Annotated in this window: 96 protein-coding genes (1 of these 96 only partly in view); 60 read left to right on the plus strand and 36 right to left on the minus strand. The window is 66.0% G+C overall.

From position 1 onward, the window contains the following. Positions 1-548, plus strand: the 3' end of a protein-coding gene (locus tag BMZ02_RS12450; protein ID WP_091644336.1) for an HDOD domain-containing protein. It extends 694 nt beyond the left edge of the window; 548 of the gene's 1,242 nt are visible here — the last part of the coding sequence; the start codon falls outside the window, past its left edge; its stop codon occupies positions 546-548. 44 nt (positions 549-592) lie between these two features. On the opposite strand, the gene BMZ02_RS12455 is transcribed toward BMZ02_RS12450, so the two are convergent. Further along, positions 593-2,323, minus strand: coding sequence for an AMP-binding protein (locus BMZ02_RS12455; RefSeq protein ID WP_091644339.1), 1,731 nt, complete (start codon positions 2,321-2,323; stop codon positions 593-595). A gap of 179 nt (positions 2,324-2,502) precedes the next feature. On the opposite strand from BMZ02_RS12455, the gene pabB reads away from it, so the two are divergent. Continuing rightward, the gene (gene pabB / locus BMZ02_RS12460) at positions 2,503-3,870 is read left to right on the plus strand and encodes an aminodeoxychorismate synthase component I (RefSeq protein ID WP_245754033.1); all 1,368 of its coding nucleotides are present in this window, start codon (positions 2,503-2,505) and stop codon (positions 3,868-3,870) included. Here the strand turns inward: pabB and BMZ02_RS12465 are convergent. Beyond that, positions 3,867-4,685, minus strand: coding sequence for an HDOD domain-containing protein (locus BMZ02_RS12465; RefSeq protein WP_091644345.1), 819 nt, complete (start codon positions 4,683-4,685; stop codon positions 3,867-3,869). The two genes, pabB and BMZ02_RS12465, sit on opposite strands and share 4 nt — an antisense overlap. Before the next feature lie 128 nt (positions 4,686-4,813). Here BMZ02_RS12465 and BMZ02_RS12470 point away from each other — a divergent pair, with 128 nt between their 5' ends. The 3 genes from BMZ02_RS12470 to phbB all read left to right on the plus strand — a co-directional run bounded on the left by BMZ02_RS12470 (position 4,814) and on the right by phbB (position 7,629). Next, positions 4,814-5,992 carry an acetyl-CoA C-acetyltransferase gene (locus tag BMZ02_RS12470; protein ID WP_091644348.1) on the plus strand — a complete coding sequence of 393 codons (1,179 nt, stop codon included), beginning with the start codon at positions 4,814-4,816 and terminating at the stop codon, positions 5,990-5,992. Between the two features lie 60 nt (positions 5,993-6,052). Then, positions 6,053-6,589, plus strand: coding sequence for a polyhydroxyalkanoate synthesis repressor PhaR (phaR, locus tag BMZ02_RS12475; protein WP_091644350.1), 537 nt, complete (start codon positions 6,053-6,055; stop codon positions 6,587-6,589). Between the two features lie 293 nt (positions 6,590-6,882). Further along, positions 6,883-7,629 carry an acetoacetyl-CoA reductase gene (gene phbB, locus BMZ02_RS12480; RefSeq protein ID WP_091644353.1) on the plus strand — a complete coding sequence of 249 codons (747 nt, stop codon included), beginning with the start codon at positions 6,883-6,885 and terminating at the stop codon, positions 7,627-7,629. A gap of 523 nt (positions 7,630-8,152) precedes the next feature. On the opposite strand, the gene BMZ02_RS12485 is transcribed toward phbB, so the two are convergent. Further along, positions 8,153-9,604 (minus strand): M48 family metalloprotease, encoded by a 1,452-nt coding sequence (locus BMZ02_RS12485; protein WP_139209207.1) that lies wholly within the window; start codon positions 9,602-9,604, stop codon positions 8,153-8,155. 248 nt (positions 9,605-9,852) lie between these two features. Between BMZ02_RS12485 and BMZ02_RS12490 the strand changes: the two genes are divergently transcribed. Then, complete coding sequence (locus BMZ02_RS12490; protein ID WP_091644358.1) at positions 9,853-10,941, plus strand: AI-2E family transporter; 1,089 nt, start codon at positions 9,853-9,855, stop codon at positions 10,939-10,941. Positions 10,942-10,956: 15 nt separating this feature from the next. Here the strand turns inward: BMZ02_RS12490 and BMZ02_RS12495 are convergent, their stop codons facing one another. Continuing rightward, positions 10,957-11,433, minus strand: coding sequence for a peroxiredoxin (locus tag BMZ02_RS12495; protein ID WP_091644361.1), 477 nt, complete (start codon positions 11,431-11,433; stop codon positions 10,957-10,959). Between the two features lie 14 nt (positions 11,434-11,447). Next, positions 11,448-11,978, minus strand: a complete 531-nt coding sequence (locus BMZ02_RS12500) for a glycine cleavage system transcriptional repressor (protein ID WP_091644363.1) — start codon at positions 11,976-11,978, stop codon at positions 11,448-11,450. Positions 11,979-12,240: 262 nt separating this feature from the next. Between BMZ02_RS12500 and dapA the strand changes: the two genes are divergently transcribed. The 4 genes from dapA to BMZ02_RS12520 all read left to right on the plus strand — a co-directional run bounded on the left by dapA (position 12,241) and on the right by BMZ02_RS12520 (position 19,758). Next, the gene (dapA, locus tag BMZ02_RS12505; RefSeq protein WP_091644366.1) at positions 12,241-13,116 is read left to right on the plus strand and encodes a 4-hydroxy-tetrahydrodipicolinate synthase; all 876 of its coding nucleotides are present in this window, start codon (positions 12,241-12,243) and stop codon (positions 13,114-13,116) included. Between the two features lie 3 nt (positions 13,117-13,119). After that, positions 13,120-14,190 (plus strand): outer membrane protein assembly factor BamC, encoded by a 1,071-nt coding sequence (gene bamC, locus BMZ02_RS12510; RefSeq protein ID WP_091644369.1) that lies wholly within the window; start codon positions 13,120-13,122, stop codon positions 14,188-14,190. A gap of 70 nt (positions 14,191-14,260) precedes the next feature. Beyond that, the gene (purL, locus tag BMZ02_RS12515) at positions 14,261-18,160 is read left to right on the plus strand and encodes a phosphoribosylformylglycinamidine synthase (RefSeq protein ID WP_091644371.1); all 3,900 of its coding nucleotides are present in this window, start codon (positions 14,261-14,263) and stop codon (positions 18,158-18,160) included. A 53-nt stretch (positions 18,161-18,213) separates the two neighbouring features. Beyond that, complete coding sequence (locus BMZ02_RS12520; RefSeq protein WP_091644374.1) at positions 18,214-19,758, plus strand: acyl-CoA synthetase; 1,545 nt, start codon at positions 18,214-18,216, stop codon at positions 19,756-19,758. An 86-nt stretch (positions 19,759-19,844) separates the two neighbouring features. On the opposite strand, the gene BMZ02_RS12525 is transcribed toward BMZ02_RS12520, so the two are convergent. The 4 genes from BMZ02_RS12525 to phaP form a co-directional block, all read right to left on the minus strand. Continuing rightward, on the minus strand, positions 19,845-20,714 hold the full coding sequence (locus BMZ02_RS12525) for an ATP-binding protein (protein ID WP_091644375.1): 870 nt from the start codon (positions 20,712-20,714) through the stop codon (positions 19,845-19,847). 3 nt (positions 20,715-20,717) lie between these two features. Continuing rightward, complete coding sequence (locus BMZ02_RS12530) at positions 20,718-21,281, minus strand: DUF2058 domain-containing protein (protein ID WP_091644378.1); 564 nt, start codon at positions 21,279-21,281, stop codon at positions 20,718-20,720. A 102-nt stretch (positions 21,282-21,383) separates the two neighbouring features. Continuing rightward, entirely contained in the window at positions 21,384-23,132 is a 1,749-nt protein-coding gene (locus BMZ02_RS12535) for a potassium/proton antiporter (protein ID WP_091644381.1), read from the minus strand. Between the two features lie 195 nt (positions 23,133-23,327). Beyond that, the gene (phaP, locus tag BMZ02_RS12540) at positions 23,328-23,792 is read right to left on the minus strand and encodes a TIGR01841 family phasin (protein ID WP_091644384.1); all 465 of its coding nucleotides are present in this window, start codon (positions 23,790-23,792) and stop codon (positions 23,328-23,330) included. Between the two features lie 236 nt (positions 23,793-24,028). Between phaP and BMZ02_RS12545 the strand changes: the two genes are divergently transcribed. After that, positions 24,029-24,595 carry a GNAT family N-acetyltransferase gene (locus BMZ02_RS12545; RefSeq protein WP_091644388.1) on the plus strand — a complete coding sequence of 189 codons (567 nt, stop codon included), beginning with the start codon at positions 24,029-24,031 and terminating at the stop codon, positions 24,593-24,595. Continuing rightward, the gene (locus tag BMZ02_RS12550) at positions 24,592-25,107 is read left to right on the plus strand and encodes a RipA family octameric membrane protein (protein WP_091644390.1); all 516 of its coding nucleotides are present in this window, start codon (positions 24,592-24,594) and stop codon (positions 25,105-25,107) included. Before BMZ02_RS12545 ends, BMZ02_RS12550 begins: the two co-directional genes overlap by 4 nt. A 9-nt stretch (positions 25,108-25,116) precedes the next feature. Here BMZ02_RS12550 and BMZ02_RS12555 read toward each other — a convergent pair whose 3' ends face one another. Genes BMZ02_RS12555 through folE form a run of 3 tightly spaced genes read right to left on the minus strand, consistent with a single transcriptional unit; the run spans position 25,117 to position 26,565 of the window. Beyond that, on the minus strand, positions 25,117-25,572 hold the full coding sequence (locus BMZ02_RS12555; protein ID WP_091644394.1) for a DUF3429 domain-containing protein: 456 nt from the start codon (positions 25,570-25,572) through the stop codon (positions 25,117-25,119). Next, on the minus strand, positions 25,565-25,969 hold the full coding sequence (folX, locus tag BMZ02_RS12560; RefSeq protein ID WP_091644397.1) for a dihydroneopterin triphosphate 2'-epimerase: 405 nt from the start codon (positions 25,967-25,969) through the stop codon (positions 25,565-25,567). Before folX ends, BMZ02_RS12555 begins: the two co-directional genes overlap by 8 nt. Before the next feature lie 38 nt (positions 25,970-26,007). Further along, complete coding sequence (gene folE / locus BMZ02_RS12565) at positions 26,008-26,565, minus strand: GTP cyclohydrolase I FolE (protein ID WP_091644399.1); 558 nt, start codon at positions 26,563-26,565, stop codon at positions 26,008-26,010. Between the two features lie 277 nt (positions 26,566-26,842). Here folE and BMZ02_RS12570 point away from each other — a divergent pair, with 277 nt between their 5' ends. The 4 genes from BMZ02_RS12570 to BMZ02_RS12585 all read left to right on the plus strand — a co-directional run bounded on the left by BMZ02_RS12570 (position 26,843) and on the right by BMZ02_RS12585 (position 34,100). Next, positions 26,843-30,460: a hydantoinase B/oxoprolinase family protein gene (locus BMZ02_RS12570; protein WP_091644402.1), complete on the plus strand. Its 3,618-nt coding sequence runs from the start codon at positions 26,843-26,845 to the stop codon at positions 30,458-30,460. 222 nt (positions 30,461-30,682) lie between these two features. Then, a complete protein-coding gene (locus BMZ02_RS12575) occupies positions 30,683-32,269 on the plus strand; it encodes an OmpP1/FadL family transporter (RefSeq protein ID WP_091644405.1) in 1,587 nt (528 codons plus the stop codon). Positions 32,270-32,415: 146 nt separating this feature from the next. Continuing rightward, entirely contained in the window at positions 32,416-32,952 is a 537-nt protein-coding gene (locus tag BMZ02_RS12580) for a flavin reductase family protein (protein ID WP_245754034.1), read from the plus strand. Beyond that, positions 32,949-34,100, plus strand: a complete 1,152-nt coding sequence (locus tag BMZ02_RS12585; RefSeq protein WP_091644410.1) for an NAD(P)/FAD-dependent oxidoreductase — start codon at positions 32,949-32,951, stop codon at positions 34,098-34,100. Before BMZ02_RS12580 ends, BMZ02_RS12585 begins: the two co-directional genes overlap by 4 nt. On the opposite strand, the gene BMZ02_RS12590 is transcribed toward BMZ02_RS12585, so the two are convergent. The 4 genes from BMZ02_RS12590 to BMZ02_RS12605 form a co-directional block, all read right to left on the minus strand. After that, positions 34,094-35,440, minus strand: a complete 1,347-nt coding sequence (locus BMZ02_RS12590; RefSeq protein WP_245754035.1) for a nicotinate phosphoribosyltransferase — start codon at positions 35,438-35,440, stop codon at positions 34,094-34,096. The two genes, BMZ02_RS12585 and BMZ02_RS12590, sit on opposite strands and share 7 nt — an antisense overlap. Positions 35,441-35,507: 67 nt before the next feature. After that, positions 35,508-36,497, minus strand: coding sequence for a lipid A deacylase LpxR family protein (locus BMZ02_RS12595; RefSeq protein WP_091644417.1), 990 nt, complete (start codon positions 36,495-36,497; stop codon positions 35,508-35,510). Then, entirely contained in the window at positions 36,494-37,372 is an 879-nt protein-coding gene (locus BMZ02_RS12600; protein ID WP_091644420.1) for an SDR family NAD(P)-dependent oxidoreductase, read from the minus strand. Before BMZ02_RS12600 ends, BMZ02_RS12595 begins: the two co-directional genes overlap by 4 nt. Positions 37,373-37,449: 77 nt before the next feature. Beyond that, positions 37,450-37,989: a DUF1614 domain-containing protein gene (locus tag BMZ02_RS12605; RefSeq protein ID WP_091644423.1), complete on the minus strand. Its 540-nt coding sequence runs from the start codon at positions 37,987-37,989 to the stop codon at positions 37,450-37,452. A gap of 255 nt (positions 37,990-38,244) precedes the next feature. Between BMZ02_RS12605 and BMZ02_RS12610 the strand changes: the two genes are divergently transcribed. Continuing rightward, on the plus strand, positions 38,245-38,565 hold the full coding sequence (locus BMZ02_RS12610; RefSeq protein WP_091644426.1) for an FmdB family zinc ribbon protein: 321 nt from the start codon (positions 38,245-38,247) through the stop codon (positions 38,563-38,565). Positions 38,566-38,675: 110 nt separating this feature from the next. Then, positions 38,676-40,454: an aspartate--tRNA ligase gene (gene aspS, locus BMZ02_RS12615; RefSeq protein ID WP_091644428.1), complete on the plus strand. Its 1,779-nt coding sequence runs from the start codon at positions 38,676-38,678 to the stop codon at positions 40,452-40,454. Between the two features lie 59 nt (positions 40,455-40,513). On the opposite strand, the gene BMZ02_RS12620 is transcribed toward aspS, so the two are convergent. The 3 genes from BMZ02_RS12620 to BMZ02_RS12630 form a co-directional block, all read right to left on the minus strand. Further along, the gene (locus BMZ02_RS12620; protein WP_091644431.1) at positions 40,514-41,146 is read right to left on the minus strand and encodes a PEP-CTERM sorting domain-containing protein; all 633 of its coding nucleotides are present in this window, start codon (positions 41,144-41,146) and stop codon (positions 40,514-40,516) included. Between the two features lie 275 nt (positions 41,147-41,421). Next, positions 41,422-42,210 carry a metallophosphoesterase gene (locus BMZ02_RS12625; RefSeq protein ID WP_091644433.1) on the minus strand — a complete coding sequence of 263 codons (789 nt, stop codon included), beginning with the start codon at positions 42,208-42,210 and terminating at the stop codon, positions 41,422-41,424. Between the two features lie 8 nt (positions 42,211-42,218). After that, positions 42,219-43,022: a S1C family serine protease gene (locus BMZ02_RS12630; protein ID WP_091644435.1), complete on the minus strand. Its 804-nt coding sequence runs from the start codon at positions 43,020-43,022 to the stop codon at positions 42,219-42,221. 255 nt (positions 43,023-43,277) lie between these two features. Between BMZ02_RS12630 and BMZ02_RS12635 the strand changes: the two genes are divergently transcribed. The 5 genes from BMZ02_RS12635 to BMZ02_RS12655 all read left to right on the plus strand — a co-directional run bounded on the left by BMZ02_RS12635 (position 43,278) and on the right by BMZ02_RS12655 (position 52,102). After that, entirely contained in the window at positions 43,278-44,672 is a 1,395-nt protein-coding gene (locus BMZ02_RS12635) for a TIGR03013 family XrtA/PEP-CTERM system glycosyltransferase (RefSeq protein WP_091644609.1), read from the plus strand. A gap of 12 nt (positions 44,673-44,684) precedes the next feature. Further along, positions 44,685-46,832, plus strand: coding sequence for an XrtA/PEP-CTERM system histidine kinase PrsK (gene prsK / locus BMZ02_RS12640; RefSeq protein ID WP_245754036.1), 2,148 nt, complete (start codon positions 44,685-44,687; stop codon positions 46,830-46,832). Beyond that, entirely contained in the window at positions 46,798-48,153 is a 1,356-nt protein-coding gene (gene prsR, locus BMZ02_RS12645) for a PEP-CTERM-box response regulator transcription factor (protein ID WP_425425083.1), read from the plus strand. The genes prsK and prsR overlap by 35 nt, the downstream gene beginning before the upstream one ends. A gap of 41 nt (positions 48,154-48,194) precedes the next feature. Beyond that, positions 48,195-50,966: a tetratricopeptide repeat protein gene (locus BMZ02_RS12650; RefSeq protein ID WP_091644441.1), complete on the plus strand. Its 2,772-nt coding sequence runs from the start codon at positions 48,195-48,197 to the stop codon at positions 50,964-50,966. A gap of 182 nt (positions 50,967-51,148) precedes the next feature. Further along, positions 51,149-52,102 carry a PEP-CTERM sorting domain-containing protein gene (locus BMZ02_RS12655; RefSeq protein ID WP_091644444.1) on the plus strand — a complete coding sequence of 318 codons (954 nt, stop codon included), beginning with the start codon at positions 51,149-51,151 and terminating at the stop codon, positions 52,100-52,102. Between the two features lie 386 nt (positions 52,103-52,488). Here BMZ02_RS12655 and BMZ02_RS12660 read toward each other — a convergent pair whose 3' ends face one another. From BMZ02_RS12660 to BMZ02_RS12675, 4 genes are all read right to left on the minus strand, one after another. After that, positions 52,489-54,750: an efflux RND transporter permease subunit gene (locus BMZ02_RS12660; protein WP_091644447.1), complete on the minus strand. Its 2,262-nt coding sequence runs from the start codon at positions 54,748-54,750 to the stop codon at positions 52,489-52,491. 24 nt (positions 54,751-54,774) lie between these two features. Beyond that, entirely contained in the window at positions 54,775-55,602 is an 828-nt protein-coding gene (locus BMZ02_RS12665) for an outer membrane lipoprotein-sorting protein (protein WP_091644450.1), read from the minus strand. Positions 55,603-55,674: 72 nt separating this feature from the next. Further along, positions 55,675-56,535 (minus strand): ThiF family adenylyltransferase, encoded by an 861-nt coding sequence (locus BMZ02_RS12670; protein WP_091644452.1) that lies wholly within the window; start codon positions 56,533-56,535, stop codon positions 55,675-55,677. A 24-nt stretch (positions 56,536-56,559) separates the two neighbouring features. After that, a complete protein-coding gene (locus BMZ02_RS12675; protein WP_091644455.1) occupies positions 56,560-57,303 on the minus strand; it encodes a PEP-CTERM/exosortase system-associated acyltransferase in 744 nt (247 codons plus the stop codon). Between the two features lie 481 nt (positions 57,304-57,784). Here BMZ02_RS12675 and BMZ02_RS12680 point away from each other — a divergent pair, with 481 nt between their 5' ends. The 15 genes from BMZ02_RS12680 to BMZ02_RS12750 all read left to right on the plus strand — a co-directional run bounded on the left by BMZ02_RS12680 (position 57,785) and on the right by BMZ02_RS12750 (position 77,060). Beyond that, the gene (locus BMZ02_RS12680) at positions 57,785-58,429 is read left to right on the plus strand and encodes an XrtA/PEP-CTERM system exopolysaccharide export protein (protein ID WP_091644458.1); all 645 of its coding nucleotides are present in this window, start codon (positions 57,785-57,787) and stop codon (positions 58,427-58,429) included. Between the two features lie 41 nt (positions 58,430-58,470). After that, positions 58,471-59,976, plus strand: coding sequence for an XrtA system polysaccharide chain length determinant (locus tag BMZ02_RS12685; RefSeq protein WP_091644461.1), 1,506 nt, complete (start codon positions 58,471-58,473; stop codon positions 59,974-59,976). Positions 59,977-60,012: 36 nt separating this feature from the next. Continuing rightward, complete coding sequence (locus tag BMZ02_RS12690) at positions 60,013-60,990, plus strand: XrtA-associated tyrosine autokinase (protein ID WP_091644464.1); 978 nt, start codon at positions 60,013-60,015, stop codon at positions 60,988-60,990. A 66-nt stretch (positions 60,991-61,056) separates the two neighbouring features. Then, positions 61,057-62,481: a TIGR03016 family PEP-CTERM system-associated outer membrane protein gene (locus BMZ02_RS12695; RefSeq protein WP_091644466.1), complete on the plus strand. Its 1,425-nt coding sequence runs from the start codon at positions 61,057-61,059 to the stop codon at positions 62,479-62,481. Between the two features lie 58 nt (positions 62,482-62,539). Further along, positions 62,540-63,571, plus strand: a complete 1,032-nt coding sequence (locus BMZ02_RS12700; protein WP_091644469.1) for an XrtA/PEP-CTERM system-associated ATPase — start codon at positions 62,540-62,542, stop codon at positions 63,569-63,571. Continuing rightward, positions 63,571-64,491, plus strand: a complete 921-nt coding sequence (locus BMZ02_RS12705) for an XrtA system polysaccharide deacetylase (RefSeq protein ID WP_091644471.1) — start codon at positions 63,571-63,573, stop codon at positions 64,489-64,491. The genes BMZ02_RS12700 and BMZ02_RS12705 overlap by 1 nt, the downstream gene beginning before the upstream one ends. Further along, a complete protein-coding gene (locus tag BMZ02_RS12710) occupies positions 64,488-65,525 on the plus strand; it encodes a FemAB family XrtA/PEP-CTERM system-associated protein (protein ID WP_091644474.1) in 1,038 nt (345 codons plus the stop codon). The genes BMZ02_RS12705 and BMZ02_RS12710 overlap by 4 nt, the downstream gene beginning before the upstream one ends. A gap of 14 nt (positions 65,526-65,539) precedes the next feature. Beyond that, a complete protein-coding gene (locus BMZ02_RS12715) occupies positions 65,540-66,790 on the plus strand; it encodes a TIGR03087 family PEP-CTERM/XrtA system glycosyltransferase (RefSeq protein ID WP_091644476.1) in 1,251 nt (416 codons plus the stop codon). Continuing rightward, entirely contained in the window at positions 66,780-68,309 is a 1,530-nt protein-coding gene (gene xrtA, locus BMZ02_RS12720; RefSeq protein ID WP_091644479.1) for an exosortase A, read from the plus strand. Before BMZ02_RS12715 ends, xrtA begins: the two co-directional genes overlap by 11 nt. Before the next feature lie 53 nt (positions 68,310-68,362). Next, the gene (locus BMZ02_RS12725; protein ID WP_091644614.1) at positions 68,363-69,487 is read left to right on the plus strand and encodes a TIGR03088 family PEP-CTERM/XrtA system glycosyltransferase; all 1,125 of its coding nucleotides are present in this window, start codon (positions 68,363-68,365) and stop codon (positions 69,485-69,487) included. Positions 69,488-69,500: 13 nt separating this feature from the next. Then, on the plus strand, positions 69,501-71,447 hold the full coding sequence (locus BMZ02_RS12730; RefSeq protein WP_091644481.1) for an XrtA/PEP-CTERM system amidotransferase: 1,947 nt from the start codon (positions 69,501-69,503) through the stop codon (positions 71,445-71,447). Continuing rightward, on the plus strand, positions 71,447-72,808 hold the full coding sequence (locus tag BMZ02_RS12735; RefSeq protein ID WP_425425084.1) for a phenylacetate--CoA ligase family protein: 1,362 nt from the start codon (positions 71,447-71,449) through the stop codon (positions 72,806-72,808). The genes BMZ02_RS12730 and BMZ02_RS12735 overlap by 1 nt, the downstream gene beginning before the upstream one ends. Next, positions 72,805-74,016, plus strand: a complete 1,212-nt coding sequence (locus tag BMZ02_RS12740; protein WP_091644487.1) for a glycosyltransferase family 4 protein — start codon at positions 72,805-72,807, stop codon at positions 74,014-74,016. Before BMZ02_RS12735 ends, BMZ02_RS12740 begins: the two co-directional genes overlap by 4 nt. Before the next feature lie 3 nt (positions 74,017-74,019). Continuing rightward, the gene (locus BMZ02_RS12745; RefSeq protein ID WP_091644490.1) at positions 74,020-75,306 is read left to right on the plus strand and encodes a glycosyltransferase; all 1,287 of its coding nucleotides are present in this window, start codon (positions 74,020-74,022) and stop codon (positions 75,304-75,306) included. A 5-nt stretch (positions 75,307-75,311) separates the two neighbouring features. Further along, complete coding sequence (locus tag BMZ02_RS12750; protein WP_091644493.1) at positions 75,312-77,060, plus strand: hypothetical protein; 1,749 nt, start codon at positions 75,312-75,314, stop codon at positions 77,058-77,060. A 40-nt stretch (positions 77,061-77,100) separates the two neighbouring features. Here the strand turns inward: BMZ02_RS12750 and BMZ02_RS12755 are convergent, their stop codons facing one another. Beyond that, a complete protein-coding gene (locus BMZ02_RS12755; protein WP_091644495.1) occupies positions 77,101-78,135 on the minus strand; it encodes an SGNH/GDSL hydrolase family protein in 1,035 nt (344 codons plus the stop codon). A gap of 396 nt (positions 78,136-78,531) precedes the next feature. Here BMZ02_RS12755 and BMZ02_RS12760 point away from each other — a divergent pair, with 396 nt between their 5' ends. The 9 genes from BMZ02_RS12760 (at position 78,532) to BMZ02_RS12800 (ending at position 89,277) form a co-directional block, all read left to right on the plus strand. Then, positions 78,532-79,242, plus strand: coding sequence for a PEP-CTERM sorting domain-containing protein (locus BMZ02_RS12760; RefSeq protein WP_091644498.1), 711 nt, complete (start codon positions 78,532-78,534; stop codon positions 79,240-79,242). A gap of 259 nt (positions 79,243-79,501) precedes the next feature. Then, complete coding sequence (locus BMZ02_RS12765; protein WP_091644501.1) at positions 79,502-80,557, plus strand: sulfotransferase family protein; 1,056 nt, start codon at positions 79,502-79,504, stop codon at positions 80,555-80,557. Positions 80,558-80,622: 65 nt separating this feature from the next. Next, positions 80,623-81,597 (plus strand): glycosyltransferase family 2 protein, encoded by a 975-nt coding sequence (locus tag BMZ02_RS12770; RefSeq protein WP_091644503.1) that lies wholly within the window; start codon positions 80,623-80,625, stop codon positions 81,595-81,597. Between the two features lie 62 nt (positions 81,598-81,659). Continuing rightward, entirely contained in the window at positions 81,660-83,162 is a 1,503-nt protein-coding gene (locus tag BMZ02_RS12775; RefSeq protein WP_091644506.1) for a lipopolysaccharide biosynthesis protein, read from the plus strand. Beyond that, the gene (locus tag BMZ02_RS12780) at positions 83,155-84,024 is read left to right on the plus strand and encodes a hypothetical protein (protein ID WP_091644508.1); all 870 of its coding nucleotides are present in this window, start codon (positions 83,155-83,157) and stop codon (positions 84,022-84,024) included. The genes BMZ02_RS12775 and BMZ02_RS12780 overlap by 8 nt, the downstream gene beginning before the upstream one ends. A gap of 29 nt (positions 84,025-84,053) precedes the next feature. Further along, entirely contained in the window at positions 84,054-85,787 is a 1,734-nt protein-coding gene (locus BMZ02_RS12785) for an asparagine synthase-related protein (protein ID WP_091644511.1), read from the plus strand. Between the two features lie 56 nt (positions 85,788-85,843). Further along, a complete protein-coding gene (locus BMZ02_RS12790) occupies positions 85,844-87,088 on the plus strand; it encodes a purple acid phosphatase family protein (protein WP_091644514.1) in 1,245 nt (414 codons plus the stop codon). Between the two features lie 537 nt (positions 87,089-87,625). After that, positions 87,626-88,081, plus strand: coding sequence for a hypothetical protein (locus BMZ02_RS12795; protein ID WP_091644517.1), 456 nt, complete (start codon positions 87,626-87,628; stop codon positions 88,079-88,081). 200 nt (positions 88,082-88,281) lie between these two features. Next, positions 88,282-89,277 (plus strand): sugar-transfer associated ATP-grasp domain-containing protein, encoded by a 996-nt coding sequence (locus BMZ02_RS12800; protein ID WP_171909919.1) that lies wholly within the window; start codon positions 88,282-88,284, stop codon positions 89,275-89,277. Between the two features lie 102 nt (positions 89,278-89,379). Here BMZ02_RS12800 and BMZ02_RS12805 read toward each other — a convergent pair whose 3' ends face one another. After that, positions 89,380-90,150 (minus strand): 7-cyano-7-deazaguanine synthase, encoded by a 771-nt coding sequence (locus BMZ02_RS12805; protein ID WP_091644524.1) that lies wholly within the window; start codon positions 90,148-90,150, stop codon positions 89,380-89,382. Positions 90,151-90,401: 251 nt separating this feature from the next. Between BMZ02_RS12805 and BMZ02_RS18840 the strand changes: the two genes are divergently transcribed. Continuing rightward, the gene (locus tag BMZ02_RS18840; RefSeq protein WP_139209208.1) at positions 90,402-91,151 is read left to right on the plus strand and encodes a hypothetical protein; all 750 of its coding nucleotides are present in this window, start codon (positions 90,402-90,404) and stop codon (positions 91,149-91,151) included. Between the two features lie 126 nt (positions 91,152-91,277). Further along, complete coding sequence (locus BMZ02_RS12810; RefSeq protein ID WP_139209209.1) at positions 91,278-92,348, plus strand: hypothetical protein; 1,071 nt, start codon at positions 91,278-91,280, stop codon at positions 92,346-92,348. A gap of 67 nt (positions 92,349-92,415) precedes the next feature. On the opposite strand, the gene BMZ02_RS12815 is transcribed toward BMZ02_RS12810, so the two are convergent. From BMZ02_RS12815 to BMZ02_RS12835, 5 genes are all read right to left on the minus strand, one after another. After that, complete coding sequence (locus tag BMZ02_RS12815; RefSeq protein ID WP_171909920.1) at positions 92,416-93,270, minus strand: ATP-grasp domain-containing protein; 855 nt, start codon at positions 93,268-93,270, stop codon at positions 92,416-92,418. Between the two features lie 235 nt (positions 93,271-93,505). Further along, a complete protein-coding gene (locus BMZ02_RS12820) occupies positions 93,506-94,612 on the minus strand; it encodes a sugar-transfer associated ATP-grasp domain-containing protein (RefSeq protein WP_091644532.1) in 1,107 nt (368 codons plus the stop codon). 39 nt (positions 94,613-94,651) lie between these two features. Beyond that, on the minus strand, positions 94,652-96,037 hold the full coding sequence (locus BMZ02_RS12825; protein WP_091644535.1) for a putative O-glycosylation ligase, exosortase A system-associated: 1,386 nt from the start codon (positions 96,035-96,037) through the stop codon (positions 94,652-94,654). Positions 96,038-96,167: 130 nt separating this feature from the next. Beyond that, positions 96,168-97,262, minus strand: coding sequence for a GNAT family N-acetyltransferase (locus tag BMZ02_RS12830; protein ID WP_091644538.1), 1,095 nt, complete (start codon positions 97,260-97,262; stop codon positions 96,168-96,170). Between the two features lie 17 nt (positions 97,263-97,279). Continuing rightward, positions 97,280-98,272: a polysaccharide deacetylase family protein gene (locus BMZ02_RS12835; RefSeq protein ID WP_425425085.1), complete on the minus strand. Its 993-nt coding sequence runs from the start codon at positions 98,270-98,272 to the stop codon at positions 97,280-97,282. 86 nt (positions 98,273-98,358) lie between these two features. Here BMZ02_RS12835 and BMZ02_RS12840 point away from each other — a divergent pair, with 86 nt between their 5' ends. Continuing rightward, positions 98,359-99,096: a YdcF family protein gene (locus BMZ02_RS12840; RefSeq protein WP_091644542.1), complete on the plus strand. Its 738-nt coding sequence runs from the start codon at positions 98,359-98,361 to the stop codon at positions 99,094-99,096. Positions 99,097-99,414: 318 nt separating this feature from the next. Here BMZ02_RS12840 and BMZ02_RS12845 read toward each other — a convergent pair whose 3' ends face one another. Beyond that, positions 99,415-100,071 (minus strand): outer membrane protein, encoded by a 657-nt coding sequence (locus BMZ02_RS12845; RefSeq protein WP_091644545.1) that lies wholly within the window; start codon positions 100,069-100,071, stop codon positions 99,415-99,417. Between the two features lie 208 nt (positions 100,072-100,279). Here BMZ02_RS12845 and BMZ02_RS12850 point away from each other — a divergent pair, with 208 nt between their 5' ends. Next, positions 100,280-100,615 (plus strand): PEP-CTERM sorting domain-containing protein, encoded by a 336-nt coding sequence (locus tag BMZ02_RS12850; protein WP_171909921.1) that lies wholly within the window; start codon positions 100,280-100,282, stop codon positions 100,613-100,615. A 154-nt stretch (positions 100,616-100,769) separates the two neighbouring features. After that, positions 100,770-101,855 (plus strand): GNAT family N-acetyltransferase, encoded by a 1,086-nt coding sequence (locus BMZ02_RS12855; RefSeq protein ID WP_091644551.1) that lies wholly within the window; start codon positions 100,770-100,772, stop codon positions 101,853-101,855. A 20-nt stretch (positions 101,856-101,875) separates the two neighbouring features. Here the strand turns inward: BMZ02_RS12855 and BMZ02_RS12860 are convergent, their stop codons facing one another. After that, on the minus strand, positions 101,876-102,571 hold the full coding sequence (locus BMZ02_RS12860; protein ID WP_091644554.1) for a GNAT family N-acetyltransferase: 696 nt from the start codon (positions 102,569-102,571) through the stop codon (positions 101,876-101,878). 137 nt (positions 102,572-102,708) lie between these two features. On the opposite strand from BMZ02_RS12860, the gene BMZ02_RS12865 reads away from it, so the two are divergent. The 7 genes from BMZ02_RS12865 to BMZ02_RS12895 all read left to right on the plus strand — a co-directional run bounded on the left by BMZ02_RS12865 (position 102,709) and on the right by BMZ02_RS12895 (position 109,855). Continuing rightward, the gene (locus BMZ02_RS12865) at positions 102,709-103,449 is read left to right on the plus strand and encodes a class I SAM-dependent methyltransferase (RefSeq protein ID WP_091644557.1); all 741 of its coding nucleotides are present in this window, start codon (positions 102,709-102,711) and stop codon (positions 103,447-103,449) included. Between the two features lie 447 nt (positions 103,450-103,896). Continuing rightward, positions 103,897-104,421 carry a hypothetical protein gene (locus BMZ02_RS12870; RefSeq protein ID WP_245754037.1) on the plus strand — a complete coding sequence of 175 codons (525 nt, stop codon included), beginning with the start codon at positions 103,897-103,899 and terminating at the stop codon, positions 104,419-104,421. A 33-nt stretch (positions 104,422-104,454) separates the two neighbouring features. Continuing rightward, positions 104,455-104,766 (plus strand): hypothetical protein, encoded by a 312-nt coding sequence (locus BMZ02_RS12875; protein WP_091644563.1) that lies wholly within the window; start codon positions 104,455-104,457, stop codon positions 104,764-104,766. Next, a complete protein-coding gene (locus tag BMZ02_RS12880) occupies positions 104,763-105,668 on the plus strand; it encodes an HprK-related kinase A (RefSeq protein WP_091644566.1) in 906 nt (301 codons plus the stop codon). Before BMZ02_RS12875 ends, BMZ02_RS12880 begins: the two co-directional genes overlap by 4 nt. Next, entirely contained in the window at positions 105,652-106,776 is a 1,125-nt protein-coding gene (locus tag BMZ02_RS12885) for a nucleotidyltransferase domain-containing protein (protein WP_425425086.1), read from the plus strand. Before BMZ02_RS12880 ends, BMZ02_RS12885 begins: the two co-directional genes overlap by 17 nt. A gap of 38 nt (positions 106,777-106,814) precedes the next feature. After that, positions 106,815-108,608 carry a hypothetical protein gene (locus BMZ02_RS12890; protein ID WP_091644569.1) on the plus strand — a complete coding sequence of 598 codons (1,794 nt, stop codon included), beginning with the start codon at positions 106,815-106,817 and terminating at the stop codon, positions 108,606-108,608. Next, complete coding sequence (locus BMZ02_RS12895) at positions 108,605-109,855, plus strand: VanZ family protein (protein WP_091644571.1); 1,251 nt, start codon at positions 108,605-108,607, stop codon at positions 109,853-109,855. The genes BMZ02_RS12890 and BMZ02_RS12895 overlap by 4 nt, the downstream gene beginning before the upstream one ends. Here BMZ02_RS12895 and BMZ02_RS12900 read toward each other — a convergent pair. The 3 genes from BMZ02_RS12900 to BMZ02_RS12910 form a co-directional block, all read right to left on the minus strand. Continuing rightward, positions 109,822-110,733 carry a VanZ family protein gene (locus BMZ02_RS12900; protein ID WP_091644574.1) on the minus strand — a complete coding sequence of 304 codons (912 nt, stop codon included), beginning with the start codon at positions 110,731-110,733 and terminating at the stop codon, positions 109,822-109,824. The two genes, BMZ02_RS12895 and BMZ02_RS12900, sit on opposite strands and share 34 nt — an antisense overlap. Positions 110,734-110,835: 102 nt before the next feature. Next, the gene (locus tag BMZ02_RS12905) at positions 110,836-112,068 is read right to left on the minus strand and encodes a pyridoxal-dependent decarboxylase, exosortase A system-associated (protein WP_091644577.1); all 1,233 of its coding nucleotides are present in this window, start codon (positions 112,066-112,068) and stop codon (positions 110,836-110,838) included. Beyond that, positions 112,052-113,635 carry an acyl-CoA ligase (AMP-forming), exosortase A system-associated gene (locus tag BMZ02_RS12910; protein ID WP_091644579.1) on the minus strand — a complete coding sequence of 528 codons (1,584 nt, stop codon included), beginning with the start codon at positions 113,633-113,635 and terminating at the stop codon, positions 112,052-112,054. The genes BMZ02_RS12905 and BMZ02_RS12910 overlap by 17 nt, the downstream gene beginning before the upstream one ends. A gap of 258 nt (positions 113,636-113,893) precedes the next feature. On the opposite strand from BMZ02_RS12910, the gene BMZ02_RS12915 reads away from it, so the two are divergent. Beyond that, on the plus strand, positions 113,894-114,145 hold the full coding sequence (locus BMZ02_RS12915) for an acyl carrier protein (protein ID WP_091644582.1): 252 nt from the start codon (positions 113,894-113,896) through the stop codon (positions 114,143-114,145). A gap of 23 nt (positions 114,146-114,168) precedes the next feature. On the opposite strand, the gene galE is transcribed toward BMZ02_RS12915, so the two are convergent. Continuing rightward, entirely contained in the window at positions 114,169-115,152 is a 984-nt protein-coding gene (gene galE / locus BMZ02_RS12920) for a UDP-glucose 4-epimerase GalE (protein WP_216110832.1), read from the minus strand. Between the last annotated feature and the right edge of the window lie 191 nt (positions 115,153-115,343).

Genomic DNA, 115,343 nt, shown 5'->3' on the forward strand with positions numbered 1-115,343 from the left:
CACTGTTCAGCTCCGAGCATCCGCTGATCCACCAGCGCATGACCGAGTTGTGGATGCACAGCGCGCTGGTGGCTGCGATCTGCCAGGTCATGGCCAGGCGCCTGGACGGGTTCAACCCGCAACGGGCCCTGCTGGCCGGGCTGGTCCACGATATCGGCATTATCCCGATGCTCGCGAACGCCCATCGCTACCCCTCGCTGGTGGAGAATCCCGGAAGGCTGCAGGACACCGTGTCGGAGTATCGCGACCAGGTCGGTGCCATGATCCTCCGTCGCTGGAACTTTCCGGACGACATGGTGGACGTTCCGCTCGCTGCGGAGCAGTGGCATCGCCGGGCCATCGACGCGGATTACGCCGACCTGGTGATCGTGGCGCAGCTCCGGGCGCTGGCCAGTGTGCCCGGGGATGACATCCCGGAACTCACCGACACCTCGGCCTGGCGGCGGTTGCGACGCGCGGGCAAGGATCTGGGGGAGGATGGCGACTCCATACTGGCGGAGGCGCGGGAGGAGATCGCCCAGGTGCAGCACCTGCTGCTGGTGCGATAGGCGGCGGCGACGCCCCGCACGGTGCGGAGCGCCGCCGACCGGTTTCAGCCGTTGTTCTTCAGGGCCTCGTTGCGCAGGTCCTTGCGCAGAATCTTGCCCACGGCCGTCTTCGGCAGATCGTCGGCGAAGTGAACCTCCTTCGGCACCTTGTAGCCGGTGAGGTTCTTGCGGGCGAACTCGATCACGTCCTCCGGCTTCAGCGACTTGTTGCTGGTGACCACGTAGGCGCGGACGATTTCACCGCCGGCTTCGTCGTTGGGAATGCCGATGACCGCGGCTTCGTCGATGTCCGGGTGCTCGCTCAGGACCTCCTCGACCTCGTTGGGGTACACGTTGAAACCGCTGACGTCGATCATGTCCTTCTTGCGGTCGACGATCCGGAAGAAGCCGCCGTCTTCCATCCGGGCCATGTCGCCGGTGCGGAAGAACCCGTCCTGCAGCACCGCGTCCGTCTCGTCGGGCTTGTTCCAGTAGCCCTGGAAGACCTGCGGCCCCTTGACCGCCAGCTCGCCCACCTCACCGGGCGGGACCGGGTTCCAGTCCTCGTCGATGATGCGCACGATGGTGCTGGGTACGGGCAGGCCAATGGTGCCCAGGCGGATTTCGCCGCTGGGCTGGTTCACGGACACCACCGGGCTGGTCTCGGAGAGGCCGTAGCCCTCGACCGGCACAATGCCGACGAGGTTCTTCCATTCCTCCGCCACCGATCCGTGCAGGGCGGTGCCGCCGGAGACGGTCTGGCGCAGGGGCGGCGGGTTGTTCTTGAACCAGTCCTCGTTGGCCAGGGCGTGGAACAGCACGTTGACCCCGGCGAACTGCGTGATCTCGAACTTCTCGAACGCCTTGCGCAGATTGCTCGGCGGCCGCGGGGACGGGCACAGCACGTTGCGGCAGCCGTTGTAGTAGAAGCCCATGAGGTTATTGGTGAAGGCGAAGATGTGGTAGAGCGGCAGGGCCGTGAGCACGGTTTCCTTGCCCGGGGTGATCACCGGCGCGGAGACGGTCTGGGTCTGTGCCAGGTTGGCGAGCAGGTTGCCGTGGGTGAGCATCGCACCCTTGGCCGGGCCGGTGGTGCCGCCGGTGTACTGGAGCACTGCCAGGTCCTCCGGCGCCCGTTTCACGGGCTTCTCCAGCTTGCCCACATGCGCCTTGCCGGTTGCCAGGGCCTGGCTGATCGGGGTGCTCGGCGCCGTGGGCTCCGGGATCATCTTCTTCAGCTTCATCACCGTGTTGATGAGCAGCCGGCGCGGCAACGGGAAGAACTCCGCGGCGCCGGCCATGATCACGTGCCGGACGTCGGTACCGTCCATGGCGTCCTTGAGGTTGTTGCCGAACAGGTTGAAGACCAGCAGGGCCTTGGCGCCGCTGTCCTTGAGCTGGTGGTTGGTCTCCCGGGGCGTGTACAGCGGGTTGACGTTCACCAGCACCAGCCCGGCCTTGAAGATGCCGAACACGGCAACGGGGTAGGACAGGCAGTTCGGCATCTGCACGGCGACCCTGTCGCCGGGCTCCAGACCGAGCTCGAAGCGCAGGTAGGCCGCGAACTGATCGGAAAGGGTGTCAGTGTCGCGGAAGCTCAGGGAGCCGTGCAGGCCGTTGTCCAGGCAGGTGACGAAGGCAGTGCGATCGCCGTTGTCGTTTGCGATGCGACGCGCCAGATCCGCGATGTTGCGGTCCGGCAGCGGTGTGATTTCCTTGTCCACGCCTTCACCATAGGAGGCGAGCCAGGGCTGGTTGTCGTAAGCTGCCTTGGCGTCTTGCGTCGTCTCGTTCATGCTCTCCGTCCTCGCGTGTCTTGTTCTCGTACACAGGGTGTGGAATCGGTTGCACCGTGCGTCAAGATACAGACCGGGCAGTCTTGTGGCCAGTCTGCAACAGGGTGAAGCGTGAAACATATTGGAAAACTGTACCAACTGACAAGCGTCAGCCCGCGGTGGCGGGGGAGGTCTCTCCCGTGACCGACGCGCACGTGGCGGAGCTGGCCTATCCGGCGGACGCGGCGGCCGCGTTCGCGCGCCTGCGGTCGCTCGCCGGCGCAGCCTGGCTGGACAGCGGCGCGCCGAGCCACCAGGCGCGCCACGATGTCATGGTCGCGCTGCCGGGGCGGGAACTGATGTGCCGGGACGGCGTGTGCTGGCAGCGCGACGGCGGCGACTGGCGCGTGGCCAGGGGCGACGTCTGGGCGCTGATTGCGGACATGCTTGGCCCGCGCCGGGAGCCCGTGCCCGGCCTGCCGTTCTCCGGGGGCGCCCTGGGGTGCTTCGGTTACGACCTGGGGCAGGCGGATGTGGTGACGCCGCGGGACGAACGCCCCGGAGATGGCGTGCCGGAGCTCTGGCTGGGTTTCTACGACGCCGCGCTGGTACTGGACCACGTGCAGCGTCGTGCCTACCTGGTGCAGCGGCCCGGCGGTGAGTGGTCTGCCGCGTGCATCCGCGAGCGGTTGCAGGACACGGTTGCCCCGGAGCCCGCCCCGTTCCGCGCCGGAGCGCTGAGCGAGGAGCCGGGGAGGGACGGGTACGGCCACGCCTTCCAGGCTGTCCACCGTTATCTGCGCGACGGCGACTGCTACCAGGTGAATCTGGCACGCGCCTTTCGCTGCGGGTTCAGTGGCGACCCCTTCGACGCCTATCTGCGGCTCCGGCGGTGGTCACCGGTGCCTCACGGCGCCTGGATGACATTGCCGGGCGGGGAGAGCGTGCTCAGTCTCTCGCCCGAGCGGTTTCTCGCGGTCTCGGGCGACCGCGTGGAGACGCGGCCGATCAAGGGGACGCGGCCGCGTGCCAGCGAGCCCGGCCGGGACCGGACGCTGGCCGAGGAGCTGGCCGGGAGCCCCAAGGATCGCGCGGAGAACGTCATGATCGTCGACCTGCTCCGCAACGACCTCGGCAAGGTCTGCCGTCCGGGCAGCGTGACCGTGAGCCAGCTGTTCGGAGTGGAATCGTTTGCCAGCGTGCATCACATGGTGAGCGTCGTGGAGGGTCGGCTGGTGGCCGGGGCCAGTGCAACGGACCTGCTGCGCGCGTGCTTCCCCGGGGGCTCCATCACAGGGGCGCCGAAGAAGCGGGCCATGGAGATCATCGCCGAGCTGGAGCCGAGCCGCCGCGGCCTCTACTGCGGGGCCATTGGCTACATCGGCTACGACGGTGCCATGGACACCAGCATCACCATCCGCACCGCCGTCTGTGCCGACGGTGTCATGACCTACCGGGCGGGGGGCGGCCTCGTGATGGACTCCGACGAGGCCGCGGAGTACCAGGAGACGCGCGACAAGGCACACGCCTTCCTGAAACTGGCGGGCGAGGGTGGTAGCGGGGATTAGTCCGCCGCCAGCAGCCGCGCCATGGCCGTGGTCTCTTCCTGTTCCATCAGGCAGGCCCTGGCGACGGTGTCGAGTGTGGCGCCGCTGAGCCCGCGATTGAGCAGGGCGGCGGGTATCTCCTCGAAATCGGCAGCCGCCCAGTCGGCCGCGCAGCGTACCAGCCCAAGCAGCCCGGGGTCGTCGTGGGCCGCCGGGCTGCCCATGCCCTCCACCACCGCGCACAGGGTCACCGGCAGCTCCCACTCCCGCAGTAGCATGGCGCCGGCCTCGTGGTGGTCCACCTCCAGGTGCTCGCGGATCAGTGCCGCCATGCTCGAGTGTGCATCACGACGCCGGGCGCTGAAGACCGCCGTCATCTCCGTCGGGAAGCTGTGCGCCAGCAGCAGGACGCCGATGGAGTGAAGCAGGCCGCCGAGCTGCGCGGGCGCTGGATCCAGGCCGGAGGCGCGCGCCAGCCGGCCCGAGGCGTTGGCGGTGGCGATGGCGTGCAGCCAGTACCGGGCGGCCTGAAAGCCGGGGCAGCGGCTGCTGTCGAACTGGTTGCGCAGCAGAATGGATGTGGCCAGTACCCGCAGGCGGTTCATGCCGAGCCGCATGATTGCCTCATCCAGGCTGCGGACGTCTCCCTGGCTCATGAAGAATGCGCTGTTGGCGGTGGAGACGATGCGTGCGGCCAGCGCCGGGTCCCGCCCGAGCTTGGGGGCCAGCACATTGATGTCCGCCTCCTCCGTATTCACCTCAAGAAGAATGTCGTGGCTGACGTAAGGCAGCGACGGCAGTGATGCGCTGTCCAGCACAGTCGATGTCTCTCGCATGGTTGTCCCGCCATGTCTTGTGAAGAAAAGTCCCGCTCTTGTGCGAGGATTATACTGTCATGACGACCAATCACCGAACTGTTCATGGACGGACAGACCATCAATGAAGCAGACCCCTGGAGGATGTTATGGAAGAGGTTGTCATTGTTGCAGCAGGCCGCAGCGCGGTCGGTGGTTTCGGAGGCTCCCTGTCATCGTTGACGGCGGTGGAACTGGGCACCCAGGTGATCCGCGGGACACTGGACAAGGCCGGCGTCTCTCCGGAGCAGGTGGACGAAGTCATCCTGGGCCAGGTGCTGACCGCCGCTGCCGGACAGAACCCGGCGCGTCAGTCCTCGATCCACGCGGGGATCCCCGACCGGGTCCCGGCCATGACCATCAACAAGGTCTGTGGCAGCGGGCTGAAGGCCGTGGCCATGGCGACCCAGGCAATCCGGCTCGGCGATGCCGAGGTTGTCATCGCCGGCGGGCAGGAGAGCATGAGCCAGGCACCGCACGCCCTGCCCAACTCCCGCAACGGTCAGCGCATGGGTGACTGGAAACTGGATGACACCATGATCCGCGACGGGCTCTGGGATGCGTTCAACCAGTATCACATGGGTGTGACCGCCGAGAATCTCGCCGGCAAGTACAGCATTTCCAGGGAAGAGCAGGACGCCTTTGCTGCGCAGTCGCAGCAGCGGGCGACAGCGGCCATGGAGGCCGGGCGTTTCAAGGACGAGATCATTCCGATCGCCGTGCCCCAGCGCAAGGGTGATCCGGTGATGGTGGACACGGACGAGCACCCCAAGGCGGGTACCACCGCGGAGAGCCTGGCAAAGCTCCGCCCGGCCTTCAACAAGGAGGGAACGGTCACCGCGGGCAACGCGTCGGGTATCAATGACGGTGCCGCCGTCGTGCTGGTGATGTCCGCCAGCAAGGCGAAGGCGCTTGGCCTGGAGCCCATCGCCCGGGTCGAGGCTTACGCCAGTGCCGGGGTGGATCCGGCGATCATGGGGTCGGGCCCCGTGCCGGCGACGCAGCGGTGCCTGGAGCGTGCGGGCTGGAGTGTGTCGGACCTGGAACTGATCGAGGCCAACGAGGCGTTCGCGGCGCAGGCGCTGGCTGTCAGCCGCGAACTCAAGTGGGACATGGACCGGGTCAACGTCAACGGCGGCGCCATTGCGCTGGGGCATCCCATCGGTGCGTCCGGGTGCCGAGTGCTGGTAACCTTGCTACACGAAATGAAGCGCCGTGACGCGCACAAGGGCCTGGCGACCCTGTGTATCGGTGGTGGCCAGGGGGTGGCACTTGCCGTCGCCCGCTGATTGGCTGACCATGGCCGCGGGGCGTGTTCCCCGCGGCCAAGCCCGAGGTTGATTCTTATAATGAGCAATGACGACGTTCGTATCATCAAGAAGTATCCGAACCGGCGTCTCTACGACACCGCCATCAGCAGCTATATCACGCTGGCTGATGTCAAGCGGCTGGTGCTCGATGGGGTCGAGTTCCAGGTCGTCGATGCGAAAACCCGGGATGACCTGACCCGGACCATCCTGCTGCAGATCATCAGTGAAGAAGAAGAGGGTGGGGAGCCCATTTTCAGCAGTGAGTTGCTGGCCCAGATCATCCGCTCCTACGGCGGTAACATGCAGAATCTCCTGACCGACTATCTGGAGAAGAGCATGGACATGTGGTCGGAGCAGCAGCGGGCACTTCGTGAGCAGACGCGCGACTTCATGGAAGCGAACCCCATGACCATGCTGACGCAGATGGCTGAGCGGAACCTGGCCATGTGGCGCCGCATGAGCGGCATGGATACTGGCAAGGATGACAACGCCGGCAGCAGCGACACCCCCGGTGAGACGTCCGGGAGCACCAGCCGGCGATCATCCGGCAAGCAGGGGTCCGGCTCCGGCAAGTGAACCGGGTTCACGGCCCCGCATGATACCCACCCGTCACGTTCGCTGCTGCTGTTGAAGCCCGCGCCATGCGGGCTTCTGCGGCGTTTCTCCGGAATGTGACGTGCGCCTCATGTTCGAAGTTGACAGGTGACCCACCTGTCTCTATTCTCCAGTTCAATGTATGACGCATTGCACAACGCAACGCTCCCGGGGAGCGTACTCTGTGTGCGCGTCTGACAACGGCCGATTGCTCCCGGTCGGCCACAACCCCCAAGCCGGCGAAGCCGGACGAACGACTGCACAAGAGGCATCCCATGACGAATCGAGTAGCCCTGGTGACGGGCGGTAATGGTGGTATCGGCACCGAGGTGTGCAAGTATCTGGCGGCGCTCGGCTATCGCGTGGTCAGTACCTGCGTCAATGCGGAAAAGGAGAACGTCCGCGGCTGGCAGGAGGGGCTGCGGGCCGAGGGCTACGACGTGGCGTGGGTCGAGTGCGACGTGTCCGACTACGATGCGTGTGGCGCCATGGCGGAGCAGGTCCAGGCGGAGCACGGTAACGTGGACATCCTCGTGAACCTGGCCGGAATCACGCGCGATGCGTTCATTCACAAGATGGGGAAAGGCGACTGGGATGCCGTGGTGAACGTCAACCTGAACAGCGCCTTCAACGTGACACGCCACCTGATCGATGGCATGCGCGAGCGCGGCTTCGGCCGCGTGGTGAACATTTCATCCGTGAATGGTCAAACAGGCCAGTTCGGCCAGACCAACTACTCCGCCGCCAAGGCCGGTCTGCACGGGTTCACCATGGCGCTGGCGAAGGAGGGCGCACGCAAGGGCATTACGGCCAATACCGTTTCCCCTGGATACATCGATACGTCCATGACGGCGGCCATTCCCCAGGAGGTGCGTGACCAGATCATCGCCCAGGTGCCCGCCGGCCGGATGGGCCGCCCGGAAGAGATTGCCCGCGTGGTCGCGTTCCTGGCCGCCGATGACTCGGAGTACATCAACGGGGCGAACATTCCCGTCAATGGGGCGTTGTTCACCAGCTTCTGACCGGTTGCCTGCGCCCCGGGGCGGGGGCTCCTCGGCGCAGGCACTAGCACCTGTTTGCTTACTGATAGGTAAGTATCAGAGTGAAAGGTCAGAAGGGGTTGACAGACAGATTGGTCTTGGTTAAAATGCTGCACAGCAACATGAGGAACGCAAAAAAAGGGAGCTCCTCAACAGATGCTCCCGTACATGCGCCCTTCTTGTTCTGACTTGATCGGTTTTGTGGTTGTCAGGTCTCACCAGCGAGACCGGAGCGCTTAACCAGCATGGATTACCCGGTTCTTGTGACCGGTCTGCTTCTCCTCCAGGCGACTCCCAAGTCGCCTTTTCCGCCCCCTCTCCCGAGGGGGCTTTTTTTTGTCCGTCACCTGCGGAACCAGCTTCAGGTGTTCTGGACTCGATGGACCTTATTGTAGCGTCGTCGTGTTGTCTCGCAACCATTTTTGTTGGTGCGTCGCAACAGTGTGTCCTGGTGGGCACAGGTCGGGTGGGAGCCGTGCACCGTGATGCGATGGGGTGGTGCCTGCTACCGGCGTTCCCGCTCCAGCTCCCTCTGGATGTCCTGGCGCCGCGATACCGCCCGGGATCGATGGTTGATGTCGGCGTCGCTGGCGTTGGCGACACGATCCAGCTGGTCCAGGGCCAGTGGCAGGTTGCCGCTGAGGTAGTAGTGTTCGCCCATGGCCAGCCCGGCTTCCTCGCTCAGACCGGCGGCGCTGGCGGCCTCGGCATGCAACCGGTGCAGGTGCGCATCGCCGCCGTGGCGCTGGATGTGCCGCCGAACCAGTTGCCGGGCATCCATCGGGCGATCAAGCCGCAGCAGTATGCGGGCGTTGTGGAGCGTGAGGGTGTAGCTGCCCGGGAACAGGTCGAGCCCCAGTTCCAGGGTCTCCAGTGCTGTCTCGAGATCGTCCTGCCGGGAATGGATCCGTGCCAGGGCCACCAGGTAGGCCGTCCGCTCACTGTCCTCCGCCATCAGGGTCTCGAGTGCCTCACGCGCCTCCTCGAACTGCTCATCCTCGATCTTCGCGAGGGCCAGCCCGAAGCGTGTGGCGAAACCGCGGTTATCATCGTCGGCGCCATTGTCCAGCTCGGCCTGGAAGTGGCGGATGGCGTCTCTCGGTTCGTTGGCGCGCTGAACCAGCAACCGGGCCCGGATCAGCCCGTAGGTGGGGCTCTCGTCCGGGGACGCGTTGCTGTAACTGCGCGCGCGGGAGCGGGATTCGGCGATGCGGGATTCCGTGACCGGGTGGGTGCTCAGGAACTCGGGTGGACGTTGCTGATAGCGGGTGGCCTCTGCCAGCCGCTCGAAGAACCGGGGCATCCCTTCCGGGTCCAGCCCGGCATCAGCGAGGATGCGAATGCCGATATTGTCCGCTTCCCGCTCGTGGGCGCGGCTGTAGTTCAACTGCTCCTGGATGGAGCCTGCCATGCCGCCGATGGCTGCCGCGCTGCCGAGATCGGCGTCCTGGGTGCCCATGAGTATCGCCGCCAGAATGATGCCGAGCGTCTGCAGACCGCCACCACGGCTGTCATCGAGCCTGCGCGCTATGTGTCGCTGGCTGACGTGGGCAATCTCGTGCGCCATGACCGCCGCCAGCTCGCTCTCCGACTGGGTGCGCTCGATCAGGCCCCGGTTGATGCCGATGTACCCCCCGGGCATGGCAAACGCGTTGATGGCCGGGCTGTCCACCACGAAGAACTCGTAGGTCATGTCCGGGGTGTTGGCGTGGGAGACCAGGCGCTGCCCCAGGTCCTGGATGTACTCCCGCAGTTCCGGGTCATCGGTCATGGGGACCCGCAGCCGCACCTGCCGTATCAGCTGTTGGCCCATACGCCGCTCTTCCGCCACGGACAGCGTCTCGCTGGCGGGGCTGCCCAGGTCCGGAAGGCGCAGGGGATCCTCCGCCACGGCCATGGCACTGGGGAAGGCCAGCAGGATGGCCAACAGAAGAATGAGGACTCGGTGCAAGGGCACGCTCAGCTGCTCCGGGAAGCGGTGACGACCGGGACTCTGCCGTATTGTGACCCTTGGACCGTGGCGGGCCAAACCCGTTCATCAATTTCGCACCGGAGGCGGGACACGCTATGATGCCGACACACACGGTGGTTGCGCAGGTCCGGCCCGTACCGGAGCGCATCCCCTGGCGTATCGAGACGCGTCCGCATCGGGAAATGCCGCGCTCCACCAGGAGCGGCTGCCGGGCGGCGCCCCGGGAGGCGTAGATGGAATTGATCCGGCAGTGGTTTCGTCGCCACTTCGACAATCCGCAGGTCATCGGCCTTGCTGCCGTGCTGTTGGCCGGGCTCGCCGCCATCGTCTTCTTCGGCAGCATGCTGGCGCCGGTGATCGCCAGCCTCATTCTTGCCTATCTGCTTGAAGGGGTGGTGCGCAAGCTGGAGTTCCTGGGGGTGCCGCGGTTGCTGGCGGTCACGCTGGTGTTCGTGGTCTTCTTCGCCGGCCTGCTGCTGGTGTTCTTCGCGCTGCTGCCGGTGCTGGTGACGCAGATCACCCAGCTCGTGGACGAGCTGCCGAAGATCCTGAGCACGAGTCAGTCACTGCTCATGCAGTTGCCGCAACAATACCCGCAGCTGTTCTCGCAGCAGCAGATCTCCGATCTCATCTTCGTGATTCGCCGGGAGGCCCTGGACTGGGGGCAGACCCTGCTGACGCAGTTCTCGTTCCAGTCGGTGGTGGTCGTGATCACGTTGCTGGTCTACCTGGTGCTGCTGCCGTTCCTGGTGTTCTTCTTCCTCAAGGACAAGACAGCCCTGGTGAACTGGGTGGCACGCTATCTGCCCCGGGATCGCGACCTGTTGGTGACCGTGTGGCGGGATGTGGACGCCCAGATCGGCAACTACGTCCGTGGCAAGTTTCTCGAGATTCTCATTGTCTGGGTGGTGACCTACCTGACCTTCTCGCTGTTCGGCCTCAGTTTTGCCATGCTGCTGTCGCTGATGGTCGGGCTCTCCGTGATCATCCCCTACATCGGCGCCGCCGTGGTGACGGTGCCCGTGGGGCTGATCGCCTATTTCCAGTTCGGTTTCGGCCCCGAGTTCGCCTGGGTCATGATTGCCTACGGCATCATTCAGGCACTGGACGGCAACGTCCTGGTGCCCATCCTGTTCTCCGAGGTGGTCAATCTCCACCCCGTGGCAATCATCGTGGCGATTCTGTTCTTCGGCGGTGTCTGGGGATTCTGGGGGGTGTTTTTCGCCATTCCCCTGGCAACCGTGATCCAGGCGGTGCTGAAGGCCTGGCCGGCGGTCGAGCCCCCCGATGATACCGAGGAGGGGCGGCTGCCGCCGGCCTGACCGCGCTACGGCCGGCTAGCCGTTTGCCAGTGCCTGCACCGCTTCCAGCACGGCCTCGGCGTGGCCGGGCACCTTGACGCCCCGCCATTCCTGGCGCAGCACACCGTCCCGGTCGATCAGGAACGTGCTGCGCTCGATGCCCACGGACTTGCGCCCGTACATGGTCTTCTCCTTGAGAACGCCGAACTGCGTGCAGAGCTGTTCGTCCTTGTCGGAGAGCAGGGGGAAGGTGAAGCCCTGCTTGTTGCGGAAGTTCTCCTGGGCCTTCACGCCGTCCCGTGATGCCCCGAGGATTTCGGCACCCGCCTCGCGGAACGCCGCGTGGAGCTCCGTGAACGCGAGCCCTTCGTTCGTGCAGCCCGGCGTGCTCGCCTTGGGGTAGAAGTAGAGCACCAGGTGGCGACCGCGGAAGTCGCTCAGGCGGATGGTTTCGCCGCCGGTGGCGGGCAGGCTGAAGTCGGCCACGGGTTCGCCGATGGTCACGCTGCTCATGCTGCGCCCTCCTGTCAGTGTTTTACCGGCTCGAACACGGCGTCGAGATTCATCTGGTCACAGAAATCCAGAAACTCCTCGCGCATGACGGCGATCTGGGTGTTCCCCGGGATTTCCAGCAGGATGTTCACCGCGAACATCGGTGTGCCCGTGTGTGCGGCCGGGTAGCGTGATGTGGAGAGGTCGCGGATGTTGATCCCGCGGGCCGAAAAAAACTGCGCCAGCTGGTGGACGATGCCGGGGTGGTCCATGGCGACCACTTCCACGGCGTAGGGCAGCAGGTCGGCCGCCCGGGTGCGGTCCTGGGTGCGCTTCAGGTGGATGTGCAGGCCGAGCTCGTCGCCGATGCCGGGCAGCGCCGTTTCCAGTTTGGCGAGGGCGTCCCAGCGCCCGCCGACCATCTGGATGATGGCGAACTCGCCGCCCAGAACGGTCATGCGGCTGTCCACCACATTGCAGCCCGCGTCCGACACGGCAGCGGCCAGTCGGTTGATGATGCCGGGTCGGTCTTCTCCCAGCGCCGTTATGACCAGAAAACTGTCCATCCATCGCCCCCGTTGGTGGTGTCTGTCCGTGATGCGGAACCTGTTCCGCTACGCCGTTGTCTCGCTGTCAGGAGCGTAGCGTGTCGCCGCGCGGTGTTACTCCGCCGGCGCCCGCGAAAGTGTATCATGGCGGGCACGTCGAGCCGCCGGTTTCGCGCTTGTGCGCGAGGGCTCGTCAGGGCTTCCCCATCCCGGGCATCACTTGTCTGTCCGGGCGGGCGGAAGTAGTATGCACTGTCCATTTTTCCGGGGGGCGAAAGCGATGTTCCGTGGCAGCATGGTCGCGATGGTGACACCGATGCATGAGGATGGCTCCGTCGACGAGGAAGGCCTCAAGCGGTTGGTGGATTTCCACGTGGACAACGGGACCGACGCCATTGTTGCCGTCGGTACCACGGGTGAAGCCGCAACGCTGGATTACGACGAACACTGCCATGTCATGCGACTGACCGTCGAGGCGGCGCGCAAGCGTATTGCGGTGATCGGTGGCAGCGGCGCCAACTCCACCTGGGAAGCAATCAAGCTCACGCGCTGCGCCATGGATGCCGGCTGCGACGCGGCGCTGCTGATTACGCCGTATTACAACAAGCCGACGCAGGAAGGGCTCTACCAGCACTTCCACGCCGTCGCCGAGGCGGTGCCGATCCCGCAGATTCTCTACAACGTGCCCGGGCGCACCGCCTGCGACATGCTTCCCGAGACCATCGAACGCCTCGCCGATATCCCCAATATCGTGGCCGTCAAGGAAGCGCACGGAACCATCCAGCGCCCGCGGGAGATTCTGGAGCGGTGCGGCGATCGCCTTGACGTCTACAGCGGCGATGACGGTAACGCCCGGGAGATCATTCTCGCCGGTGGCAAGGGCTGCATCTCCGTCAGCGCCAATGTGGCGCCGAAACTCATGCACGACATGTGCATGGCCGCGCTGGACGGCGACCTGGAACGGGCGGAAGCCCTGGACGCCCAGCTCGCCGCCCTGCACAAGGCGCTGTTTATCGAGACCAGCCCCATTCCGGTGAAGTGGGCCGTCAGTGAAATGGGGCTCATGGGGCCAACCCTGCGGTTGCCCATGACCCCGCTGTCGGAGCCTCACCACGAGACGGTGCGCCAGGCCATGAAACTGGCGGAGGTTGCCTGATCCATGTTGCTGTCCCCCCGCTCTGCTGTCGTCGTTCGTCCTGTCCTGGTGGCGGCTCTTGCGCTGACCCTGGCTGCCTGCGCGGGCAGGGGCGACGATGAGCCCGACCGTCGGGACCGGCTGACCATGCCGCCTGACCTCTCCGGCGAGCGCATCGGCCAGGTGCCCGAAAGCCGTCGTGACCGGGGGGCTGCGGCCATGACGGCGGAGCAGCGCGAGGAGCAGGAGCGCGCATCCCGTGATGTTGCGCCCGAGCCTGTGGGGACGCGTATCCGCCAGCAGGGTGCGGAGCGCTGGCTCCAGGTCCAGGCCTCGCCGGAGCAGGTGTGGGACGGCCTCAATCGCTGGATGGAAGACGAAGGCGTGCCGGTGGCGCGCAGCGAGCAGGAACTGGGGATCATCGAAACCGGCTGGATGCCGCGGCCCATGGGGCCCAGCGGTGGTGTGTTCCTGCCCCTGGAGCGTGACCCCGAGGGTGCGCCTCTGGTGGACCAGTACCTGATTCGTGTGGAAGCGGCCGAAGAGCAGGGCATGTCCGAGGTGTTCGTCGCCCATCGGCGCGTGGCCGCCGTGGATGACGGCTGGGCGCCGCGTACGGGCGAGCGCGGGCTGGAAGGCGAGATGCTGCGCGCCTTCATGCTCTACCTCGGCGCGGACGAGGCGTTCGCCGCGGAACAGGCGGCGCAACGTGAGCAGCGACTCACCCGGATGGATACCGATGAGGCCGGTGATCCCGTGCTCATCGTCCGTGAGAGCTTTCTGCAGACGTTCCAGCGGGTCGGTCTGGCACTGGATCGCGCGGCGTTCACCGTTGAAGAGCGCGACCGTGCCCAGGGCCGCTTCCTGGTGCGCTACGACCCGGCGGCTGACCAGGAGGACGACGGCCCCGGGTTCTTCTCGCGGCTTGCGTTCTGGCGTGAGCGCGAGCCCGAGCTGGAGCGCGGCACCTACGCCATCGTGATCGGCCGTGCAGACGATGGTACCGCGGTCTCCGTCAGGAGCGAGGAGGGTGAGCGCGTCTCCGAGCGCCTGTCCGAACGCCTGCTGCTGTTGATCGACGATCAGTTGCGCTGATGCGCGTCTCCGGGCCGGGGTGTCAACCCGGCCCGGAGGCTCGCCCCACTGCCTTGTGTAACGGAACGACATGCTGCGTCTGACAGGAACACCCGCTCTCTCCCCGTTTCGTCTTGCCAAGTTGCTGGCCGCCCTGCAGGAGCAGGTCCCCGCCGTCGACGCCCTGCACGCCGATTTCGAACATTTCGTCCTGCTGGATCGCGACCTCACGCCGCAAGAGCGCCAGACGCTGGAGGCGCTGCTGCTGGAAGGCCGGGAGCCGGAGGCGCGCAACGGCGGTGACGCCTTCTTCCTGGTTGTCCCCAGGCCGGGGACCATCTCGCCCTGGTCCACCAAGGCCACGGATATCGCCCACAACTGCGGGCTGACGGCCGTGCGCCGCATCGAGCGGGGCGTTGCCTACCGGCTCAGCCGCAATGGCGGCACGTTCAGTAGCGAAGAGCGGCAGCGCCTGCAGCCGCTGCTGCACGATCGCATGGTCGAGGCGGTGCTTGCCGACCCCGAAGAGGCGCGCGCGCTGTTCCGGCAGCAGGCGCCGGGGGCGCTGCGTTCGGTGGATATCCTTGGCGGCGGGCGTGAAGCGCTGGCGGACGCGAACAATGCCATGGGGTTCGCGCTCGCGGACGACGAGATCGACTACCTGGTCGAGCAGTATGTCGCCCTCGGTCGCAACCCCACGGATGTGGAGCTGATGATGTTCGCCCAGGCGAACTCCGAGCACTGCCGCCACAAGATCTTCCGTGCCGACTGGGTCATCGACGGCGAGCCCCAGCCCCGCTCGCTGTTCGACATGATCCGCAATACCTACCAGCACCGCCCCCAGGGGGTGTTGTCCGCCTACAGTGACAACGCGGCCGTGGCGGAGGGTCCGGAGGTCCAGCGCTTCTTTGCCGACCCCACGGATCAGGTCTACCGCCCGCACGGGGAGCCGGTGCACCTGGTGATGAAAGTGGAGACCCACAATCATCCCACCGCCATCGCCCCGCATCCCGGTGCGGCCACCGGTGCCGGCGGCGAGATCCGGGACGAGGGCGCCACCGGGCTGGGCGCGCGGCCCAAGGCGGGCCTGGCGGGGTTCACCGTCTCCAACCTGCGGGTTCCGGACGCCATCCAGCCATGGGAAACGGAGGACAACGGTCGCCCCGGGCGCATGGCGTCGCCGCTGGAGATCATGATCGACGCGCCGGTCGGCGCGGCGTCGTACAACAACGAATTCGGCCGCCCGAACCTGGGTGGCTACTTCCGCACCTTCGAGCAGCGCGTCCCGGGTGCCGGGGGTGACGAGGTCCGCGGCTACCACAAGCCGATCATGATCGCTGGAGGCATGGGCGCGATCCGCGATGCCCACGTGCACAAGAAGGACGTGGCCGACGCCGCCCGGGTCGTGGTGCTCGGTGGTCCGGCCATGCTGATCGGGCTGGGGGGCGGTGCGGCGTCGTCCGTGAGCAGCGGGGCCAGCGACGAGGAGCTGGACTTCGCCTCCGTGCAGCGCAGTAACCCGGAAATGCAGCGGCGCGCGCAGCAGGTCATCGACGCGTGCTGGTCCCTGGGCGATGACAACCCGGTGCTCTCCATCCACGATGTCGGTGCGGGCGGCCTGTCCAACGCCGTACCCGAAATCCTCGACGACAGCGAGCGGGGCGGTCACCTGGAACTGCGGGACGTCCCCAGCGACGACCCCGGCATGTCGCCCATGGAGATCTGGAGCAACGAGGCGCAGGAGCGCTACGTGCTCGCCATCGGTGCCGAGGCCGAGGCGGCGTTCCGCCGGATCTGCGAGCGCGAGCGCTGCCCCTACGCCGTGATCGGCACCGCCACCGCCGACCGGCAGCTGCTGCTCACCGATCGCACCCTGGGCGACGATGCGGTTCACATCCCCATGGACCTGCTGTTCGGCAAGCCACCGAAAATGCGGCGGGATGTCACCCGTGTCGAGCCGCCCCGCCAGCCGCTGGGGCTGGAGCACGTCTCCGTGCTTGATGCCGCGGAGCGTGTACTGCGCCTGCCCGGCGTCGCCGCCAAGCACTTCCTGATCACCATCGGCGACCGCACGGTCACCGGACTCGTCGCCCGGGATCAGATGGTGGGGCCGTGGCAGGTACCGGTCGCCGATGTGGCCGTGACACTGGACGACTACAGCGGCCATACCGGCGAAGCCATGGCCATGGGAGAGCGGGCGCCCACGGCGCTGCTGGACGCGCCGGCATCCGGGCGCATGGCGGTGGCGGAAGCGCTGACCAATCTTGCTGCCGCGGACGTGGGGACGCTGGAGCGCGTCAACCTGTCCGCCAACTGGATGGCGCCTGCCGGGCACCCCGGGGAGGACGCGCGCCTGTACGACACGGTTCGGGCCGTGGGCATGGAGCTGTGCCCCGCCCTGGGCGTCGCCATCCCGGTGGGCAAGGACTCCCTGTCCATGAAAACGGTCTGGGAGCAGGAAGGGGAAACCCGCGCGGTGACCTCGCCGCTGTCCCTGGTGGTGTCCGCGTTCGCCACCGTGGATGATGCCCGTCGCACCCTGACCCCGGAGTTGCGCGGTAATGCCGGCGACACCCGGCTGCTGCTGGTGGACCTGGGCCGCGGGCGCAACCGTCTTGGCGCCTCGGCATTGGCGCAGGTCTACAGCCGCCTTGGCGACGCTCCGGCGGATCTGGACCGGCCGGAGGACCTGCGGGCGTTCTTCGACACGATCCAGGCGCTGAACCGTGACGGCCTGCTGCTCGCCTATCACGACCGCAGCGACGGCGGGCTGTTCGCGACGCTTTCCGAAATGGTCTTTGCCGCCCGCATCGGCGTCACCGTGGACCTTGCAACCGCTGGCGCCGGCGCCCTGCCGGCGTTGTTCGCCGAGGAGCCGGGCGCCGTGGTGCAGGTTGGCTGTGATGCGATGGACGCGGTGCTGGACCGCTTTGCCGAGGCCGGGCTGGCCGACTGCGTCCACGTCATCGGCGCACCGAATGATGATGATCGCCTGGTGGTGCATGACGGCGCATCCGTCGTTCTCGACCGGCCGCGCGTGGAACTGCAGCGCATCTGGCAGGAGACCAGCTGGCGTATCCAGTCGCTGCGCGACAACCCGGACTGCGCCGCCGAGGAGTACGACAGTCTTCTGGATACCGATGACATGGGGCTCCACGCCGCCCTCAGCTTCGACCCGGCGGACGACGTTGCCGCGCCCATGGTCGCCTCCGCAGCGGCGCCGCGTGTTGCCATCCTGCGGGAGCAGGGCGTCAACGGGCATGTGGAGATGGCCGCGGCCTTCCGCGCGGCCGGGTTCGAAGCGGTGGACGTGCACATGACCGACCTGCTGGAGCGGCGGCAGGACCTGTCCCGCTTCCAGGGGCTGGTGGCCTGCGGCGGATTCTCCTACGGTGACGTGCTCGGCGCCGGCGGCGGCTGGGCCAGGACGATTCTCTTCAACGACCTGCTTCGGGATCAGTTCGGCAGCTTCTTCCAGCGGGAGGACGCATTCGCCCTGGGGGTGTGTAACGGTTGCCAGATGCTGTCGACACTGCGTGAGCTGATCCCCGGGGCCGATCTGTGGCCGCGGTTCGTTCGCAACCGCTCGGAGCAGTTCGAAGCCCGGCTGTCACAGGTGGAAGTGGTGGAGTCGCCATCGCTGTTCCTCCGGGGCATGGAGGGCTCGCGCATGCCCATTGCGGTGGCGCACGGCGAAGGGCGGCTGGAGTGCCCGGAGGAGAGCGGGCCGCGCAAGCTCGCTTCGGCCGGGCTGGTGAGTCTGCGATACGTGGATGGCCGTGGGCAGCCCGCGGCGCGCTATCCGGCCAACCCCAACGGCTCGCCGGACGGCATTACCGGCCTGACCACCCTGGATGGCCGCGTGACCATCATGATGCCGCACCCCGAGCGGGTCTTCCGGACGGTGCAGAACAGCTGGCACCCTCAGGAGTGGGGTGACTACGGACCGTGGATGCGCATGTTCCGCAACGCGCGCCGCTGGATCCAGTAGCTGCGCCGCGCGCCGGTAATAACGCAGAACAATACAAAACGGGGGAGACCGCCATGCCTTATGCCGTGGACTGGCTGGATCGACGTGCCCGGCTGAGCCCCGGGGCGACGGCCCTGGTGGACGCCGCCAGTGGACAGCGGATCAGCTACGCCGAGTGGAATGCCGCCGCCAACCGTACGGCCCGTTACCTTGGCAAGCAGCTCGGCGTCGCCAAGGGAGACCGCGTTGCCGTACTGGCGGGTAACTCCGTGGCGTATCTGGACGTCTGGTTCGCCTGCAACAAGACCGGCGCCATCCTGCAGAACCTCAACTGGCGGCTGGCCGAATCCGAGCTGGTGCAGCTTATCGAGGATGCTGCGCCCACCGTGCTCTTCTATGGCGCCGATTTCGTCGACGCCGTCACCCGGCTGCGCGAGGCCCCCGGGGCGAAGTCCGTTCAGCATTGGGTCGCCCTCGACGGTGCCAAGGTGACAGGTGACCCGGAAATCACACTACGCGATGTGGAGTCGGCGGAGACGCCGCCGCTGCCGCGGCTCACCCATGATGACCCGTGGGTGATCTGCTACACCGGTGGCACCACCGGGTTGCCCAAGGGGGCGATCCTGACCCACGGTAATATCGCCTGGAACGCGATCAACACCCAGGCAAGTTGGGAGATCACCCGTGATGACACCGCCATTCTCAATGCACCGCTCTTTCACACCGGGGCGCTGAATGTCTTCACCGCCCCGCTGGTGCACGCCGGTGGCTGCAGCGTGGTCTGCACCGGTTTTGACGCCAACCAGGTCTTTGACCTGATCGAAAGCGGCGGGGTGAACCTGTTCTTCGGCGTACCGACCATGTTCTCCATGCTGCAGGAGCACCCGCGCTGGGACACGGCCGACTTCTCGCCACTGAAACTGGTGATCAGCGGTGGCGCACCCTGCCCAATGCCGGTTTTCGAGCGGTTCTGGGCCCGCGGCGTGGACTTCAAGACCGGATACGGGCTGACCGAGGCGGGGCCCAACACGTTCTGGCTGCCGCCGGAGCAGGTTCGGGGGAAACCCGGGGCGGTGGGCTATCCGCTGTTCCATGTGGAGGTGCAGCTCCGGGAGACGCAGACGGGGGAGGTCGTCACCGCCCCGGATGTTACCGGCGAGCTGCTGATCCGCGGCCCCCATCGCACGCCGGGGTACTGGAACCGGCCCGATGCCACGGCGGCGGCCATCGACCCGGATGGCTGGCTCCACACCGGCGACCTGGCGCGCTTCGACGGTGATGGCGCCTACACCATCGTCGGCCGGCTCAAGGACATGTTCATCTCCGGCGGCGAGAACGTCTATCCGGCGGAGATCGAGAACGTGCTGCACGGCCATCCTGAGGTGGCCGATGCCGCGGTGTTTGGTGTGTCCGACCGGACCTGGGGCGAGGTGGGCTGTGCGGTGATCGTGCCCGTGGCCGGGACGGCGCTGCAGGCGCGCACCCTGCGGCCCTGGCTCAAGGAGCGTCTGGCGCGCTACAAGGTCCCGCGCCGCATCGAGTTCGTCGACGCCCTGCCCACCACCGGCGCCGGCAAGATCGACAAGCGCAGGCTCCAGGAGCGTTTCGAGGACGAGTAATACCCGCCGTGGCCGCCGAGCGTCGTGTTGGGTGGACCTTCAGTCGCCGTAGGGCGGACCTTCAGGTCCACCAAACCGACTTTGGTTCACTCCCCCAGCCCCCGTCGCCCGGCCCAGTCCCGGGCGAACTGCCACGCCACGCGGCCGCTGCGCGAGCCCCGTTCCAGGGCAAAGCGGAGCGCATCCTCGCGCACGGCCTCAGGGGCGTCGTCGATGCCGAAGCGCTGCAGCCAGCCCTGCACGATCTCCAGGTAGGCGTCCTGGCTGAACGGGTGGAACGAGACCCATAACCCGAATCGCTCGGACAGGGAGATCTTCTCCTCCACCGCCTCGCCGTGATGGATCTCTCCATCCACGTTGCGCGCTTCCTCGTTCTCCGCCATGTACTCCGGCACCAGGTGGCGCCGGTTGGAGGTGGCGTAGATGAGCAGGTTCTCCGGGGCGGCGCTCACCGAGCCGTCCAGCATGGCCTTGAGCGCCTTGTAGCCGGGGTCGTCGCCCTCGAAGGAGAGGTCGTCGCAGAATACGATGAAGCGTTCGCTGCGCCCGCGGATCAGCCTGGCCACGTCGGCCAGGTCGACCAGTTCGCTCTTGTCCATTTCGATCAGGCGCAGCCCGGCGTCGGCGTGGGCGTGCAGCAGCGCCTTGACCAGTGACGACTTGCCCGTGCCGCGAGCCCCCCACAGCAGTGCATTGTTGGCTGGCAGCCCCTGGACGAACTGGCGGGTGTTGCGATCCAGCAGCGCCTTCTGCCGCGTCACGTTGTGCAATGCATCCAGGGCCACCGCGTGCGGCTCCGGGACGGCTTCCAGAAAGCCGGCTCCCAGCCGGCGACGCCACCGGAACGCGGTGCTGGCCTCCCAGTCCGGGCTCGCATCGGCGGGCGGCAACAAGGGCTCCACCCGCTCCAGTAATTGTTCGGCACGCGCCAGGAAGTGTTCGAGCCGGTTCGTCATCCGCTACCAGTCCAGGTCGTCCGGGATGGGGAACTCCCGGTAGAGGTCGTCGTCCTCGCTGCTGAGGTCGGCGGCGGTCACCATGGCAACGAACAGGGTCGCGTCGCGCTCATGCAGCCGCGGCACCACATCGGATGGCACCACGTGGAAACGCCCCTTGCGCTCGACGATTGCCAGCTCGCCCCGGCTCAGCCGCTTCTGCTGCTCGGCGGTGACCTCCAGCTTGCGCACCTTGCCGTCACGGGTGAAATGGAAGGGGATGCTGCCGTCACGGGTGGAGATCGCATGCTCCCGCAGCAGGTCCTCGATCTGGGCTGCCGCGGACTTCTCCTTCTTCTGCTGCTCCCGCTGCTGGTTCAGGGTGCGGTCCCGCTCGGCCTTCTCGGCGCGCGCCTGCTGAACCTGCGCCTGGCGCGCGGCCGCGTCCGGATCCGCCGGTTGTCCCTTGCGCCCGCCCTTGCCCTTGGCCTTCTTGCGCTGGGCGCGCTTTTCCTTGTCTGCCTGGCGGGCCTGTTTCTCGTCCACCAGGCCGCTCTTCATCAGTTGATCGCGTAGTGAGTTGCTCATTCGGTCAGTCCATCGGCGCTGGTCGGTGAAGTCGGGGGCGTCTGCAGACGCGGGTTGCCATCAAGTGTACGCATCCCGGGGGTTGTCCCGCCACGGGTCGGGCTATTTTCCGTGGGGGCGCTCACCGGTTGTGCGGCCGATTTTCAGGCCGACCTGGGTGATGCGGCCACCCTCCATGGCGCGGACCACGAACTCCATGTTGTTCAGCTTGACGCGGTCCCCGACCACGGCGCGCTGTTTGAACAGCCGTCGCAGGTACTCGCCCACGGTCTCGTCCTCGCGGGCCTGATTGGGGATTCTCAGGTCGTAGGCGCTCGAGAGTGCCGCCAGCGGCGTATCCCCGTTCAGTACGAAATCGCCGAAGAATGCATGTTCTTCAAGGCGTGCCGGCCCGTGTGCGGCAACGAATACCCGGTCCAGGTCGGGCAGGGACTGCGGTGTCGTGAGCACGTACAGGTAGTCGCCTTCGCGCAGGATCTCGTCCTGGAACTGCCGGATCAGGCGCTCGTCCCGGATCAGCGAGACAATCTGACTGCTGCGCGGCAGGCGCAGCCGCTGCACCACCTTGTACAGGGCCGGGCTGTCCGCGGCCAGATGGTAGCCCACCATCTCGTACTCCACCTGACCGGGCAGGTCCAGCTCCAGCCGGTGCACCACCCGCGAGCGGGGCGGAACGTCCAGCTCCAGCCAGCGGGCCACGGGCGCGACGGTCCAGCCCTGCAGGACCAGTGACAGCAGCACCACGAAGAACGCGATATTGAAGTAGGTTCCGGCATCCTCGACGCCGGCGAGCAGCGGGAACAGCCCCAGCAGGATCGGCACCGCCCCGCGCAGCCCCACCCAGCCGATGAACGCCTGCTCCTTGAGCGGGAACCGGAACGGCAGCAGCGACAGGGCCACGGCCAGCGGGCGGGCGACGAACAGCAGCAGGGCGGCGACCACCAGGGCCTGCGGGGCCACGCCCAGCAGGTCCGACGGTGTGATCAGCAGCCCCAGCATGAGAAACATGACGATCTGTGCCAGCCACGCCATTCCGTCGTGGAACCGGCGGATGTTCTGCGCACTCTGTAGCCGCCGGTTGCCAAGCAGGATGCCCGCCAGGTACACGGCCAGAAAACCGCTGCCGCCAATGAAAGCGGCCAGTCCGAAGATCAGCAGCGCGCCGGAGATGGCCAGCAGCGGATACAGGCCCGGTGTCAGGGGGATACGGTTGACCGACGAGACCAGCGCCAGCCCGCCGAGCACGCCGATGATGCCCCCCAGTCCCATCTGCTGGGCAAACTCCAGGACCAGCCCGAGTCCCATGCTGTCCTGCTGCCCGAGAATGATCTCGATGAAGGCGATGGTCAGGAAGATCGCCATGGGGTCGTTGCTGCCGGACTCGATCTCCAGGGTGGCGCCGATGCGCTCCTTCAGCTCGAGACCGTGGGCGTGGAGCAGGTAGAACACGGCGGCGGCGTCGGTGGACCCCACGATGGCGCCGATCAGTAGCCCGACCATGAGGGGGAGATCGAAGATCCAGGCCGTGAGCAGGCCGGTGATGGTAACGGTGGCCACGACCCCGAGGGTGGCGAGCACCAGGGCCGGGCGCAGGCCAACGCGGAAACTGGCGACCCGGGTGCGCAGGCCACCGTCGAAGAGGATCACGGCCAGCGCCAGACTGCCGATCAGGTGGGCCGCCTGGAAATCATCGAAAGCGACCCCGCCGGGGCCCTCTTCGCCCACCAGCATGCCGATCACCAGGAAGACCAGCAGCAGGGGCGCACCGATCCGGCTGGAGATGACGCTCGCGAGGATACTCGCCACGAGCAACAGCCCGCCGACCAGGATGATCTGATTGGTCAGTTCCAAACGTGCCCCCCGATGGCGCAACCCGGCCCGCGATCAGTGGGCACCCCTGACCGGTGCTGGGCGGTTACGCGATAGAAACGCCGATCATTATAACGAACCCGGGGGTGGGCTGTCCGTGCCGCCACGTCTTGAGAGTGGTCAAAAAAAAACGCCCGCGTGGTGCGGGCGTTGGCCGTGGGTAGACGGCTGCCGGAATCAGGCGCTCTTCTTCGAGCTGGAGCTGCTGGAGCTCGAGCTGGCAGCACCCGTCTCCTTGGCGGCGCTGGCAGAGGCGTTCTCGACAGCGGAAACAGCCTGTTTGGTCTGCTGTTTGGCCTGCTCGGATGCCGCGGTGACGCCGTCCTGAGCCAGTTTCTGCAGCTCTTCGGCAAAACCGCGATTGATCTTGACGAACTCGTTCATGTCCGCCGTCACCTTCTCGCCCAGGGACTTGGCGACCTCGGTCTGCTTGGTGACGTACGCCTGCAGGCTCTGGGGATCGTTGATGTCCTTCAGGGCGCGCAGGTTGTCGATACTCAGCTCCGAATAGTGCTTCACCGCTTCCACCTGGAAGTCGGCAAGGCGGGCCACGTGGTCGAGCATGGAGCTCTGGGCCTTGCGCACAGGGTTCAGCATCTGTTCGACCTGCGCATTGGTCTTCTCGAACATCTCGGTATACATATGGGGTCACCTCCTCTGTCGTGAAAGAGCTTGTCGCTCTTTCTGCGCTGCAGCATAGTTCACGATTTGGTGCGCTGCAACGTCCACTGTTCATTCTCTCTTCAGCAGTTTATGCAAGCCGTTCATGTCCGAGTGGCGGACGCGCGCGGCAATCGTGAACGGTGCCCACGCGCTGTGGTTTCCGTCTCCGGTATACTGCCGCGTTTCACCGCCGCCGGAGACAACCGGGAGCAGTCATGAGCAACAGCGATACCGCATCCATTCGTCCGGCGCTGCCGGATGACGCCCCCCGCCTGGTCGCGCTTCAGGCCGCCTACCTGCTCGGCGAGGGTGGCCAGGGGCAGGCCGACAGTGCGTCCGGGTTTCTGGTTTCCGGTTACGACGAGGACCGCTATCGGCACTTTGCGGCGGTGGCGGATCACTTCTACGTGGGCGAGGAGGACGGTCGCGTCATCGCGTTCGTGCTGGCGATGAACAGTGAGCGCATCGCCGAGGCCACCCCCGGCCACCAGGTCAACCACTGGCTGCTGGAGCAGTATCCGCGGCCGTTCACGTTGATCAGCCAGGTGTGCGTGGCGCCGGAGGCCGCATCCGGCGGCTGGGGGCGGGAGCTGTACAACGTCGTCCGGCAGCTCGCGGCCGGGCGGCCGCAGTTTGCGGCCATCGTGCTGGATCCGCCCAATGAGCCGTCGGTGCGGTTCCACGAACGGGTGGGCTTTCACAAGGCCTTCGAGACGGTGGGGCACGACGGCCGTCCGCGGGGCATCTGGGCGCGCGATCTGCCGGGGTGTCCGCAGTCATGAGGCCGCAGGATCTGCCCGCCGGGCACGAGGATGACATCCCGGTCCAGGCCCATGTGCTGGTCAACCAGGAAGCCATCGCGGCGGAGCTCTACCGTCACGAGGATCTGCTCAACTGGCAGAAGCTCAACAACCTGCTCTACATCAATGTGGGCCTGGGGGCCGTGCTCGGGTTCACGCTGGATACAGGCAACGGCGCGGCGCTGGATGTGGCCTCGCCGGTGGTGGTGAAGGCGCTGGCGGTGCTCGGCGTGATGGTCTGTGTTGCGTTCGGTATCGCCATCTGGGCGGGAACGATCTACCTGCAGAACCGCAAGCTTGCGCTGCGTCTCATCGAGCGGCGTCTGCGGCCGTTCGGCGGTGCGCCGATGGTGCACCTGCGGCGTTTTGCCACGACCCGCTCCAAACTGCAGCGGTTCTCGCTGACCATGATCGTTCTGCGCGGTTTCCCGTTTGCGCTGGCCGGGGTCTGGTTGCTGATCGGCCTGCTCGCCTTCGGCGGTGCCATCGGCTGAGGCCGTCACTCATGCCGTGGCGGGCGCCATGGAGGCCAGTAACAGGCTGCCTGCTGCGGCAGCGGTGAGCACGGCGCGTAGCACACGGAACCACGGGGCCATGCGGATGCGCAGGTCCAGTGCAAGCTGGGCGACGAGGCAGACGGTCAGCAGGCTCAGAGCCAGTGTCGGGGGTAGCAGCAGCGCGACCCATGCCAGCAGCGACGGAATGACGCTGATCACGAAGACCCGCGGCACGCCGCCCTGGAGCGCCAGCCCCCAGTGGATGCCACCGAGAAAGGAGAGAATCACCGCGCCGTAGGCGATCAGGGCCCCCAGCGCCCAGGTGCCCTGGGCCGAGGGCAGTAACCACACGCCCAGTGCAAGCCCCAGGAACGGGAGTGCGCCCGCAAGCCCGAGGGCGACGGCCGCATTGCGCGCCCGGCGCTCGAGTCCGTGCCCGGGCGCGGCCACCGTGTCAGTCATCCCGCACCGCCGACATGGTCAGGGAGACGGAGTCCGCAAAACGTAGTGCATGGGGTTTGTCCACCTCCACCTGGACGGTATCGGCCGCCGGGTGCTCCATGATCAGCTGGATGATGTCGTGTACCAGCTTCTCCAGGAGCAGAAACCGGTTTTCCTCAACCAGCTCGATCACCTGCTTGGTGATGGTGCGGTAGTTCAGGGCGTGGTCGGGGGAGTCCGAGGTGGCGGCGCGCATGGCGTCGTAGCCAATGGTGATGTTCACCACCACATCCTGGCGCTTCTGCTGCTCCTCCTCGTTCAGCCCGACGAACGTCCGCAGCCGCAGGTTCTTCACGCGGATCATCGAGCTGTCCACCCGGGCATTGCCCGGCGCAAGCGTCTGTTCGGCCACACTCATGGAAGCGCCCCCTGCCGTGTCCGGCGTGCGTCGCTGCATCACCCGCGGATGAGCTGCAGAAACTCGTTCCGGGTGGGTTGTGAATCGCGAAACGTCCCCAGCATCACCGACGTGCTCATGCTGGAGTTCTGCTTGCCGACACCGCGCATCATCATGCAGAGGTGGTTGGCGGTGATGTGCACGGCGACCCCTTTGGCGTCGGTGACGCTCATGACCGCGTCCGCGATCTCCTTGGTCATGTTCTCCTGGATCTGGAACCGTCGCGCGTACATGTCGATGATTCGCGCGATCTTGGACAGGCCGATCACCTTGCCGTTGGGGATGTAGGCCACGTTCGCGCGGCCGATGAACGGCAGCAGGTGGTGTTCGCACAGCGAGTAGAATTCCACGTCGCGCACGATGACCATCTCGTCGTTATCGGACGGGAAAATGGCGCCGTTGACCAGCTCCTGGAGATTCTGGTTGTAGCCTTCGGTGAGGAAGGCGAACGCCTGCGCCGCGCGTTCCGGCGTTTTCTCCAGACCGTCCCGGGTTACGTCTTCACCGACCGAACGGATGATCTGTTCGAACGATGCGGTCATGTCGTCAATGCTCATGGTCGTCCTCAAACGGTCTGCCGCGCAGCGAATCTGTTTTGTACATCAATTGTACATTAATTGTAAATGGATGGTCCGGTGATTGTTCCTCCCGCCGCCACCGGGCTGCTTCGGCGCAGTATATAGAACGTGGCTGCGCTCTTCAGCTCGGCCATCCGGCGGGAGGGACGCCGCGGCCGGGGAAGACCACCCGGTATGTGTTCGCGGGCCCGTTCGGTATCCTTCCGTTGGGGTGACCGGCACCATTGCTGAAACCACTTTGGGCGGGAGGATGTTCATGAGCACCGAGGCGACCAGTGATCGCTGGCAGTTCTGGGTGGACCGCGGCGGCACCTTCACCGACGTGATCGCCCGGAAACCGGACGGCAGCATGGTGACCCACAAGGTGCTCTCGGAGAATCCCGGCCGGTACAAGGACGCTGCCCTCCAGGGGATCCGGGAGCTGCTCGGCCTGGGCACCGATGACCCCATCCCGGCGGCCCAGCTCGACGCGGTCAAGATGGGGACGACGGTCGCCACCAACGCGCTGCTGGAGCGCAAGGGCGAGCCCACCGTGCTGGTGACCACCCGTGGGTTCGCCGATGCCCTGCGCATCGGCTACCAGACGCGCCCCGACATCCTTGCCCTGCATATCGAGCTGCCGGAGCAGCTCTACAGCCGGATCGTGGAGGTGGACGAGCGCGTCGGTGCCGATGGCACCGTGCTGGCAAGCCCGGACGAGGGCCGGGTGCGGGCGGATCTGCAGCAGGCCCTGGATGCCGGCTGCACCGCCTGCGCCATCGTGTTCATGCACGGCTACCGCTTCAGCGAACACGAGGAGCGGGTGGCTGCCATCGCCCGGGAGGTGGGTTTCGGGCAGGTGAGCGTCTCCCACAGGGTCAGCCCGCTCATGAAACTGGTCGGGCGGGGTGACACCACTGTGGTGGACGCCTATCTCTCACCCATTTTGCGGCGGTACGCCAGTCAGGTGGCCTCGGAGCTGGGCGACACCCGGCTGCTGTTCATGAAGAGCGACGGCGGCCTCACGGACGCGCGCTGGTTCGAGGGTAAGGACGCCATCCTCTCCGGCCCCGCCGGTGGCATCGTCGGCTGCGTGCGCACGGCCCACATGGCGGGTTGCGAGCAGGTGATCGGCTTCGACATGGGCGGGACGTCCACGGACGTGGCCCACTACAACGGCGAGTTCGAGCGCAGCTTCGAGACCGTGATCGGCGGTGTCCGCATGCGCGTGCCCATGATGCGCATCCACACGGTGGCCGCGGGTGGCGGCTCGTGCCTCGGGTTTGACGGCAGCCGCTTTCGCGTCGGGCCGGCGTCCGCCGGTGCCGACCCGGGGCCGGCGTGCTACCGCCGTGGCGGGCCGCTCACCGTCACCGATTGCAACGTCATGCTCGGCCGTCTCCAGCCCGCCTTCTTCCCCAGGGTGTTCGGCCCCGGCGGTGATGAACCGCTGGACGTGGACGCCGTGCGCGATGCCTTCCGGGGGCTGACGGACCGGATCCGGCTGGAGACGGGCGACAGCCGCAGCGCCGAGGAGGTGGCGGAGGGGTATCTGCGCATTGCCGTGGAGAACATGGCCAACGCCATCAAGCAGATCTCCGTGCAGCGCGGCCACGACGTGACCGGGTATACCCTCAACTGCTTCGGCGGCGCCGGCGGCCAGCACGCCTGCCGGGTGGCCGAGGCACTGGGCATGTCGCGGGTGGTGGTCCACCCCTTTGCCGGGGTGTTGTCCGCCTACGGCATGGGCCTGGCCGACCTCACCACCATGCGGGAGCTGTCCGTGGATGCGCCGCTGGGCGCCGACACCCTTGAAGCGCTGGGGCCGCGGCTGCGCGCCGCCGACAGCGAGGGGCGGGACGAGCTCGTCGCCCAGGGCGCCCCGGCGGATGCGCTCACGGCGGTGTACAAGCTGCAGCTCCGGTACGCCGGCACCGATACCGCACTGCTGGTGGACCACGGGAATGCGGACGACGTCCGTCAGGCGTTCGAGGAGGCCCACCTGGCCCAGTTCGGTTTCACCATGCCCGAGAAGGCCGTCATGGTGGCGGCCGCCGTGGTGGAGGTGATCGGTGCCAGCGGCGCACACGGCGAGGAGCCGGTGCTGCCCCCGCGCGCCGGGGGGTTACCACCGCAGCCGCTGGATCACGTTGCCATGTGGGTGGAGGGGCGTACCGAGACCGTCCCGGTGCACGACCGCGAGGCCCTGGCCCCGGGGGATGCCGTTCCGGGGCCGGCGATCATCCGCGACCCGGTGTCCACCGTGGTGGTGGAGCCGGGCTGGACGCTGGGTGTGAACGACCACGGTCATCTGCTGCTGGAGCGCGGCCGCGCCGTTGGAGGGGCCGCCGTAGGCACCGACGTGGATCCGGTCATGCTGGAGGTGTTCAACAATCTGTTCATGAACGTGGCCGAGCAGATGGGGGTGACCCTGGAGAACACCGCCCAGTCCGCCAATATCAAGGAGCGGCTCGATTTCTCCTGTGCCCTGTTCGACGCCGGCGGCGGGCTGGTGGCCAATGCGCCCCACGTGCCCGTGCACCTCGGCTCCATGGGCGAGAGCGTGCGCGCCATCATCGCCGCCCGGGCGGGCTCCATGCAGGCCGGCGATGTCTACATGCTCAACGACCCGTACCAGGGCGGCACCCACCTCCCGGACATCACGGTCATCACCCCGGTGTTCGATGAGGCCGGCGAGACGATCATCTTCTACGTGGCGAGCCGGGCCCATCATGCGGACGTGGGCGGCCTGACGCCGGGGTCCATGCCGCCGCACAGCCGCCACATCGATGAAGAGGGCGTGCTGATCAGCAATGTCCAGGTGGTGTCCGGAGGCACGTTCCGGGAGTCGGCGCTACAGGCGCTCTTCAGTAGTGGTCCCTGGCCGTCGCGCAACGTGGACCAGAACCTCAGCGATCTGCGCGCCCAGATCGCGGCCAACAACCGTGGCGTCGGCGAACTGCGGCGCATGGTGGCGCAGTACGGGCTGGAGGTGGTCCAGGCGTACATGGGGCACGTGCAGGACAATGCCGCCGAGCAGGTCCGCCGCGTGCTCGATGTGCTCGCCGATGGCGAGTGGGAGAAACCCATGGACAACGGCGCCACCGTGCGTGTCGCCATCCGCGTGGACCGGGAACAGCGCCGCGCCACGGTGGATTTCACCGGCTCCAGTCCGCAGCAGGACAGCAACTTCAACGCGCCGAAGGCCGTGACCCGGGCGGCGGTGCTGTACGTGCTGCGGACCCTGGTGCAGGACGCAATCCCGCTCAATGACGGCTGCCTGGAACCCGTCGAGCTGGTGGTGCCGGAGGGCTCCATGCTCAACCCCAGGCATCCGGCCGCCGTGGTGGCGGGCAATGTGGAAGTGAGCCAGGTGGTCACCGACGCCCTCTACGCCGCCCTGGGGGTGCTCGCCAATAGCCAGGGCACCATGAACAACGTCACCTTCGGCAACGCCGAGCACCAGCACTACGAGACCCTCTGCGGCGGCGCCGGGGCCGGTGACGGCCATCACGGCGCCAGCGCGGTGCACGTGCACATGACCAACAGCCGCCTCACCGACCCGGAGGTGCTGGAGACCCGTTTCCCCGTGCGCCTGGACGGCTTCTCCGTACGCACTGGCTCGGCGGGTGCCGGACAGTGGCGGGGCGGCGAGGGGGTGGAGCGTCGGCTGCGCTTCCTGGAGCCCATGACCGTCGCGGTGCTGGCCAACAGTCGCCTGGTGGCGCCGGCGGGGATCCGCGGCGGTGGCGACGCCGGGGTGGGCGAGCAGTTCGTCGAGCGTCACACCGGTGAACGTGAACGCCTCAGCGGCACCGACAGTGCCGACATGGACGCCGGCGACGTGTTCGTGATCCGTACGCCCGGTGGGGGTGGTTACGGCGCCGCCGACTGATTCCCGGCCTCCCCGAAAGCCCATTCCGTCCCTGCTGCCAGGACGCCGACTGCCGGTGCGATCGTATTGGACAATCGTTCTGGTTTGTTCCGTTTTGTTCAAGCACCTCGTCGTGTTCTTCATTAGTGTGAATCCCGTCACATAACGAAAGACTCCGGCCAGAGAGCCGGCAGGCTGGCGATACGCCGGCCCTGAATAACGACATATGGAGGAGAACGTCTCATGAATCGAGACACGTGCGCTCGTGTCCGGCTCGGTCGTGCCGGTATGGGTCTGGTGTTGCTGGGCGCAGGTACGTCCGGGGCCTGGGCGGCGGGGTTCGAAGTCCCGCAGAAGGGAATCAAGGAGATGGGCGTCGCGTTCGGCGGATCGGCCGCGTTGCTGGAGGATGCCTCGGCCGTGGCCAACAACCCCGCCGGCCTGGTGCGGCTGGAGGGGCAGAATGTCTCTGCCGGCCTGACGCTCATCCAGTCCGAATTCGACTACGACACCGAAGTGCACCGCGAGCTCATCGAGGATGTCGGCGGTCAGGTTCCCGGCGACGGCAGCGGTACCATTGATGGCGAGTCCATCGTCCCGCACTTCTACTACAGCCAGCGGATCAGTGACGACGCCGCCTGGGGGCTCGGGGTGTACGCCCCGTTCGGCTCCAACACCGATTACCCCGACGACTGGGCTGGTCGCTACAACGCCACCGAGACGGACATCATGGCCGTCAACCTGAACCCCGCCTTCTCGTGGCGCGCCACCGACACGCTGTCCGTGGGCTTCGGCGCCATCGTGCAGTACTTCGAGGGCACCTTCCGGAACGACATTGATGTCGGTTATCTGGTGGCCGAGCAGGTCATCGAACAGCTCGAGGACGAGAACCTCGCGGAACCGGAGGGCGGCAACGAAGCCGTGGTGGACGCCCTGGCGCACCGGTATGACGTGAGCAACGACATGCAGGTGGACGGCATCGCCTATGGCTTCAACTTCGGCCTGCTCTGGGAGCCCGCCGACGGCACCCGGATCGGGTTGAGTTACCACAGCCGTACCCGCCAGGTGGCCGAGGGCGAGGCGGATCGCCCCGAGACGCTGGATCCGGATTACCAGCAGGACCTGGAGGACGAGATCGCCGATATCTCGCTGGAAGATGGTCTCGCCCGTTTCTGCGACTGGGATATCTGGAACGACCCGACAATCGGGCGCTGTCAGCCCGATGCCGCCCCCGAGGGTGCCGCCCGCGCCGTGGGCCCCCTGGGTGCGGCCGGCGGCGATATCCAGCTGATCGTGGACATGCCCGAGATCGCCACCCTGAGCTTCTACCACGAACTCACCGAGCGCTGGGCCGTCACCGGTGGTGCAACCTTTACGCGCTGGAGCAATGTCGAGGAGCTGCGCTTCACGTACGAGGACGAGAGTGACCGCGGCGGCGAGGACTACACCGGCAGTGGCGACGACGTCCGCCGCCGTGACCTGGTGCAGCCGTTCGCCTGGGAAGACACCTGGCGCTACGGGCTCGGTGTCATCTTCACGCCCACGGAGACGTGGACCTTTCGTGCCGGCGTGGCCTACGACGAGAGCCCGGTGCCGGACGCGGAACGGCGCACGCCCCGCGGCCCGGACAGTGACCGCATCATCGGTGCCGTGGGCATGAGCTGGCAGCCAACCACCAACCTCGGTATCGATCTGGCCTACACCTACACCCACATGGAAGAGGCGGAGATCAACAACCGCGAGAATCCCGCAGGCTCCCAGCACCGCATCGAAGGTGAATACGACGGACATCTGCACAGCACCGCGGTGCAGGTGAACTACGCGTTCTGACGTCGCAGTGGTCCCGGGCCGGGGTGCCGGCCCGGTCCGTTTGCTCCGCCGACGCTGTCCCGATACCATTTGATGTATCACTCATGTATAAATTCTGTCGCCGCACCCCTTTCGGCGCGGCGGCGGGGTTTCCCGAGGCACATCTTATGGCTGCGGAAGCAATCGCCCGGAGCAGCGACGTCATGCAGGAAAACGCTGATCAGCGGGCACTCAAACGGACCCTGGGCCGTTATCCAACCGGTGTCGCCGTCGTAACGGCGCGGCGTGGCGACGGTACGCCCGTGGGGCTGACCGTGAATTCCTTTACATCCGTTTCACTTGAGCCGCCGCTGATTCTCTGGTGCCTGGCCAACGAATCCCCGAATCTGCCGGTGTTCCGGGATGCCGCGCACTTCGGTATCAGCGTGCTTGCCGCCGATCAGCAGTGGGTTTCCAACCGCTTCGCCTCGCCCCTGGAGGAGAAGTTCGCCGGTATCGACTGGTTCGAGGGGGAAGGCGGGGTGCCCCTGCTGCGCGGCAGCGTTGCCCATCTGCACTGTCGGCATTACAGCCGGCACCCCGGCGGGGACCACGTCATCCTGCTCGGTCAGGTCGCGCGCTTCGACAACACCGGTGGCGAGCCCCTGGTCTACCTGGGCGGTGACTACCACGTGGCCCAGCCCCCCGGGGAGAGGGGCTCGTGAGTATCGTGATCGTCGGCACCGGCCTGGCCGGCTACAACACCGCGAAGGCGTTCCGGAAGCAGGATTCCGACACCCCGCTGACGCTGGTGACGGCTGATTCCGGCCGGTCCTACTCCAAGCCGATGCTTTCCACCGGCCTGCGCAAACAGCAGACGCCCGCCGACCTGGTGCAGGCAGGCCCGCAGGACATGGCGGCGGAGCTGGATGCGCGGGTGATCACGGACTCCCGGGTGGTGGCCATCGATCGACGCGGTCAGTGCGTGCAGCTGGCCAGCGGTGATTCCATTGGCTACCACCGCCTGGTGCTTGCCACCGGCGCCGACCCGATCGCCCCGCGCCTCGATGGCGACGCTGCCGGACGGGTCCTGCAGGTCAATGACCTCGACCAGTACGAGGTGTTCCGGGACGCCGTGGCCGATGCCAGCCGGGTGCTGATCATGGGCGGCGGGCTGATCGGCTGCGAGTTCGCCAACGATCTGGCCGAGGCCGGTTACAGTGTGGACCTGGTGTTCCCCGAGGACGCACCGTTGCCCCGGCTGCTGCCGGAGCGCCCGGCGCGCGCACTGCAGACGGCCCTGGAAGGGCTGGGTGTGCGGGTTCACACCGGTGTCACCCTGGATGCGGTCAACGGCGCCGGCGATGGTGTCGTGGCGCGGCTTTCCGATGGTCGCGAGCTCGGCGCGGACGTGGTGCTGGCGGCTATCGGTCTGAGGCCGCGTACGGCCCTGGCGGAGGAGGCCGGTCTGCGCGTGGCGCAGGGCATCAGCGTGGATCGCCATCTGGCCACGTCCGACCCCGCGATCCATGCGCTGGGAGACTGTGCCGAGGTGGACGGGTATGTGCTGCCATACGTGGCACCGCTCAACAACGCGGCCAGGGCCGTTGGTGCCACGCTCGCCGGTGATACCACCGCGGTGACCTACCCCGTGATGCCGGTGATGGTGAAGACGAGCTGCTGCCAGGTGGTTGCGTGGCCGCCACCGGAGGGCGTCGCCGGGGCGTGGCAGGGCGACGGTGACGGGCGGGACCTGCGCGGGGAGTTCCGGGATGCCGACGGAGTCTTGCGCGGGTTCTACCTCACCGGCAGCCGCATCAGGGAGCGCATGGCGGTGACCCGTGACATGCCGCCCCTGCTGGGTGATCAGTAACCGAGCCCGGCCACCGTCTCCCGGCGCAGCCGTTCCAGGGCGTCGCTGAAGTGTACCGGGTAGGGTGCCGCCGGCGCCTCCAGTTCGCGCATGGCGTCCGGGAAGCGGGCGATTGCCGCCCAGGCCCGATCCCGCCCGGCGGTCACCTGGGGCGCCTCGCCCAGGGGGGTGCCCGCCTGTACGATCGGTGTGAGCAGCGGGACGCCATCGCGGTGCTCGTCGCGGCGGGTGATCTCGTCATGACTGTAGCGCCCGCCGGCATCACTGAATCGCCAGACCTGTTTCGGCCCGGGGTGGAGCTGTTTGCCCGGCGCGTTCTTCAGGCGGGGCTCCCCATCGTACTCGGTCAGCTTGTAGGCCAGATCCAGGGAGGGGGCATCCACCGATGCGCCCATTTCCGTGCCGACGCCGAACCGGTCGATGGGCGCGCCGCCGGTCAGCAGGTCACGGATGGCCCATTCGTCGAGACCGCCGCTGGCGACGATCTGGACGTGCTCCAGCCCGGCCGCGTCGAGGTGGGCGCGGGCCTGGTGTGCGAGCTCCGCAAGGTTGCCGGAGTCGAGCCGGATCGCGCCGATCTGCAGCCCCTCCTCGCGGACCAGGCGGATAACCTTGCCGACCGCCGCCATGCTGTCGTAGGTATCCACCAGCAGCGTCGTGCCGGGGTACAGCTGGCCATAGGTGCGGAATGCCTCCAGCTCGTCGTGGTGCGCCTGGATGAATGAATGCGCCATGGTGCCACTGGCGGGGAGACCGTAACGCAGGCTGGCGAGCACGTTGCTGGTGGCGTGGATGCCGCCGACGCTGTAGGCGCGCACCCCGCGCAGCGCGGCGTCGGTACCGTGCATGCGGCGCATGCCGAAGTCCATCACCGGGCGACCGTCGGCCGCCAGCGTGATCCGCGCCGCCTTGGAGGCGAGCACGGTCTCTGTGGTGATCAGGTTCATGAGCAGTGTTTCCAGCACCTGGGCCTCGGCCACCGGCGCGTGCACCTCCAGTATCGGTTCGTGTGGAAACACCGGGGTGCCTTCCGGCATGGCGAGAATCTCGCCGCTGAAGCGGAATGCTTCCAGCCAGCGCAGAAACGGTTCGCGGAACAGACCGATGGTCTCCAGCCGGTCAAGCTGGGCGCGCGGGAAGCGCAGCCCCGTGGCCAGCCGGGCCGCGTGCTCCTGGCCGCAGGCGAGCATGAAGTTGCGATGGACGGGCGGGTGGCGGAAGAACAGGCTGAACACGGCCGACCCGTGCATGCCTTCGGCCCAGTAGGCCTGGAGCATGGTGAGTTCGTACAGGTCGGTGAACAGCCCCAGCTCGTCGTCGCTCAGGGTGAGATCGGTCAACTGCCCCTCCGTGATCGTCTGGTGACGCATTCGTCCGGGAACGGCGGCGCCGGCTTCGCTCATTCTGCTAGAAATGGCCGGACACGGCGATAGCGCCGAAGTCCTGTGTGCCCTCCTGGCCCCGGAACTCCCGCGTGGGAAACACGTGCGTGTAGGTGATGCGCCAGCGCCGTGAGATGTTCATGGCGCCGCCCACCTGGACCTCGCCCACGAACGGCCGCTTGTCGGCGCTGCGGGAGTCGCCGAATGTATTGCCGTCCAGGAAGATGTCACGGGCGACGGCCCGGCCGTCGACCCCGGCAAACAGGTACCAGCCCACATCCGCCTGCGGCCGGAACACGTTCGACCCGGGCAGGCTCGGCTGAATGCGCGGTGGCCCCCAGTCCAGCGGCAGGTTGCGGCCCACGCGCAAGGTCGCGCCGGCATTGATCTGGGTGAACACGTTGCCCGCCGCACCGCCCACATGGGGCGTGACATCCGCCTGCCAGCCGTCGGCGCCGAAACCGACCCAGGGGCGCCACTGGCGTTCGTAGCTGAGCATCACCGTCGGCTCGTTCTCGAGCTGGGTGTCCCAGCCCTGCGGCTGCGGCGAGCCGGTGAACCGGTGGATCTCCTTCTGCGTCTTGTCCGCCAGCGACGCCGGTCCGACCACGCCCACGTTGAGATGCAGGCGGTCCACCCGCCGCGGGGTTTCGCTGGCCAGGCCGACCCCGAAGTACAGCCAGCCGGCGTAAGGCCGGTCGCCGGACGGGGGATCGGGGTCCTCGATGTCTTCCGGGGTATACATGTTCTGGCCCGCCGAGTAGCTGAGCTTGAGCTCCCCGCGCGGCGAGAAGAACGGCATCAGCTCCGCCCCGGCGCGCACCCAGCCCGGGACGCGGTCGTCCGGCGACAGCCAGGTGGCCCGCACGCCGCTGGTGTAGTAGCGGTCTTCGCCGGCGAACAGATCGTTCTCGTACTCCAGGGTCAGCGTGCCCCTCTCGGGCAGGTCGCCGCTGGCCATGAGCGGCCACGCCAGCAGGATGGCGGTCACGGAGCGTGTGCACGGCCTGGTCATCGCGTCGGGTCGTCGGCGTCGTCGGGCGGCTGCCGCTCGCCGCGGGTGGCAGCGAGCAGCACCCTGTCCATGAGCCCTGTGGACAATCCGCGGCGCAGGATTCCGAACAGCCAGGTGGGCACCGTGACATAGTAGCGCGGCCGGGGGCGACGGCTCTCCAGAGCGTGTTGAACCTTCCGCGCCACCGCATCGGCATCCAGGGTAAAGCCGCCCACCCGGTCGGGCGCCGTGAGCCGGTGCTCCATGGCGCGATAGGCCCGGGCGTGGGCACTGCTCCCGGCGTCGATGTTCGCGAGATAGCGCGCATGGGCGTTGGCACGGAACCGGCTCACGATCGGGCCCGGCTCCACCAGCGCCACGGCGATGCCGGTGCCGCGGAGTTCCATGCGCAGGGTATCCACCAGCCCCTCCATGGCGAACTTCGAGGCGACGTAGGCGCCCCGGTACGGCAGCGCGGCGAAGCCCAGCACCGAACTGTTGTAGACGATGCGCCCGTGGCCCTGGCGCCGCATTACCGGCAGCACCTGGTTGGTGAGTTCCTGAGCACCGAAGAGATTCGTCTCGAACTGCGCCCGCAGGGCTTCGCGAGTCAGATCCTCGACTGCCCCGGGCTGGCCGAATCCGGCGTTGTTGAACAGGGCATCCAGGTGGCCACCGGTGCTGGCGAGTACGGTTTCCACGGCGGCGGCGATGCTTGCCGGCTCGTCCACATCGAGCTGTACCGCTTCAAGCCCTTCGTCCCGGAGGCGTCGGAGGTCGTCATCCCGGCGGGCGCCGGCGAACACCCGCCAGCCGCGTTGACGCAGTGCCACGGCAGTGGCGTAGCCGATTCCGGAGGAGCATCCGGAGATCAGAACCGAACGACTGGGGCGCATGGCTTCTTCCTTGACGATGGATGGAGTCGCACCGTGACACGGCAGGGCTACCCTATCGCAACTTGGGGTGCAGGACACTAGGCCAGCAGCACGGCGACGATACCGGTGATGAAAACGCCGTCGAAGGTGCCGGCGCCGCCGATGGAGGCCACCGGCACGCCCAGCTCGCGGATGTTGTTCACGCGCAGCAGGTCGGCGCCGATCAGCACGCCCAGTGTGCCCGCGATGTAGGCCAGAGGAGCGGAGTGCTCGCCGCCCAGCATCACCGCCAGCACCGCGGCGGTGATCGGCGCCACCAGCACCGGCATGGCGATGCCCATGCCGGGGATCGGGCGGCTGAACAGGTAGCACACGGCGCTCTGGCCCGCCACGGCCAGAACAACCGGCGCCAGGGGCAGCGGCTGTGTGGCCAGCAGATACAGGCTGAATGCCACCGGGATGATCGCACCGCCGAGATTGATGGCCACCACCGTGCGGCCATTGAAGGGTTGCGGCGAGCGCTGGAGCCACGGCATGGCGACCGGCGGCCGGTCCGGGCGCACGTCAGTGCTGGCGCGCATCTGGAACAGCGGCATGTTGACCAGGCTGCCGGCCACGCAGCTGATCAGCAGCAGCATCCCCGAGCCGGCGGTCAGCCCCAGTTTCTCGAAGGCGATGCTGACCGCACCGATCTGGATCAGGGCGAACAGGAAGACCAGCGCTATGATGCCGATGAACAGGGGAATGGCGGCGCTCCGCGGTGGCTGTTGCGGGTCGGGTGTGATTGTCGCGCACCTTTGCGGCCGTGCCCATCCCCGTTGTCTCTCGAAACACTTGTGTTGAGAAGCCCTTGCCCTTATATAGATTCGGTCGAATTGTGGAGGACACAAGCCATGCCGATTTACGAGTACCTGTGCGATGGATGCGGGCACGAGCAGGAAGCGATCCAGAAGTTCAGCGATGCGCCGCTCACCGACTGTGATGAATGCGGGGAGCCGCGTCTGCGCAAGAAGATCTCCGCTGCGGGATTCCGGCTGAAAGGGGGTGGCTGGTACGAGACCGACTTCAAGTCGTCCAATCAGCGCAACGTGGCTGGTGACAGTGCGTCGGGTGGCAGTTCCGGGGGTGGTGGCGACAGCGGTGGCTCGTCCTCCGGCGGATCCGAAGGTAGCAAGAGCAGCAGCAGTGACTCCAAGGCGGCCGCAAACTCCTGAAACCGCGGGTCAGTCGCTTGCGCCGCCCCGGGTGAGACCGTAACATTGCCGCCCTGCTCAGGCGGGTTCAGGGCCCGCGTCTCACCACGAATATCCAGGGCATAATTGTCATGCGCAGCCATTATTGCGGCCAGGTAACCGAAGACCTTCTCGACACGGACGTGGAACTCTGCGGCTGGGTGCACCGGCGCCGCGACCACGGCGGCGTGATTTTCATCGATCTGCGCGACCGTGACGGCCTCGTCCAGGTGGTGTTCGACCCGGACCGCGCCGAGTCGTTTGCAACGGCCGAGAGCGTTCGCGGCGAGTACGTGCTGCACATCCGTGGCCGCGTCCGGCGGCGCCCGGAAGGCACCGAGAACAGCAGCCTGAACAGTGGGCAGGTGGAAGTGCTCGGCCACGCGCTGGAGGTGCTGAACACCGCGAAAACGCCGCCGTTTCAGCTCGATGACGAGGACGTGGGGGAGGACGTGCGCCTGCGCCACCGCTACGTGGACCTGCGCCGGCCGGAGATGCTGCAGAAGCTGCGCACCCGCGCCCGGATCACCAGCGAGCTGCGCCGTTACCTGGACGACAACGGCTTTCTCGATATCGAAACCCCCATGCTGACCCGGGCCACCCCGGAAGGGGCCCGGGACTACCTGGTGCCGAGCCGCGTGCACCAGGGCGAGTTCTATGCGCTGCCCCAGTCGCCGCAGCTGTTCAAGCAGCTGCTGATGATGTCCGGCATGGACCGCTACTACCAGATCACCCGCTGCTTCCGGGACGAGGACCTGCGCGCCGACCGCCAGCCCGAGTTCACCCAGCTCGACATCGAGACCTCGTTCATGGACGAGGACGCCATCATGGACATGATGGAGGGCATGATCGCCGGGCTGTTCAGCTCCGTGCTGGGGCAGGAGCTGCCGCGGCCGTTCCCGCGCATGACCTACGCCGAGGCCGTGCACCGTTTCGGCATCGACCGGCCGGACCTGCGCATTCCGCTGGAGCTGGTGGAGGTGGCCGACCTGCTCACCGACGTGGAGTTCAAGGTATTCTCCGCGCCGGCGAACGATCCCAAGGGCCGGGTCGCCGCCCTGCGCCTGCCGGGTGGCGGCGATCTCACCCGCAAGGAGATCGATGGCTACACCGACTTCGTGGGCCGCTACGGTGCCAAGGGGCTCGCCTATATCAAGGTCAATGATCCGGCCCAGGGCAAGGACGGCCTGCAGTCGCCCATCGTCAAGTTCATGCCGGACGAGGCGGTGGCCGCCATCCTGGAGCGCACCGGCGCCCGGGCCGGCGACCTCATCTTCTTCGGTGCCGACAAGGCCAAGGTGGTCAACGAGGCGCTGGGCGCCCTGCGTGTCAGGCTCGGCCATGACCGTGGCCTGGTGGAGCCGGGCTGGCGGCCCATGTGGGTGGTGGACTTCCCCATGTTCGAGTACGACGAACAGGACAAGCGCCTCTACGCCCTGCACCACCCGTTCACCGCGCCCACCGTCGAGAGCGTGGATGAACTCGAGAGTGCCGACGCCGAGCAGCTGCAGTCCCGCGCCTATGACATGGTGCTCAACGGCACCGAGGTGGGTGGCGGCTCCATCCGTATTCACCGCCCCGACATGCAGCGTGCCGTGCTGGGCCTGCTGGGCATCGGCGAAGAAGAAGCCCGGGAGAAGTTCGGCTTTCTGCTGGATGCCCTGGAGTACGGCGCTCCGCCCCATGGCGGCATCGCCTTCGGGCTGGATCGTTTGGTGATGCTCATGACCGACTCCGGCTCCATCCGCGATGTCATGGCCTTCCCGAAGACGCAGACGGCGAGCTGCCTGCTCACCGAGGCGCCGGCGCCAGTGGGCGAGGCGCAGCTGAAGGAGCTGGGCCTGCGGTTGCGCAAGACCGTGAACGCCTGAAACCGGCCCGTGCCGGCAGAGCGCGGGTGACCCGGTCAGGGTCACCCGCGGCAAGCGTCTCAGCCCGCCGAATGCCAGCGGCGAGTGACGCCCACCAGCCCCAGTAGCCCCAGCCCCAGCAGTGCCAGACTACCCGGCACCGGTACCGGATTCGGGGGTGTGTTCGTCAGACGGGTGTACGCCGTGATGTGCGAGATGTCCCGCGGGTTCATGACGGAGAATGGCGGATTCTCGAACGGCGTCTGGTACGTGCCGAAGGTGGCAGCCAGCAGATAACCCACCAGATTGGTGTTGCCACCGTTCTTGAAGATCAGCATCACGTCCAGCGCGGCGAAGTCCCAGTTCGGCACGATGGACCAGCTCCCCGACTGCGGATTCCCGGAGATCGAGAAATCCAGCTGCTGCGGCCCCTCATTGCCGGGCGTGTTGGACGGGAAGTCGATCTTGGAATCGAAAGACCAGTTGGATGTGCCAAAGAAGCCTGCATTATTGATGGCCTGGGCCGTGGTGCCGCTGTCGTTCACATGGCCGTTCAGCGGCGCCAGAATCGCGCAGGCACTGGTGCCCGTGACGTTGCCGCTGATGTCGTAGTCGGCGCCTGAACAACTGATGAAGCTTGCGGATGCCGTCACCGGCGCCAATGCGCCTGCAGTTGCCAGCACCGCCGCACCCAGAAGTCCGTTTTTCTTCATGACCGGGTACTCCGAGACCGTGACCGCACCGTGCGGTCACCTGCTGTATCCCTTAGCAGGAAACGGGCCAGATCGACGATAATGTGATTCTGTTTTTGTTACTTTTTAATCAATGCGTTGCAGGTTGTTTTCGGCTGCTTTCGCAGTGCTCCCGCCGGAGTGTAAGAAATACTGACAAGCGCCCGTTCAGCCGGTGCTGCCGGCCGGTTGCGCGTTGGTGATGGCAAGCGGGGAAACGGCGTCTTGTCGGAATTCCTGACACGTGCCCGGGGGCATCACCCCTGCACGGCCTGTTGGTGAATCACTTCGCGTCCCGCCCGGTCACGTACGGCGATACTGAGCCTGTTGCCCTGGGCAACGCCGGTTTCCAGGTTGACGTGCCCGTGTCCCCGCAGCGGGCGTCCGTGACGGTCTGATCCGATGGTGTGCCCGCAGTAGGTGGTGGAGAGCCCCGCCGCGTCCCGGGGGCCGTGATCGTCGGCCGGATCCATCTCCCGCAGTGCCTGGCCGAGGCTGCGCCGCCACATCAGGCCTTCCGGGTCGCCCAGCTCGCCCTGGTCGATGGCACTGTTGGTGGTGCCGATGGCGAAGCCGGCATGCACCACGTGGTAGCGGGCCGGCCCGGCGCCGACCACCAGCACGTGGGGCAGCAGGCGGGTACGTTCGATGGCCTGCGCCAGCGCTGTATCGGGCGGCCAGACCCGGAGCAGCCACTCGCCGCCGTTGTTCTGGTGCATGGCGAAACGGGGGTCGCTGCCGTGGGTGGCGCGCAGTTCGCGCACGCTGCCGAGCAGGAGGTCCTCGTGGTTGCCCATGACGGCGTGGAACCAGGGCTCCCGGAGGAGAGCCAGGCAGCCTGCCGAGTCCGGCCCGCGATCCACCAGATCGCCCACGGACAGCACCCGGTCCCGTTCCGGCTCGAACCCCAGCGCATCCAGTGCCCGGGTCAGGGTCTCCAGGTGCCCGTGGAGGTCTCCCACGATCAGGTCGCGCCCGTGTTCGTTGGTGGGCAGATGCTGGATGCGGGCCTTATGGAGCGTGCGTCGACGGGTGAGCACCGGCATGCAGAACCTTATCGGAGATCGGCTTCGTCGAGCAGATTATCCAGCAAATCCACCGGCACCGCATAGGAGATTCCGCTGGGGTGGCTGAGCACCCGCTCCCTGGATTCCTGCACGAACGTGCGGTTGATGACGCCGACCACTTCCCGGGTGACCGGGTTGTACAACGGGCTGCCGCTGTTGCCCGGGTAGGCGGTGGCGTCCAGCTGGAAAACGCCGGGCGGGCTGTCCCTTAGCCGTCTCAACGTGCGTGCGTCCAGCTCCCGGCCGCGCCCGGCGGGCACGGCCAGCGGCGTGATCGCCGACACGATGCCCCGGTGGGTGGCGGGGTAGAGGCCCAGTACAAGGCCGATGGGGTACCCCGTGAAGGCCACGAAATCCCCCTCCCGGACCGTGCTGGCGTCCCCCAGGGTCAGCGGCTCCAGGGGGTCACCCTCGAACCGGACGATGGCGAGGTCGGTGTCGTCGTCCCGGGCCACGGTCTCCGCACGGCGGATGCTGCCTTCCCGTCCCTGTCCCACGAATACGCTGAACTGCTCCCCCCGTTCGTGATCGATGGTATCCGGAATGGCGTGGGCATTCGTCACCACGTGCCGCCCGTCGGCAATCACGAACCCGGTGGCCTCGAGATTGGTGCTCGGTGAGCGCGTCCGCTGGTAGGTGCCGATGCCCACCACGGACGGACGAACGGCGTCGATGGCGTCAGGCAGGGCTTCCAGGGGGCTCGATACAGCGCCCGGAGCAAGCACCAGCAGGCACGTGGAGAGCAGGATTGCCGCGAGGCTGTGGCGGTGGCGAGGCGTTGTCGAGGCCATGGGCGCCCGTCCTTCATCGGATTCATGTTGATCTTCTGTGGAACACGTATTATGCATTTATATTGTGAACTGGTTCACAAAAATATCGATGTTTGACCGAATCAACGATATGCTTGGTCAAACGATAGTCCAGTGAAGGAGCTTCCCACGCGCTGGTGCGGGTGCAGAGGGGGCAGCAGTTCGTCGCGGGGTCCCGGAGAAAGCGGGTGTTCCGGGTAGGGCGGCGCGTCAACAACAAGAGGAAGCAAGGGCATGATCCGGTTGTTCAGCCATTATGTGCCGCGGAACACATTGTTCATCGCGGCGCTTGAGGCGGTCATTCTGAGCGTGTGTGTCTACCTCGCCGCCGTGCTGTGGGCGGGGCCCGGCGAGCCTTCCAGCCTGGATCGCCTTGCCATCGAGTCGTTATTGCTGGCGTTTACCATGCTGCTTGCCATGGGGGTCATGGGCGTCTACGGGCAGGCCTCCATCGAGGGCTGGGGGTCGACGCTCGCGCGTCTGGTGGCGGCCGGTGCCGTCGGCTTCGGCGTGGTCAGTCTGGTATCCCGGGGCTTCGACGAAACCATCGCCGTGCTGGGCGTCCCCGGAGCGGTGGGCATTGCCGCAGCGTTCGTGCTGATCTCCCTGGAGCGACTGCTGGTGTTCCGCTGGAAAGGTGCGAAGGCGCTGCGCCCGCAAGTGCTGGTGCTGGGCACGGGAACCCGCGCCGCACGGGTGGAGGATATCGTTCGGGCGCAGCCGAGCGCCCGCCGCATGGACGTGGTCGGTTTCGTGCCCGCGAACGAGGAGAGTCACCACGTACCGGAATCCCGCCTGCTGGACCGCCGGGAGGGCGAGAGCCTCTGGGATCTCGTGAACCGTTACGGCGTCAACGAGATCATTGTCGGTGTCCGGGATCGCCGCAACGGCGGCCTGCCGATCGGTGAGCTGCTGGAGTGCCGGCTCCACGGCGTGCGTGTGACCTATCTCACCGATTTCTTCGAGCGGGAAACGGGCCAGATCCGGGTGGACTCCCTGAACACGAGCTGGCTCATCTTCAGTGAGGGGTTCCGTCGCAACACCCTGCGCAATCTGGTCAAGCGCACCTTCGACATCCTTGCGAGCGGCACGCTGCTGGTGGTGACCATGCCGATCATGGTCATCACGGCGCTGGCGATCCTGGCCACCATGGGGTCACCCGTGTTCTATCGGCAGCAGCGTGTGGGTGAGCGCGGCGAGGTCTTCACGATTCGCAAGTTCCGGAGCATGCGCAACGACGCCGAGGGCGATGGCAAGGCGCGATGGGCCGCGGAGGATGACGACCGCATCACCCCGGTCGGTCGGGTCATCCGCCTGCTGCGCATCGATGAGCTGCCGCAGATCATCAACGTGTTCCAGGGGCAGATGAGTTTCGTGGGGCCGCGGCCCGAGCGCCCCGAGTTCGTGCGTGAACTCACGGAAGCGATCCCCTATTACGACGCCCGGCACAGCATCAAGCCCGGCATTACCGGCTGGGCGCAGGTCCGTTATGCCTACGGCGCTTCGGTGGACGACTCCCGCCAGAAGCTCCAGTACGACCTCTACTACGTCAAGAACCACACGCTGTTTCTCGACGTCATGATCCTGCTGGATACCGTGCAGGTCGTTCTCTTCGGCAAGGGAGCCCGGTAACGGGGTGGAGCGGTGATACTGGACGCGGGAAGCATCGGTTACTGGCTGGCTGCGCTGGGGTTCCTGGCGCTGGCGGTGGTGGCGCTCGTGCTGTGGCGCAGCCGCGCCCTGGCGCGCTGGGTCGCACTGGGTGCCGCCGCTTCCACCGTCTGGGCGCTGATCCAGGCCCAGGGGCCGGCGTACACGGGCGTGGCTCTGCCTTACCTGGCCGAACTCATCCGTTATGCCGGCTGGCTGGGCGTGCTGCTGGTGATACTGGGTCAGCCCTATCTGGTGAATGCGCCCGCGGCGCGGCCGGTGCTGAAGGTGGCGGGCGCGGTGCTCGGCGTCGGCATGGCCGTCATGGTCCTGGCGGCGCTGGTGCACAGCCTGCCGCTGCCTGGCTTCCTCAGTGGCGTTGAAGTGCTGCGCCATCCGCTGCCTTACCTGTTCATGGCGGTGATCGGCGCCATGCTGCTGGAGCAGCTCTACCGCAATACCCATCCCGACCGCCGTTGGGCGATCAAGCCCCTGGCCATCGGCCTGGCGGCGGTGTTCGTCTACGACATCTACCTCTACGCCGACGCCACGCTGTTTGGCGCCCTGCATTCGCCCGTGTGGGACGCGCGCGGCATCGTCAATCTGCTGGTGGTGCCGCTGCTGGCGCTGTCCGCTGCCCGCAGCGGGGCGGTTTCCCAGCCCATCACCGTCTCGCGGCAACTGCTGTTCCACTCGGTGGTGCTTGGAGGCACCGGCATCTATCTGCTGCTGATGGCGGCGGCGGGGTATTACATCCGGTATGTCGGTGGCACCTGGGGGGGCGTCCTTCAGACCGCGTTCCTGTTCGGCGCGCTGGTGCTGTTGCTGGCCTTTCTCTTCTCCGGTGCGGCGCGGGCGCGGCTCAAGGTGCTGCTCAGCAAGCATCTGTTGCGCTATCGCTACGACTACCGGGCCGAGTGGCTGCGGTTCATCGACACGCTGTCCGCAACGGACGTGGAACAGCCCCTGCGCCAGCGGGCAATCATCGCTCTGGCGGCGATCATGGACTCGCCGCGGGGCATTCTGTTCACCCGCGGGGAAGATGGCCGTTTCCGCCTGGCCGAATCCTGGAACTTCGGCGAACCCGACCCGGTGGTGGAGGAGGCCGATGGTCCGCTGGCGGATTTCCTGGCGCGCACGGAATGGGTCATTGATCTGGCGGAGTACCGCGAGAATCCGTCCCGCTATGACGGCCTGGCGCTGCCGGAGTGGCTGACGGCGTTCGATCGTGCGTGGCTCATCGTGCCCATGACGCAGCTGCAGGGGCTGCAGGGGTTCGTGGTGCTGGGCAAGCCGCGTGCGCCCCGGCAACTCAACTGGGAAGACCACGATCTGCTGAAGACCGCGGGCCGCCAGCTGGCGAGCTACATCGGCCTGCTGGACGCCACCGACGCCCTCATGGACAGCCGTCAGTTCGACGCCTACAACCGTTTGTCCGCCTACGTGGTGCACGACCTCAAGAACGTCTCCGCACAGCTTGGCCTGGTGGTGGATAACGCCCAGCGGCACGCCGACAACCCGGAGTTTGTTGCCGACGCCATGCAGACGGTGGCCAGCGCCCGGGCGCGCATGGACCGCATTCTCGCTCACCTGCGCAAGGGTGGCGCCGACGCGCCCCAGCAGGGCGAGCGTTTCCCGCTCCGCGACGCCCTGGACGAGGTGGTGCGGCGTTGCGCCACGGCCATGCCCCGGCCGGTGGTCGCCGAATGCCCGGTCGGCTGCACCCTGACCGGAGGGCGGGAGATGTTCGTCACCGCCGTGGAACACCTGGTTCAGAACGCCCAGGAGGCAACCCCCGAGGACGGCTCCGTGATGCTGCGTGCACGGCCGGAGGGTGACGGTGTGCGGCTTACCATCGAGGACACCGGGGAGGGGATGGACGCGACCTTCCTTCGTGACCGCCTGTTCCGGCCGTTCGAGACCACCAAGGGCAACGCCGGCATGGGCATCGGTGTGTTCGAGGCGCGGGAAGTGGCCCGGGCCATGGGCGGGGATCTTTCGGCAACCAGCCGACCGGGCGAGGGTGCGTGTTTCGCGATGCGTCTGCCCGCCGTCCAGGAACAGAACGAGGCGGAGAACGAAACGCCGCGGAGAGCAGGAGAGGATGTTGGACGAGTCCGTTCGCAAGTTGCTTATCGTTGAGGACGACCCGGGCCTCAAGACCCAGTTGCGCTGGTGCTTCCAGGGCTTCGAGGTGCTTGTTGCGGAGGATCGCGAGCAGGCGCTGGCGCAGGTGGAGCGGCACTCCCCGGCCATTGTCACCCTGGACCTCGGCCTGCCGCCGGACCCGGCCAATGCAACGGAGGGGCTCGCCGCGCTGGAGCAGATCCTCAGTCTGCGCCCCGAGACCAAGGTCATTGTGGTCACCGGCAGTGACGACCGGGAGAACGCCCTGCAGGCCATCGCCCGGGGCGCTTACGATTTCTACCAGAAGCCCGTGGACGGTGACGTGCTCCAGCTGATCGCCGAGCGTGCCCATCGTGTCTACGAGCTGGAGGAGGAGAACCGGCGCCTCATGCGGCAGGGAACCGGTACGCCCCTGGAGGGGGTGATCACCGCCGATCCGCAGATGCTGCGCGTGTGCAAGACGATCGAGAAGATCGCGCCGGTGGACGCCACCGTGCTGCTCCTGGGCGACAGCGGCACCGGCAAGGAAGTCCTCGCGCGTGCGGTCCATCAGCTGAGCGCCCGGCGGGACCAGCGGTTCGTGGCCATCAACTGCGCCGCGATCCCGGAGAACCTCCTGGAGAGCGAGCTGTTCGGGTACGAAAAGGGCGCTTTCACGGGGGCAACCCGCCAGACCATCGGCCGCATCGAGTACGCCGAGGGCGGCACCCTGTTCCTGGACGAAGTGGGAGACCTGCCGCTGCCACTGCAGGCCAAGCTGCTGCGTTTTCTCCAGGAGCGGGTGATCGAGCGGCTGGGCGGGCGCGGCGAGATTCCAGTGGACGTGCGCGTGGTCTGTGCCACCCACCAGAAGCTCGACGCGCTCATGGCCGACGGGCGCTTCCGTGAGGATCTCTACTACCGGATCAGCGAGCTCAGCGTGAACATCCCGCCGCTGGGCGAGCGCCACGGGGACGCCGTACTGCTGGCGCACCACTTCCTGGACCGTTTCCGGCGGCAGCACGGCAAGGGGCGCAGCGGCTTCGCGCCGGACGCCCTGGCGGCCATCGAGCGCTACAGCTGGCCCGGCAACGTCCGGGAGCTGGAGAACATCATCCGCAAGGCGGTGATCATGGCCGACGGGCCGCAGATTACCGCGGATGATCTGGGCTTTACCGTGCCCGAGAGCAACGGCGAGGCCCCCATCAAGTTGCGGGATGCGCGGGACCAGGCGGAGTCCAGTGCCATCCGGCGGGCGCTGAGCCGCACCAACGGCAACATCGCGCAGGCGGCGGACGTGCTCGGGGTGTCACGCCCCACGCTCTACAGCCTGTTGAACAAGTTCGGCTTGAAATAGCGGTTCGATGAGCGGCCGGTGGGCCGCGTGGAGAAGGCATCATGAAGACAAGGCGGTCGGTACTGACCCTGCAGCAAACGGGTGTGGCGCGGCGCTGGAAACTGGCCGTGGGGCTTTCCGGGGCACTTGCACTGGCCGGGTGTGACGCCTGGTTCGGTGCCAGCGTGGATGACCATCTGCGCAGTGGTGTCGACTACTACCAGGCCGGCGATCTCAACTCCGCGGCCATCCAGTTCCGCAACGTCCTCCAGGAGGAGCCGGAGCACGCCCGGGCGCGGTACTACCTGGGCGTCACCCAGCTGCAGCTCGGCGAGCTGGACCGGGCGCGTCGGGATCTGGAGCGGGCGCGCGATCTCGGCTATTCGGAGCGCAACGTCGTGCCCGCCCTGCAACAGGTCTATGCCGCCATGGGCGAGCACCGGCGCGTGCTGGACATGGAAGCGGTCGAGGGGCTGGACCAGACCGACATCGCCCACTGGCACTATCTGCGCGGCCGCGCCGCCATGGGCGAGAATGGCCGGGAGCAGGCGGAGGCCGAGTTCCGGCTCGCCCTGCGTGCCGACCCGGGGCTTGCCGACGCGCGCTACGGTCAGGTGCTTCTCGCCGAAGCCGGTGGCGACCAGCAGGCGACCCAGTACTGGATCCAGCGCACCCTGGCTGCCGACGACAACCATACCGGCGCGTTGCGTTCCCAGGCCATCCTGCATCTGCGCCAGGGGCGCCGTGGGGATGCCCAGGACGCGTTCGACCGCGTCATCGCCAGTGGCGGTAACGTCCAGGTGACCGACTTCATGCGCCGTGGCCTGCTGCGGTTGCAGGATGGCGATCTGGACGGGGCGGCGGAGGATGCCTCGGCGCTGCGCAGCATGGCCAGTGAGGCGCCGTGGGGGCCCTACCTGGAGGGGCTGGTGCAGCTGCGCCGGGGTGAGCGTCGCAGCGCCCAGACCTCCATGGAACAGGCGATCAGCCGCACCGACGGGTTTGCCGCGCCCCGGCTGTTCCTGGCGGCCATTCACGGCGAGGCGGGCCGCCTGGACCAGTCCGAGTACCAGCTCGACCGCTACAACACCATCAACGGCATGGATGCGGCCAGCAGCCTCATGCGTATCGCCATCGCCCACGGGCGGGGGAACGAGGAGCGTGCGGGGCAGCTGATCGACCGGCATCTGGAGGAACATCCGGGTGATCAGCGCGCCCTGGCCATGCGCCGGGCGCTTGCCAACGGTGTCCAGGCCGGAGACGGCAGTTTCGTGCGTACGGCGCTCTCCGGCCTCCAGGACGACGGCGGTGGTGAAGATATCGTGCCCGAGCGCGATACGGGGGATGGTGACCATCCGCGCCCCTCCCGCGAGGAGTACGATGCTGTGGTCAGCGCCATTAACGCCAGCAACTACGGCGAGGCCCTGGAGAAAGTGGAAGCCCTGGCCGAGGCCTATCCGGAAGACCCGGAAGTCTTCAACCTCAAGGGCGGCGTTCACATCGCCCGCGGCGAGGGTGACGCGGCCCTGGACGCTTTCCGTGAGGTCCTGCAGCGCGACCCGGAGAATATCAGCGCCATCCGCAACATCGGCCAGCTGTTTTCCCAGGCGGGACGGGAGGATGTGACCCTGGCTTTCTACCGGCAGGCCCACGAGAACTCGCCGGGCTCACTGGAGATCCTGCTGGAGCTGGCCGGTCTCGAGGCCCGGCGGGGCAACGACGCACGGGTCGAGCACCTGGTCAACAAGGCCATCGAGGATCATCCGGAGGCGGTGCGGCCGCGCATGCTCAAGGCGCGTCATGCCCTGTTCAGCGATGATCCGGAGACGGCGCTGGCGACGCTGGAGCCCATCGAGGATGCCCACGGGGAGAACCCGGACTTCCAGCGCCTGCGCGGGGAAGCGTTACTGGCGGCGGGGCGCCCGGACGAGGCTGCCGACACGTTCGAGCGCGTGCGGGCCATGAATGGTGGCGGTGACGGCATCCTGGTGCTGCACGCGCGTGCCCTGGTGCAGTCGGAGCGCTATGACGACGCCGAACAGGTTACCCGGCAGGCAATCGAGGATGCGCCCGATGCGGAAGAGCCGCGCGTTCTGTTGATGCGCCTGTTGTCCGAGCGCGGGGATCACGGTGCTGCCGAAGAGGCCTATCAGCAGATGATCGACGCGCGGGGAGAAGACCGCGCCGCCTTGCGTGAAGGGGCGCGCGTCGCCCGCGGTGCGGGTGACCTGGACGTTGCCGTGGCGCGTGTCGAGCGGGCACACGCCCTGGAACCGGACGACAGCACCGCCCGGGATCTGGCGCGCGCGTACCGGGCCAACGGCGACGGCGACGCGGCCCGGGACCACCTGGAGAGCTGGGTTGCGGACGAGGGCCGCGCCAACGTCTCCGGCGCCACGCTGCACCTGCTGGCGCAGCTGCGCGCTGAAGTGGACGAGTCCGGGGCCACGGAGCTCTACGAGGATCTGATCGCGATCAATCCGGACGACGTGGTCGCGCTCAACAACCTGGCGTGGACGTTGCGGGAGTCGGAGCCGCAACGGGCGCTGCGTCTGGCGGAGCGCGCGCATGAACTGGCGCCGGACGCGGCCAACGTCCGCCACACCCTCGCCATGGCCCTGGTGGAGAACGGCAAGGTGTCGGATGCCATTACACACCTTGAAAGCCTTGAAGGGGAGTCCGAGGGGGATGCGCCCGCCCTGACGCTGGATCTGGCGGAGCTCTATGTGCGTAACGACCGCGCAGACGATGCCCGGCCACTCTTGCAGCGCCTGTCGGAGACGGAGTTCGACGGACAGGAGCGTGCCCGCGAGGCCCTGGAGTCCCTGCCCTAGGGGCGGCGGGTGTCGCAGGCCTTTACAAGGGAATGGGGCGGCCGTGTTGCGACACGGTCGCCTTTTTTTTAAATGCCATTAAAACAGTTGGTTACGTGATTTTTTGCGACCTGGAACGCTTCCTGCAAATGAACGGTTGAAACAGTCAACCGCACGGCGCGATAGCCAAGGAGTAACGCAAAATGATGAAGCAAATGTTTTTGGCAGGGGTAGTCGGGCTGGCCAGCTCCTCGGCTGCGGTCGCCGGCCCGTTCTACCTGGATCTGGGCGGCGGTGGAGGGCTTGGCCTTCCCAATGCCGGTGACCCCAACAACAGCGGGAGCACGCGGACTCAGGACTTCAACTCGATGGGGTCCCTGGATACGTTGGCTACCTCGATCTACCAGGCCTCCAGCCCCGGGGACATCGGGCCCGGCACCCCGGTCTTCGATACGAACCGGTCCGACGTGCTTGGCGACGTCAGCATCACGAATGGTTCCATTCAGACACCGTCTGATGATCAGAGGAACATCGCGGGCTTTGTTCCGGCGGCCAGCCTCGCTGGCGGGAATGGCTTCGCCGCCTCCCCGGATGACTGGCAGGGTAATAATTGGGGCATGACCTTCGATTATGATCTTGCGGGGCAGGTTGTCTCGGGGAGTGGTGACGATCTGAACAACGCAGCGGTGAACTTCACCAGCGGCACCTTCGACTACTTCTTCGAGTACGAAGGCGAGCGGCTGCAGGTGCTCAGCATCGATGTCACTGGTTCCAGCGGCAGCATTGCCAACCTGGTTCTGGAAGGGCGGGTGAACTTCGACTTCCTCGCGAACGGCGGGTTCAGCGCGGATGAGCAGGACTTCATCCAGAACTTCTTCCGTGATGCTGCCACCGGCGACAGCTTCTATGACATCGCTTCGACCGGAGCCGAGGTGCCGATCCACTGGCGTCTGGATACCAACGTCGATGGCGACGAAGATCTCATCGAAGGTGAGTATCAGGGTGAAACCGTCTGGGTACGCCAGACCGAGCTGAACACCACGGCCCGCTTCCAGGTTCCGGAGCCGAGCGCGGTGATGCTGCTGGGTCTTGGTCTGGTGGGTCTGGCCTTTGTTGCCCACCGCCGCCGGAAAGCTGATCAGGACCTCGCTGCCTGATTCGAACAGCGCGCCGGATCGACTGTAAAGATAACCGCCACCCGTTTCGGGTGGCGGTTTTTTTGTGATCCATGGTGGACCTGAAGGTCCACCCTACGGGAGGCCATGCGGCATGGCGTAATGCCGCCGGCGCAGGGGGCGGCGACGTCCACCGACACCGGTCGACGTGGCACGGCACCGCCCGCATGGGGCGGATGTTCACCCCCGTCGATGCCGGCCGGCATGGCGTAATGCCGCCGGCGCAGGGGGCGGCGACGTCCACCGACACCGGTCGACGTGGCACGGCACCGCCCGCGTGGGCGGATGTTCACCCCCGTCGATGCCGGCCGGCGTGGCGCGGCACCATCTGCGTAGGGTGGATGTTTACATCCACCGTCCCGCCCCAGCTACGCCCGCCGCTCCTGCCGTCTCGCCCACAGGGTCAGCAAGGCCGGCAGCAGCAGCAGGTCGAACAGCCACGCCGCCACCAGCCCCAGGGCGGTGAGCAGCCCGAAGGCCACCAGTGGCAGAAAATCCGACAGGCCCAGGATCAGGAACTGGGCGCACAGGATCAGTGTGGTCGCGGTGACCGCCCGGCCGCTTCGCCGGTAGGTCCGGGCCAGGGCCGCCACCGTTGAGCTGCCTGCGAGCCGGTGTTTGCGGAACTGGTGGTAGGTGTGCACGGTGTCGTCCACGGCAATGCCGACGGCCACACTCGCCACCAGGGCCGTGGCCATGTCCAGCCAGATGCCGAGAATGCCCATGACCGAGAAGATGGCGGCGATGGGCGCGAGATTCGGGATCATGGTGATGCCGGCCGCGGTGAACGAGCGCCAGAACAGCAGCATCAGCGCCGACATGAGAATGACCACGGCAATGAGGCTGCGCAGCTGGCCCTGGATCAGCAGCGTTTCCTGGTCGGCGAACAGCCGGCCCATGCCGGCGAGATCCCAATACTCCACCGCGTCGTCGCCCACTTCGCTGCGCACGGCGTCGCGCACGTCGTCCATGAACAGATTGAGCTCCCGCGCGCCGTGGATGTTGAGATTCATGAGAATGCGGGTCTGCTGCAGGTCGCGATCCACCACGTCGTGCAGATCACGGCCGTCATAGACGAACAGATACTGGCTGATGAGGGGGGCGGAGTCCGGCAGGGCGCGGTAGTCCGGATCGCCTTCATTGAAGGCCCAGTGCATCTCCTCGACCATGTCGGCCAGGGACAGGCTGAAGTCCACTTCCGGCCGCGCGTCCAGGCGGTCCTGCAGTGATTTCAGGTCCGCCAGCAGCGCCGGATCGGTTGCGCCATCGTATTCACCGGTGTCGAACACCACCTCCAGCGGCATGACGCCGGAGAGGCTGGTTTCCACCTCCCGGGTCGCCTGGATGACCGGGTGGTCCTCCTTGAAGAAGGCGTAAAGGTCCGTCTCCACCATGACGTGCCGGATCTGCGGCAGGCCAGCGGCGAGGATGAGCAGGGTGATCGCCACCACCCAGCCGGCCCGGCGGATGGCCAGTGCCGACAGGGCCCGCGTGACCCGGTTGATGGTGTGTCCGCCGGCGCCCTGGTGCCAGTCGCGGCGGTCCCAGCGGGCGAGAATGCCGGGCACCACGTACAGCACCAGCAGCACCGCCAGCAGAATCCCCACGGCGCTGACCAGGCCAAAGGCCGCCACCGGCCGGATCGGGCTCAGGGTGAGTGTGAGCAGGGCGACCACGGTGGTGATGCCCATGTAGAACACCGGCCGACGGATGGCATCCAGGGCGCGCTGCGCCCGCTCCGGACCATTCACGCCCCGGCGTGCCTGGTGGCTGGCCGCCGTGAACAGGTGCACCAGCATGGCGATGGTCAGGGCGGACAGCAGGGGTGGCACGATGGAGGTGATCAGCGTGTAGGGCGCGCCCATGAGCACCAGCGCCACCAGGGCACCGTTGACCACGCCGCCAACGGTGACCGCCGCAATGCCCACGGCGAGCCAGCGCCGGAACAGGAAGCCGATGACGATCAGGCCGATCAGCGTGGTCGCCGGTACGAACAGCGCCGTTCCCGTGAGCATCGCCCGGAGCTGCGCCACGTCCAGCGCCACGTGCCCGGCGATGCCGGCAAGCCGGTCATCCAGGCCGTGGCTGGTCAGGGTGTCACGCAGGCTGTCCTCCAGTTCCAGTCGCTGGAGGCTGTTGTCCATGGGGTGCGGGCGCACCACCAGGGCGAGGGTGTCGCCACCACTGCCCGCCAGCAGGTCCGGCGCAAACCGGTCGCCGAGCACCCGCTCGCGCCACTCGTCGGCGGAGCGCGCATCCAGTTCGCTGGCGTCCACCAGCGTCTCCACCGAGAAGCCGTCCTCGGTGGGGACGATGTGGTCCGCCTGGGTGACCGAGAGTACCCGCTCCACCGGCCCGAGACGCTCCATCTCGCGCGAGGCGGCGTCCAGACGCTCCAGCCATTCGGCCTCGTAGATGTCGTCGCCACGCAGCAGCGCGACAATGACCTGATCCTGGGGAAAGGCGGCACGGACGCGATCGTCCGCGATCACTGCCGGGGCGTCCTCCGGGAAGTACGCCTCCGGTGCGTTGTCCAGGTCCATCTCCATCAGAATGGGGCCGGGCAACAGCATCAGGGCGCCAAGAATGCACAGCGCAAGCCATCCCGGGCAGAGTCGTCGTGCCGCCATGGTTGAAGCCTCTCTCGTGGAGTATCAGGGCCGGTGCCGGGATTCCCGGGCCGGATCGGACAGAACGCGGGTCTCGAACAGGTCCTCGGTCAGCCCCCGGTCGTAGATGACGTCATCCACCCGCAGCGTGGTGCTGTGGCCGGAGGCCAGGTCGGTCACGGTGGTGGTCATGATGGTCCAGTAGTCCTGGATCCTGTCGATGCGGCCCACCTCCCAGCGCTTGGTGGGCTCGTCTCCGTCTTCGTAGAAGTCGATGCGCAGGGGGATCATGGTTTGTTCGTGAATCCAGCTCACCCGCTTGTCGTAGACCGACTCGTCAGCGTCCTTCGGGATGCTCTCCATGACCGTGACCGGCGTGCCCTCGTACTCGTCTTCACCGGTGATGCGGTGGGTGTCGAGTTTCGGGTTGCGGTCTTCCAGATCCTCGAAGTAGAGGTCGGATCCCACGAAGCGACCGCCGCGGCGCCCCGAGGCAACCCGGCGTGTGGTGTCCGCCGCCGGCAGGTAGAGCCACTGGTCGCTCGATCCGTCGGGGTGTTCATGCATCAGCAGCCCGGTGTCCCGCACGTCGCCCGGGCTGAGAAAGCGGATCATGGACAGCCGGGTGCCGTCGTCCAGGTCCAGCCGGTAGTCCACGGTTTCCCGGACGCGCTCGCGGCCGCCTTCCTCCTGCAGCGTCATGGTCCCGGTCGTGGTGGCATCGTCGCCCTCGGGGCGCTCGTGGACCTGTCGGGCGAGTTCGCGGGCCTCCTCGGACTCCGCGAGGGCCCCGGCTGGAAGCAGCATGAGCGGCAGGGCCAGAGCCGCCAGCCCTGCCAGGGGGAAGAGTGCGCTTGTGCGATGGCTGAACATGGTTGTACTCCGCGCCGTTCGGTGTTCCGGTGACGAGTCACTTGCGAGACCGCCGCGGCCCGGAGCCCCGGATCAGCCGAAGCGGCGCCGGGCCAGAGCGAGCAGCAGTCGTTGCAGCGGATTGCGGTTGCCGCCGGGTCGCCACGTCTTGCGCAGCCGCCCCAGGTAGGCGTCGAAATGCGTCACCCAGGGCACGGCCCGGATCCGGCCGCGATTCAATACCAGTTTTAGCACCTCGGTGCCGACCACACCGGCACACAGTTCACACGCCATGGCGGTGGAGGGGCCGCGCTGGTTGGGAAGATCCACGTGGCCGGCTTCCGCCAGATAGGTGAACTGCTGCGATGTCGGGGCCAGGCCCATGGCAAACCGCAAGGCCTGTTCTCCGGGCGGATGGCCATCCAGCTGAAAATAGTCCTCGAAGCTGGGACTGCCGCTGGTGAACACGAGCAGTGCCGTACCCATGCCGAGCGGAGCCGCCGTCACGGCGGGAATACCCCGCGCACGGCACTCGGCGAAGACAGTCTGCCGGATATCGAGCGCGAAGAAGTCGAGCCCGTCCACGTAGACGTCCACACCGTCCAGGAAGGCATCGACGTTGCCCTCGGTGACCCCTTCGGGGAACGTGGTGAGGTGGAGTTCCGGGTTGATGTCCCGGGCCATCTCCGCCATGACGTCGACCTTCGCCCGGCCCAGCTGTGAGACAGTGGCCCCGGCCTGTCGGTTCATGTTGTGGAGTTCGAAGTGGTCGAAGTCGGCCAGGTGAAAGTGGCCGATGCCCAGCCTCGCCAGCGTCAGAAGGTGGCTGCCTCCGACCCCGCCCATACCGGCGATGGCGACCCGCGTGGCCCGAAGCCGGGCCTGTTCATCCGCGGTGACCCAGCCCAGGTTGCGTGTCAGGGCGGTCCCGTAGTCAAAAGACGAAGCTGTCATGTGTCAGTTATCGGCAATTCCGTTTCAAACGTGATCCAGTATGGCGAGATCTTCGCTGAGACGATTGGTGATATCGTCATAGAGGCAGTGTAGCTCCTGCCTCAGGTGCAGCATGGCGTCGTCGTGGTGGAGATGGTAAGGCGCGCGGTGCCCGTGATAGTCCTTGATATCCCCGATGCGCATGAAGTGCAAGCCCGAGCGCGAGAGTAACCGCGCGAGGCGTGGCTCCATGATAGCGAAGATATTGGGCCGGTTGCAGGCGTTGGCAAGAGAGATCGCCGTCAGGAACAGACCGACGGAAATCATGGGGAAGGTGCGGATTTCCTCGGAGGAGAAGGCGAGGCCCTGGATATCACCGATCGGGGTTTCCCGCTCGTTGGGCCGGCGCCTGAAGGCGCGGGGGACGGCGAGGCGCGAGATTTCGCAGATGTCTTCGCGCTGCATGACGGCCGGGCTGCGGCTGCGGTGGTTCAGTGACCCCTGCCAGACGGTCTCCAGCGGCAGCGGTTCGTCCCTACGGGGGCTGATCAGCCGCACGCAGCCGGCGAGGCTGTTGGTGCTGAGGTGAACGACCTGGCCATGGATGGCGTGTTCGTCATGCTCATCCGTCTCCATGCCGTTCGGGCAGTCCTCCTCCCGCTCGTAGCCGAACTCCCGGCAGTAGACCTCGTAGCGCACGCGCGCCAGGCGCTCACGCTCCTCGGGGGAGGTCGCAAGGGACACGCGGAAGAAACTGTGAAAACTCGCCGCTAACGTATCGGCGTCCATGCAACTCACCCTTTTTCATGTTGTTGTGCAGGGGATGCTGGCCGCTTGTGCGGTAGCGCTGCCAAACCGCGATCAAGGCCCGGACGGCTCATGCCGGACGGGGCGGTCTCGGGGAAGGACATAGCAGGATCGGTGCCAGCCCTTGGAAATCAATGCCCTGAGTGATCCTCTGCACGGTGGGATCAGGAGGGTGTAAAGAACGTCGACATCTCTCGCGAGCAATTATAGCGCGTAACGTGTTTGAGCACCCCTTTTCTGTGGACTAGTTCACATTTCTGGGTTACGTTGCACCCATAAGGGTGGTCGAGCAGGCCGTTGACGAGTCGGATGAAGGTGCGACTCCAAGCGTCCTGAACGGTCGGGTATTCCGCCGTCAGGGAGGCCGAGTGGCGGGCTTGGCTCCTTGATGACAGGTGCGGTACGTCACCCCGGCCATGGGGCGGCCGCTGTGGGCATCCAAACAAGAACAGGTGGTGAACGGATGCAGATTCCATCGATCAGGGGCCGTGCTCGGACGTTCGTCCGTCCTGGCATTGTTGCCGCGTTAGCGCTTCTCTTCCTGGCGGGGTGTGGCACGGTCAGTCACCCTCCGGCGCCTTCCGAAGTGGATATCCCCGAGGATCGCAGTTACCTGGTCGGTCCGGGCGACAGCCTCAACATTATTGTCTGGGGCAATCCCGAGCTGTCCATGGTCGTGCCGGTGCGGCCCGACGGCATGATCACGACACCGCTCGTGGAAGATCTGGATGCCAGCGACAAGACGCCCACCCAGCTTGCCCGGGATATCGAGGAAGACCTCCGCACCTATCTGCGCGACCCCGTGGTCACGGTCATTGTTACGGGCTTTGTAGGCCCGTATCACCAGCAGGTCCGCGTCATCGGTCAGGCGGCTCAGCCGCAGGCCGTGCAGTACCGCGAGCACATGTCCGTCATGGACGTGATGATCGAGGTGGGCGGGCTCACGGAATTCGCCGCCGGCAACCGCGCCATCATCGTGCGCGAGGAGAACGGCGAAGAGAACATCTACAACGTCCGGTTGGACGATCTCGTCAATCGCGGCGACATCGCGGCCAACGTGCCGATGCTGCCGGGGGATGTGCTGGTCATTCCCGAGAGCTTCTTCTGACCGGGTATTCGGTGTGGTTCGAGTCGTACGAGTAGAGTGCTATGGACAGGTTATTCGAGGAAATCCTTCTTCAGATCCGCAAGGTCTGGCAGCGGCGGTGGTTCATCGTGCCTGTCGCCTGGGTGGTCGCGGTGGCGGGCTGGTTCTGGGTGGATTCCCTGCCTGACCGGTATCAGGCGTCCGCGCAGATCTACGTCAATACCGACTCGGTGCTGCAGCCCCTGCTCAGTGGCATGACAGTCACACCCAACACCGAGCAGCGGGTGCGGATGATGACGCGCACACTGCTGTCACGCAGCAATCTCGAGCACGTGGTGAGTGAGACGGAGCTGGACCTGCAGGCCGACTCCGACGCCGACCGCCAGCGCATTATCGATGATCTCTCCAGCTCGATCCGCCTGTCCGGCGTGGGCAGCCGCGACAACGTCTACACCATCCGCTACACCAGCCGGGACCCGGACAAGGCCCAGGAAGTGGTGCAGACGCTGGTGAACATGTTCATGGAAGGCGGTATCGGCGGTGGACGCACGGATCTGGCGAGTTCGCAGCGCTTCATCGAGAACCAGATCGAGAACTACCGCGAGCAGCTGGCCGACAAGGAAACCGAGATCGAGGAGTTCAAGCGCGATCACGCCGGGCTGACGCCCGGCCAGAGCGGGAGCTACTACAACCGGGTCGAGCGCCTGGAAGACCAGCTCGAGCAGGCGCGGCTGGATCTGCGCGAAGCCCGCAACCGTCGTGACACCTACGAGTCCCAGCTGGAGACGGCTTCGGCGGCGGATGCGGACGGCCCGGTGGACCCGGCGTTGCAGGAGCGTATCCGGGAGCTGGAGAACCGCCTGGATGACCTCCAGCAGCGTTATACCGACCAACACCCTGAAGTGGCGTCCACGCGCCGCATTCTCGAGGACCGCAAGGCCGAGCGCGAGGAGCAGATCGCCGCCGGTGGCGGTAGCTCCGATCGCGAGGATCTGTTCCAGCAGCAGATGCGGCTCAGCCTGAGCGAGGCCGAGAGCCAGGTGTCCACCCTGGAGGCGCGTGTCGAGGAGTTCCAGGAGCGCCTGGCGCGCCTGAACGAAGCCGTGGACCGGATTCCGCAGATCGAATCCGAATACGCGTCGCTGATGCGTGACAAGAGCGTGATCCAGTCCAACTACGAGCAGTTGCTCCGGCGGCGTGAGCAAGCGTTCATGTCCGGCCAGGTGGAGACGCAGACGGACGCTGTCGACTTCCGCGTGATCGACCCCCCGCGGGTGCCCAGCAGTCCCACCGACCCGAACCGGCCACTGCTGGCCAGTGCGGCCCTGATCCTCGGCGTGGGGGCCGGGGCCGGCCTGGCGTTCCTGCTGGCACAGTTGCGCAGCACCGTGACGTCACGTCAGAAGCTGGCGGAGATTACCGGGCGTCCGGTCCTGGGCGCGGTGTCCTACGTGGACACCCATCGCTCGCGCTGGCGCCGGAGACTGGGGCACATGGCGTTTCTCATCGCCATCGGTGCGTTGTTGCTGGTGTACGCGGCCGTCATTGCCTCGTACTTCCTGACGTAAGCGCGTCCAGACCCGGCATTATAGGAAGGACCCGGAATGAGCATTATCGAAAAAGCCATCAGCAAGCAGCGCAAGGCCCGCGAAGATGACGGTGAGCGGATTGCCTCGGTCAACGCTGACAGCGCCGGTGAAGCCGGACCTTCCCGGGTGGAGCAGGCCATGGCGCGGGTGCGTCCGGATGCCGGTCAACCGGACGCCGAATCCGGCGCTGCGGCGGGTAATGGCGCGGCTCCGGCCGAGGCGGGTGTCGCAGGCCAGCGTGCCACGACAACGCAGCGCTACGCCGAGATCTCCCGCGCGCGCCTGGCCGAACTGGGCCTGATCGATCCAGCCGGTGGCCGCAGCCAGCTGGCCGAGGAGTTCCGCCTGGTCAAGCGCCCGATTCTCGCCGGCGCCTTTGCCACCGGGGAGGACGCCATCCATCACGGCAATCTCGTCATGGTGACCAGCGCGCTGCCGCGGGAGGGCAAGAGCTTCTCCACCATCAATCTCGCCATGAGTATCGCCATGGAGTTCGACCGCACGGTGCTGCTGGTGGATGCCGACGTGGCGCGGCCGTCGATTCTCGGCTACCTCGGTGTTGAAAGCGAAGGGTCCGGCCTGCTGGACCTGCTGGCCGACGACTCCATCGATTTCTCGGACGCGCTGATCCGGACCGACATCGACAATCTCACGCTCATGCCTGCCGGCAAGACCTATCCGCGCGCCAACGAAATGCTGGCCAGCCGCGATATGGAACAGCTCGTGGCGGAGATGAGTGCACGGTACCCGGACCGCATCATCCTCTTTGACACGCCACCGCTGCTGGCTACCAGTGAGGCCAGCGTGCTGGCCCAGCACATGGGGCAGATCGTATTCGTGGTGGAGGCCGAACACACGCCTCAGGATGCAACCGTTCGGGCCATCGAGCAGCTCGAGGGGTGCGAGGTGGTGCTGCCGCTGCTCAACAAGACCAAGCCGCTGCCGGGGATGCGCTACACCCATGGCTATTACGGCTCCTACTACGGGACCTGAGTCTTGGTTTCTCTGCCGCTTGGTCTTCGGCGGGCACGGCGCCTGGTGGTGCTGGCCGGAGCCTGCATGATCGGCCTCGGGTCCGGCACGGCCTGGGCGCAGCAGGAGAGCCCCTACACCATCACGCCGCGGCTGAACCTGAGCACGACGGTGACGGACAACGTCAATCTGGCTCCGCCGGGCGAGGAGCAACACGACATGATCTTCCGGGTGTCGCCGGGTATTTCGGCGCGGGCTGACGGTAACCGGATTCGTGGTGCGGCGGATTACACGCTGCGGAACTCGTATTACGCCCGTAACAGCGACCGCAACGACGCAACCCATCTGCTCAACGCAAGAGGCAACGCGGAGCTGGCCGAGGACTTTCTCTTTCTGGACGTCTACGGCCGCCGCCGCGAGCAGGCGTTTTCCCTGCTGGATCCGACGGCGCTCGACGAAGGTGTCGGCCCGGGAGGGACGGAGATCACCACGTGGGGGATCAGCCCCTACGTCACGCAGCGGTTTGGCCGGGTTGCAGACGCGACGGCCCGTTACGGATACGAGCGCACGCTTTACGGGTCCGGTATCTCGCGTGACTTCAACCGTGAGCTGTACGAGGTGGACGTGGATAGCGGGCCGTTGTTCGGGCAGACGTTCTGGAGCATGAACTACGACCGGCAGGAGATCCGCTACCGGCGGTCGGCGCAGCTCGAAGAGCAGGAAGGGCTTGGCGACGAGGTCATCTTCGAAACCGTTTCCGGCACGCTCGGGCGGCAGCTCAGCCCCACGTTCCGTGTCTTCGGCACCGTCGGCGAGGAGCGCAATCGGTTCGAGTCAGACCTGGACGATCGGGATGGCTCCTTCTGGGAAGCGGGCTTCGGTTGGGCGCCCACCAGGAATACCTCCCTGGAAGCGAGTTACGGCGACCGTTTCTTCGGCCGGACCAGGAGTCTCAGCCTGCAGCACCGGAGACGCAACACGGTCTGGTCGGCAACCTATGGCGAGCAGATCTCCACCAATCAGGTGGATACGGAGGTGTCGCTGGACGAACTGCTCGGGCTCCCGCCGGGGACCTTCCCCGAGGCAGAGCCCCTGGTCATCAGTCGTGAGGAGGTCTCCATCTTCGAGCGTGCCCAGGCGTCGGTGACCTATACATTGCCCAGGAGCCGCTGGACGCTGCAGGCATTCCACTCCGAGCGTGAATTCCTGCAGACCACCGCGGTGACCACGCAGCGCAGTCAGGAACAGACCGGCGTGCGTGGACGGCTCTCCTGGGATCTCGGCCCCCGGACCACCTACGAGGCGTCGCTGCGCTACGCGCGTGCAACGTTCCTGGAGTCGGAGGGCGACCGGGAGAGGCTGTGGAGCGCCCGGTTCGGCGTCAACCACGATATCGGACAAAACGTACGGGGCTCCGTCTTCTACCGGCATCAGAACCGGTCCGGAGACGGGGATACGCCCCGGGACTACCGCGAGAACGCGATCACCGCAAGCCTGCTGATGACGTTCTGACGCCGGCAGGTTGCGCGGGGTGGCGTGACGTCAGCACAGGCAGGCCCTTGGAGTCGGCATGTACGAACATTTCTACAACCTGAGCGGCAAACCGTTCCAGCTCAACCCGGACCCGGCGTTCTTCTACGGCAGCCGCGGTCATCAACGCGCCATGGCCTACCTGGAGTACGGCGTGCACCAGGCCGAGGGCTTCATCGTGATCACCGGCGAGGTGGGCGCGGGCAAGACCACGCTGGTCCGCAACCTGTTCGAGCACCTGGATACCGATACGCTGCTGGCCGTGCAGCTGGTGAGCACCCAGCTCAATGCCGACGACATGCTGCGCGCCGTTTGCGGCGCCTTCGGCCTGCCCGACGAGGGCTCCAAGGCGACCCTGCTGCGGGACCTGGAAGCGTATCTGATGGATTGCCAGCGCGCCGGCAAGCGTGCGCTGCTGGTGGTGGATGAAGCGCAGAACCTCGATCCCGCGGCGGTGGAGGAGCTGCGGATGCTCTCCAACTTCCAGACCCGCTGGGGCTCCCTGCTGCAGAGCTTTCTGCTGGGGCAGCCGGAGTTCCGTGCCACGCTGCAGAGCCCGAGCATGCGCCAGCTCCGCCAGCGCGTGATCGCCACCTACCACCTGGGGCCCATGGACCTGGAGGAGACCCAGGCCTACATCGAGCATCGCCTGCGCCGGGTGGGCTGGCAGAACGACCCGGAATTCACGCCCGAGGCCTACCGTGTGCTCCACGAGGCCACTGACGGTGTACCGCGGCGGATCAACACATTGTGCGACCGGGTCATGCTCATGGGGTTCCTCGAGGAGCTCCATACCCTCGACGAGAATGCCGTGGGCGAGGTGGCGCGGGAGATGGAGCAGGACTTCCTGGCGCCACGGTCGGCGTTCGGGGTCAAGACCGAGGAGATCAACGGCGGCGGCAACGGGCAGATGCTGGCGGAACCGGGCGCTGCGGATATCGATGATGCAGCCGTTTCCGCGCGGCTGGAGCGGCTGGATTCCCGGGTTTCCCGGCTGGAGCGTTACGTGGTGTACACCTCCAAGCTGTCCCGCCAGATCCTGACCATGGTCAACCGTCGGAAGCCGGCCTGATGAGCGCGCCTGTCGCCAACGCCATGACCTTCGACGTGGAGGACTACTTCCAGGTCTCGGCCATGGAGCCGCATGTCCCCCGTGACCAGTGGGAGCGCATGCCGTGCCGGGTGGAAGCCAACACCGACCGCTTGCTGGCACTCCTTGATGGCGCGGGCGTGAAGGCCACCTTCTTCACCCTCGGGTGGGTGGCCGAGCGCTGCCCGGCGCTGATCCGGCGTATTGTCGCCGGCGGCCACGAGCTGGCCAGCCACGGTTACTGGCACCACCGCGTCACGGAGCTGGACGATGCGGCGTTCCGGGACGACATCCTGCGCGCCAAGGGGGTGCTGGAGGACACCGGTGGCGTGGCCGTGGACGGCTACCGCGCGCCCAGTTTCTCCATCGGCGCGGACAACCTGCACGTCCTGCGCATCCTGCGCGAGACCGGTCACCGCTACAGCTCCAGCGTCTATCCCGTGCAGCACGATCACTACGGCATGCCGGAGGCGCCCCGGGAGCCGTTCCAGCCCCTGGGCAACGACGGTGTGACCGAGCTGCCGTTGACCACGGTTCGGCTTGCCGGCCGCAACCTGCCTGCGGCGGGCGGCGGCTACTTCCGTCTCCTGCCTTACAGCGTGTTCCGCCGGGCGCTGCAGCGGGTCAATCGCCAGGAGGGAGCTGCCGGCATCTTCTACCTGCACCCGTGGGAGATCGACCCGGGGCAGCCGCGCATTCCTGGTGTCAGCGCCCGGACCCGGTTCCGTCACTACGTGAACCTGGCGCGCACCGAACACCGTCTCCAGCGCCTGCTGACGGACTTTGCCTGGGCGCCACTGCGCACCGTCTACGCCGACGTGCTCGACCATTCACTGGATGTCCCGCCTGCGCAGGTGGCCGCGCGCGGGATGGAGACCGACAGGGTGATCGCGCAGCCATGACGTCCGCTTCCATCGAAATCAGCGAACTGACCGCACAGGACCACGACCGCTGGGACGCCTTCGTCGAGGCGTGTCCCCGGGCCACGTTCTGCCACCGCGCCGGCTGGCAGACCGTGATCGAGCGCGCTTTCGGTCACCGCACCCGGTTCCTCATGGCAACCCGTGACGGGCGTATCGAGGGCGTGCTGCCCCTGGCGCGGGTACGCAGCCTGCTGTTCGGTGATCAGCTGGTGTCGCTGCCGTTCTGCGTCTACGGCGGGATCGCGGCGGACACCGGTGAGGCGGCCATTGCCCTGGACGCGGCAGCCCAGGCCTACGCCGCCGAGTGCGGCGTGGATCACCTGGAGTACCGCAACATGGAGCCGCGGCACGACGACTGGCCCACCAAGGAGCTCTACGTCACCTTCCGCAAGGCCATCGAGCCGGACGTGGACGCCAACATGCAGGCGATTCCGCGCAAGCAGCGCCGCATGGTGCGCCAGGGCATGAAGGCGGGGCTCACCAGCGCGTTCGATGACGATGTCGACCGGTTCTTCCGGATCTACGCCCAGAACGTCCACCGGATGGGAACGCCGGTGTTCAGCAAGAGGTACTTCCAGACCCTGCTGGACGTGTTCGGTGACGCCTGTCGCATTCTCGCGGTGCACCGGGGCGACGAGCCCGTCGCCAGCGTGATGACGTTCTATTTCCGCGACGAGGTCATGCCTTACTACGGCGCCGGCATGCCGCTGGCACGGGATGTGGCGGGCTATGACTTCCTCTACTGGGAGTTGATGCGCCGTGGCTGCGAGGCCGGCTATCGCCTGTTCGACTACGGCCGCAGCAAGCAGGGCACGGGCTCCTGGAGTTTCAAGAAGAACTGGGGGTTCGAGCCGCAACCGCTGTACTACGAGTTCCAGCTGCACCGTGGCGACAAGGTGCCCGACAACAACCCGTTGAATCCGAAGTACCAGCGCGCCATCCGCATGTGGCAACGGCTCCCCCTGTCCGTTGCCAACGTGCTCGGCCCGCGGATCGTCCGGAATCTCGGTTAACCGGCCCAGGTGATATGGACGACATACTGCTGCTGACACACCGGATCCCGTGGCCGCCCAACAAGGGCGACAAGATCCGTTCGTACCACCTGCTCCGCCACCTGGCGAGCCACTACCGGGTCCATCTGGGGACGTTCGTTGATGATCCGGCGGATGAGCGCTACGTGAGCGACCTGGACGTGGTCTGCAGCAGTGCGCATGTCGCCCGCCTCAACCCCGGGGTCGCGCGCTGGCGGGCGCTGACCGGCCTGCTCAGCGGTGCACCGCTGACGCTGCCCTATTACCGCAACGCCGGCCTTGCCCGCTGGGTGGAGCACACGGTCAACGCTCACGGGATCGAGCGGGCCGTGGTGTTTTCCTCCTCCATGGCACAGTACCTGGACGGCTTTCCGGCGTTGCGACGGGTGGTGGACCTCGTCGACGTGGATTCCGACAAATGGCGGCAGTACGCCGCTGGCAAGTCCCATCCGGCGCGCTGGATCTACGCCCGGGAGGGGCGGCGGCTGCTGGAGTACGAGCGCCGGGTCGCCCGGGAAGCGGATGCCGCGCTGCTGGTCTCGGAAGCCGAGGCGGAGCTGTTCCGCGAGCTGGCACCGGAGAGTCGCGATTCCATCCATGCGGTGCACAACGGTGTCGACACCACGGTCTTTGATCCGGGCAAGAACGGGACCTCCCCCTATCCGGACGACGTGCTGCCGCTGGTGTTCACCGGTGCCATGGACTACTGGCCCAACGAAGAGGCGGTGACCTGGTTCGCCGATACAGTGTTCCCGCGGATCATGGCGGCGGAGCCCGGGGCGCGGTTCTACATCGTTGGCAGCCGGCCAACCCGTGGCGTGCAGGCGCTGGGTGAACGGCCGGGTATCGAGGTGACCGGTTTCGTGGACGACATGCGGCCGTGGCTGGGCCATGCGGCCATCGCGGTGGCGCCGCTGCGCATTGCCCGCGGGGTGCAGAACAAGGTGCTGGAGGCCATGGCCATGGGACGAACCGTGATCGGTACCGCGCAGGCGCTCGCGGGCATCGAGGCGGAGGTGGGGCGTGACCTGTTGCAGGCCGACAGCCCGGATGCGTTCGTGGAACAGGTGCTTGCCCAGCTCCGTGAACCGGACCCGTCCCTGGGCGCAAACGCCCGCGACCGCGTCCTGGCGCACTACGCCTGGAGTGCGCGGTTGAGCCGCCTGGATGCCCTGCTCCAGGAGAGTGCGCCGGGCGTTTCCCTGACTGACGATGGTGGCGCTGCGGAGGTGTCCCATGGCCGTTGACCGGCAAGCGTTCCCTGCGGTCGGCTCGGTGCCGGAGCACTGGCGGCGGCCGCTCACCCTGGTGGCCGCCGCGATCGCGCTGCTGCTTGTGGTCTTCCATGCCACCTACTGGAGCATGGTCGAGACCTGGATCCGCTCCGAAACGTTTGCCCACGGCTTTCTCATCGTCCCGATCGCGCTGTTCCTGGTCTGGCGCCAGCGGCGCGTGCTGGCCGACGTGGTGCCGCGGCCGTTCCCGCTGGCAGGGGTCGTGCTCGCCGGGCTCGCCACCATGTGGCTGCTGGGCGAACTCGTGGATGTCATCTCCGTGCGGCAGTTCAGTGTCGTGCTCATGATCCCCGCCGTGGTCTGGCTGATGCTTGGCACGCACGTGGTCTGGCGCCTGCAGTTCCCACTGGCCTATCTGCTGTTCGCGGTGCCGTTCGGTGAGTTTCTCGTGCAGCCGCTCATGGTCTTCACGGCCGACGTCACGGTCGGGCTGGTGCGGCTGACCGGTATTCCCGTCTTCCGCGAAGGGTTGTACTTCTCGCTGCCCACGGGCCACTGGGCCGTGGTGGAGGCGTGCAGTGGTGTGCGCTACCTGATCGCCTCGGTGGCCCTGGGGGCGCTTTACGCCCACATCACCTACCGGTCCTGGTTCCGCCGCTGCATGTTCATGCTGGCGGCCATTATCGTGCCGATCCTGGCCAACGGGCTGCGCGCCTACATGATCGTGATGATCGGCCACTTCAGCGACATGAGCCTGGCTGCGGGTGTGGACCACCTGCTGTACGGCTGGGTCTTCTTCGGCATCGTCATCTTTCTCATGTTCTGGGTGGGCGGTTTCTGGCGGGAGGATGCACGTCCCGCGGCATCGCCGGCACGGCACGGCCTGGCGGCGGGAGGGCGGCCGTCGGCGGGGCGTTACATCGCGGCCCTCGCCCTGACGGTGGCGTTGATCGTGGCGGCGCCGCTGTATGCGGCCTGGATGGATCGGGCCGCCTGGCCGGCACCGGACCTGGGCGCGGCGCCCGAGACCATCGGCGACTGGCAGCTCACCGGCGCCGAGCCGGCGTGGACCCCGGGCTACCGCCATGCCCGCGATGAATGGCATGCCGAGTATCAGAGCGGCGGTGACCGGGTCGGGCTCTACACGGGTGTCTACGCGGAACAGAACCGCTACGGAAAGATGGCGACCTGGGAGAATACCCTGGCCGGGCGCGGCAGCGACGACTGGCGCCGCCAGGCCGGCGGGCGCGGCCCTGACGGTGCCCAGCGGCAGCTTCTGGTGGGCCCCGATACCCGGGTGGTGGCGTGGCAGTGGTACTGGGTGGATGGCCGCCTGACCACCAGCCGGCACCTGGTCAAGGGGCTGGAGGCGCTGTCCCGCCTGCTCGGGGGGACGGATGACGCCGCCAACATCGTCATCTATGCCACCTATCGCGACCGCCCGGACGAGGTCGAGCCTGCCATGGAGGTATTCGCCGAGGAGGCGCGACCGGTCATCGAGGCGCGGCTGGAGGAGGTGGGGCGCAGGTGAGTGTTCGTGCCGCTGTTGTCGCTGCCCGCGACGGTCAGGATTCCCGGCCGCTGGTGGCGCATGTGCTCTATCGCCTTGACGTGGGTGGTCTCGAGAGCATTCTCGTGGAGCTCATCCGGAGCATGCCCCGGGATGCGTATCGCCACGTGGTGATCTGTATCGCCGACTACACCAGCTTCCGCGAGCGCCTCCCGGACGATGTGCCCGTGTATGCCCTGAACAAGCCGCCCGGGCTGGGGCTCGGCATGTTCGTGCGGTTCTGGCGGCTGCTGCGGCGGCTGCGCCCTGACGTGGTCCACAGCAACAATCTGGCGGCACTGGAATGCCAGCCCGTGGCGGCGCTCGCCGGGGTGCCGGCCCGGGTGCATGCGGAGCACGGGTGGGATGTGGCGGATCTCCACGGCACCAATCGCAAGTACCAGCTCATGCGCCGCGTGCTCAGCCGCTGGGTGCACCGCCACGTGGCCGTATCCGCCGATCTGGCCGGCTACCTGCGCGAGCGGGCCGGGGTTCCCGCCGCGCGGGTGCAGCACATCTACAATGGCGTGAACACCTGGCGTTTTCATCCGCGCCGGGAGCGCGACCCGGACGCGCCCTTCGTCATCGGCACCGTAGGCCGGATGCAGCGGGTCAAGGACCAGGTCACCCTGGCGCATGCCTTCGTGCAGCTGCAGGCGCTGGTGCCCGAACGGTTTCCGAATCTGCGTCTGGTGTGCATTGGTGACGGGCCCGAGTACGAAGCCGTCCGCCGTGTTCTGGCCGATGCCGGAGTACAGGGGCAGGCCTTCCTGCCCGGCAACCGCGACGATATTGCCGAGCAGTTGCGGCAGATGGATCTGTTCGCCTTGCCCTCGCTGGCCGAGGGCATTCCCGTGACGGTACTGGAAGCCATGGCCACCGGCCTGCCGGTGGTGGCGAGCCGTGTCGGCGGACTGCCTGAACTGGTGGTGGAGGGGCAGACCGGGGCGCTTGTTCCTCCCGGTGACGCCAGCGCACTGGCCCTCATACTGGCGGCCTACGTCGCCGACCCGGAGGCCGCGGCCATTCAGGGCCGCGACGCGCGCGAGCGGGCCGAGCAGGCGTTCAGCCTGGAGGCCATGGTGACGCAGTACGCCGATCTCTACGGCGAACTCCTGCAGCGGCGGGGGAGCCCGTCCGCCGCTGCGCAACGCAACTGAAGGAGCATTGCCGGTGTGCGGACTGGTTGGCTGTATGGATACCCGGGGCAGGCGTGATCCGGACGAGGTGCTGTTGCGGCAGATGAACGCCGCGCAGTTTCACCGCGGGCCGGACCAGGGCGGCGAGCACTTCGAACCGGGCCTGGCCCTTGGGCACCGGCGCCTGTCCATCATCGACCTGGCGAGCGGCCAGCAGCCACTGGCGAACGAGGACGGCAGTGTCGTCGTGGTCTACAACGGCGAGATCTACAACTTCCCCGCGCTCATGGACGAGCTGGTGGCGCGCGGGCACCAGTTCCGCACCCGCTGCGATACGGAAGTGATTGTCCATGCCTGGGAGGAGTGGGGCGAGGCCTGTGTCGAGCGCTTCCGCGGCATGTTCGCCTTCGCGCTGTGGGATCGCAACGCGGAGACTCTGTTCCTTGCCCGCGACCGGCTTGGCATCAAACCGCTGCATTACGCCGAACTGTCCGACGGGCGACTGCTGTTCGGCTCGGAGTTGAAGGCGCTGCTGGCGTGTGCGGATCTGCCGCGCGTGCTTGATCCGGAGGCCGTGGAAGACTATTTCGCCTTCGGCTACGTGCCCGATCCGAGGACGATCTTCACCGGCGCCTCGAAGCTGCCACCGGGGCATACCCTGACCGTCCGGCGCGGTGCCCCCGTCCCGGCGCCGGTGCCCTACTGGGATGTCGTGTTCGGGAATGACGGCCCGGCCGACCTGGAGGTGGCCACCGGCGAGTTCGTGGAGCGGTTCAGCGAGGCGGTGCGCATCCGCATGGTGGCGGAGGTCCCGCTGGGGGCGTTTCTCTCCGGTGGCGTGGACTCAAGCGCCGTGGTCGCCATGATGAGCGGTTTGTCCGAGGATCCGGTGAACACCTGCTCCATCGGGTTCGGTGACCCGCGCTACAATGAGTCGGCCTACGCCGAGGCGGTGGCAGCCCGCTATCATACGCGCCATTTCAGCGAGCAGGTGGACCCGGACCGCTTCGACCTGCTGGACCAGCTCGCGCTCATGCACGATGAGCCGTTCGCCGACAGCTCGGCGCTGCCCACCTACGAGGTGAGTCGTATCGCCCGCAGCCGCGTGACCGTGGCGCTGTCCGGCGATGGTGGCGATGAAATGCTCGGTGGATACCGTCGCTACCGCGGCTACGTCCGGGAAGAGAACCTGCGGCGCATGCTCCCCGACGGCGTCCGGCGCGGCATGTTCGGCCCGCTGGCCCGCGTCTACCCGAAAGCGGACTGGGCGCCCCGGCCACTGCGGGCCAAGGCAACCCTGGAAGCCCTTGCGGCGGACGCGGTCGACGGCTATATGCGCAGTGTCGGGATTATTGACGATGCCAGCCGGCGGCGGCTGTTCTCGCCGGAGTTCCGTGGCCGTCTGGGCGCCTACCGCGCCTCGGAGGTGCTGCGGCGGCATGCGGCGAAGGCATCGCCGGACGACCCGCTGGCGTTCGTGCAGTACCTGGACCTCAAGACCTGGCTGGCAGGCGGCATTCTCACCAAGGTGGACCGCGCCAGCATGGCCAACGCGCTGGAGGTGCGTGTGCCGCTGCTGGATCACAAGCTGGTGGAGTGGATGGCGCGTCTGCCGGCGCACCACAAGATTCGCGGGCAGCAGGGGAAATACCTGTTCAAGCACGCCATGGAGCCACACTTGCCCAGCGACATCCTCTACCGCCCCAAGCAGGGGTTCAACATGCCCATCGGCGAGTGGTTCCGGGGGCCGCTGCGCGAGCGTCTGCCGGCGGCGGTGTGCAGTGAGCGCATGCTGGACACCGGGTTCTTCAACCCGGCGGAGCTGAAGCGTCTGGTCGCCGAGCACCAGAGCGGCCGACGCAATCACACCCGCCCGCTGTGGTCGCTGCTGATGTTTGAATCGTTCCTGCGCCAGCGTGCCGAGGGGGCCGATACGCGCCCCGATGAAGGACGCCCGCTGGCCCGGGGAGTGGGGGCCTGATGGCCGCGAGGGTTGTTCAGGGTGGAGCGGATGCCATGCCGCCACTGGCACTACCACAGCCGTGGGTGCGGTTTCTTCTGCTGCCGGCGCACGAGCGTCTGCGTGGCCGCCGTACTCTGGCGGACCTGGCCGCGTTGCGCCGCGGCGAGCGTGACGATCCCCAGACGGCCCACGCCCTGCGGGAGCAGAAGCTCGCGGCGCTGCTGCAGCACTGTGTGGAGCGCGTGCCCTGGTACCGCGACCGGTGCGGCGTCACCGAGCCGGTGCTGGCGCGGTTCCCGGTGCTCGAGCGGGCGACCGTGCGCGACCATGGTGATGCGCTGAAGTCCGATGGTTTCGACGGCGAATTGCTGCGTTCCAGCACCGGCGGGTCGTCCGGTGCGCCGCTGGTGTTCTGGACCGACAAGGTCAAGGAAGCGCGGCACAACGCCCAGAAGCTGCGGTTCCGGCGCTGGTTCGGTATCCGGCCCGGTGATCGGCAGGTGGATTTCTGGGGGTCACCCATCGAGCTCGGCAAACAGTCCCGGCTGCGCGTGGCCAAGGACCGCTACCTGCTCAACCAGGTGGTGCTCTCGGCGCACGACCTGACGCCCGAGCGGCTGCAGGAGTACGCCCGGTTTCTTGCGCGGTTCCGGCCGCGCCTGCTGTACGGTTATCCCACGGTCATCTACCGGCTGGCGCAGTTCGTCGATGCCCATCCCGAGCTCCTGGGGCGTTACCGCCCGGTCGCCGTGGTGTGTACCTCGGAGATGCTCTATCCGCAGATGCGCGAGGCCATCGCTGCGGTGTTCGAGTGTCCGGTGGCCAATGAATACGGATCGCGGGACGGCGGCCTCATCGCCCACGAATGCAGCGAGGGTCGGTTGCACGTGGCCATGGAGCACGTGTGGCTGGAGGTGGACGCGCCGGACGAGAACGGCGTCGGCGACCTGCTGGTGACCAACCTGGACGGCTACGGCATGCCGTTCGTGCGCTACCGGGTCGGCGATCGGGGCCGGCTGGGGGAGCCGGGCTGCGCCTGCGGGTTCCACCTGCCGGTACTGGATCACCTGGAAGGGCGGCGCAACGACTTCCTGGTGGGGGTCGATGGCCGGCAGGTCCACGGGTCGGCCGCCAATTACGTGATGCGGGAGCTGGAGCGGCTACACCAGTACCGCCTGATCCAGCGGCGTGATCTCAGCGTGGATGTGGACGTGGTCATGGAGGGTGAGTTGACCGACGACGAACGCCAGACCGTGCACCGCGGGCTGCGCCGTGCCCTGGGTGGCGACGTTCCGGTGCGGCTGCGGCGCGTCGGGCACATTCCGCCGTCGGCATCGGGGAAATACCGTTGGGTCGAGAGCGAGGCGCTGACGCAGTGAGGATTCTGTACCACCACCGCACCCGGGGCGAAGACGCCCAGGGCATTCACATCCGCGCACTCTGCGATGCGTTCCGCCGCCTCGGGCATGAGGTGGACGTGGTGGCACTGGCGCGGTCGGCGCCGGCGCCGAAGCCCGCGTCCGCGCCGGCGCGCGCGGCCACCGGTGCGGGGGAGAACGACAGCCGGCCGCAGTTGCTCGGCGTGCCCATTCCCTACTGGTTCTACGAACTGCTGGCACTCGCCTACAACGGGCCGGCCTTCGCCTGGCTGCTGTTCGCCGCCCTGCGCCGGCGTCCGGCGTTCATCTACGAGCGCTATACCCTGTTCACCTTCGCCGGGCTGCTGGTGGCGAAACTCCTGCGGCTGCCGTTCGTGCTGGAGGTGAATGCCCCGCTCAGCCTGGAACTTACCCAACACGGCAATCTCACGTTCCGCCGTCTGGCGGAGCGCATCGAGACCGCCCTGTGCCGGAATGCCACGCGTACCCTGGTGGTGACCCAGGCCATGGCGGATATCTTTATTGCCCGGGGGGTGCCGGCCGAGCGCCTGCAGGTCATTCCCAACGGTGTGGACGGCGAGCGTTTCAACCCGGACGTCTCCGGTGCCCCGATCCGCGAGCGCTACGGCCTGAGCGCGGATACCCCGGTGGTCGGTTTCGTGGGCTGGATCCGTCCCTGGCACGGCGTCGACGGGCTCATCGGGGCCGTGGGGCGGCTTGTGGCCACGTTTCCGGAGCTGCGGCTGCTCGTGGTCGGGGACGGGCCGGCGGTGCCCGCGCTCCGGCAGCAGGCCCGTGATGCGGGGCTGGACGCCCACGTGATCTTCACCGGGCCGGTGGCGCGGGATGACATCCCCGGCCACATCGCCGCCCTGGACGTGGCCGTCCAGCCCGATGTCACGGACTACGCGTCGCCCATCAAACTGTTCGAGTATCTTGCGCTCGGGCGCGCGGTAGTGGCGCCGGACAAGGCCAACATCCGCGAAGTGGTGCGCCACGGCCGGTCGGCCCTGTTGTTCCCGCCGCGGGACTGGGCTGCCATGGAGCGGGCGATCGGCGAACTGCTGACCGACCCGGAGCAACGTGCCCGCATGGCAGCCGCGGCGGCGCAGCTGGTGGATGAGCGCGGGTACACGTGGATGGGCAACGCGCGTCAGGTGCTGGAGATCGTCCAGGGGCCTGCCGAGCACGCGCCTGCGGAGAACTGAGCTATGGCGGTCTCCCGGAGCGCCCACCAGCAGGAAGAGCCGGCGCGGCCTGAGCCGCAATCCGGGGCTCGGGCGGGAGTTCGGGCCGGGCGGCCCCGGTTGCTGGTCTTTTCGCGGATTTTCCCGAATACCGTGCAACCCACCTTCGGCGTGTTCGTGCGCGAGCGCATGTTCCGGGTGGGGCAACAGCTCCCGGTGGTTGTGGTGTCGCCGGTGGCCTGGTTCCCCGGCGAGGGGTTGATCCGCCGTTTCATCCGGCCCGATTACCGTCCTCCCGTGCCCTATCACGAAGTGCAGGAGGGGGTGGATGTCTATCACCCGAAGTTTCTCTGCATTCCCGGCGTCATGAAGTGGACCGACGGGCTGTTTCTCGCCCTGAGCACCCTGCCACTCATGCGCCGCCTGCAGCGGGAGCCCGGCTTCGACATCATCGACACCCACTTCGTCTACCCCGACGGTGTGGCGGTCTGGCTGCTGAGCAAGTGGCTGCGACGCCCGTATACCATCACCCTGCGGGGCACCATCGACCGCATCTCCCGCACCCGCCTGAGCCGCTGGCTGTCCGCGCGGGCCATGCGCGCGGCGCGGCGGGTGTTCTCCGTGTCCGACTCCCTGCGCCAGGTGGCCATCGGCATGGGGCAGTCCCCGGAGCATGTTCGGGTCATTCCCAACGGCATCAATCTCGACTACTTCGGCCCGGAAGACCAGGCGGCCTGTCGCCGGCAGCTGGGGTTGCCGGAGGGCGCGCGCGTGATGATTACCGTGGGCACGCTCAATGAGCGCAAGGGGTTCCACCGGGTCATCGAGCAGTTGCCCGCGCTGCTGGAGGCGTTCCCGGATCTCCATTACCTGTGCGTCGGCGGCGGCAGTCCCGACGGCAACGATCTGGAGCGGCTGCAGCAGCAGGCGCAGTCGCTTGGCGTGGCCGCGCACGTCCACTTCACCGGCGCCGTACCGCCGGAGCGGCTGCGGTACTACTATTCGGCCGCCGACCTGTTCGTGCTCGCCACGCGGTTCGAGGGCTGGGCCAACGTCTTCCTGGAGGCGGGCGCCTGTGGGCTGCCTACGGTCACCACCCGGGTTGGCGGCAATGCCGAAGTTGTGAACTCCGACGCCGTTGGTCGCGTGGTGGCGTTCGGTGACGGCGATGCGCTGCGGCGGGCCATTGCCGAGGCCCTGACCGTTTCCTGGGACCGGCAGGCCATCCTGGAGCACGCGCGTGCCCAGTCCTGGGAGGAGCGCATCCCCATTCTGCTGGATGAGTTCACGGCCATTCACAAGGCACACTGAGCAGCATGGATGCGGAACTCGCCAACGAACACGGCCGTCTGATCGCCCTGGCGGAGGAGGTCGCGAATGGCCTCGCTCGGCTCGACCACGGCACGGGCAGGCTGCCCGATCCGGTGACGGGGGCTGCCTCACCGCCCGATCACTACGGCCACACCTTTACCTCACTGGCGCTGGCGCGCCAGGGGCACCAGGACTGGGATGCTCCGCTCTGCCACTGGCTGGCGCAGCCCGCGGGCCGTCGCGGGCATGCGCCGTTCAACCGGCTTGCACTTTACCTGTTGCACGGCTGGCTCCAGGGCAGTGGCAACGCATCGGATGCACTGGCGCTGGTGGAGAGCGCAGGCCGGGACTGCGTGGAACCGGCGCGGTATGCGTCCAACAACTGGGTCATGCTTGCCGCGGCCATGGACGTGCTGGATGCCCCCACCAACGCCCGCGCCGATGCCGCCGCCGCCCGGGTTACGGAACTGGCAAGCCAGTGGACCACGGCCGCCGGCGCATTCATCGATCTTCCCCGGAAGCCCGTCGGCTCCCGTGGTGCCACTCCGCTGGCCTATCACCACAAGTACCTGCTCTGCCTGTGGCTTGCCCGGCGCATGCGGCCGTCTGCTGCGCTGGACCGGCTCCTGGCCCGTGGGTTGAACTGGCTCGGTGTCGCCCTGGATGAAACCGGCGGTTACTGTGGTGGATTCGGCCGCAGCACCCACGCCCTGTTCGGCGATACGGCCCTGCTGGTGGTGCTCGCCGGTGTAGCCCGCGAAACCGAGGACCCCGGCACGCGATCGCGGATCACGGGCATCATCCGCGCCATTCGCCAGCGCCTGGAGGCGCAGCGCCGGGACGATGGCCTGCTCTGGCTGACCCCGGCACGGTGCTCCGGCGCCGACGGTGGCTGGGACGGCTACATGTTTCTCACCGTCTACAACGCCTGGTTCGCCGGGCTGACCCTGGCGATGCAGGATGCACCAGCCGTGGCGCCGTTCCGGGAGGTAGTGGACTTCGGCGTCGATCACGACCCGGAAGCGGGGCTGGCCAGCGTGAACGGGCCGCGCGGGACCGCGCTGGTGAGCATACGCGGGCAACCGCCCCAGGGCTTCTCCCGCACCCAGGCGGAGTGCCGTTATGTCGCGGGACAGCTCTACCATCTCGGTTGTGCGGGGCAGCCGCTCGTGCCACCCGGAGCCCGGGTGTCGGCCGACACCCTGCTGGCGACGCCCTGGCTCGCAACGTGGACGCCCGTGGTGGAGGCCGGTGGCCTGCTCTATGGGTGCGGTGACTGGCAGACCAGCCGCTGCCAGCGGGACGGGGAGCGCCTGATCGTGACCGGGGCCGGGCAGCCCACGGCCCTCGTGAGCCCGCAGGAGCGGGGTGCTCGCCGCATTCTCGCGGCGCTGGACTGGCGGTTTCTCGGTGGACGTCTTGCCCGCCGGAAGGGGCAGTCCCCGGCTGCACTGATCGGGCATGAGTGGGCATGGGCCATGTCGGTGGATCTCGGCGCCGGGCAGGTGGTCATTACCTGGACGCTCACGGGCAGGGCCGGATCCGACGCCCGGTGTCTGAGCCTGTTTCCCGCGCCCGTGCTGGATCATGCAGCAGCAAGCTGGAGTCAGCGGGTGCCGAAGGGGGAGTGGCCGGAGCCGGAACCGATGCCTGATGCGATCCCAAGTGCGCTCGGGTGGTGGCGTGGAATGCGCCACCGTCCAGTGCCGTGGCCCGCGGAGACGACGGTTGTGGAGTGGACGCTGGCCTTCTGATCAGGGCCGTGACCGGTTCGGCCACGGCCCGTATGCCGGGCTAGGCTGCCACCCGGTCGCGGCTGCGCAGGGTCCGGCCGATGAACAGCAGGCCCAGAGCCATGAGCCCGAAGGTTGCCGGCACTGGCACCTGGCCGACGTTGGGTCCGCTCTGCAGCAGGTCGAACGCGTTGTTCGCGATGTTGGCGTGAGAGGCCGTGGTGGGGTGGATGTCGTCCCAGAACACGTACTCGTCCGAATTGCTGCACTCCGTCTCGATGAAGCCGAGAAAGACGCCGCGACACTCGTCGGTGAGGTTGGTGAAGCCCAACGCTTCGGGATTCTCCAGCACATCGGCGAAAATGCCGAACACGTCCAGATAGTAGAACTCGGCTTCCGTCTCGCTTGCCAGGTCCTCCAGCATGGCGTTGAGTCCGTCGTTCCAGGCGATGGACACGGCCTCGGCCTGTCCCTGTTCACCGGTACCGCGGAATTCCGGAATCATGCCCAGGTTCGGCAGATTCGGGACCATCAGGGACTCCGCCCCGGCATCGATCAGGCCGGTCAGCGAGCTGCGGAAAGTGCTGAGCACATTGTCGATGGCCGCCACCGGATCGCTGGCGCCCGAGAGCCCGCGCATGTCGTTGCCGCCACCCCAGGCGATGTAGAGCGCGTCGGCGTCGGCACCGCCACTCCCGACCCCACCGGTGAACTCGGCCATCTGGTTCTCCAGCGAGCGGATGAAGGCCCCTTCGAAACCGCTCTCGCTGCCGTCGATGAGCGCGCCGCCATAGGCGTAGTTGTTGCCGCCGTTGCGGGAAATCTCCGAGCTTGCCCCGGACAGCCCCAGATCATCGCTCAGGTATTCGTGCCACACCGGGCCATTGGAGAAGCGCCCGTTACCACCGTATCCAATGGCCGGCCCGAGAAGGCTGCCCAGTTGATCCGCGACGTTGCCGGTGTCGGAGAGGCTGTCGCCGAAGACGTAGACGTCCGAGAACGTCGGGGCGGCCATGCTCGTTCCTGCCATGCCAAGCGCGAGAACGGCCCCGCTGGCGACAGCGGCTACCCGTTTGCCCTGTTGAATTGCTGCCATGCGAACTTCTCCTGGTCTTATGTGGTTGTTGTAGAGTCGCGGGCATCAGGACAGCAATGTGTGTGCCAGCCAACATAGACGCCCCTTCCGGTGCGGGCTCGCGCCCTGTCGCGCGGATGCGACATTGCCAGCCGGATTCAGGAATGTAAAGTTTCCGAACAGGTTCGTGTCCCGAAAGATACCTCACCCATCAAGGCCTGCAGCACAGATGTCAGCCTGTTTTACATGTCGCGCTTCCGTGACATCCGGGCGCGGAAAAGCGACATGCCCCGTTTCCTTATTCGGTTTTCGAAAATCACCATGGGCAGTCACTTATGGTTTCGGCTGGACTTCCTGGCACACGGGTTGCAGTGCATGCACTGAATCCACAGAAGCAGAATTGTTAAGGTGCGCGGTATGAACCAGAACACTCCCAGGAAGATCTCCGCTGCCGCGTCGGCGGCACTTGGGCTTTCCTTCGCCGCGATGGTGGGTACTGCCGGGGCAAGTCAGTTAGAGCTCGGGTTTGCAACGGAATTTGGCGTTGAGAGCGGGACTGTGTCTCACCAGGCGTTTGATTCCGTTGCTTTTCAGCCGAACGAGAGTCCCGTGAACATCTCCGGAAACCTTGGTTTCTCCAACCATTTCAATGGCGCAATCCTCATCGGACTCATGCCCGCCGGCTCCCACGAGCAGTCGACACTCGGGCAGATGGATGATGATGGTAACCCCGGGCAGGTTGGAGCGTTCGGGTACTTTGGCGGCCAGAGTGACCGTAGCACTCGCATTACACCGTCCGATGGCTGGAATGACCTGGCGCAGGATCCTTCGTTCACGGGTGAGGCTACAGACTACGCTTTCGACCTTCAGGTGGATGGGAGTTCCATTTCCATGAGCCTGGGTGATGGCCTGTTCGAGGATGATCTGGACTACAGTGATGACTTCTCGGATGGCGCCTATCTGACCATCTCCGCTTATGCGGAAGAGGGGGGGGTCTCCGGGTTTACCGAAGGGGTTGCGACTCAGGATCTCGACAATGGTGAAGTGCCGGTGCCTGGCGCCCTGGCCCTGTTCGGTGCCGGTCTGCTCGGCCTTGGTGTGATCGTGCGGCGTCGCAACGCGGTCTAACGCCTCAGTGAGGTTTCAGAAAAGCCCTGCTCTCAAGCAGGGCTTTTTTCGTTGCCCGGCCCTGGTGGGGTGCTGACGTCTGTGGCCGGAGACGGTTTGCAGTCAGGCAATGGTGCTGGTGTCGCGAAACTTTACAGGTCGTTGGCTGAGCAGCAATAAAGCTCGTCACGGCGGAGGCGGGCGATTATCATAACCATGAATCGTCCTCTGCGATTGTCCGGCCAGGAGCGTGGATCGTGTCAGGGATTGCCAACGCGTCATGAATGGATCCACCGTCAATGAACGGCCGGAGTACGCCCGTCACCCTGGTCACGCCACTCCGCAGCACAGCGAATCCGGTGCCGAACCGGGCTCCCGGCTCGTGGCCCTGCTCGGGATGCCGCGGTCGGGTACCACCTGGGTGGCGAAGCTCATGGATAGCCATCCCGACGTTGCTTACCGCCACGAGCCGGAGAGTGGCGGGCGTCTCGCACACCTGCCGCAGTTGATGGAGCAGGATGCGCCGGGCGCGCAGGTGGACGCGCTGCGTCGCTTCGGCGAGTCGCTGTGGAACTGCCGCGATCCCCGCGTCTGTGGCAAGACGCCGCTGTTTCGCAAGCACCACCTGGGTGGTGTTCGCCATCTGGCGCTGTCACTTGGCGTGCTGGCAAGCAAGGCGCCGATGCGTGCCGTGCGGCGCATGCCGCTTCCGTACTTTCCGGATTACTCTGTGGGCAGTCCCGTGCTGGTCTGGAAGTCCGTGGTCTCCAGCGCACGGTTGCCGGCGTTGCTCCAGGCCCTGCCCGAGGCCCGCCCGGTATTGCTATTGCGCCACCCCTGCGGCCAGGTCGGGTCGGTGCTGCGGGGTGAGAACGCGCAGTATTTCGGCGGCGGCTACCAGCCCAGTGAAGATGACGGCGTCTTTGAAGCAATGATGGGCGGCACTGTTGCCACCGAGCACGGTCTGTCCATGGAGTACGTCAGGGGGCTCGGGGCTGCGGAGCGCCTGGCGTGGCTCTGGGTGTTGTTCAATGAGACGGCATATCGCGCCGCCGTGCAGGACCCCCGCTGCCTGGTGGTGCGTTACGAGGATGTCTGCGCGGAGCCCGAAGCGAAGGCCGAGGAGTTGCTGAGCTGGTGCGGTCTGTCCATGCACGCACAGAGTCGGGCGTTTGTGCGCGAAAGTACCGGTGGTGATGCCTCGGGGTACTATGGCGTCTACCGTGATCCGCTGAAGGCGGCCGAGAAGTGGCGCGAGGAGCTCCCGGCGGAGACGGTGGATACTGTCCGGGATATCGTGCAGCGCGCCCGGGTCGGGAGCCTGTACGACTTCTGAGTGCGCCCCGGAACTCGTTCCTGGCCTGTGGCGCTGGCTCGCCGGGCCGTAGTTGGAGTCAATGGATGCGTGTCTCCGTTGTAATTCCCGTGTTCAACGGGATGCCGCATATTCCGGAAGCGATCGACAGCGTGCTGCGGCAACGCCACGACGACCTGGAAGTGCTTGTGATTGACGACGGATCGAATGATGGCACCCGAAAGGCGGTCAGTGCCTACGGTGCGCCCGTGGTCTTGCTGTCGACGGATGCGCCCCGCAGCGGCCCGGCCGCGGCACGCAACGTCGGTCTGCGGGCGGCTACCGGTGACCTGATTGCGTTCCTGGACGCCGACGACGTCTGGCTCGGTAACAAGCTTGCAGAGCAGGTGGCGTACATGTCGGGCCACCCCGAGGTCGGGTTGGTCTCGACCAACAGCCGCTACTGGCGTCCGCGTCCGGACGGCACCTATCCGTCACCGGATGAGGCGGCAGCATGGGCGGACGCCTCGGCAGTGAGCGGCGACGGCGGCCTCTCCGGCTGGCTCTATTACGAGATTCTGCTCAAGCCGTCCACGGTGTGGACCAGTACGGTGCTCATGCACCGCTGGTTACTGGACAAAGTGGGACTGTTCAACGAATCGTTGCGACTTGGGCAGGATTACGACTATTGGCTGCGGGCGTCCCGGCACACCCCCATCCATCGGTTGCCCGGCTGCCATGCGCTGTATCGCCAGCATGAGGATAATTCCACCGGCCGGCCGCGACCGGTCAATTTCGAGCTGCAGATATTCGACTCGGCCATGCGCCGTTGGGGGCGCCTTGGCCCGGACGGGCGCAGCGTGCCCCGCAACGCGGTGCGGGAGCGGTATCACCGGCTGAACTTCCGCATGGGATATCACCATTACTGGCGGGGAGACCCCGGTGTCGCCATGCGCTCGTTTGCAGCCGCGTTGCGCTGGCGGCCCCATGCGCCGAAGACGTGGGCCTACCTCATGGCGTCGTCCGCCAAGCGCATCAAGCGGGGCGGTGCGTCAGCGGGGCTGGAAACCCGGGCCGAGTAGCCCCGGGCGGGTGCGAGAACAAGACGACACAGGGCTTCGCGTTGTCATCACTAGCGCAAAAAATGACCAGCGGTGCGTTCTGGATGGTGCTCGTGCGCTTCCTCGAACGCAACGTCGGCCTGATCAGCACGCTGATTCTTGCCAGGCTCCTGGTACCGGAGGACTTCGGCCTGGTCGCCATGGCCATGGTCTTCTTTCAGTTTCTCAAGCTCTTCGCCCAGTTCGGGCTGCAGAATGCGCTGATCCGTTTTCAGGACGCCGACCGCTCCTACTACGACACCGCCTGGACACTGATCCTGCTGATGAAATCCGGTGTTGCGCTGGCACTGGTGCTGAGTGCGCCGTTCATAGCGGCGTTCTTCGACGAGCCCCGCGTGCAGCCCATCATCTACGTGCTCGCGGGCATGGCGCTGATCGAGGGCACCAAGAACGTCGCCATCGTCGATCTGATGAAGAAGTTCCAGTTTCGGCGTTATTTCGCCTACTCATTGAGCAAGAAAGTTGCCGCCTTCACTGTCACGGTCAGCGTTGCCCTGATCTACCAGAATTACTGGGCGCTGGTGGCGGGCAATGTCGCCGGCGCGGTGGCCGGGTTCATCCTCAGTTACACCATGGTGGCCTACCGCCCATGGTTCTCCCTGGAGCGAACAGGCAAGATCTTCCGCTTCTCGTCGTGGCTGTTCGTGAACAACGTCGCCCAGTTCATTCGTGACCGCGGCACCGACCTGATCATCGGGCGCATGGCCGGAGCAGCCCCCATGGGGACCTACCGCGTTGCTTTCGAGATCTCCAACCTGCCCACGTCCGAGATCTATGCGCCCCTCATGCGCGCCTTCTTCCCCGGCTTCGCCAGCATTGCCCACGACCGCGAGCGCCTCCGCCGGGTGTACCTGGACTCCCAGGCCGTGATCGCGACGCTCACCGTGCCGGCCGGCATTGGCATCGTGATACTGGCTGAGCCGGTGGTCTGGACGCTGCTTGGCGCCAACTGGCTGGTGGCCATCCCGCTGATTCAGGTGCTCGGACTCTATGGCGTGGGGCAGGTGCTCCACGGCAACCGCGCGGGGCTGTTCATGGCGTTGGGGCAGCCGCACTGGATCAGCCTGATCACAGCCATCGATGCCGCGGTGACGCTGCCCTTGATGGCGTGGCTGCTTGCGGCCGGGTACGGCATCGAAGTGGCCGTCTGGGCCAAGATTGTCGGGTCGCTGGTGGCGGCCCCGTTGGGCATTGCGTTGGTGCTGAGCCGGCTCGGGATCAGCCTGTGGACGTTTGCCGCCATCTTCGTGCGCCCCGCACTGGCGACCGCTGCCATGGCCGCACTGCTGCTGTGGGCGTTTGGTGCTCATCGCAGCGCGGACGGGGCCGTTGATGCGCTCACATCCCTGGCCGTGGCGGTGCCCGCGGGTGCAGTCGCCTACGGTCTGACCGTGCTGGCGCTATGGCTGTTGAGTGGCCGACCTGCTGGTGCCGAGACGCGCATCCTCGGGATGGTGGGGCCCGCCGCCAGAAAACTGCTTGCCGGGGGCACATCCCGAGCATCAAAGGTGGCAGAACGTGACTGAAGACAACTACACCGAGGAACAACGGCAGACGCTTCGCGAGGCCAAGGGCAACTGGGACGTGTTTCCCGTGAGCCGGATCGTCGAGATGGAAACCCGCGCCCGGGCATGGCGTGATGCGCTGCAGGACGTATCCAGGCCGTGGCTGTGCTGGAACGTGGATCCGGACTGGTGCCGTGTACAGCAGCGCCTGGTCAAGGCCGTGGGCTGGACCCCCGTGGTGAGCGGTGATCCGCGCTCCGGTGAGCCGCCACTGGAAGAGGGCGCCGTGCGGGTCGATTTCAACGCGGGATTCGACTATCCCATCATGCACTTCCTGTTTCCCGTGGAGTTCGCCCACCTGTTCACCGAGCGGCTGGCATTCTGGCACTCGGATCTGTTGATTCGCAGGCCGGTCATGGAGGACCTGGCACGCCGGTTCGAGGCGCTGCCCGACGGGCACGTCAGCGCCGTGGATGCGCGCCGCCCCTGGTACAAGCGCTGGTACGGGAAGCGCGACCGGTTCTGGGAGCTGGTGGCCTGCACCACGGCGGGTGCGAGCCGCAGCCAGTTCCAGCGTGGCGCCGGGTGGTGGCGGAACGTCTGGCGCCATCCGAACTGCCCCGAATCCCTGCGCACGAAGCTTCAGCGCCGGTACGACTACGACCACGGCGCAGGCGTTCTGGCGTGGCACGAGGTGCACGGGGGGCCGGTGCACCCGATCGATCTGGAACTGGTCAGGGAGGGCCACTGCACGCGCATCGGCCGCCCCGACTACGTGCCCCAGTCGCCCCAGGATGACCGCCGCGACCTGAGCAAGGACCTGTCCTACAACTACGATCTGGAACAAGTCTGCGAGGAGCTCGAGTTGAAGGAGTTTCTCTAGAGTGAAGCGCGTCCGGGGAGGAGCACGCCATGTCTGACGCCATACTGGTCTCCGGCCCCCTGAGACCGGCCGTGCCGGAGGGCTGGTCGGCAACCGAGCTGGCGCCCGGGCGGTATCTGCTGGTGCGCACCGGATTGCCCGTTCAGCCCCGCGTCTACCGTGGTGTGACCAAGACCGTGGTGGTCCTGGGTGAGCCCCATATCAATCCTGCCGCCGAGGCGCTGCTCCGCTCCGATGCGTTTCCGGGCACCACGGCCGGGGCGCTTGGGGAGTGGAGCGAGGGGTATACCGGGCACTTCGCCGTACTCGCGATTCACCACGACAGCGGCGCGGTGGTCTACGTCACCGACCTCATGGAGGCCATTCCCGTTTACCGCGCGGAGCTGGGGGAGAGCGTCGTCGTCGGCACGCACGTGGACGCCGTGGCCCAGGTCGCCGGTCGGGATTCGGTGGACCCGGCATCGGTGCTGGATTTCCTGATTTCCGGGACCATCGCGCCGCCGGCCACCTGGTTCCAGGGCGTTGCGGTGGCCGCCGCGGCTGCCGTGGCGGTCGCCGAACCGGGCTCCCATTGGCGCGAGCAGCTCTACTGGACGCCGGACGAGGCCGCCCGGGCGCCGTTCGCCTCGTTGGCCGAGGCAGCCGAAGCCCTGGCAGCCCTCATGGACGACAACGTCCGCCTGGCGCTGGATGGTCGCGAGCGCGCGGGTGCCCTGGTCAGCGGCGGCGAGGACTCCCGGGTGATCGTCGGTTTGGCGAAACGCCACCGGGAGCAGCTCGACGGCGTGACCTTTCTCGAGCGCATGAACCGTGAGGGCCGGCTCGCACGCTCGGCCATGAAAGCCCTCGGCTGCTCGGTCCGCCTGTGCCCCCGTGAGCGCGATTACTATCTTCGCCACCTTCCCCTGCGGCGTGCGCTGGTCGGGTCAGGGCTGGACGTCCGCCACACTCATGCCGTCAACCTGCTGCCCACCGGAGAGTGGGACGTGGTCCTGGGCGGACTTTTCGCCGACACCCTGTTCAAGGCGGACAAGGCGCGCTACGAACCGGCCCGGCACGTCCGCAATGTCCGGGTCTCGAAGAATCGCCTGTCGCCGGACCAGGGGTTTGGCTGGCCGAGATCAGCGGCACCGGAACTGTTCAAGCCAGAGCTGTTCGATGAGGTGGAGAGTCGCCGGCGACGTCATTTCGACGCGTTGCAGCAGCACCGGCCCGGCAGCGCCTACGGGTGGCGCACGGTCTGGCCTGCCGGGGCGTGCCATGGTTCCCTGCCACACTTTGCCGCCTGTCGCCGCCTGGTGAACATGCAGGAGCCGTTTGCTTACAACAACACCGTGGCTTTCGCTGCATCGTTGCCTGATGCCATGAAGCTGGAAGGCGAGCTCTACCGTCGCGCGTTTACCCGCGCCATGGGCCTCTCCGGGTGGATCCCGAGAATTTCGGGGCGTGTGCCCCGACTCGGTTTCTACCCGAATATCGTCTGCACCGTCGGCTTCGCTGCCTGGGCCAAGACCGTCGATCGCCTCAAGGGTGGTGACGGCGCCTGGGAGGGGCCATGGCCCAGTTTCAGCTACCTCATGAACAATGTGCTTGACCGCGCGTCGTTGTCCATGGACCAGGGGGCGTTCGGCGCGGCTATCCCGGGCGTGTTCCGGGAACAGCCGGACGTGGATGCGCTCCTGTCCGATCGCCGCATGGACAACTTCGCCAAGCACCGGCTGCTGCAGTTGATTGCCGCTCCCGATTCTTCCGGGATTGGCTAGACTTCAGTCAGTGTGAGCAGTGCGGGCGGCCACAGTGCCGGGGAGGAGCAGTCGTGATGAGGCGTTGTGTCCGCGGGGGCGTGATGGCCGCACTGCTTGCCGCGGTGCTGTTGCCGGTTTCAGTGGTTGCCGATACCGAGCCGCCGGCGCTGTTCCTTACCTGGCAGACCGATCCAACCACCACCATGGTGATCGACTGGCATACCGAACCAGGAGATGACCCTGGCAAGCTCAGGTATCGGCCCGCGGAATCCGGCGACTGGCGCAGCGATGTGCCTGAGCGCCACGCGTTTCCCTTCTCCGAGCGCACCATTCAGCGAGTGGCGCTGGATGGGTTGGAGCCAGGTACCGAGTATGTTTTCCAGGTTGGCGATTTCTCGCGGGAGTACCGTTTCAGAACGCTCCTCGAGCGCCTCGATGGCTCAATGACCTTCGCCACCGGTGGCGATACTCGCCACACTCAGGAGATGATGGAGCGTACCAATCGAGTGGTCATGGAGCATGACCCCGAGTTCATCGTCTGGGGCGGTGACCTGGCGTATGCCGATGGTCGCTCCCGCAATGCGTACCGCTGGTACAGCTGGTTCGACGCCATCCGCAATACCCTGATCACCGACGATGGCCGCGTAGTCCCCATCGTGGTCGCCATTGGCAATCACGAAATGCGAAGCCACGAGGGCGGCTTGTTCTGGTACGACTTTGATGGTTACGAGCAGACAGACGACTGGCGCGCGCGTTATGCCCCGTATTTCTTCGGGCTGTTCGCGTTTCCGGGGCAGCCGGGATACGGCGTGCTCGATATCGGAGACCACACCAGCCTCGTGATACTGGACTCAAACCATGCCAACCCCGTCACCGGTGACCAGCGGGACTGGCTGGAGGCTACACTCGATGAACGAGAGGGGCGCGCCCACGTGATCCCGTTCTATCATGTCCCCGCGTACCCGTCAGTGCGCCGTTACAACCAACGGACCAGCCGTGAGATTCGTGAGCAATGGGTCACTCTGTTTGACGAGTACCGGATCGAGATCGCTTTCGAAAACCACGATCACGCCTATAAACGCACCCCGCCCATGCGTGCCAGCGACTACCATCCGCGGGGAGCCATCTATTTCGGTGATGGCGCCTGGGGTGTGGAGACGCGCGAAGTCCATGACCCCGACCGTGTGCGCCACCTGTTCGACGCTCGCGCCGAACGCCACGCCATCATCGTCACCCTCGAGGATGAGCAGCGCCACATCGCCGTGTATTCGGAACACGGTGAGCTGATCGACGAGCTGAGGCAGGAGCTCATCAGGTAGAGGGTCTGTGATCGAAAATCGTAGCCCCGCTCTCCGCTGTGCACAACGAATCGATCTGCAATCCTTCTTCTTGTCGACTATGCTCTCCCTATTACCGTTTTTTTACGCTTTTAAGTCGTTTCATCAGAAGGGTGTGTCATGCCGGCAGCCGGGGACCGAATAATCAGTTGCGCGTTTCGCCGGAGTGCTTTCGCAAGGTCTTGGGGTGTGAGCTACTGATGAATCACTATAATCTCATCAAACATCTTAAAGAGGTTTTTTGGGACCTGAATCGCAAAACGAAACGGCAGCGGCTCTCTGTAACCTACGGCCTTAAGGGGGGTTTTCTCGTCCAATGGTTCCCGAGCAGCGTCGTTGCCCGCACCTACAGTCAGGCCGCGAAAATGGGTGGCGCCAGACGCAATTCGGTGGGTTGGGGATAGTAGGGAGTGGCCGCGGGCCGGGCTGAACTGGACTATCGGCGGTGACTGGGATAAGGAGCTGATTCAGGTTAGACCTTCGATATTCGACTCGTGCCCGGAGACGACCAAGAAGTGGATGATTCACGAGACCGTAAGAGGCCTGTTTATTGATGGTTTGGAGTATCAGGAAACGCCGCAGTATCGCTGGATGATGGAGCGTGTGCTTAGTGCACCACCTGAGCCCAACTGGGGGTGTGGGTCGACCGAGGAAGTGCACGACTACTTTGAGGTCCTGATCGCCACATTTCAGTCGATGAAGACCAAAGGCTACCTAGACCAATCCCAGCTTCATGGTAAGGACGTAAAAAAAGCCGATGACGAAATCCCGGTGTACGTAACCCGAAGTGGTGAGCTCTGCCAAGGGAATGCTGGTAACCACAGAATTAAAATGGCTGAGATATTAGGGGTGGAGAGAGTTCCGGTTATTTTCTGGGGGATTCACACCGTGTGGGTGGAAAAGCTATCCAACCGCTTTGATATGCCGCCCCGGGAGTCTGTGTTGTTTTGGGTTCAGGGTTCTGACTTTGATTGATCATGATGGTTCTCTGGTGAGTGGTCTTGATTGGTCAGAGGGGTGGCAGGGGGTCTGGTTTTCTGTGAGAGGTTGACCAGCTGACTTGGTGGGTCATTTTCGATAACAAACACAACTGGATGAGGGGTGTGATGAGAGAAAGAGCGGATGAGGTCGTTCGTTATGTCAGGAATTGGAGAAAGGCGCGGTCGGAATATGAAATGGTGATTGAAAACAATAAGGAGTGTCATCCAACAACAAGGAAAGAACGCGAAGATGTCCGTGCCTACGCTAAGGACGTACTAGGCTCGTTGAGGTATACGCCTTGGCTTTACGTTTTTACAGCGTATCGTGGCGAGTTCAAGGAGGGTTGGATTCCTCCGGACTTTTATCGTGAGACCCTGCCCCTGATAAATACCGGATATCGCCAGGTGGCGAACGCGAAAACACTTAGCTCTCGGGTGCTTAGTACTTCTGCAATTCCGGACGAGGTCTACCTTTTGGGTGGGCGGTGGTTTGATAAGACGCTTCAGGAGTTGGGTCGAGCGGATGTGGAAGACAAGCTCTTGAATTCGGGGGGTAAGTATTTTGTTAAAATGGAAGAGTCAAGCGGTGGAAAGAATGTTTTTCTTTTTGACCCAATGAAGATGACTGTCGCGGGTTTGGAGGGGGTTGGGAACTTTGTTGTTCAGAGGGGTGTAGATCAGCACCAGTTCTTTGACCAATTCTCTCCCGGTTCTCTCGGAACAATCAGGATTCTGACGGGGATTCCTAGAGCTTCTAAGCCGAGGTGTCTGGAGGTCCATCTCAGGGTTGGGAGAGAGGGTCATCAAATCTACACGGCGGCAGGTGGAATCATGATACCTGTTGATAAGGATACGGGTGTTTTAGGAGAGTACGCATCTGACCGTTACTGGAAATTTTGCACTCGGCACCCTGATACCGGAGCGTCTTTCTTTGGGAAAAAAATACCGAATCTCGAGAATGCCGTGTCGCTCTGCGAAGAGCTTCACAACAAGGTGTCGCAGTTCGCGATAATTGGATGGGATGTGGCAATCGACAGGGATGGAGAAACGAAGGTTCTGGAGTGGAACGCTCGAGATCCGGGGATAAAGTTCTGTGAGCCTGCCCTGGGGCCGTGCTTTCGAGAGATGGATCTTCCAGGAATTCTTAAGTCCGCACGAGGAGGTGTCGGTTCCCAAAGAAAAGCTAGCTGAGGACTACTGAAAGGGCGGGCGTCTGGAATACGCAACTTTTCTGGTGCGCGCCGTCGATGAGAGTAGTGGGAACCCATCCAGTGTCGGGTGGCGCTGGCAATATTATCCGAACGTCCGCCTTAGTTTTTTCCTGATGGCCCAGAACAATCGGCGAGGCGTTCGGGTGCGGTAGCGCAGTCTGGTTTTCAGCGGTACGCGGTAACCCATGCCGCCGCGGATGCTAACGATGCATGGGGTACAGGTACCGCACTGAGACCCATCCTTCAACGGGGAGTGGCAGAACCACGTCTCCTCCATAAGCGGCAAGAATCCGTGCTCCGCGGCTTGTGTGTGCATTTCCCGTTTTGAGACGTCGATGATGGGGAAAGTGAATCTGGAAAATACCGTATGCTCTGGAGTCCCCTGGTGTTTCCCGGAGATTCGGTAGCTGGCTCCGAAGGGGGTTTCGAATGGTTCCAGCATCCCGTCCAAGATGACGCTGAGGCTATCGTACTTCTGAGCGGTTAGCTCTATGCCATCCAGCCCCTGTTGCTGGATATACGACGACAGTGGGTAATATTGCCACCCGCTGTGTCGTCGGCGTCGAATGTCAGCCAAGGCGTCGTGGATCTCCGGATTGTTCCGCATTGCTCCCATGTCGTGGACTTCCAGCTCCGCAATCCTGCCTGGGAATCGGGACTCGTCGGCGTTGACGGCGTCCCGGATGCGGCGCATCACCTCAAGCTCCCGCTCAACGGACTTTCGCCCAGGATCGTATAGATAGTGAGGTTGAACCGTTACCGAGTAGCTCCTGGTGAGGCTAAGTACCCTGTACGTCGAGTCCCACCCACCCGTCCATAGAACCATTGGTTTGATCTGACGGTTGTCGAGCATCCGTTGTCTCTCACTGATTTTACTTCGGGGGCGCGCCTGAACTGGTACTAGTGTTACTTCAGTATAGGTGGATTACTGGATTAAGCGGTGTGAGAGGGAAAGTTGCTTTCGAACGACATGAAGCTTCGATATGTCTCGTTCTTTAGACATGGCGAGCCCCTTCGGGCCGCATTACAATACTGTTACAGCTTGCGTCGTCTCTTGCCTGCAGGCTGTTTCAGCACTTTGAAGTAGTCCGTGGTGTTTGGTGAATGGAAAGGGCTCCGTTTTTGGTTGTCGAGTTCATGGGGATTCCGGGGTCTGGAAAGTCAACTATTGCCTGCGCTCTCTACAAGAGCTTGCGGTCTTCGGGCTACGACATCGACATGCCCAGGAAGTCGGACTATAGAAGACCCCGTAAGAGTTTCCTCTACTTTTTGAGAATGGATCTTCTTTCACTGTTTTACTTTTTTCCGTACAGAGTAAGAAGAATCTACGAGCGGTGGGTCGCCACCGGGTCGTTGCGGTGGTCTCTGAAAAAGGGCTTCACCCGCTCCAGGTATCCGGCCTATCTGGTTGATTACATTAGAAGGAATGGTAGGAAGGTATTCATACTTGAAGAATGGTGTCAACACCAGACGTCGGAGGAAGCTGTTTGCAGCTTCGACGAGCTCGCACTGGAAAGATACTGTGCGAAGCTTTCTGATATAGATATTCCTTCAATTGATGTCGTTTATGTTTTAGTGGAGACAGAAATAGGAAAGGCAAGGGTGAGGATTGAAGGCGAAGGGGGTTGTGAGAGGGAGGGGTTTGTAGATAGGTTTGGTGGTGATTCAGAGGAGTTGTTAAGACGATGGAAAAACGCGTTAGAAGCTTCCGTTTTCCAAATTGAAAAGTCTGGAAAATCTGTTGTCTATGTGTGCGGTTCAGGTGATGTGTCTGAGTCGGTCAGAAAAATTAGAGAGAATATTGATAGGGGTGTTCATCTTTTAGGGCGTGGTGGGAGTCGTCGTGCCTCTTGAGCGAAAAAGGAGGGCAACCTTGTTCGCCCGAACTTGTGTGAAGCGGCACCCATAGGTCATGTTGAGTGTTTCGTGATTATGTAGGAGGATAACAGCATAAGAAGAGATAGGGGTGCGGGGCTGTTGATGTCAACGTTCCATTTCATTGGCGGGGACAGGAAAGCTCGAGAACTGGTTCGCGCGATACGACAGCGCGGTGGACAGGCTGCAGAGTTGAAGCTCTATCCGTTTACGGCCTGGTTTCATTTCATGAGGCCGGGGGGCGCCTCCGGCGGTGATGTGGCCGTCATCAGGTACTTGAATGATCATCCCTCATTAGTTGTCAGCCTTCTGAAACCTGTTGGCGACATTCTGACCGTTACGGTCTTTAAGTTGAGACGTGTTCGGGTGTTTTGGTTATGTCACAACCTGGATCGGGAAACGGAGAAGTATTGGCCTTTGGTGAGCCGGTTCCGGAGGCGAATATGGGAGCGTGTGAGCGAGAGGATTCTTGTAACGGACCCGTTGCTCATGGATGCGGCCAACACGGTATTTTACAGAGTCAGGCACAAGGTGGCTCCAATTACACTCGGCCTTCTTCCCAAGGATAAACGTTTTAACCGAAAAGAGGCTGAGCGAGAAGCACGGGAGTTTCTCCGCAGTGGCGGCGTTACCGAGGATGGTCGAAGACGCACTCTCAATATCCTCTGTGCAGGGGTTTCTGGTAAGAAGTATCTCCACTTCGATCTCCTTCCCCAGCTCGAGCGGGGGTTGAGAGAGGCTGGATGGGAGCCGCGAATCCTTGTCGTGACCCGCTTTCAGAAAGGGGGTGTATGGTCCAGAGGGAAGGATTATTCCGGGTTCATTGAGTGGTGTGATCGTGCCGAGTCAGTACTGTTGTTGCGTGATTATATTGATATCGATGAACAGGAGTGGGCGGATGATATCGATCTCGTCTGGCGTTCGATGTCGGATTGGTCGTTTGCGTTTACGCTGCTTAACGCGTCTGCTGCCGGCATTCCCATTCTAAGCTACCAGAGTGGGGCCATGGGGTTGATTGTCGAGAAGGCTGGTCTCGGGGCGTCGATCTCTTGGGACTTTTGTGATCTCGACGAGAAAGTAAAGGCCGCTTTGGCTGTTCCAGAAACAAATTTCCAGGTGTTTCTCGAGAAGAGGTCGTGGGATAACGCTGCGCGTGTACTGATGAGCTTTTCCTGAACTGCTGGAAAGATGTCTATTAGCAGGTCGTATAGTTCGGTGTTGGCGCCGGGCGAGGGTTGAGGCCTCAGAGTGGAGCGGTCTCGATGCCGTCGATATAGTCGTCTACGAGCATCGTCTCGACTGATACAGGTGACTGGTCGATTCTCTTGAGGTGTTGATCGCCCGGCGCGTTTACGTCTTTTTTCCAGTATGCCGGAGCCTCGTTGAGAGCCCAGCTCGCGTAGGTCACTGTCAGCTCGATGACCAGAGGGGTGTGGTCCGTGTCAACGACGAAATCGAGGGCGATGGTCTGTGAGTCGAGGGCTTCGCTCAGTTCGAACGCGATGGACAGCATTCGTGGGTCGATCGAATCCGACGCCCAGTCGATCAGGCCGCTCCCGCTGGCGCGGAAATCATTCTCACGCACGCGCCTGCGGAATGCGAAGGCGCGGTCTCTTATCACGGCAACACGGGTGTCGTGCGTATTCTCCGGGATGAATTCCTGAATGAGGGCGTAACCGTAATGGAAGTAGTCACGGCGATCGGGCAGATCCGGATTGATGCCTTTCAATGCAGAGAGGGAACGTCGCAATCGGCGAAGCGCTTCGTGGTGCGGTTTGTCCGTCTGCCTTGGGAGACGGTGAAGACCTCTTCGGAACACGGCCTTGAGTACCGACTCGGCATGCTGCTGGTCCCGGAGCAGCATGACGTTACGGCTTTGCACCCCTGACGTCAGCTTGAGCACCTTGGGGTAATCGGTGGAGCGGGCGAAGGCAAGAGCGGATGCTTCGTCGTAAAAGACCCACGTTTCGGGGTGAGGGATGTCGAGCGCCCGGAACATCTCCGTCTGAGCGATCTTGTCTTCGAAATGCCAACGGGTGTTCCAGGACGGAAAGACAGGGAGGCGTAGCCCGTGTTCAATCGCGTGGAGGATCGGCATGGCACGTTCCCGATCCGCACGGGATGGCCGTGGTCTCCACATAAAGCCGTCACAGCGGCGTAGTTCGGTGTAGAAGTCTCTGCTGGCCACGTCGACCGTCACTGGTTCGTGGCCCCGTTCCTGAATGCGGTGTTTCCAGACATCAGAGTATGACTGAATCCTGCCGTTAGCGTGCACGACATGATCAGGCTGGATAGCTATGCGCAGTGGCATCTGGCGTTCCCTGCTCGAAAGACTAATGAGTTCCCGTCACCTTTGGTGACCGAGCGGAGTTCTCGAAGTGTCCGGACCGCACCCGTTTCGCGTCCGAAATTACATGGTGGTGCTCGAAGAAACGCGCTACACGACGGTCAAGCAGTGCCGGCTCATGCGCCTGCATGAGATTGGGATTCGCAATGCTTGCGCAGCCTTCCAGAATCTTGGGGCCCTGTTCAGTAATGAGCACATCCCATCCACACATGCGCAGGCCGGGGATCGCTTCGCTGAACGTGGTGATCAAGTCGCAGGTTTCTTTCCAGTAGGGCACCTGTGTCCCGGCGATCGGGGCGCCGGAGTCCGGGTGGTGGTCCAGGGCGGCTCGGCAATCCGTCTGGGCGTTATGTTTCGCCGTCGACAGGACGCCCGTATCAAGGTCAACGGCCGCGGACAGGCCGCCGCGCTTGAAGTTGTCAAGGGGCGCGGTCTTGTCGGTGCCGATGCGCTGGGCGGCGGCTGCAACGAAGAATCGGCCAGTGTCCACGTCTTTCAGTGCCAGCACCTTGATGGTATTGCTGCTGTGCCGGTAGATAGCGCTGGCGTATGCGTGCTGGGCGAGTGCCGCCTCGACGAGGAATACCCGCTCCTTCGCGATATCCCTCGGAATCTGCGCGGGGGTGTCGACGCGCTGTACGCCGGCGCCACCCCGGCCGCTGATCGGTTTCATGTACACCGGGCCCGCCTCCACGGCCGCTTCCAGAGAGTCGTAGTCAGCCAGTGCGGTGAACTCCGGGCCGTCCAGGAAACCGATGGCGGTGGGCAGATGCGCATTGAGTCCGAGAGCCTTCATCAAGGCGTGGAAGTTGATCTTGTTGGCGACGAAGTGCTTGACCTCTTCCGGGTTGATCTGGCGAAACCGGTGCTCGATTTCCCAGTCGCTCAGAAAACAGTCCAGTGGATATTGGTGCAGCGGGTAAAGGCGCGCACGCTGCGAGAAGAACCCCTTGAGCAGCAGCGATGGATGCTGAAACGGGCGCGGATGTGAGCGTTCCCACTCCATCCACAGGAACTCCGTCCATTTTTGCCCCAGCGTCGCCCGGCTGACTGCGGAGATCCCGCTCTTCGTGATTGCTTTGACGCTAGCCATGATCGCGATGTCCCTCCGCAGGGTGATGGAGCCGAAGTCTCAGGCTGTACCGCTGGGTGCCGTATCCGTTGGTCGTCTCCGGTGTGGCACGGTTACCTGCTGCGGGACGGCGGCTTTGGCTCTCGCAGCCTGAATGTCATCCAGTTCCCGCCGCATGATGACCGCGGCGGCGCCCATGGCGAAGAACAGGTCGAAATAGCCGAGGCTCAGGAATGCGCCGGAGATCAGGTAACCGATCAATCCCAGTAACAGCGCAGTGGCCCATTCGCTGATCCAGTAGGTTTCCGGTCGCAGTCGTCCCTGGCGGCGTAGTCGCAGCATTGTGAAAATGGAGAAGAGAATGAAACTCAGCCACAGGAACAGCCCGACAAAGCCCAGTTCGCCGAGCACCTGGAAATAGATGCTGTGAGCCGCGCGCGAGCTGCCCTGCGGGTCAGGTTCATTGCTATAGCTCTGCCAGAGCTGCGGGTCCAGGCGCTGGGTTCCGAACCCCGTGCCCATCAGCGGGTTCTCGACGGCGATGTTCCATGACACTTCCCATGCTTCGAACCGACCCTGGGCGGAGGCGTCCTCGTCGTAGTTCACCAGGCTTTCGTACTGATTGATCATGCGATCCGGGGCCGCGACGCCGACGACGCCGATCATGAGGAACGCGATGGTGACCATGGTGAGCTTGCGCTTCATGCCCAGGAACAGCAGGGGGAATATGATCGCGAGCCCGACCCACGCGCCGCGGGAGTGCGTGCCGATGATGGAGGCGATCTGCAGCCAGAATACGCCGTACAGGCCCAGGCCGATGACGTGGTGCCACTTGTCGTAGAGCGCGAGCTTGAAGGGGAGTTCGAACTCGCCGCGGTGCACTTGCCTCGCCAGCACGAGCACCAGCGGCAACGTCATTACCATGGCCAGCCCGATGTCGGTGTTACCGCCGATGAACGTCCCCTGGGGGCCGATCACCATCCCGCCAAAGCCGTTCGACAGGGAGTGAATGCCACCTTTCATGCCGTAATAGGCGATGGAGAGCGTGATGATTGCCATCATCGCCATGGTCCGCTGTTTGCCCCAGATCAGCATCATGGTGACGAAGGTCATGAGCACGATCTTGATCCGCTGTTCCCAGAGGCTGAATGCATCACTGGGCAGCCATGCGAAGTAGGTGGTAATCGTAAAATGCAGGGTGAACAGTGCGAGGACCACGGTCTCCCGGGTGAGGGGGGGCGCGCGGCGATCCCTGGTAATGACCAGGGCCGCCAGCGTCGCGATACCGACCCCCATCGCCACGGGCATGGTCTGGAGGAAGTTCCAGGCCAGCCGGTGCGGGTTCATCAGGCCGACCCAGTACCACATGATAATGCCGAACCAGGGCCGATAGAGGATCAGCGGGATCGAACCGAAAATGATGATGAAAAAGAAGATGTCACGCATGGTTCGATCCAGTCGGCGTCAATGAGCCCTCATGGCCTGGTGCTGACCCTTTATTGTCTCCAAGGTGGATCAGTGATGCCCTTGAACGGTCCGTTACCGAAGACGATATATCACTTGTCTGTGAAGTGCATCACAAAATGCTGTTTTTCTGCTCCGGGTTCGCCCTGTTCAGTTGGCGGAGCCACTGCTTCAGCGGGCTCCCCCAGACGTGGGCGGCGCCCATTGTTGCCCCCCGGATGCTCCGGGGGTTGAATGCGGCGACGCCCATGCGCAGACGCCGCTGCGGCAGCCAGCGCCGCTTGTACGGGTCGTCGCCGCAGCCGAAATCGATCTCGGCGACGCCGTCGTTGTCCAGCACGTGCCTCAGCATGTGGAAGGTCAGCGCCGTGCCGGGAGACAGGCGCTTGTGCGCCTCGTCGTGTGCGACCTTGAAAATCGTGCAACGGGCACCGCCCACCAGCCAGAGCTGGGCCGCGACGGGCTGATCGCGATAAGTCAGCACGCCAAGCCGCAACGCCCCCGCTGCCGCAGCATTCCGCATGAGCTCGGGCATGAACTGCGGGAACCGCTCCGGCTCTTTCCAGCTCGATGCATAAACGGTCTCGTAGGCGCTGATGCCCCATTCCACGCCGGCCGGTTCGGTAATCAGGTGAAACGTGGGGGCGTCGTCGCGGCACGCTCTGTTCCAGATCTGCCGCAGACTCTTCGAGACATCGCGCACGTAGGTCTCGAACGAGAGACCGCGCACGTCCTCGTACCAGTTGCCGAAATGCCGGAAGGGCTGGGTCCACAGGCCGGCGCTGCGAAAGGCTTGCAGCAGGTCGTCGTAAACGGCTTCGTCGGCGGGAAGGGCGCCAATGCGGAGGTAATCCCAGCGCGGACGCTCTGCGGCGATAGCATGACCGATTGCGGTCAGGCCCGCGGCAATGTCGGTCGCCCCGGCGTCTGCCACCGGCGCAAAGCGCGTGGTAAAGGCGTTGCTGCAGCTATCCAGCTCGCGCAGCGGACGTTGCTCGTCGGGCGTGCGTAGTGGCAGGGCAACCGTGGGCTGTCCGTCGGTTTCCGCGACGTAGATGCGCAGTGCCTGATCGGGGGCCGTGGCGTGATCGATGAAGGTCTGGTACCAGGTGAGGCTGCTGAAGAAGTCGTCCCGGCCTGCGTTCTCGAACAGGGTGCGATGGCTCTGCGGAAGCGCATCCAGATGATCGAAGATCCTCACGTCCATGGTGGCTGGGCTTCCTGTCAGTGCCCCATCGCTGGCGCGGTGTTGAAAGGCTGCAGTGTGTTGCGTGCAAGGCGCACCAGGTACCGCGCCCGGCTCTGGTCCCAGGGCGTGAACCGCGGCAGCTCGTAAGGGCTTGCGCCACGTGGCGCCGCTCCCCAGCTGGTGGAGACGGCGACGGAGAAGCCTGCCTCCCGCACCATGGCGGTATGGGTGCTGGTGTAATCCACGCCGGGTTTGCCGTTGGGGTAGGCAAACAGGCTCACGCGCTCCCCGAGCAGCGCTTCCAGGCGCTCGCGGCTGCCGCCAATCTCGTCTCTGGCCTGTCGATCCGTGACGCGGCTGAGGATGGGGTGTGTCACGGTGTGGGCGCCGATGCCCATGCCGGCCCGGCGCATCGCGAGGAGTTGGTCGCTGGTCATCATCGGGCTGCCGAGCCCCGCCGGCAGGCCCGTGCGCTCGGCGATGGCGTCGGCGGCGTCGGCCCTGCGCTCGGGCTCCATGTACTTGAGCCCTCGCATGATATTGCCAAAGGCGCGCGCTCTCGAGAGCGGCGTGTCCTTCAGTGTGAACAGCCCCAGCTCAAGGTCGGTGAGGTCCAGTTCCCCGTTCGGTGCATGCCGAAGGCTCTCACGAACCGTGTCGTTGAACATCCAGCCGCCGTCCAGGTAGCCGGATGCGATGAAGAACGTGGCGTGCAGCCCGTGTCGGCGCAGAATGGGCAGGGCGACGTCGTGGTTGTCCGCGTAACCGTCGTCAAACGTGATGGCAACGGCGCGGGCGGGCAGTGTGCCCGTGCTCAGGCGCTCCACCGCCTCGTCGAGAGGCAACACGTTGGCGTTCTCGGCCAGCAGGCGCATCTGCCAGTCGAACGATGCTGCCGTGGCTTCGTCGCCCTGCATCGGGTCCGCTTCGGCGAGGACCCGGTGGAAGATCAGGATGGTCAGTTTCGCGCGGCTGCCGCGCGGCGAAAGGCCGGAGAAGAGCAGACGGCTGGACTGGACAAGCATCATGACCTCTCCGCGCATGCCGGTTGTTGGTCCGGGGTGCGGAACCGACTAAAGTGCCCCCTGGCATTGACCGAAGCAGGCAGACACGCATGTGGTGGAGTTTCCTTGAGCGCCTGATATTCCCGCCCACCGGGCCGATTCTGCTGGGGCTGTTCGGTCTCTTGCTGTGGCACCGCCGCCGGGGCCGGGTTCTGGTGGCATTGGCCCTGGTGGTGCTGTACGCCCTCAGCACGCCCCTCGGCAGCTCGCTCCTTGTCGCGCCGCTCGAACGGGCGGAGCCGCTGGACCTTGACGGGGCCGACGCGCCGCGGTCCGGGGTGATCGTCGTGCTTGCCGGCGGGCAGATTCCCCGAGCCCCGGAGTACCAGGGCGATACCATCAACCTCTGGAGCCTCGAGCGTGCACGTTATGCTGCGCGGGTGCATCGCGCACTGGGCCTGCCACTCCTCGTGACCGGCGGCCCGGGCGAGGCGGAGGCGCTGGCGGGCGTGCTGCAAGACGAATTCGGCGTGCCCGTGGAGTGGGTGGACAACACCAGCCGTAACACTCAGGAGAACGCGTTCCGCACCGTGGAGCTGCTGGCGGATGAGCTGCCGACGGAGATCGTGCTGGTGACCAAGGCCCTGCACCTGCCGCGCGCCACGGCGGCATTCCAGCGCGCGGGGGTGGAGGGTGTTACCCGTGCCCCGACGGGCTATTTCCACAGGCCCGATCCGGGAAGGCGCTTTGACGGTTGGGACTTGGTGCCCGATATCCATGGCATGACGCGCAGCTACATGGCCCTGCACGAGTACGTGGGCCGTGTCTGGTACTGGATCCGGTACTGAGCCCGCCCCTGGCCCCGTGAGGGAGTAGCGGCCACGACTCGAATGAGCCGGTCCGCCGGCGCCGCCGCGTTGCCATTCGCTCGGCATTGTCTGTGCTCCACCTGGTTGTTTCTTGTTCTGGCACTCCGTCAACGAGACAGGCCTGTTTCCTGTCGCGTCACCGCGATACATGATTTTCTTGCAAGAGTGTTGCCACGGAGCGTCGGCCCCGTTCAGCGTCATGGTTCGTGGCGCGCTGCCCCGCCTGCCCGACGTGCCGGCATCCCGCATGCCGGCACATGTGTAAAGTATTTCGTCACCGCGCCGTCGACTTCGGAATCAGAAGAAGAACTGCGCCCCCACTGTCAGCACCTGGATATCGTCACGGCCGGTGGAGCTGTCCCCTACATCGTTGAAGTAAAGGTACTGGGCCCGTAAGGACCACTCCCGGGACAGCCGGTACTGGGTGCCGAGGCTGGCGTTCATGACCACATCGGTGGAGCTGTAACGCTCAACTGCCCCCCCGTTGCTGCTACTGCTGCCGGGTTTGAACTCCCGTCGAAGCCGTGTGTCCATCTGCGCGGCGCCGAGGCCCACGTCGACTGACCAGCTCTCGGTGAGGGGCCATCTTGCGATCCCCCTGGCGCCGAAACCGGAGAAGTCGATCACGCTCTCAAGGGCGTCGTTGTTGTCTGCCGAGAACGTGGCGTCGTACTCCCCGAGATCGAAGTAGTTCAGTTCGATGGCAACGTAAGGCCCGATATGCCAGCCGATCCCGAGGATGTACGCGAAGCTTGTGTTCTTGGTACTGGTGGAGCCTGAGATATCGTCATCGTCCGCGATCCGGTCAAGGTCGCGTTCCGCATCACCCAGGTCCACATAGCCCATCCCCGCATCGGCAACGAAGTAGGGTCGAACGTCATCCGTTGTAAGCGCCGCCGCCTGACCGAGTGGCAAAATGACCAGTAGGGGGGCGAGAAGCAGTGTGCGCAGCATGTGACTCTCCCTGTGCCTTGCCGGCACCCCGTTCGGCGCCTGCAGAATACGAGACTACCGCGGATCAGGATCGTGCGGACATGTCAGCAAGTTTTACACACGATGAGGCGGTGTTCCCGATTTCCGGCACAACGCGCGGATATCAAAGGAGTGGCCCGTTACTTGCTTCATGACTGGTAGACTCAGTTGCGACAATGGGAGTGCCGCAATGCAGAAGTTCAAACAGTTGGGAATCGGTGTACTGCTTTCGGCTGCGCTCGTGCTGGCGCCGCTCACGGCATCCGGGAACTTCATGTCCATGAGCGATGAAGACATGGAGCGTTATCAGAACATGTTCCGCACGAACGCCGTCGATAACGGTGGCGACAATACGCCGATCGACGATGATCTCGACAATGGCGGCGGGTCGGGGGGCGACGACGGTAACGTCAGCAACCCTGGTGGCGACAACCCCAATCAGGTTCCCGAGCCCGGGATGCTTGCCCTGTTCGGCATCGGCGCGCTCGGGCTTGCGCTGATGGTGCGCCGGCGCACGCAGCAGTAACCTAGCTTCTGACATCCCCTGCACGGACGCGGTGGTACTTCTGGCAGTGTTCATCCCTGACCCTGTGGTTCGCCCACAGGGTTTTTTTTGCCCACGCTGTCCGTGGGCGTGCTGATACAGTCTGTCGTGGTGGCATCAGGAGCAGGAGAGCCCGTTGGAGGTCTACGCCGAGACACTTGAGGATGCGCGTGAGCGCTGGTTTGCGCTGGAGCACCGGATCGGGCCGCCACCGTTTCTGGGGCTGGCCTGGCAGGAGGCCGTCCGTCAAGTCACGCCTGCCGACGCGGCGCCGGTGGTGCTGTCGGTCTGTGATCGCGGACGGGATCTTGCCATGGCATCCGTCGGGCGCGGGGTAACGCGGCGCGCCAGGGTGATCCGGTCGCGTGTTCTCTGGCTGAACGAGACGGGAGACCCGGAGCTGGACCGGATGCTTGTGGAGCACAACGGCCTTCTCGGCGATGCCGCCCTGGAGGGAGGGGCGCTCCAGGCCATGCTCGCCCACTGTATTACCCGTGCCGGGCGCTGGGACGAGTTCTCCCTCGGGTGGATCGACGCTCACCACTGGAGCGCCCTGGCGCCTGCCATCGAGAGCCTGCCCCTCCGCCCGGTGGTCCGGCAGCGTGTTCCCTACTACTACGTTGATCTGGACGGGCTTGATGGGCTGGATGATTACCTGGCGCGCCTGAGCAGCAATACACGTCAACAGGTCCGCCGTGCCCTGCGTGCATACGGTGGTGCGGAGGCCTTGCGCTACACCGTGGCCGACGGTGTCGATCAGACCATGGCCTGGTTTGACGAGCTGGTCGCCCGACATCAGGCCGAATGGCAGCGTCGCGGGCGTCCCGGCGCCTTTGCGAGTCGCCGGGTGCGGGCATTCCACCACGCATTTCTACCGGCCGCGGCGGCTACGGGGCAGGCGGAGATCGCGCGTATCGAGGCGGATGGCGAGCTGGTCGGATTTCTTTACAACCTCTCCGACGGCCAGACCGTGTTCAACTACCAGAGCGGCCTGGTCTACGACGCTGACAGCAAGCGCAAGCCAGGGATCGTGGCCCACGCACTGGCAGTGGCGGATGCCATCCGGCGCGGACGAGGCCGATACGATCTGCTCATGGGGGCAAGCCAGTACAAGCGCAGCCTGTCCACCGACGGGGGGGAGATGGTCTGGGTCATGCTGCAGCGCCCGCGGCTTCGGTTCCTGCTGGAGCGGGTGTTGCGCAGGCTGCGGGATGGTCGGTAATCGCGGGGTCCCGCCGGCATTCAGGCGCCGGGCAGTGGCACGTCCGGTGCGTCGCCGCGAGCGCGGATCGTGCTGAGGTAGGGGCGACGGTTGGAGAGGAGGATCTCCAGGGAGCCCAGTTCCACGAACACCTGGCTGCCGAGGATCGTCGCGCCCATGCGCTGGTGCGCCCGCAATGAACGTCCGTTATAGGCAGAGATCCGGCTGTAGGTGTGGGTGATGCCGCGGTGGCGCAGGTAGTCGTTGGCGGCCTGCCACAGCCGCATGAACGTCATGCCGCCGCGCTCCCGTGGCTGGATGTAGATATCCACGTCCAGCACGCTGCGACCATCCTCGGGCGGGATCAGGCGGCAGCGGTGGGTGGTTTCCGTGTACGGGGCCCACAGCAGCCAGATGAAGCCGAGCGGGGCCGCCTCGTCGCCGCGGAACGCGGCCAGGCAGACACCGGCGCTCTCGAACCGGGTGCGGATCTCCTCCGGGGAGCGGTCCTGCAGGCCGAGCGCGGGGTCGTCGGCCAGCAGCTGGCGGACCTGGATGCGGCCGGTGTGCCGTGCCACGGTGCCGGTCTGAGGAATGGGCTGCGCGATCAGGTAGTAACGGGCGATACCCAGGCGCGGATGGAGTTTCCGCAGTGCGCCGTTCATGGCCGCAAGAAGGGCATTGCCAATGCCCAGCTCGCGCTTCAAAGCCGTGAAATTGGTGTATACGCTACTCAAACTGTGGGAACGTCCTGTCCGGGCCGCCATTGAATTTGTCATGAGTATCTGGCGTCCGCTGGCCCGCCTGATAACTGCACTAACAGTAGCATGGCGTGGCGATATTGTGAGGCCGGGCGACCGGCGAGGGGGAGGGCTTGAGTCGATCGGAGTTCGAACAGCGCTGGCGCCGGCGGTTCACGGAGCGGGGGGCGACCCTGGATGACGACGCCGGTATCGCTGGCTGGACGCCGACAGGTCTCGAAACCCGGGTGCGGCAGTTCCGCACGCTGTGGGACGCGGAGCGCCGGCCTGCCGGTGTCTGGCTGGATATCGGCTGCGGTGCAGGCACGTATACCCGGCTGCTGCATGAGCAGGGGCACCGCGTGGTCGGCATGGATTACGCCGTGACCTCGCTGCACAAGGCGAAGGCGCGCAGTGACGGTGACCCGGGCGGGCTCGACTGGGTCTCTGCGGACATCCTGCAGCTGCCCGTTGCTGACGGGCAGGCGGATGGTGTGCTCTGTTTCGGTGTGATGCAGGCGCTGTCTGCGCCGGATCAGGCCCTGGCGGAGCTGTCGCGGGTGCTGAAGCCGGGCGGAGAGCTGTGGGTCGACGGCCTCAACGCGCACTGCGCGCCGACGCTGGTCTCCGAGTGGCGCCGACGCCGGCATCGCCGCCCGGCCCACCTGCGCTACGATGCGCCCGCTGCGTTTCGCAGCGCTGCAGAGCGGGCCGGGCTGGGCACCATCCGCATGCACTGGCTGCCCATCGCGCCGGGGCGCCTGCGGCGGCTGCAGGGCGTGCTGGAGAGTCCGGCCGTGCGTGCCACGCTGCAGGGGGTCGGTCCGCTGGGTGCGCTCATGAGCCATTCCTTCATCCTGCGTGCCCGTCGATGAGGCTGCGTCTGGGAATCCGCCCTCCAGGGTGTACACTTGGAGCTGCGGCGACCGGTTGATGCAGGGCAGTGTCAGCGGGGTTTACAGTCGGGCGGGCCGGTCGGACGAAGTCGCCTCCTCTATGTGCGCTAACGCCCCGACATTCGCCATGTTCTTGTGTTAGGCGCCAGGAAGGCGCAATCTTTGCATTGTGAATTCCCGGACAACCAGGCCGGCGTGTCGAACCTTCGTGGCGGCATGCCGGGAGTGCCGGAGCGTCGCTTCGTTGGCGGGGACGGATCGGCAACGCGTGCAGGAATGAGCTCACCAGGGTGGGATATGGATCAGGACAAACGGTCGATCGAACAACAACAAGGGGCGGGCGCCCCCGCGTCTGCCAAATCGGGTGACCCGAAGAGCTGGTCCCGTCGCAGGTTCGGGGTTGGTGCCGTATCGGCTTCAGTGATCATGAGTCTGCATGCCCAGCCCCTCAAGGCCGCTGCCAACTGCACCCCCTCCGGCTGGGTGTCCGGGAACACCTCGCTGCACCAGGAGCTGGAAGAGTGCGGTGGCAGGACGCCAGGGTACTGGCAGAACGACAACCACCCCCACCACCCCCAGGGCTGGCGTGAGACGTACTACGAAGCGCTGAACTCCAACCACGGGTTCCCGGGCCTGAATGGCCTCACCGGCTCCGGAACCAACGGTGAGGCAACACTGCTAGATGCGGTCAGCGGCCCCGGACGGCAGGATCTCGGCATGGGCGACAGCACGCTGCGGCAGGTGGTCCGCTTTGGTACGGCGGCGTTGCTGAATGCGCGCTACCCCTCCGTCTCCCCGGGATACCCGTTGTCGGAGTCGGAAGTGGTGGATATCGTCACCCAGACGCTCATGGCGGGTGAGTACGTGACCAGTTCCGGGGATGTGCTGGACGAGGAGCAGGTGCACCGCTTCCTCGCAAACACCATGGACAGCCCGAGCTGGGGGCCGTAAGCCCCCGTTTCGCATGCAGGGGCAGACCCGATCATGACGGATTCGGCACCGGCGGGGACGCGACGCTGGACCATCGCCGAAGGTGTCGAATTCCGCCGCTGTGCGGACGACCTTCTTGCCTTCCAGTCCGGCTCCGGCAACACCCACGCGCTTGGCGGCATCTCCGTCCCGCTGTGTGCCCGGTTGGCAGACGCCCATGGCCCGCTGGACCTCCGCGAACTCAGTGCGGCATGCTCGCAAGTACAGGCGGCGGATACCGGGAGCGGCGTGATCGCCGAAGCAACCATCGAGGACGCGTTGACAGACCTGACCGGCATCGGCGTGGTGCGTGAAGTCCGCTCATGAGGGTTGCCGAGCTGGGTGGTGACGGGGTGCGGCGTGCGCTCTCGGGGTGTGGCCTGAGCCTGGTGACGGGTGGCCTGACCACCCGCATCCGGACCCGCATCTCGGGGGTCGCCGAGTCCCTTGAGCAGCTCTATGCCGCGTTTCCCGTCGCCCCCGACGACGGCTTTGCCGACTTCCACTGCACCCTGCGCGCACCGCGTACCCTCCGCCGCTGGTATCGGCCACAGGTGCTGTTTCTCGCGGACGGGCGCAGCGTCTTCAAGCCGCTGGCCTTCCATCAGGCGTTCCCCATGCTCGAGTGGGGCATGAACTGGTGCATCGGCACGCAACTGCGCCACCAGCTGGTGTTGCACGCCGCGTCGCTGGAGCGTAACGGGCGTGCGCTGATCATGCCGGCACCGCCCATGTCCGGGAAGAGCACCCTGACTGCGGCGCTGGCCAACAGCGGCTGGCGCCTGCTGACCGACGAATCGACACTGGTGGATCTTGCCGGAGGGCGCGTCAGCGGCCCGGCGCGGCCGGTGAGCCTGAAGAACGCCTCCATTGACGTGATCCGCTCGTTTGCGCCGGCCGCGCACCTGAGCGAACCCTGCCATGACACCCTCAAGGGCACCGTGGCGCATATGCGCCCCCCGGATGACAGCGTTCACCGCGCCGGGGAGCCGGCACAGCCTGCGTGGGTGGTGTTTCCCCGTTTCGAGCCGGGGGCGTCCACCCGGCTTGTGCGTAAACCCGCGGGCGAGGCGTTCCTGCAGGTGGCGGCCAATGCATTCAACTATCCCGCGCTTGGCCGCATCGGTTTCCATGCCCTCGCCGATCTCATGGAGCAGGTGGAGACCTACGAATTCGTCTACAGTCGGCTGGAGGAGGCGATCGAGGTATTCCATGGCCTGCGAAGCTGACGGCACGACCCTGCTCTGCCGGGCGCTGGCGCACCCGGAGCGCATGGAGACCCTGAACGCAGCCGAGTGGCGGGCACTGGTGCCTGCCGCCCGCGAGACGTCGCTGCTGGGAACGCTATGGGTGCTCGCCGGCGACGCCGGCCTGCAGGAGCGCCTGCCCGAGCAGGTCGCCCGGCACCTGTTTGGTGGCTACCTGGTTGCCGAGCGCAATGGCGAGGCGATCCGCTGGGAGCTGGAGCAGCTTCAGGGCGGGCTGCTCCAGCGGCTGGCGCCCCCGGTGGCGCTGAAAGGTGCGGCGTATCTCATGGCCGAGCTGCCCAACGCCCGTGGCCGGCTCTGCAATGATATCGACCTGCTGGTGCCCCGTGAGCAGCTGGAGCGCGCGGAGACGCTGCTGTTCTACGAAGGCTGGGTCAGCACCCATCACGACGACTACGATCAGCGCTACTACCGGGAGTGGATGCACGAGCTGCCGCCCATGCACCACCTGCGGCGCGGTGCCACTCTGGATCTCCACCACAATATCCTCCCGGAGACGTTCGCCGTCCGCGTCCCGCCCGAACGCCTGCTGGATGCCGCGCAGCCGCTGCCACCGCCATGGCGGTACCGGGTGTTCAGCCCGCCACATCTGGTGTTGCACGCCGTCGTGCACCTGCTGCAGGAAACCGAGTGGGATCGCGCCCTCAGAGATCTGTACGATATTCACATCCTGTTGCGGCATCATGCCGCGTTGCAGGGCGGCGCGTTCTGGGACGCACTGGAGTACGAGGCCCGGTCTCTTGGCGTGGCGTGGTTGCTGGCCCACGCCCTGGATTGCTGCGCACGCCGGCTGGGCACCCACGTGCCTGCGGAGACGCGGCGGCGGCTCGACGCCGGGTTCCGTCCGTCCCGTTCCCTGACCCGCGCCGTGTTCCGCTATGGGCTGAACACCCGGGCCAGCGTCACCCCGGTGCGCGATGCGGTCGCCCGTGGGGCATTGTTCCTGCGCGGGCACTGGCTGAAGATGCCGCCGCGCCTTCTGGCTCGACACTTGTTCTACAAGGCATTTCTCGCGCCCAGGGAAGCGGATGCGGAGCAGCAGGATACCGAGGCGCACCGTCACGGCTGACCGGCGCCATCGCGCAATTGCGAGGGAGAGACGAACGCATGGGCGCCAACCCGGCCCGAGCCCTTCTTGGCGGACTGCTCGCCCTGGCGGCGCTGCCAGTGTGGGCGGATGACGCGTGTCTGACCTGGCCGGAGGCCAACGTCCGCGCCGAGACCCTGCGCGAGGAAGGGCGGGACGCCGAGGTGGAGTCCCACCCCTGCCCGCGCACCTTCCATGTGGTGCGGGTGGACCTCGACGACCCGGACGACCGCGCCGCCGCCATGGCCCGTCTCCAGGAGTACGACATCGACACCGAGCAGGTGGGCACACGCGGGCTCTGGGTCGGCGCCTTCGACACGGCCGACGACGCCGAAGGGCGCCTGCTGGAGATGTTCGAGCTGGGCTATCGCAATGTTGTGGTGACCGAAACCGAGACCGACGTCGTCCGCTACCGGGTCGTGGTGACCGAGCCGGAGGAGGACGAAGACGACCCGGATACCTTCGTCTTCGGCGAAGAGGATGACGCCGACGACGCCGCCGAGGAGGATGACGACCCCCTGCGCTGGGTGACGTGGCGGCTGGATGACCTGCGCCTGACCACCGGTTATCTGCCCCGCAGCGCGCAACCCGTGGAGACGTACCACGACGGCACCCTGAGCGCCTCGGTGCGGTGGCAACCGCCTGGCCCGTGGGAGTATCGCGCCGGTGCGCGCCTGGATGCCCAGGCGCAGACGTCGCGGCGCAGCTCGGAGGATGTGGGCACCGCCTGGGCGACCCCGGATTACACCGAGAACTGGGTGCGCTACCGCGCGGACTGGGGGCGTGTCACCGCCGGCACCCAGGTCGTGCCCTGGGGCACCATGGACCTGCAGCCCCCCGGTGACCGCCTCAGCGTCCAGGACCTCACCCGCGGCCCGCTCAACCCGGTGGATGATGCCCGTCGCGCCAGCCCGTCGCTGCGGCTGGAGCGCTATGGCGACGTGGACATCGACGTGGTGCTCACCCCCATGTTCCGACCCGCGGAACTGCCGCGCTCCGGCACGCTCTGGCATCCGGTGGATGAGCGCCGAGGCCGGTTGCTGGGCGTGCCCGATGATCCCGCCGTACGCGCCCTGGTGCGCGAGGGCTCCTTCGATCACGAACCCCGTGGCCGCGACCAGGACCCGGTCGGCGGCATCCGCCTCAGCCGTTCGGGTCGGGCGCTGGACTGGGGGCTGACCGTGCAGTCCACCCGCAGCAGCGCGCCCTATTACGCGCTCAGCGACAATGCGCTGGAGGCGCTGCAGGCGGAGTTGCCGGATAGTGAAGACGCCGCCGTCGCTGCGGCTGCCGCGGCCGATGGCGACACCTTCGAGGCCAGACACCCGCGCAGCGTCATCGCCGGTGGCGACTTGGCCCTGGACGCCGGCGGCGTGACCTGGCGTCTGGAAGGGGTCTGGTCCAGCGCCGAACCGGCCACCCGGGCGGATGACTTCAGCTACGTGACCCGGCGCGGCGTCGAATGGGCCGCGGGCGCGGAGTTCTTCCCCGGCGACCGGGATCTGCGCGTCTCCCTGGAGCTCACCGGCGAACACCTGCTCAACGCCGGCAACGTGATCGATCCCACCCGCACCTACCAGCTCGGCGGCGAGGTGGAGCAGCCCTGGGACCGGGAGCGCTGGCACACGCGCATGCGGTTCAACCTCGGGCTGGATCGCAGCGACCTCTACCTGAACCCGGAGCTCGCCTGGAGTGCGCGGGATGACAGCGAGGTGGTCCTGGGCGCCCACTATTTCCGGGGCGCCGACGACACGCTGGGCGGCTATTTCGAAGACCACTACATGGTCACCCTCGGCTGGAGGCTCACCCTGTGAGTACGGACCACGTGGCTGCCGGTCGGGTAGAGGGCGCACGCCGCGAGCACCTTGCCACGGTGCGGGTGCTGTTCGTGCTGAGCGCACTGGGCATCATCTACGGTTCTCTCTACCCGTTCGACTTCGACTTCGGGCTGATGCCCGCGTACAAGGTTGAGGAGCTGTTGTTCAGCGGCTGGGACGAGCAGCTGGGCACCCTCAATCTCATGACCAACATCCTGCTGTTCATCCCCTACGGTCTGTTCGGGGTGCTGGCGTTCGCGTCGTGGCGCTGGTACTGGGCGTGGCCGGCGCTGGCGGTGATTACCGTGGTCGTGGCGTTCGGGGTGCAGGTGCTGCAGCTCTGGCTGCCCGGGCGCGTGCCGACCTTTGCCGACGGCATCATCAATCTGGGCGGATTGGCCATTGGTGCCGGGCTCGCATACATCCCCGTCGTGCGGCGACTGCTGACCCAGCGCCACGCTTACGCCAGGGAGATCATGGCACTGCCTTTCCTGTTGATGCTCTGCTGGCTGGCCTACCGGTTGTTTCCCTTCGTTCCCAGCGTGGCGATCTCCAGCATCAAGGACGGGTTGCGCCCGATCCTGCTCGAGCCCGAGCTGCGGCCTTTCGACGTGTTCCACAACGCCGTGGCCTGGATCGTTTTCGCCCATCTCTGGGAACGCTGCCGACTGCCCTGGCTGATGCTCTGGCTGGTTATCCCCGGCGTGGTGCTTGCGCCGATCGGTATTGCCGACAACGCCCTGGCGCTGCACAACGTCATCGGCGCCGCCGTGGCGCTGGTGGCGTGGTGGGGGCTGCGCAGCCAGGTTCGCCGGCCCGTGGAGGTTGTCGTCCTGCTGTTGATGACCATGCTGCTGGTGCAGGGGCTGCGGCCGTTCGAGTACGGCCCGTCCGAGTTCACCTGGCTGCCGTTCCAGGGGTTTCTCGGCGGGAGTATGGTCATCAACACACTGAGTCTGCTGGAGAAGACGTTTCTCTACGGCAGCCTGGTCTGGCTGATACTTGAAGCCAGCCAGAGCCGCGCCACCGCGCTGCTGCTGCCGGTGATCCTGCTGGCGGCCATCGAGGCGGCGCAGACCCAGATCGCCACGCGCTCGGCGGAGGTCACCGACCCGGTCATGGCCGCCCTGTTCTGGGCCGTGGTCATGGTGGGCTGGCGGCCGGAGCGGGCCCGTGTCGGCCGCTCCGGCCGCCGCCGCGTATCGGGGGGTCAGTCGCGCTCGAGCCGCACCGCATCCAGGTAGATGGTCCGGGGTTCCTCCAGGTTGGTGGTGAACACCGCGAACTCCGCCATGTCATCCAGCGCCATGGTGCGCTCGGCCGGGGCGGTCCTGATCGCGTCAAGCGGGATGCGGATGTCGTTCCAGCCCGGCAGAAGCTGATAGCGCTGGTTGAACCGGTCCGCGTAGGGGCCGCCGTTGTTGCGGTGGTGATGGTCCCAGACGGACACGGTGACCGTGAGCGGGTCGTGGCTGGCGTTGTAGACGCTGAAGGCCAGTGAGTCGAAACCGTGCCAGTCGCCCAGAGAGCGGCGCAGTGTCGTGCCCGCGTAACGGGCGGGCTCCAGGTCCACGCGCAGGGACCGATTCCCCGTGCGTGCAAAGGCGTCATCCTGTGTGCCGCGGGTCCAGCGCCGGTGCTCGAAGGGCGTGCTGAAGGTGGCGAGGGTCGGAAACTGGTTACGGGCGACACCGCGGTCCCAGATCGAGGTGATCGGGATGTAGAGTTCCAGCGCCAGTATGACCCCGAGGCCGCTGGCAAGCAGCCGTCGCCGGGTGCCCGCCGGGGCGTGGAGGACGACGGCGATGGCCGCGCCCAGTGCGTTCTGCCAGACGTCGCGCACGGCCGCGGTGCGACCGAAGTAGGGCTGAATCAGCTCGATGGCCGTGCCCAGGGCCAGCGCCGCGGTGAGCGTGAGCGCGGCCCGGGTGAGGAAGCCGTACCGCTGCATGACCGGCAGCCGCAGGAACAGCCAGCCCAGCACGGCGAACAGCAGCAGGTGGCCGAACACGTGAAACTCCGGCGCAAACATCCGGCGCCACGGCCCGAGATCCACGAAGAACAGCGGCACGAGCCCGGCCAGGGCAGCAGGAGCGAGCAGGTAGCGTGGCTGGATTGGCACGGGCGCTGAAGGTCCTTCGAGTGGTTGCGGGAGATCAGCGGGGGCCGGGGCCGGCCTCTCCACCTGTGAGCGTGCCCGTCGCCCGGGCGTTCGGCAAGTGCATCAGACCAGAATCTCGGCGGCCGGGCCATGACCGAGAAAGGCCGTGGGGCTTGCCGTAAGCCCGTAAGCGCCTGACTGGAAGACCACGATCAGGTCATCCACCTCGGCACGGGGGAGCATGACCCTGTCCGCCAGTACGTCCAGCGGCGTGCACAGTGGCCCCGAGACGGTGACGGTCTCCACCGGCTCATCCTGCAGCCGGGTGCCCACCGCGACCGGATAATTCTTGCGCAACACCTGCCCGAGGTTGCCGGACGCGGCGAGGTGGTGGTGCATGCCGCCGTCGGTGATCAGGTAGGTGTGGCCTCTCGAGGTCTTGCGGTCCAGCACCCGTGCAATGTAGACGCCCGCTTCGCCGACGATATAACGGCCCAGCTCGATGACCAGGCGCGTCCCCGGCGAGGCGGCCTCAAGCTGGTGATCCATGTCCGCCAGCCGTTCGCCGACCGATGCAAGATCCAGCGCCTGCTCACCCGGGAAGTAGGGGATGCCGAAGCCGCCTCCGAGGTTGATGAATTCCGGTACATGACCGCTTTCACGGAGCAGGCCCAGGGCCAGGTCCAGGCTGCGTTGCTGGGCCTCGGCGATGACATCGGCGCGCAGGTTCTGGGAGCCGGCGAAGATGTGCAGCCCCGCCAGGGTCATCCCGGCGGCGTCGATGGCGTCCAGCATGGCCGGGGCCTGCTCCGCATCCACGCCAAACGGCTGGGGACCGCCACCCATGCGCATGCCCGACCCCTTGACCTGGAAATCGGGGTTGAGTCGCAGGCTCACCCGCGGCGTGCGCCCGGTCTCCCGGGCGATGGCGGCGAGCGTGTCCAGTTGACCGCGGGACTCCAGGCCGATGGTGATGCCCGCCTGCAGGGCCATGGCCAGTTCCTCGGGCCGTTTACCCGGGCCGGCGAAGGAGATCCGCTCCGGCGCCATGCCGCTGTCCAGCGCACGGCGGATTTCGCCGGCCGAGGCGACGTCGAAGCCGTCCACCCGCGGCGCCAGCCAGGCCAGCAGCTCGGGCATGGGGTTGGCCTTGACTGCATAGGTCAGGTGCGCCCGCTCCGGCAACGCCCCGCGGAGGCGATCCACCCGTTCGGCGATCAGGTTGCGGTCGTAGGCGAACAGCGGCGTGCCGGTTTGCGCCGCGAGGGTGTCAATGCGCTGCCCGCCGACGAGCAGGACGGTGCCGGGCTGCTGGAAGCCGGCGGGGATCCGCAGAGTATCAGCCTTGTTGGTCATCGCTTGGGTCCGTCTGGAAATGCGCCGCGTAGCGGTCGCGCAGCCCGCTGCGGTCGATCTTGCCGTTCGGGCCGCGTGGCAGCGGCTCGGTCTGGATGATGTAGTCCGCCGGCACCATGAATCGCGGCAGTGCCCGCTGGCAGGCGGCCTGCAGTGGTTTCGGGTCCTCCTCGCCGGCAGTGGCGCAGACGACCGCGAGAATGGCCTCGCCCAGCACCGGGTGGGGCACGCCCAGGGCCACCGCCTCGTGCACATGGCCGGATGCGTGGAGGACGTCCTCCACCTCCGTGGGGCTCACGCGATAACCGGATGTCTTGATCATGTCGTCGTGGCGGCCGACGAAATAGAAATACCCCGCGTCGTCCCGGGTCACCAGGTCGCCCGACCAGACGGCGGTTTCCCCCAGTGGCAGCTCGCGCAGCCGGTCCGGTGCGGGGCGGAACCGCTCCGCCGTTCGCTCCGCATCGTTCCAGTAGCCCAGGGACACCAGAGGCCCGGCGTGTACCAGCTCCCCGGTTTCGCCGGGGCGGCAGGGCGAGCCGTCCGGCCGCACCACCATGACCCGCGCGTTGGGAATGGCGCGGCCCATGGAGTCGGGGCGGCGTTGCAGCTCCTCCGGAGGCAGGTAGGTGGAGCGGAACGCCTCGGTGAGGCCGTACATGAGCACGATGTCCGTCTCCGGCAGCCGGGCCTGCAGGGTCTCCAGCGTGCGGCGCGGCAGCTTGCCACCGGAGTTGGTGATGTAGCGCAGATGGCCGGCCACGGCGTCGGGCCACTCCGTCTGAATCAGCTGGTTCCACAGCGGCGGCACGCCCGCGAGGGCGGTGATGGCCTGCTCCTCGATGACCCGGAGCAGCTCCCGGGGCCAGAGGTAATCGCAGAGAAAGACCGTGGCGCCGGTGCGCAGTGCCGTGGTGACCTGGTTCCAGCCGTAATCGAAGCTCAGGGGCAGGGCGGCGAGGACATGATCCCGCGAGGTCACGCCCAGGTAATCGACGACGCTGTCGACCCCGGCGACCAGGTTGCGGTGGCTGAGCGTTACCCCCTTGGGCTGGCCGGTGCTGCCGGAGGTGTAGAGGATCAGTGCGGGGTCCGTCTCGATGCGCTCGGGCACCGGTGGGTGTGGTCCGGCAGCGCACAGATCGCTCCAGTCACCGGTATCGCCATCCACGGCGATGAGTCGCTCGTCGTGGATGGGGAGGTCGTCCAGGCTCCCGGTCTGGCGCAACAGGGTGAGCCGCTGGGCGGAGGTGATCAGCCCGCGGGCGCCGCAGTCCTGGAGGATGTGGCGGACCTGTGCGGGCTTCAGGGCCGGGTTCACCGGGACGGCGATGCCGCCTGCGCAGGTAATGGCGAACAGGGCGGCAACGGTCTCCGGGCGTTTCTCCAGGTACACCGCGACGCGGTCGCCGGCGCCGACGTTGCGGCCGTGGAGGCCGGCCGCGGCTGCGCAGACAGTGTCGGCCAGGCGGCCGTAGGACCACTCCGCGCGCGGCGTCCGCAGGGCGACGGCATCGGGTGTTCGGGTCGCCGTTTGCAGCGGAATGTCGTGGAGCAGGGCGGTCATGTCCGGGGTTCCACCAGCGGTGCCATGGCTCAGTATCCGATTGCCCCCGGATCCGACCACGGTCAAAGTGCGATCCAGTCGACGGGGCGTGCGCGCACCGAACGGTAACATGGAACGCCGCGGGGCGGTGCGGGTGTCGTTGATCTCACCGGAGTTGCCGTTGATAATCGCCCGCTTTCAATGATGATTGCCGAAACGGTCGGGGCGGCGGGATGCCCGGCCGGTCAATGCGGCGACAAGGCAAGGGGTCGAGAACGGATGGCGACGTTGCAGGAAGTCAACGCAATTCTGGATGAGGCGCTGGCGCTGGAAGGGCGGGCGCTGGAATTCGATCGCTCCACCCCGCTTCTGGGCTCCGTGCCGGAGTTCGATTCCATGGCCGTGGTCTCCCTGGTGACGGCACTGGAAGAGTACTTCGGCATCAGTGTCGACGACGAGGACATCAGCGCCGAGACCTTCGAGACGGTGGGCTCGCTGCTGGATTTCGTGCAGCAGAAGTGTGAGGCCTGATCCCGTCCGCCGCCGCGCCGGCTTCAGTAGCGGCGATTTCGTTCCCAGTCGATTGCGGTCCGGACGATGACCTCCAGGTCGTCGTGCCGTGGCGTCCAGCCCAGGGTCTCGCGGATGCGCGCGGCGTTAGCCACCAGCTGCACCGGGTCGCCCGGGCGGCGATCCGCAAAGTTGATCTTCAGGGGTGCTCCTGCCACCTGCTCCACCATCCTCAGCACCTCCAGCACGCTGTAGCCGTGGCCGTACCCGCAGTTCAGGGTGAGTGACGCGCCGGCGTCGCGCAGGTGATCCAGTGCGAGCACGTGCGCGTGGGCGAGGTCCTCCACGTGGATGAAGTCACGGATGCAGGTGCCGTCCGGCGTCGGGTAGTCGGTGCCGAAGACGTGCATCCCCGCGCGGATGCCCGCAGCCGCTTCCGCGGCAACCTTGATGAGCAGGGTGGCGTTGGGCGTGGACTGGCCGATGCGCCCGTCCGGCGCACAGCCGGCCACGTTGAAGTAGCGCAGGGTCACGTGCTCCAGGGCGCCGGCGGTGGCCAGGTCCTCCAGTACCCACTCGGTGGCCAGTTTCGAGCGACCGTAGGGGTTGATGGGGTGGAGCGGGCTGTCTTCCGCCACCGTCCCGTCACCCGCCTCGCCGTAGACCGCCGCGGTGGAGGAGAACACCACCCGGCGCACGCCATTGGCGACACAGGCCTCCACCAGGATCCGGCTGCTGTTGGTGTTGTTGCGGTAGTACTTCAATGGATCGGCAACGGATTCGGGCACGACCGTGTGCGCTGCAAAATGCATCAGCGTGTCGACGGCGTGGCGTGCCATGAGGTCGTTCACCAGCGCCGCATCGCCCGTGTCCCCGACGACCAGCTCCGCGCCTTCCACGGCCTCACGGAAACCGGTGGAGAGATTGTCCAGCACCACCACGCGCTCGCCCCGCTCAACGAGTTGCCGCGTGACGTGGCTGCCGATATAGCCGGCCCCGCCGGTTACCAGAACGGTCGATTCGCCCACACTTCTCCCCTGCGTTGACAGCCGCGTCCAGCCGCCATTATGGGGAGGGCGCATGACCGCCGCAATGCAGGAGCATGGCGACGCCCGACTGTGGGTGTCCACGGCTCTCGCGTAGGTGCTCCGGATTGTCTATACTCTCGCGCTTGCAGCGCGGAGTCCCGCTGCGGAAGCGGCGGTAGTTGACAGCAACG

The sequence above is a fragment of the Aquisalimonas asiatica genome, from assembly GCF_900110585.1.
Classification (GTDB): domain Bacteria; phylum Pseudomonadota; class Gammaproteobacteria; order Nitrococcales; family Aquisalimonadaceae; genus Aquisalimonas; species Aquisalimonas asiatica.

Coding starts and splice junctions, on each gene's coding strand:
- BMZ02_RS12455 (WP_091644339.1), bottom strand. CDS start 2,323: ATGAACGAGACGACGCAAGACGCCAAGGCAGCTTACGACAACCAGCCC.
- BMZ02_RS12465 (WP_091644345.1), bottom strand. CDS start 4,685: ATGCGAGAGACATCGACTGTGCTGGACAGCGCATCACTGCCGTCGCTG.
- BMZ02_RS12470 (WP_091644348.1), top strand. CDS start 4,814: ATGGAAGAGGTTGTCATTGTTGCAGCAGGCCGCAGCGCGGTCGGTGGT.
- phaR (WP_091644350.1), top strand. CDS start 6,053: ATGAGCAATGACGACGTTCGTATCATCAAGAAGTATCCGAACCGGCGT.
- phbB (WP_091644353.1), top strand. CDS start 6,883: ATGACGAATCGAGTAGCCCTGGTGACGGGCGGTAATGGTGGTATCGGC.
- BMZ02_RS12490 (WP_091644358.1), top strand. CDS start 9,853: ATGGAATTGATCCGGCAGTGGTTTCGTCGCCACTTCGACAATCCGCAG.
- BMZ02_RS12495 (WP_091644361.1), bottom strand. CDS start 11,433: ATGAGCAGCGTGACCATCGGCGAACCCGTGGCCGACTTCAGCCTGCCC.
- BMZ02_RS12500 (WP_091644363.1), bottom strand. CDS start 11,978: ATGGACAGTTTTCTGGTCATAACGGCGCTGGGAGAAGACCGACCCGGC.
- dapA (WP_091644366.1), top strand. CDS start 12,241: ATGTTCCGTGGCAGCATGGTCGCGATGGTGACACCGATGCATGAGGAT.
- bamC (WP_091644369.1), top strand. CDS start 13,120: ATGTTGCTGTCCCCCCGCTCTGCTGTCGTCGTTCGTCCTGTCCTGGTG.
- purL (WP_091644371.1), top strand. CDS start 14,261: ATGCTGCGTCTGACAGGAACACCCGCTCTCTCCCCGTTTCGTCTTGCC.
- BMZ02_RS12520 (WP_091644374.1), top strand. CDS start 18,214: ATGCCTTATGCCGTGGACTGGCTGGATCGACGTGCCCGGCTGAGCCCC.
- BMZ02_RS12525 (WP_091644375.1), bottom strand. CDS start 20,714: ATGACGAACCGGCTCGAACACTTCCTGGCGCGTGCCGAACAATTACTG.
- BMZ02_RS12530 (WP_091644378.1), bottom strand. CDS start 21,281: ATGAGCAACTCACTACGCGATCAACTGATGAAGAGCGGCCTGGTGGAC.
- phaP (WP_091644384.1), bottom strand. CDS start 23,792: ATGTATACCGAGATGTTCGAGAAGACCAATGCGCAGGTCGAACAGATG.
- BMZ02_RS12545 (WP_091644388.1), top strand. CDS start 24,029: ATGAGCAACAGCGATACCGCATCCATTCGTCCGGCGCTGCCGGATGAC.
- BMZ02_RS12550 (WP_091644390.1), top strand. CDS start 24,592: ATGAGGCCGCAGGATCTGCCCGCCGGGCACGAGGATGACATCCCGGTC.
- BMZ02_RS12555 (WP_091644394.1), bottom strand. CDS start 25,572: ATGACTGACACGGTGGCCGCGCCCGGGCACGGACTCGAGCGCCGGGCG.
- folX (WP_091644397.1), bottom strand. CDS start 25,969: ATGAGTGTGGCCGAACAGACGCTTGCGCCGGGCAATGCCCGGGTGGAC.
- folE (WP_091644399.1), bottom strand. CDS start 26,565: ATGAGCATTGACGACATGACCGCATCGTTCGAACAGATCATCCGTTCG.
- BMZ02_RS12570 (WP_091644402.1), top strand. CDS start 26,843: ATGAGCACCGAGGCGACCAGTGATCGCTGGCAGTTCTGGGTGGACCGC.
- BMZ02_RS12575 (WP_091644405.1), top strand. CDS start 30,683: ATGAATCGAGACACGTGCGCTCGTGTCCGGCTCGGTCGTGCCGGTATG.
- BMZ02_RS12580 (WP_245754034.1), top strand. CDS start 32,416: ATGGCTGCGGAAGCAATCGCCCGGAGCAGCGACGTCATGCAGGAAAAC.
- BMZ02_RS12595 (WP_091644417.1), bottom strand. CDS start 36,497: ATGACCAGGCCGTGCACACGCTCCGTGACCGCCATCCTGCTGGCGTGG.
- BMZ02_RS12600 (WP_091644420.1), bottom strand. CDS start 37,372: ATGCGCCCCAGTCGTTCGGTTCTGATCTCCGGATGCTCCTCCGGAATC.
- BMZ02_RS12605 (WP_091644423.1), bottom strand. CDS start 37,989: ATGCTGCTGCTGATCAGCTGCGTGGCCGGCAGCCTGGTCAACATGCCG.
- BMZ02_RS12610 (WP_091644426.1), top strand. CDS start 38,245: ATGCCGATTTACGAGTACCTGTGCGATGGATGCGGGCACGAGCAGGAA.
- aspS (WP_091644428.1), top strand. CDS start 38,676: ATGCGCAGCCATTATTGCGGCCAGGTAACCGAAGACCTTCTCGACACG.
- BMZ02_RS12620 (WP_091644431.1), bottom strand. CDS start 41,146: ATGAAGAAAAACGGACTTCTGGGTGCGGCGGTGCTGGCAACTGCAGGC.
- BMZ02_RS12625 (WP_091644433.1), bottom strand. CDS start 42,210: ATGCCGGTGCTCACCCGTCGACGCACGCTCCATAAGGCCCGCATCCAG.
- BMZ02_RS12630 (WP_091644435.1), bottom strand. CDS start 43,022: ATGGCCTCGACAACGCCTCGCCACCGCCACAGCCTCGCGGCAATCCTG.
- BMZ02_RS12650 (WP_091644441.1), top strand. CDS start 48,195: ATGAAGACAAGGCGGTCGGTACTGACCCTGCAGCAAACGGGTGTGGCG.
- BMZ02_RS12655 (WP_091644444.1), top strand. CDS start 51,149: ATGATGAAGCAAATGTTTTTGGCAGGGGTAGTCGGGCTGGCCAGCTCC.
- BMZ02_RS12660 (WP_091644447.1), bottom strand. CDS start 54,750: ATGGCGGCACGACGACTCTGCCCGGGATGGCTTGCGCTGTGCATTCTT.
- BMZ02_RS12665 (WP_091644450.1), bottom strand. CDS start 55,602: ATGTTCAGCCATCGCACAAGCGCACTCTTCCCCCTGGCAGGGCTGGCG.
- BMZ02_RS12670 (WP_091644452.1), bottom strand. CDS start 56,535: ATGACAGCTTCGTCTTTTGACTACGGGACCGCCCTGACACGCAACCTG.
- BMZ02_RS12675 (WP_091644455.1), bottom strand. CDS start 57,303: ATGGACGCCGATACGTTAGCGGCGAGTTTTCACAGTTTCTTCCGCGTG.
- BMZ02_RS12680 (WP_091644458.1), top strand. CDS start 57,785: ATGCAGATTCCATCGATCAGGGGCCGTGCTCGGACGTTCGTCCGTCCT.
- BMZ02_RS12685 (WP_091644461.1), top strand. CDS start 58,471: ATGGACAGGTTATTCGAGGAAATCCTTCTTCAGATCCGCAAGGTCTGG.
- BMZ02_RS12690 (WP_091644464.1), top strand. CDS start 60,013: ATGAGCATTATCGAAAAAGCCATCAGCAAGCAGCGCAAGGCCCGCGAA.
- BMZ02_RS12695 (WP_091644466.1), top strand. CDS start 61,057: ATGATCGGCCTCGGGTCCGGCACGGCCTGGGCGCAGCAGGAGAGCCCC.
- BMZ02_RS12700 (WP_091644469.1), top strand. CDS start 62,540: ATGTACGAACATTTCTACAACCTGAGCGGCAAACCGTTCCAGCTCAAC.
- BMZ02_RS12705 (WP_091644471.1), top strand. CDS start 63,571: ATGAGCGCGCCTGTCGCCAACGCCATGACCTTCGACGTGGAGGACTAC.
- BMZ02_RS12710 (WP_091644474.1), top strand. CDS start 64,488: ATGACGTCCGCTTCCATCGAAATCAGCGAACTGACCGCACAGGACCAC.
- BMZ02_RS12715 (WP_091644476.1), top strand. CDS start 65,540: ATGGACGACATACTGCTGCTGACACACCGGATCCCGTGGCCGCCCAAC.
- xrtA (WP_091644479.1), top strand. CDS start 66,780: ATGGCCGTTGACCGGCAAGCGTTCCCTGCGGTCGGCTCGGTGCCGGAG.
- BMZ02_RS12735 (WP_425425084.1), top strand. CDS start 71,447: ATGGCCGCGAGGGTTGTTCAGGGTGGAGCGGATGCCATGCCGCCACTG.
- BMZ02_RS12745 (WP_091644490.1), top strand. CDS start 74,020: ATGGCGGTCTCCCGGAGCGCCCACCAGCAGGAAGAGCCGGCGCGGCCT.
- BMZ02_RS12750 (WP_091644493.1), top strand. CDS start 75,312: ATGGATGCGGAACTCGCCAACGAACACGGCCGTCTGATCGCCCTGGCG.
- BMZ02_RS12755 (WP_091644495.1), bottom strand. CDS start 78,135: ATGGCAGCAATTCAACAGGGCAAACGGGTAGCCGCTGTCGCCAGCGGG.
- BMZ02_RS12760 (WP_091644498.1), top strand. CDS start 78,532: ATGAACCAGAACACTCCCAGGAAGATCTCCGCTGCCGCGTCGGCGGCA.
- BMZ02_RS12765 (WP_091644501.1), top strand. CDS start 79,502: ATGAATGGATCCACCGTCAATGAACGGCCGGAGTACGCCCGTCACCCT.
- BMZ02_RS12770 (WP_091644503.1), top strand. CDS start 80,623: ATGCGTGTCTCCGTTGTAATTCCCGTGTTCAACGGGATGCCGCATATT.
- BMZ02_RS12775 (WP_091644506.1), top strand. CDS start 81,660: ATGACCAGCGGTGCGTTCTGGATGGTGCTCGTGCGCTTCCTCGAACGC.
- BMZ02_RS12785 (WP_091644511.1), top strand. CDS start 84,054: ATGTCTGACGCCATACTGGTCTCCGGCCCCCTGAGACCGGCCGTGCCG.
- BMZ02_RS12790 (WP_091644514.1), top strand. CDS start 85,844: ATGAGGCGTTGTGTCCGCGGGGGCGTGATGGCCGCACTGCTTGCCGCG.
- BMZ02_RS12795 (WP_091644517.1), top strand. CDS start 87,626: ATGATTCACGAGACCGTAAGAGGCCTGTTTATTGATGGTTTGGAGTAT.
- BMZ02_RS12800 (WP_171909919.1), top strand. CDS start 88,282: ATGGTGATTGAAAACAATAAGGAGTGTCATCCAACAACAAGGAAAGAA.
- BMZ02_RS12805 (WP_091644524.1), bottom strand. CDS start 90,150: ATGCTCGACAACCGTCAGATCAAACCAATGGTTCTATGGACGGGTGGG.
- BMZ02_RS18840 (WP_139209208.1), top strand. CDS start 90,402: ATGGAAAGGGCTCCGTTTTTGGTTGTCGAGTTCATGGGGATTCCGGGG.
- BMZ02_RS12810 (WP_139209209.1), top strand. CDS start 91,278: ATGTCAACGTTCCATTTCATTGGCGGGGACAGGAAAGCTCGAGAACTG.
- BMZ02_RS12815 (WP_171909920.1), bottom strand. CDS start 93,270: ATGCCGATCCTCCACGCGATTGAACACGGGCTACGCCTCCCTGTCTTT.
- BMZ02_RS12820 (WP_091644532.1), bottom strand. CDS start 94,612: ATGGCTAGCGTCAAAGCAATCACGAAGAGCGGGATCTCCGCAGTCAGC.
- BMZ02_RS12825 (WP_091644535.1), bottom strand. CDS start 96,037: ATGCGTGACATCTTCTTTTTCATCATCATTTTCGGTTCGATCCCGCTG.
- BMZ02_RS12830 (WP_091644538.1), bottom strand. CDS start 97,262: ATGGACGTGAGGATCTTCGATCATCTGGATGCGCTTCCGCAGAGCCAT.
- BMZ02_RS12835 (WP_425425085.1), bottom strand. CDS start 98,272: ATGATGCTTGTCCAGTCCAGCCGTCTGCTCTTCTCCGGCCTTTCGCCG.
- BMZ02_RS12840 (WP_091644542.1), top strand. CDS start 98,359: ATGTGGTGGAGTTTCCTTGAGCGCCTGATATTCCCGCCCACCGGGCCG.
- BMZ02_RS12845 (WP_091644545.1), bottom strand. CDS start 100,071: ATGCTGCGCACACTGCTTCTCGCCCCCCTACTGGTCATTTTGCCACTC.
- BMZ02_RS12850 (WP_171909921.1), top strand. CDS start 100,280: ATGCAGAAGTTCAAACAGTTGGGAATCGGTGTACTGCTTTCGGCTGCG.
- BMZ02_RS12870 (WP_245754037.1), top strand. CDS start 103,897: ATGAGTCTGCATGCCCAGCCCCTCAAGGCCGCTGCCAACTGCACCCCC.
- BMZ02_RS12875 (WP_091644563.1), top strand. CDS start 104,455: ATGACGGATTCGGCACCGGCGGGGACGCGACGCTGGACCATCGCCGAA.
- BMZ02_RS12880 (WP_091644566.1), top strand. CDS start 104,763: ATGAGGGTTGCCGAGCTGGGTGGTGACGGGGTGCGGCGTGCGCTCTCG.
- BMZ02_RS12885 (WP_425425086.1), top strand. CDS start 105,652: ATGGCCTGCGAAGCTGACGGCACGACCCTGCTCTGCCGGGCGCTGGCG.
- BMZ02_RS12890 (WP_091644569.1), top strand. CDS start 106,815: ATGGGCGCCAACCCGGCCCGAGCCCTTCTTGGCGGACTGCTCGCCCTG.
- BMZ02_RS12905 (WP_091644577.1), bottom strand. CDS start 112,068: ATGACCAACAAGGCTGATACTCTGCGGATCCCCGCCGGCTTCCAGCAG.
- BMZ02_RS12910 (WP_091644579.1), bottom strand. CDS start 113,635: ATGACCGCCCTGCTCCACGACATTCCGCTGCAAACGGCGACCCGAACA.
- BMZ02_RS12915 (WP_091644582.1), top strand. CDS start 113,894: ATGGCGACGTTGCAGGAAGTCAACGCAATTCTGGATGAGGCGCTGGCG.